The organism is Rhizobium sp. CSW-27 (assembly GCF_018760785.1).
GTDB lineage: Bacteria > Pseudomonadota > Alphaproteobacteria > Rhizobiales > Rhizobiaceae > Neorhizobium.
This window is the reverse complement of sequence record NZ_JAHHZO010000005.1, coordinates 114,192-223,605: the sequence shown is the minus strand read 5'-3', so window position 1 is coordinate 223,605 and position 109,414 is coordinate 114,192. Positions and strand designations below refer to the sequence as shown.

Here is a 109,414-nt window from a genome sequence, read left to right as displayed (position 1 = left end):
GAGTTTTTCGGGAGAGCAAGTTCAACCATTGCTGGACCTTCGATCCTCGGCGATCACCGCCGTTCTGTTTCCTAGGTTATAGTCATCCGGCACCCACGGCGCCATGGTTGCAGTCAAAAGAGTGTGAGGCCGCCCCTGGCAGGCCATCCAGTAGAGCGACAGCCGCTCCGCCAGACGCTGCAGCGACATGGCAAAACCACGCAGCGCGGACTTTCGCCCGCCGGCCTTCTTCGCCTTCAGGCTCGTCGCGATCACGCTTGCCGCGCCCGACTGCATGGCGATGAAGGGAGAGACATCCGCCACCTTCAGTCCGTGCCAGGACGGCGCCCACAGAAAATCGTCCGTGGGGATCAGCGCCTTGCCGATCCGCGCCAGCAGCCGTTCGGCCGCAGGCCGCGTCACGAGATAGGCTGCCGCCCCCGAGACCGGCCGCAGCGAGCGCACCAGCCGGTGATCCCGGAGCCGCGCCACCTCGATCGCCTTGCGGCCACCCTGGCGATAGATACCCTCGAGCTTCACCACGTCGGCGTCGAAACCGTCGCTCAGCAACTGGCTCACCACCGGTTCGAAGCCGGCGAGCGGCACCGCATCGTCTTCCAGCACGATCGCATGGCGGAAATCCGAGGCGAGAAACTGCCGCCAGGCCATCACATGGCCGCAGAGGCAGGCCTCTTCCGTCAGCATGAACAACCGGTTGCGGTGTGCGTTCCAGCCGACCGCTTCCGGCGGATAGGCAAGCGAGGTTCCCCGCACCGCCAGCACCTCGGCCGCGTCGCCGCGCGCATCGACCGCCCGCACCCGATGGATCGGCCAGGGCATGCCGGAAAAACCGCGTTCGATTGCGGCCCAGCGATCCGGCGAACGGTCGAGGTTGATGGCAAACAGCCCGAGGGGCCTCCCGCCGGGAGCGATCGTCGTCGCATCGATCGGAGAGGCCACCAGGTTCATCGTCAGTACACGCGTGCCTTCGGTTCGATCTTCACCGGATCGATGCCGTCGGCGATCAGGTCGGTGTGGACCGGACGGTAGTCCAGCTTCACCTCGCCTTCGGGCGACACCCAGGCCAGCGAATGCTTGCGCCAGTTGACGTCATCACGACCGCCGAACGCGCCTTCGGTATAATCCTCGCGCGCATGGCTGCCGCGGCTCTCCTTGCGGGCCTCGGCGCTGTAGACGGTGGTGATGGCGTTCGCCATCAGGTTCTGCAGCTCCAGCGTTTCGACCAGATCGGAGTTCCAGATCATCGAACGATCGGTGACCTTGATGTCCTTCATCTCGCCCCAGATCTCGGAGAGACGGCGGCAACCGCTTTCGAGCGATTCCTGCGTGCGGAACACGGCGGCATCTTCCTGCATGGCGCGCTGCATCTTGTCGCGAAGCACCGCCGTCGGCGTGCCGCCCGAGGCATGACGCAGGCCATCGAAGCGGTCCATGATCCTGTCGCAGGCCACCGTGTTGAGTGAGGGCACCGGCGCAGCGCGGTCAATGACCTGGCCGGCGCGGATGGCGGCGGCACGGCCGAACACCACGAGGTCGATCAGCGAGTTGGAGCCGAGACGGTTGGCGCCGTGCACCGACGCACAGCCGGCTTCGCCAACCGCCATCAGGCCCGGCAGCAGCCGTTCCGGATTTTCGCTGTCGGCATTCAGCACTTCGCCCCAGTAATTGGTCGGAATGCCGCCCATGTTGTAGTGAACGGTCGGCAGCACCGGGATCGGTTCGCGGGTGACGTCCACGCCGGCGAAGATCTTGGCGCTTTCCGAAATGCCCGGCAGGCGCTCGTGCAGAACCGCCGGATCCAGATGATCGAGATGCAGGAAGATGTGGTCCTTGTTCTTGCCGACGCCACGGCCCTCGCGGATTTCCAGCGTCATGCAGCGCGAGACGACGTCACGCGAGGCAAGGTCCTTTGCGGACGGCGCATAGCGCTCCATGAAGCGCTCGCCTTCGGAGTTGACGAGATAGCCGCCTTCGCCGCGCGCGCCTTCGGTGATCAGGCAGCCCGACCCGTAGATGCCGGTCGGGTGGAACTGCACGAATTCCATGTCCTGCAGCGGCAGGCCGGCACGCGCCACCATGCCGCCGCCGTCGCCGGTGCAGGTATGGGCGGACGTTGCCGAGAAATAGGCGCGGCCGTAACCGCCGGTCGCCAGAACCACCATCTTGGCCGCGAAGCGGTGGATGGTGCCGTCATCGAGGTTCCAGGCGACGACGCCGGTGCAGCGTCCGTCATCGGACATGATGAGGTCGATGGCGAAATATTCGATGAAGAATTCGGCATTGTTCTTCAGCGACTGGCCGTAGAGCGTGTGCAGGATGGCGTGACCGGTACGGTCGGCCGCCGCACAGGTGCGCTGCACCGGCGGGCCGGCGCCGAAATTCTGCATGTGGCCGCCGAACGGCCGCTGGTAGATCTTGCCCTCTTCATTACGGGAAAAGGGCACGCCGTAATGTTCCAGCTCATAGACCGCCTTCGGCGCTTCCATGACCATGTACTGCATGGCGTCCACGTCGCCCAGCCAGTCGGAGCCCTTCACGGTGTCGTAAAGGTGCCACTGCCAGCTGTCCGGCGTCATGTTCTGCAGCGAGGCCGCGATGCCACCCTGGGCCGCGACCGTGTGGGAACGGGTGGGGAAGACCTTGGTGATGCAGGCCGTCTTGAAGCCCTGCTCGGCCATGCCGAGTGTCGCGCGCAGGCCTGCGCCGCCGGCGCCTACGACGATGACGTCATAGGAATGGTCGACATAGGTGTAGGCCTTGCCGGTCTGCGCAATGGGGGTGATCGATGCCATGGAGTGTTATCCTGCGAATGCGATCTTCAGGGCGGCGAAGAGACAGAGCCCGCCGACGAGAAGCGAAAAGAAGGAATTGAGCATGAGAAGCGCCAGCTTCATCACTTCGGTATGGATGTAGTCCTGGATGATCTCTTCCATGCCGAGCTTCATGTGCACGATGCTGGCAATGATCGTCAGCGCATTGATCGTGGCGACGAAGGGATTGGAAAGCGCCGAGACGACCTCGGCATAGGGCTTGCCGGCATGCATGATCAGGAAGACCACGTAAAACAGCAGCAGCGGCACGAGCGCGATCGAGGTCGTGCGGACCTTCCAGAAATGCTCCGTGCCGCTCTTGGCCGAACCGAGGCCCCGGACCTTGCCGAGGGGAGTACGCATGTCCATCACTCTTCTCCTTACCGAACGATCAGCACCACCGCCCAGACAAGGACGGTCAGGCCGATGGAGGCAACCAGACTGGCATTGGCAAGCTTCGTGGAGAAATGCTTCTCGAAGCCGTAGCCGAGGTCCCACATGATGTGCCTGAGACCGCCCAGCATGTGATGGAAGATCGCCCAGGTGTAACCGAACAGGATGATCTGTCCTACGAAGGATCCGAAGAACCAGTTCACCCAGCTGAAGGCCTCTTCACCCGAGGCAGCGGCAATCAGCCACGCCGCCACCAGCACCGTGCCGGCATAGAGTGCGCCCCCGGTGATGCGGTGCACGATGGACATGGCCATGGTGGGGGTGAATCGGTAGATTTGAAGGTGCGGCGACAGCGGCCGATTTTTTGTCATATTCGCCATCATATCCTCGCGGCGTTCGGTGCGCATTCACGCGGGAGCGCGTCCGGCAATGCACCATGCCGTAAAGATGTGCATTGCATCATCGGGTGATTTAATCGCCGGACGACAAGACCACAAGCCGATTCCAGAAGGATTTTAAATTTAATCGATTGGGGTCGGTCGGGCCGGGCACGTCCGTATGCGTCATGCACCGGATCTACGTTAGCATGTGAAAATAGATCAGTTTTTCACGATGTTAGGCGCCATTGGACACGGTTTGTGTTAAGGCTTGCTTAAATGAACCAGGCAGGAGCCGCGCCATGAGGGCAACGAGCGCAACAGCCGGCACGATGGCCGCCATCCTTCTTCTAGCCGTCACCGCCGCGCAGGCGGGGGAAGATTCGGCAGCAAAGCACCGGAAGGGGCGACCAGAAAACGGGCATGCCGGCAACGGACATGGTGCAAACACAATGTTCCGCCGCGATATCGTCGGAGGCTCCGGCCTGCCCTCGGTCATCGGCGGTCTCGGCACCTTTGCCGGCAGCGTTTCCGCCGTCAGGGTCAGGGGCAACGGCCTCTATGTCGCAAGCGACCTGCAGGTGATGCCCGCAGCCGCTCCGCCGGCGCCCCGTGCAAGGATCATTACGGTCGCGGAAGGCGCCGATGCCTTCCTGCCGCGCCAGCCCTGCGCCTACGAGGCCGGCGTCTGCGTGATCCGCGGCGGGCGCTGAGGCAGCGGCCGCATCAGGCAAAACGCCAGACGGTGGTCTTCTTGATCTCGCTGTCTTCAAGCGCCCGGGTGACCGGCACCTGATAGGTGGCAAGCGCGAGCAGGCTTTCCTTCGGCAGATAGGCACGGCCGGGATCGCCGACGATGACGGTGCGCCCAGCGTCGGCAAGCGCCGTAAACCACGGCACGAGACGGTCCGCAAAGGTGCGGTCATAGAACACGTCGCCGGCCAGCACGACATCGGCATCGACCGCCCTGCCGACCAGATCCTCGCCGCAGAAGGTGAGCTCGACGCCATTGGCCCCGGCATTCAGCGCGACGGCGCTCTGCGTCCACGGATCGATATCGGTCGCGGTGACACCGGCCGCCCCTGCCCGCAGCGCGGCAATCGCCACGAGCCCGGAGCCGGTGGCGAAATCCAGCACATGGCGCCCGCGCACCACTTCCGGGTGATCGAGGATATAGCGGGAAAGCCCCTGCCCGCCCGCCCAGGCAAAGGCCCAGAAGGGCGGCGGCAGGCCGATCGCCTCCAGATCCTCTTCCGTCTTCAGCCAGAGATCATGCGCCTCGTCGGCCAGATAGAGGCTGATTTCCGGGACATGCGGCGGCGCCATGAGGCGTGTATTGGCGAGGATGAAGGCGCGGGGTTCGGTTTTCAGCGTGGCCCCCGTCAGTCCGGCGAGCGCGGCGGGTTCTCAAGCCCGCCCATGCGGCAGATCTCGAAATATTCCTCCTCCGTCACCGGCTGCACGGAGAGCCGCATGGAGGTCACCAGCGACATCTTTTCGAGCTTCGGGTTCGCCTTGACATCCTTCAGCGACACCGGCTTCGGCATGTCGCAGACGGCGCGGATATCGACGCAGTCCCAGCGCAGGTCACCCTCGGCGGTGGAATCGGGATGCGAGAGCGCGCAGACTTCGGTGATGCCGACGATCTCCAGCCCCTCGTTGGAATGGTAGAAGAAGCCCTTGTCGCCGATCTTCATGGCTCGCATGTTGTTGCGCGCCAGATAGTTGCGGACGCCGGTCCATTCCTCGCCGGCCTCGCCCTTGGCCTTCTGCATCGCCCAGGACCACTTGAAGGGTTCCGACTTGTAGAGCCAGTAGGATGCCATCTCTGCCTCACGCGCCCGGCTTGTTGAAGACCCAGTTGAAGGGCTTTACCTCGACCGAGGCAAACAGACCGGCCTTGGCGTAAGGGTCGGCATCGGCCAGCGCGCGGGCTTCCTCGATCGTGTCCGTCTCGACGATGACCAGGCTGCCGTTCGGCTTGCCCTCGGCATCGAGGAAGGGGCCGGCCATCTTCAGAATGCCCTTGTCGTTGAGCGCATTCAGATGATCGAGATGAGCCGGGCGGGTTTCCATGCGCACATGCAGATGATCGGGCTTGTCGGCGCAGACGAAGGCAAAGATGGCCATGGGACGTGTCTCCTTGGGCTATTCCGTGGTGATGGGGCGGGTCATCAGCTGTTCCATCGCGGTTGCGACGTCGAGCCGGCCCTCGATGATGGAAGCGACGGCAGCCGTGATCGGCAGGTCCACCTGATGGCGCTCGGCAAGGCTTGCGGCAATGGCCGCCGTGAAGGCGCCCTCGACCAGCAGCCCGCCCAGCGCATCGGCCGGCTCGCCCTGACCGAGCCCGATGCCGAAACGCAGATTGCGCGACTGATGGCTGGTTGCCGTCAGCACCAGATCGCCGAGGCCGGAAAGGCCGCGCACGGTTTCCGCCTGACCGCCCATGGCCGCCACCAATCGCGACATTTCCGCAAGACCGCGCGAAATCAGCGCGGCGCGGGCGGAATCGCCAAGGCCGGCGCCTTCCACGATGCCGCAGGCAATCGCCAGCACGTTCTTCAAGGCGCCGCCGAGCTGCACGCCGACGCGATCCGTCGAGGCATAGAGCCGGAAGGTGCGGCCGGACACCGCATGGGCGAGGCGTTCGGCCACAGACGGATCGCCGGCAGCGATCGCCATGGCCGTCGGCAGGCCACGGGCGATATCGGCCGCAAAACCGGGGCCGGAGAGAACCGCCACCGGATGGCGCGGCAGCGCCTGTTCCAGCACATCGGTCAGCAGGCGGCCGGTCGAGCGCTCGATGCCCTTGGCGCAGGTCACCACCAGCGCATCGGCGTGGAGATAGGGGCCGTAATGGCGCGCGGCATCGCCCTGCGCCTGCGAGGGCATGGCAAACAGCACGATGCTCGCATCGTAAAGCGCATCCGGCTCGGTGGAGAAATCCAGCGCATCGGGCAGCGGCACGCCCGGAAGGGCGGCATCATGCACCCTGTCATTGCGCAGATCCGCCATCAGCGACGGATCCCGGCCAAGCAGCGTGACGCCCGCCTTGCCTTCGAGCGCAATGACGGTGGCAAGCGCCGTGCCGAAGGCGCCGGCGCCGATAACGACGATCTTTTCCGTTCCGCTCATGCCTTGGCTCCCCGTTTTCCGGACCCGATCCGCGCGGCCGCCTCCGCATCCAGCGGCCAGCGGGAGCGCGGCGCCACCGCAATCGGATCGTCCGGCAGGCCGGCCGCCATGCGCTCCAGCCCCGCCCAGGCGATCATCGCCGCATTGTCGGTGCACAGCCGGATCGGCGGCGCGATGAAGGAAAAACCATGTGCGGCGCAAAGCTCCTGCAGCGTGGCGCGCAGAACCTGGTTGGCCGCGACACCGCCGGCCACCACCAGCGCCGGCCGCGGCTCGTCCGGATAGCGTTCGCGGAAGCGAGCAAGTCCGCGACCGATCCGGTCTTTCAGGGTGCGCGATATGGCGCGCTGGAAGGAGGCGCAGATATCGGCAATATCCTGCTCCGTCAGCGGCTGGATGGCGGTTGCCGCCTGACGCACCGCCGTCTTCAGGCCGGAAAAGGAAAAATCGAGGCGCGCTTCGCCCACCAGCGGACGCGGCAGGTCGAACCGTTCGGGGTCACCGGACCGCGCAGCCTTCTCCACGGCGGGGCCGCCGGGATAAGGCAAACCGAGCAGCTTGGCGGTCTTGTCGAAGGCCTCGCCGAGTGCATCGTCGATGGTGGTGCCCCAGCGCTCGTAATCGCCCACACCCTTGACGAGGACAAGCTGGGTATGGCCGCCGGAGACGAGCAGCATCAGATAGGGAAAGGAGAGGCCGTCGGTCAGCCGCGCCGTCAGCGCATGGCCTTCCAGATGGTTGACGGCATAGAGCGGCTTGCCGGCCGCCATGGCGATCGCCTTGCCGGTCATCAGCCCGACCAGCAGGCCGCCGATCAGGCCCGGGCCGGCGGTGGCCGCCACCGCGTCGATCTCCTGCAGGGAAACGCCGGCGCGGGTGAGCGCTTCCGCAACAAGGCCATCGAGCGCTTCCACATGGGCGCGAGCGGCGATTTCCGGAACGACACCGCCAAAGGCGCTGTGTTCCTCGAGCTGCGACAAAACGACGTCCGAGACGATCTCGCCGCGGCCGTCCGCATGCCGCAAAACCACGGCGGCCGCCGTTTCGTCGCAGCTGGTTTCAATGCCGAGGATGCGCAGGGAAGAGGTCATGAAGCGTCAGGTTGAATTGCGGTGCCCGCCAAAGCCGGTTACGAAGCTGACGGGTAACAATGGATGACGACAGATGCAAACAAAACCTTTCCGGATCGGCACGCGCGGCAGCCCGCTGGCGCTGGCCCAGGCTTCTGAAACGCGCGCCCGACTGATGGCGGCGCACGGGCTTCCGGAAGACATGTTCGAAATCGTGGTGCTCTCCACCAAGGGCGACCGCATCACCGACCGCGCGCTTTCGGAAGTGGGCGGCAAGGGGCTGTTCACCGAGGAACTGGAAGCCCAGCTTTTGACCGGCGAGCTGGATTTTGCCGTGCACTCCTCCAAGGACATGCCGACCGTGCTGCCGGAGGGGCTGGAGCTTTCCGCCTTCCTGCCGCGCGAGGATTTCCGCGATGCCTTCATCGGCCGCACCGCGCCGACGCTTTCCGCACTGCCGGATGGCGCTGTGGTGGGCTCCTCCTCGCTGCGCCGCCAGGCGCTGATCCGCCGCCGCCGGCCGGACATTTCCGTCATCACCTTCCGCGGGCTGGTGGAAACCCGCCTGCGCAAGCTGGAAGAGGGGCAGGTGGATGCCACGCTTCTGGCGCTTGCCGGGCTGAACCGTCTCGCCATGGCCGATGTCGTGACCGAACTGATGGATCCGGAGGAGTTTCCGCCGGCGCCGGCGCAAGGGGCGATCTGCGTCGAAAGCCGGATCGGCGACAGGCGGGTGCTGGACCTGCTGGAGGCAATCAACGACCGGCAGACATGGGACGCGGTGAGTTGCGAGCGGGCCTTCCTGGCGGCGCTGGACGGAAGCTGTCGCACGCCGATCGCGGGCTATGCAATCTGCGACGGCGACCACCTGACATTCTCCGGCCTGATCCTGACACCGGACGGCCGGCAGGAACATGCGGTGCAGGTGGACGGCAGGCGCAGCGACGCGGTGGCGCTGGGACACAGAGCCGGGACCACGGTGCGCACCGCCGCCGGCCCCGCCTTCTTCTCCGACTGGACCTGACGGGCCATGCGGGTGATCGTGACCCGGCCTTCGGCGAGCGCACGGCGAACGGCGGACAAGCTCCGCCGTCTCGGGCATCAGCCGATCCTGCTGCCGGTCATGGAACCCGTGCATTATCCGGAGGCCATCGCTGCGGCACTTCTGACCCCGCACCGGGGTCTGGCCATCACCAGTGCAGAGGCGGTGCGGGCGCTGGAGGGTCTCGATCTCGCCGCGCATCATGGCACGCCGGTCTTCGCCGTGGGCGAGGCGACTGCCGACGCCGCGCGGCAGGCAGGTTTCCGCCACGTCGAGGCGGGCCCCGGCACCGGCGAGGCGCTGGCAAGGCTGATCATCGACAGGGCCGCGCAGGACCTGCTTTATCTGGCGGGCAATCCGCGTTCACCGGCCTTCGAGGCCGGGCTTTCCGCCGCAGGCATTCGGTCCACCACCGTCGAGGCCTATGCGATGCGGGAGGTGGCCTGGAGCGCCGAGGCCGTGCAGGCGCTGTCGCCCCTGCCGGAGGCTCTGCTGCTCTATTCAAAAGAAGCGGCGCGACATGTCTTTGCCCGGCTAACGCCCTGGCTGGCACAAAGGCGCGATCATGTATTCCATGTTCTGTGCCTCAGTCCGCAGGTGGCGGAGGCTGTCCCGCAAAAAGACATGATCGAACGGCATGTCGCGGACCAGCCGGACGAGGACCAGCTTCTCCTTCTTCTTTCGTCGTGCGGGGGAACCAAAATCCGCTGAGCCTCTTTCCATCCGTCGTCCGGCTGACTAGGTTCGAACAAGACAGTCCAGAATGAGGTTGCCATGGTTTCCGACAAGCCGCCCCGCCGCTCCCGTTCGGGAAAGACACCGGTCACGATCGATGCGGCAGCCGAGGAGACGAAAGCTGCGGAAGCGCCTGTCGTCGCAGAGCCCGTGCGCAGCGATGATACGGACGCGGTGACGCCGGCCGCCGAGGCACGGGCTCAGAGCATGCCGGCAGACGGTGATGCCGCTGCGCCGGAGGCCGCCGCCCTTGCGCCGTCCCCCGAGGAGCGCGAGGCGACCGCACCGCGGGCTGACGACGGGGCACCGGCAGAGCCGGCGCCCTCCGACACCTCCGATATCTGGACAACATCCGCCACGACCACCGCAGAGCCCGCCCCTTCCTCCGGCACCACGGATGCCGGTGAGGTTCCGCCTGAGGCGTGGCAGACCACTGATGCAGCAGAGCAAACGCCTTCATCCGGGCCAAGCGCACCGCAGAAGACGGAGAGCGAAACGCGAAGCGCGGCACCGGCAAGCCCTGCCCCTGCAGCACGCCAAAATGCTTCAGGCCCGAAAACATCGGCCATGATCGCTTCCGGCATCCTGGGTGGCATCGTGGCGCTCGCGCTGGCCGGCAGCATGCAATATGCCGGCTACCTGCCGGGGCTCGATCCGCAACGGACAGGCGCGACCCCGGCAGCGCTTGAGGAGTTGCGTCGGGAGATTGCCGATCTGCGCGCCGCCCCGCGCGCCGACAATCCGGATCTTGCTGCCCGCGTTCAGGCGCTGGAAAGCTCCATCGGCAACAACGGCCCCTCGCAGGAGATGGTCGCCGAACTGCAGCAGATGAAGGGCGATCTCGACGCGCTGAAATCTGCGCTGCAGGCGCAGGGCGCCAATGATTCCGAGCTCGGCCAGCGGCTTGAGGCCCTGACCGAAAAAGTGAACCAGCCGGGCCGCGAGCAGGCGGTGGCAAGGGCTCTGGCGGCGGCAGCCCTGAAGGCGGCCACCGAACGTGGCGGCTCCTTCCAGGCCGAGCTTCAGACCTATTCCGAGGTGGCTCCCGACGATCCGGCCGTCGAGGGGCTTCGCTCCTATGCCGCCGATGGCGTGCCGACGCGCGCCGATCTGGCCCGTCGTCTTCCGGCAGCGGCGGATGCTATGCTCGATGCGGCGCATCAGCCGGTCGAGGGACAATCGGTGACCGAGCGGCTTCTGGCCAGCGCCATGCGCATGGTGCGCGTGCGCCCCGTCGGCGAGGTGGCAGGCGAAACGCCGGAAGCCATCGTGGCACGCCTGGAAGAGCGGGTGAAAAACGGCGACCTGAAGGCGGCGGTTGGCGAATGGAACACGCTGCCCGAGGCCTCCCGCCAGGCCGCCTCCTCCTTCAAGCAGGCGCTCGACGCGCGCATTGCGGTGGATGACCTGATGAACGGCACACTGACGCGGGCCATGGCCAGCGCCGGCGCCAACGGCTGAGGAGAGCCTGCATGATCCGTCTTTTCCTGTTCGCCGTCGTCACGCTGGCTCTCGGCTGGAGCTTTTCCTGGCTCGCCGACCGGCCGGGCCTGATCACCCTCACCTGGCAGAGCATGCAGATCGAGACCAGCCTGATGGTGGCGGCGACCGCCATCGTTGCGCTGGTGTTTGCCGTGATGTTCGTCTGGTGGCTGATCCAGACGATCTGGACCTCGCCGCATTCGGTGCGCCGCTTCTTCCGCGCCCGCAAGCGCGACCGGGGCTATCAGGCGCTGTCCACCGGCCTGATTGCCGCCGGTGCCGGCAATGCGCTGCTCGCCCGCAAGATGAGTGCGCGCGCCCGCGGCCTGCTGCGCGCCGACCAGGAACCGCTGATCCAGCTGCTGGAGGCGCAGACCGCGCTGATCGAAGGCCGCCATGACGAGGCGCGCGAAAAATTCGAAAAGATGGCCGAGGATCCGGAAACGCGCGAACTGGGGCTTCGCGGCCTTTACATGGAAGCGCGCCGCCTCGGCGCCAACGAGGCGGCCCGCCAGTATGCCGAGACGGCGGTGGAGAACGCCCCCTACCTGCCCTGGGCCGCGGAAGCGACGCTCGAATATCGCTGCCAGGCCGGCCGCTGGGAGGATGCGATCCGCCTGCTCGACCAGCAGAAGATTGCCAATGTCATCGAACGCAAGCAGGCCGATCGCTGGAAGGCGGTGCTGCTGACGGCACGTGCCACCGAGCGCCTGGAAGGCGACCCGAAGGGGGCGCGCGACGATGCCAAGGCCGCCCTGAAGCTCGCCAGGGATCTGGTGCCGGCCGGCATCATCGCCGCCAAGGCCTATCTGCGCGAAGACAATCTGCGCAAGGCGGCAGCCATTCTGGAAAATCTCTGGAAGATCGCCCCGCATCCGCAGCTTGCCGAGGCCTATCTGCGTGCCCGCAGCGGCGACAGCGCCGCAGACCGCCTGAAGCGCGCCGAAAAGCTGGAAGCGCTGAAGCCGAACAATCCGGAATCCCTGCTGGCGGTCGCCCAGGCGGCCCTCGATACCAAGGATTTCAAGCGTGCCAGGGAAAAGGCGGAGGCGGCCCTGCGCATGGACCCGCGCGAGGGCAGCTATCTGCTGCTCGCCGACATCGAGGAGAACGAGACCGGCGACCAGGGCCGCGTGCGCCACTGGCTGAACCAGGCATTGCGCGCGCCGCGCGATCCGGCCTGGGTGGCGGATGGTTTCGTCTCCGAGCGCTGGCTGCCGCTCTCGCCGGTGACAGGCCGCCTCGATGCCTTCGAATGGAAACGCCCCTTCGGCCAGCTGGAGGGTCCGGTCGAGGAGGGCTCGCTGGCCGCCGAGACCGCCATTGCCAACCTGCCGCCGGTCGCAAGGACCGAGGTGCCCGCAGAGCCGCGGCTCGACCCGGCTGCAGCATCCGACGCTGCGCCGGCAGAACCGGCCCGGGCACCGAGCCTGACCGTGGTCGCCGGCGGCGAGGCATCGGCTAGGCCTTCGGCCGAAAAGCCGGAGGCCCCGAAGGCTGCTGCACCGGCGCGGGAGGAGACCGCAGACCCCTTCAACGGTCGTCCACCCGATGATCCGGGCGTCAAGGACAGGGAGGCCGTGGCCGAACCAGCGACACGTCTGAAACTGTTCTGAGGTGCTGATGTTCGACCGTATCCTCGACTTCTTCCAGGACCTGGCCGGCGACCGGCCGCACAACGAATTTGCACCCGACGACCCGCGCGTTGCCTTCGTTGCGCTCTGCTTCCAGGTGATGGAAGCGGACGGCACCGTCTCCGACAGCGAGAAGAACCGCCTGCACGATCTGCTGCGCGACCGCTACCAGCTCGACAAGGCGCATCTCGAGCGCCTGATAGCGGCCGGACGCGAGGCAGGCTCGGAAGCGGTTGACTATTATCGCTTTACCTCCGATCTTAAACGACACCTCACGCCGGATGATGCCGTGGCGCTGGTGGGTGCCCTCTGGGACCTCGTCTATGCCGACGGCGAACGCAGCGAGATGGAAGATCACGTGATTTGGAGGATCGCCGATCTTCTGGGCGTCTCGGCCCGCGACCGGGTGCTGGAGCGGCAGAAGGTGGCCGCGCGAACCGTGGGAGGCGATACGGGAGGAGACTGAGGATAGACCGGATGCTGATGAACCCGTCGCAACGCAGTGAGAAAAATCCCGTTCTCGTTGTCCTCCACCAGGAACGTTCCTCGCCCGGCCGCGTCGGGCAGATGCTTGTCGAGAAGGGGTTTCGGCTCGACATCCGCCGTCCCGCACTGGGCGATCCCCTGCCTCACACGCTGGCCTGTCATTCCGGCGCCGTGATCTTCGGCGGGCCGATGAGCGCCAATGATCCCGACCCTTTCGTAAAGGCGGAGATCGACTGGATCTCGGTGCCGCTCAGGGAAAACAAGCCCTATCTCGGCATCTGTCTCGGGGCGCAGATGATGGTGAAGAATCTCGGCGGCCGGGTCGGACCCGACCGGGAGGGAATGACCGAAATCGGCTGGTATCCGCTGCGGGCCACCGAGCACGGGCGCCTGATCATGTCCTGGCCGCGCATGGTCTATCACTTCCACCGCGAGGGCTTTGACGTGCCGCGCGGCGTGGAGCTGCTGGCGGAAGGCGATGCCTATCCGCACCAGGCGATCCGCTATGGCGACAATGCCTGGGGCGTGCAGTTCCACGCGGAGCTGACGCGCGCCATGATGCACAGCTGGGTGGTGCGCGGCGCCTCGCGCTTCGTGCTGCCGAACGCCCAGCAGGGGCGCGAGCATCTGGAAGGGCGGATGATCTTCGATGCGCCGCTGAAGGCGTGGCTCTGGAGCTTCCTCGACCTCGTCTTCCAGCGCCCGGTGTTCGAGGTTGAACGTGCCCGCAGCCGCCCGAAACTGGAAGCGGCATTTTCCTGACCAAAGTTGCCTCGCCGCGCCGGCCTGCCGGGGCGGCGCTCAGGGATTGGACGGCGCGTCGAGGTTGTCGATCCGGCGCAGCTTCGGGAAGCCGAGCGCCCAGATGATGGCAACCGCCAGCGTGCCGAAGCCGCCGATGACCACGGCCGGCACCGCACCGATCAGATGCGCCATGGTGCCGGCGCGGAACTCGCCCAGCTCGTTGGAGGCCCCGACGAACACCATGTTGACGGCGTTCACGCGCCCGCGCACCTCATCCGGCGTCCACAGCATGATGAGGCTTTCCCGGACATAGACCGAGATCATGTCGGAGGCGCCCATCAGCATCAGCGCGCCGATCGAGAGCCAGGCCGTCTGCGACAGGCCGAAGACCACCGTGCCGATGCCGAACAGCGCGACGCCGACGAACATTGCGACACCGGCATGCTTGCGGATCGGATAGGCGGCGAGCAGGAGGGCCACCACGATTGCCCCGATGCCGGGCGCCGAGCGCAGCAGGCCGAGCCCCCAGGGACCGAGATCCAGCACATCGCGGGCAAAGACCGGCATCAGCGCGACCGCGCCGCCGAGCAGCACGGCAAACAGATCGAGAGAAATCGCGCCCAGCACCACCTTTTCGCTCCAGATGAAGCGGAAGCCGGCAAGGATGGTGGACCAGCTGACGGCCTTGGAGGCCGCACGCTGCGCCGGCTTCGGGATGCTGATGATCAGGACCGCTGCGCCCAGCATGAAGAGGAGCGCGGTGGAATAGGCCGCGACCGCGCTGGCGCCATAGAGCAGGCCACCCGCAACGGGGCCGAGAATGGAGGCCGTCTGCCAGGAGGAGGAATTCCAGGCAATCGCATTCGGCAGGTCCTGTTCCGGCACCAGATTGGGCGCCAGCGACTGGACCGCCGGCCCCATGAAGGCACGCTCCACGCCGAAGACGAGAAGGATGCCGAACACCGGCCAGGGCGAGAAGCTGTGGGTCAGCGTCAGCGCCAGAAGGGCGGCCGTGCACAGGCTGCCGAGCATCAGGCAGGCGGCCACGATGGCGCGCCGGTTATAGCGATCGGCAACCGAGCCGGTGACGAGGATCAGCAGTAGCGACGGCAGGAACTGGAACAGGCCGATCAGGCCGAGATACAGCGCATTGCCCGTGACATCGTACATCTGCCAGCCAACGGACACGCTGACGATCTGGATGGCAAAGGCGGCAAGGAAGCGGCTGAAGAAGAAGCGTGCGTAGGAACTGTGGCGGAAGGCGGCGAACCGGTCGCCGGAGGCGGGAATGGACATCGGGGGTCGCTTTCGAGGCGCCGCCTCACCCGCGGCCGCCCGTTAAACATGATTTGCCATGGGCATTGCCAGAGCACTTGCCGCTTAGTTCGCCAATGTCTACATGTCTGTCAACTACAGATATGGAGTTCTGGATGACTGCGCTGTTTCAGACCATCGACCTGGCCTTGAACCTCTACACATGGGTGCTCATCGTCGGCGCCATCTTCTCCTGGCTGTATGCGTTCAACGTGATCAATTCGCACAACCAGGTGGTCAACTCCATCGGCACCATGCTGTACAATCTGACCGAGCCGGCGCTTCGGCCGATCCGTCGCGTGATGCCGGATCTCGGTGGCATCGACATCTCGCCGGTGATCCTGCTTTTGATCATCTTCTTCGTCCGCTCGCTGATGTGGACGACAATCGCGCCGATCTTCACGCAGTGAACGCGGCCAAGGGCTTTGCCGATCACGTGAGACTGGCCGTCCGCCTGACGCCGAACGCCTCCCGCGACGGGATCGAGGGGCTGGAGACGGCGGCGGATGGGGAATGCTGGCTGAAGGCGCGCGTGACCGCCGTGCCGGAAGACGGCAAGGCCAACAAGGCGCTGATCCAGCTGATGGCCAAGGCGCTGCGGCTTCCCAAATCCTCGATCTCCCTCATCGCAGGCGAAACGGCGCGCAAAAAAATCCTCCGGATCGAGGGCGACCCGGAGGATCTGATGAGAAGGCTCGACCAGCTGCTTGCGCGCTGATTACTTCTGAGCCTTGTAGCGCTCGATGGCTTCGACGATCAGGCGCTTGGCCACCGTCACATCCTGCCAGCCACCGATCTTCACCCATTTGCCGGGCTCCAGATCCTTGTAGTGCTCGAAGAAGTGCTCGATCTGCTTCAGCGTGATTTCCGGCAGGTCGGTGTAGTTGTGGATCTTGTCGTAGCGCTGGGTCAGCTTCGGAACCGGCACGGCGAGGATCTTCTCGTCCTTGCCACCGTCATCTTCCATGATCATCACGCCGATCGGGCGAACGGCAATCACGCAGCCCGGCACGAGCGGACGGGTGTTGCAGATGAGAACGTCGACGGGGTCGCCATCTTCCGACAGCGTGTGCGGCACGAAGCCGTAATTGCCCGGATAGGTCATCGGCGTGTACAGGAATCGGTCAACGATCAGCGCGCCGGCTTCCTTGTCCATCTCGTACTTGATCGGATGGCCGCCGACCGGCACTTCAACGATGACGTTGACGTCGTCCGGCGGGTTCTTGCCGATCTTGATTGCATCAATACGCATGTGTTTCCCCGAAAGCGTTGGATGGTGACGCCTCGATACTGGGAAAATCCTTGCATTGCAACATGATCATAAAGATGAGATCGCGGGCATTGACAATGTCGCGATCACTCTGCCGGAACAGTTGTCGCACGCCGTGATCAGGGCCAGACGAAACCGATCTTGCGCAGGCGCACGTCGGCGAAATCCTCCATGCCCTCCGCGAGATCGAGCCCGCCATGCCGGCGGAAGAAGCGGATGGCATGTTCGCTGTCTTCCAGGCACCAGACCACAAGCCCGTTGCAGCCCAGCGACTTGAGCAGGCGCCGCGCCTCGCCGAACAGGCGGCGGCCAAGCCCGATGCCCTGGAATTCGGGACGCAGGTAGATCTCGTAGATCTCGCCATCCTGCGGCAGGGCCCGCGCGCGGTTCAGCCCGATGGTGGCATAGCCGGCGATCGTGCCGGCGACATCGAGGACGAGAAGCGTTGCCGGCCCGCGAGCCGCGCGTCGCCACCAGGTCTCGCCGCGCCGCTCCAGCATCTCGGTCAGCGGGCGGTGCGGGATAAGCCCCGCATAGGCCTGGCGCCAGGCTTCGCGGTGAACCTCGGACACCTCGGCTGCATCCAGCGGCTCGGCTCGCCGCACCTCGATGGACAATGTCTTCATGACACCACTCTGAACCAGTCGCCGCCCCTCCATCATTCCACGGGGGAACGACGGTGCGGCCCACGAACGTCCTGCGTGTCGCCGCGTTCCAAAGTTAACGCTTTTTTAATCTGGCGAACAAGCCCGCCGGCAAAGCGGCGCACACAAAAAAAGCCCCGGATTTTGCCGGGGCTTTTTCAAGGATCACTCTGACAGATCAGGCGACGCGCGACTTTTCGAAGCGCTTGCGATCGTTCGGGTCGAGATACATCTTGCGCAGACGGATCGACTTCGGCGTGACTTCCATCAGCTCGTCGTCCTGGATCCAGGAGAGCGCGCGGTCGAGCGTCATGCGGATCGGCGGGGTGAGCTTCACGGCTTCATCCTTGCCGGCGGCGCGGATGTTGGTGAGCTGCTTGCCCTTCAAAACGTTGACTTCGAGGTCGTTATCGCGGGAGTGGATGCCGATGATCATGCCCTGATAGACCTTTTCACCCGGCTCGATGATCATCGGGCCACGGTCTTCCAGGTTGAACATGGCATAGGCGACAGCCTCGCCCGAACCGTTCGACAGGAGAACGCCGTTGTTGCGGCCGGCGATCGCGCCCTTGAACGGCTGGTAGCTGTGGAACAGGCGGTTCATGATCGCCGTGCCGCGGGTATCGGTCAGGAGTTCCGACTGATAACCGATGAGGCCGCGGGTCGGTGCCAGGAACTTCAGGCGCACGCGGTTGCCGCCGGAGGGGCGCAGTTCCGTCATTTCGGCCTTACGTTCGGACATCTTCTGCACGACGACGCCGGAATGTTCCTCATCGACGTCGATGACGACTTCCTCGATCGGCTCCATCGTTTCACCGGTCGTCTCGTCCTTGTGCATGACGACGCGCGGACGCGACACGGCAAGTTCGAAACCTTCGCGGCGCATGGTTTCGATCAGAACGGCGAGCTGGAGTTCGCCGCGGCCGGACACGAAGAACGAATCCTTGCCTTCGGCTTCCTCGATCTTGAGCGCGACGTTGCCTTCGGCTTCCTTGAACAGACGGTCGCGGATAACGCGGCTCGTCACCTTGTCGCCTTCGGTGCCAGCCAGCGGGCTGTCGTTGACGATGAAGGACATGGTGACCGTCGGCGGGTCGATCGGCTGCGCGGTCATGGCTTCGGTGACGGAGGGGTCACAGAAGGTATCGGCAACGGTACCCTTGGAGAGACCGGCGATCGCAACGATATCGCCCGCATGCGCTTCTTCGATCGCCGTACGCTCAATGCCGCGGAAGGCGAGGATCTTGGAAATACGGCCGGTTTCGATGGTCTTGCCATCCTGGCCCAGAACCTTGACGGCCTGGTTCGGCTTGATCGAACCGGAGGCGATGCGGCCGGTGATGATGCGGCCGAGGAAGTTGTTGGCTTCCAGGATCGTGCCGATCATGCGGAACGGGCCTTCTTCGACCGTCGGCTCCGGCACGTGCTTCAGGACGAGATCGAGAAGCGGCGCAAGGCCTTCTTCCTTCGGACCTTCCGGGCTGACGTTCATCCAGCCATCGCGGCCCGAACCGTAGAGGATCGGGAAGTCGAGCTGCTCGTCGGTGGCGTCGAGGTTGGCGAAGAGGTCGAAGACCTCGTTGATCACTTCCTCATGACGGCCGTCCGGACGGTCGATCTTGTTGATCGCGACGATCGGGCGAAGACCGACCTTGAGCGCCTTGGAGACCACGAACTTGGTCTGCGGCATCGGGCCTTCAGAGGAATCGACGAGAACGATCGCGCCATCCACCATCGAGAGGATACGCTCGACTTCGCCGCCGAAGTCGGCGTGGCCGGGGGTGTCGACGATGTTGATGCGCACACCCTTCCACTCCACCGAGGTGGCCTTGGCGAGAATGGTGATGCCGCGTTCCTTTTCGAGGTCGTTCGAATCCATGACGCGTTCTGCAACGCGCTGGTTTTCGCGGAACGAGCCGGACTGCTTCAGAAGTTCGTCGACGAGGGTCGTTTTTCCATGGTCAACGTGCGCGATGATCGCGATGTTGCGAAGTGCCATATCGGTTTCTCTGGGGCTGTGGCGCACGCCGGGAGCTCTACGCGCCAAATTTCGTTGGCGCGCTCATACCCTGTTTTTCGCATTTGCGAAAGGGGGCGGCTGAACGCACGGTTAAAGGGCGGGGTTGCAGGACGCATCATCCGCCGCCGCCCTGGTAGCGATCGAGGCAGAACCGCCAGAAGGCGGCGGCCACGATGACGGAAAGCGGGCCGGCCGCAAGAGCCGCCATCTCCGCAGCGGCGCCCAGATAGGGCACCGGCCGCGCAAGCAGCACCGAAACCGGCACATAGGCCATGTAGGCCAGCGGAATGACGGAGAGCAGCGCGATCTGGAAGGGGGCCGCGAAAATGCTGGCCGGATAACGCGACAGCTCCCAGAAATCGAAATAGATGCCGAACAGGTAGCGCGCCCGGCCAAGCAGCATGGCACAGGCACCGATGATGGTGATCATCGAGGCGGTGATCAGCGCCGCACTGACAAGGCCGCCCCCGAAAAGGACAAGGGCCTCGGGCGTCCACACGATGGAGAGCTGCGGCAGCGCCCAGGCAATCAACCCGGCCCCCAGCACGACATGACCGCCATATTCGATGTTGAAGCCGGAAAAGACCAGATAGGCCCAGGGGTTCAGCGGCCGGACCAGCAGCGTGTCGAATTCACCACCCAGCACGATTTCCTCCATGCGCCTCAGCTGCACCAGCGTGAAGCAGGCGCCGAGCGCATAGCCGAGCGTGTGGAAGCCGAGCAGCAGCGCCATCTGCGGCCAGGTCCAGCCGCCGACGTTCTCGAAGCGGGTGAGGATCAGCCAGATCTGCGTGAAGACGCCGGCATAACCGAAAGCCTGTGCCACCCAGGCGATCACCAGGCTGGCCCGGAATTCCAGCCGGGTGCGCACCCTGAGCCGGACGAGATAGACAAGCAGCGACAGCGTTTCGCGCATTCTTCAGCCTCCCTGCACCACGACCTGCCCGCAGGCCCGCGACCAGACGAAGGCGACGCCAAGGCCGAGCACCACGGCCCAACCGCTGCCGGCGGCAAGCGACAGCGCGGAGGCCGCCAGATCGCGCTCGCCGAGATAGACCGCCATCGGCTGATAGGTGATCCAGGAGAAGGGCAGCGCATGCGCCACCTGCGCAAATCCGCTCGGAAAGAACCAGATCGGCACCAGCCCGCCGGAAAGCACCGCCAGCAGGCCGCGCATGAACCATTCCAGCGAATGCGCATCGAAGACCCAGAAGGACAGAAGGCCGATGAGGATCGCCGTCGTCATCAGAATGGCAAGCGATACCACCACATGGCCGAGAAACAGCAGCGCATGGCCGAGGCTTGCCGGCGGCTCGATGCCGTAGATCAGGCCCATGATGACGATGACGGGCGCCGAGACCAGCAGCCAGTCGAAGAAGCGCACGCCGAGCTGCTCGGCCAGCAGCATCAGCGGATAGCCGACCGGCCTCAGCAGCGAGCTGCCGATGGCGCCGGTGCGGATCGTCGCGCCGACATCGCGCACGATCATGGTGGCATCCCAGCTGGAGAGAACCGTGCCGCCGATCAGCGCATAGGTGATCATCTGCGAGAGCGTGATGCCGTAGAGAGAGGGATGCGCGCCAAAGGCCGCCTGCCAGATGGAAATGCGGGCGAGGATTTCGACGAGACCGCCGAGGATGCGGATGATGTTGCGGGAGCGATGCTCGGCCTCGCGGCGGAAGGCGGCGCGGATGAGGGCAAGGAAGGCGCTCATGCCGCCCTCCCCGTCTCGATCCTTCTCTGGTAATGGGTGCGGATGATCTCCTCGATACCCGGCTCGTGCAGCCGCACATCGCGCAGGTCCGCATCGGCCTGAAGCGCTGCCAGCAGTTCCACCAGCGAGCGGCCGTCATCGTTCAGCAGGAAGTGGCGCACATGCCCCTCGCCGCCATCGGGCTCGGCATCGGCGAGCCGCACGAAGGCGGGCTCGCGGACGAACTCCAGAACGAGGCGACGCCGCGCCCCGAACCGGGCGCGCAACTCCCCCACGGCGCCATCGAACAGCAGCTTGCCCTCGTCCACCATGATCAGGCGGGGGCAGATCTCCTCGATGTCCTGCAGGTCATGGGTGGTGAGGATGATCGTGGTGCCGCGTTCGCGGTTGATGCGCGAGAGGAACTTGCGCACCACGTCCTTGGCGACCACGTCGAGGCCGATGGTCGGCTCGTCGAGGAAGAGGATCTTCGGATCATGCATCAGCGCCATGGCAATCTCGGCGCGCATGCGCTGGCCGAGGCTCAGGTGCCGCACCGGCCGCTCCAGGAAGGAGGCAAGCCCCATCATCTCGCTGAGGTCGGCGCGATTGCGGGCGAAGACCTCGGACGGTACGCGGTACATGCGCCGGTGCAGCTCGAAGCTTTCCGACAGCGGCAGCTCCCACCACAACTGGGTGCGCTGGCCGAAGACCACGCCGATCTGGCGGGCGTTCTCCACCCGGTTCGCCTGCGGATGACGGCCGAGCACCGTCACCGCGCCGGACGACGGGGCCAGGATGCCGGTCAGCATCTTGATCATCGTCGACTTGCCGGCGCCGTTCGGGCCGAGATAGCCGACCGCCTCCCCCGCCTCGATGGCAAAGGAAATGCCATCGACCGCGCTTACCGGCCGCGTGACAGGAGCGACGAGATCGTGCAGGCCGCCGAACAGGCCGGGCCGGCGCACCCGCTGGCGAAAGATCTTGGCGACATGCTGGGCGCTGATGATGGGGGCCATGGCGGGGTGTCCTTGGAAAGGAACTCCCCACTAGGAGAGTCGCATGAAGCTTATGCGACACCCGCTCGCTTTGCCCGCCACTTCTTGTGATGGATCACATTTGATGGATCACATTCCGGCCCGGAATGCCCGGTGCGTCCTCAGGCGTCGCTGCCGGCCAGTTCCTCCATCATGGCAAGCCCCTTCTTCTTCAGCATGGCCTGCGGATCCGGCAGCTTGCCGCGGAAGGCGAGATAGGCATCCTCCGGATCGATCGCTCCGCCGACCGAATAGATGTTGTTCTTCAACTTGCGCGCCATGACCGGATCGAAGGGATTGCCGCTTTCCTCGAAGGCCGCGAAGGCATCGGCATCCAGCACTTCCGACCACATGTAGGAATAGTAGCCGGCCGAATAACCGTCGCCGGAGAAGACATGCTGGAAATGCGGCGTGGCATGGCGCATGACGATGGAGGCGGGCAGGCCGATCTCGTCCAGCACCTGCGCCTGCACGGCCATGGGATCCTCGACCGGGCCGCGGGTGTGGAAGGCCATGTCGACCAGTGCCGACGAAGTGAACTCAACGGTGTTGAAGCCGGCATTGAAGGTGCGGGCCGCCAGAACCTTGTCGAGCAGTGGCTTCGGCATCGGTTCCCCGGTTTCGTAATGCACGGCATAGCGGGTGAGGATTTCCGGCACCGTCAGCCAGTGTTCGTAAAGCTGCGAGGGCAGTTCGACGAAATCGCGCGAGACACCCGTGCCGGAGACCGAGGGATAGGTTACATCCGACAGCATGCCATGCAGGCCGTGGCCAAATTCGTGAAACAGCGTGCGGGCATCATCCAGCGACAGCAGGGCCGGCTTGCCCTCTGCGGGTTTCGCAAAGTTGCAGACATTGTAGATGATCGGCAGTTCGCCTTCGGCGCCGTTCTTCAATGTCAGCCGGTGCTGGCTCTGGAAGGAGCTCATCCAGGCGCCGGAGCGCTTGGAGGATCGGGCAAAGTAATCGCCGAGGAACATCGCCTTCAGCCTGCCGTTCTCATCGCGCACCTCGAAGACGCGCACGTCCGGATGATAGGCGGGAACGCCCTTCACCTCGGTCAGCGTGACGCCGAACAGGCGGTTCGCCACGTCGAAGCAGGCCTCGATGATCTTTTCCAGCTGCAGATAGGGCTTCAGCTCGGATTCGGAGAAATCGAACATCCGCTCGCGCAGCTTTTCGGCATAGTAACGCCAGTCCCAGGGCTGGACGGGGCCGTTGATCCCCTCCTCCGCCATCAGGCCGGCAAGCGAGGCCTCCTCCTCCAGCGCCCGGGTGCGGGCCTTGGCCCACACCTTCATCAGGAGGCCGTTCACATTGGCCGGCGTCTTGGCCATGGTGTCGTCGAGCTTGTAGGCGGCGAAATTCTCGTAGCCGAGCAGTTGCGCCTTTTCGAAGCGCAGCGCCAGCGTCTGCCTGACGATCTCGATATTGTCGGTCTCGCCACCATTGGCGCCGCGTTTCACCCAGGCGGCAAAGGCCCGTTCGCGCAGGTCGCGGCGGCTGGAGAAGGTCAGGAAGGGCTCGATGATCGAGCGCGACAGGGTGACGGCATAGCTGCCATCCGCCGCACCGCGGTCACGGGCCGCAGAGGCCATCGCATCGCGCAGGAAGGACGGCAGTCCCGCAAGCTCCTCTTCGTCCGTCAGGATCAGCGACCAGTTCTTCTCATCCGCCAGCACGTTCTGGCCGAAACGCGCGCCAAGCCCGGCCAGCGTCTCGTTGATCGTGGCCAGCCGCTCCTGATCCTCGCGGCTGAGCTTGGCGCCCGCGCGCACGAAACCCTTCCAGTGGCGCTCCAGCACGCGCGTCTGCTCCAGCGTCAGATCGAGTGCGTCGCGCTTTTCCCAGAGCGCATCGACGCGGGCAAACAGCACCGCGTTCATGGCGATCTGCGAATAATGGCGCGACATCTTCGGCGCGATCTCGCGCTCCAGAGCCTGGATCACCTCATTGGTATGGGCCCCGGCGCGGTTCCAGAACAGGGCGGAGATCCGCGACAGCTCGTCGCCGGCAATCTCCAGAGCGGTGATGGTGTTGTCGAAGTCCGGCATCTCAGGGTTGCCGGAAATCGCAAGGATTTCAGCGTCATGCAGCGCCAGCGCCGCATCGAACGCGGCTGCGAAATCCTCATCCCGCACCTCGTCGAACTGCGGCAGGCCGTTTCTGCCGCTCCATTCCACAAGCGCCGGTTTGATCTTCGAATGCACTGTCATGTCACTGTCCTCTAGAGCTGTTTGGGTCTGCCATCGCCATGGCGGTCGGTGGCCTTCGCGCAGGGGTAAAGCCGCTGGAATACAAGAAGTATTAGCTGATTATTAATAATTGACCACTTGCGAGCCTCGGGTATGTTCGGGGACACTATCCAATGAGGTGGATACTGGCCGTGGAAATGAGTTCCCTGCACTGGTCCGGCAGCTTGCTCCATCGGGAGCACGCTCGCAATACCAGGATCGAAAAAGCCCTGTTCCCCATACGAACGGAAACGAGACCCGTTTTCGATCTGCCGGACGTTCAGCGCCAGGCACCGGATTTTTCAGCCATCTCTCCCCGCCTCCTGCGGGAACTTGCCCTTCAGAAATATATCGCGGGCGACATCGAACAAGATGTCTATATCGCACTGGCGCAGGAATTGCCGATGCAGGCGGTGGATGCCTCCGGAGCCGTCGAGGATCTTTCCGACGTGACCGATGACACCGAATTCGATTTCCGCCGCTATTTCCAGAACCAGAAGGTGCTGGCGGCGTCGCTGGGCGACGAGGACAGGGCGGCGACCTTCGATTCGGTCCTCAATTTCATCCGCGCCTGAGCGCCTGCGCGCTTTTCCCCGTCCGGATGGTGCACAACGTCGCTTTGCGGTTTGCCTGACCGCAGAATGATAGTAAGGGTGCCTTATCAACCGGCACGGTATCATGCACCCCCAGACCCATCACGACAGTCTCGGCTTTCTCCTGACGGATGCCGCACGCCTGTTGCGCAGCGCCTTCGAGCGGCGCATTGCCCAGGCCGGCCTCGGCATCACGCCGGCGGAGGCGCGCACGCTTCTCAACATCCAGGCGCTCGGCGACTGTCGGCAGCTGGAGCTGGCGGCCCGCATGGGCATCGAACCCATGACGGTCTGCACCTTCCTCGACAAGCTGCAGGGGCTCGGCCTCATCGACCGCCAGCCGGACCCCGCCGACCGCCGCGCCAAGCGCGTGACGTTGACGGCGGCCTGCGAGCCTCTGATCGAGACCCTGCGGCAGGAACTCGATGTGGTTCTTGCCGTCGCGACCGCCGGCATGTCACCGGAGGAGGCCCGCATGCTCAACCGCGCGCTGCAGCGGGTCAGCGGCAATCTGCAGACCGATGCGCTCACCCTGCCGGAAGCCGCGCCATGCTCCTGACACCCGATCCGGCGGCGCCCCGGCCATCCCGCATGAGCGAGGGCCGGACCACCTTTCTCGGTGCGCTGCTGACGACGCTTGGCCCCATTTCGATGGCGATCTACACGCCCGCCATGCCGGAACTGGTACATGCCTTCGGCACAACGGAGGCGGCGGTCAAGATGAGCCTGTCGATGTTCTTCGGCGGCTTTGCCCTTGCGCAGCTGATGGCGGGGCCGCTATCGGATGCGCTGGGACGCAAGGTCGCGACGCTGGCCTTCCTTGCCATCTATCTCCTCGGCTCGGCCATGGCGGCACTCGCGCCGTCGGTGGAGATCATTCTCGCCGCCCGCCTGATCCAGGGCATCGGCGCCTCGGTCGGTGTCGTCGTGGGGCGGGCGATCGTGCGCGACCTTTATGTCGGCCCGGAAGCCGCACGCATTCTCAACACCATCGGCATCTTCCTGGCGGTCGGTCCGGCCATGGGTCCGACGCTCGGCGGACTGACGCTTGCCGCCTTCAGCTGGCATGCGGTGTTCCTGCTGATGGTCGGCTTCGGGCTGCTCGCCGCCGCCAGCACGATCTTCCTGATGCGGGAAACCATCATTCCCGATGTCCGCCGCCTGAAGCCCGCCCGGCTGATGCGCGCCTATGCGGAGGTGGCTCAAAACCGCCAGTTCCTGGCGAGTGCCGTCGTGCTCAGCGGCTCGATCGGCGCGCTTTACGCGCAATCGACCATGCTGCCCTTCGTGCTGATCAACCGTGTCGGCCTGACGCCGACCGCGTTCGGGATCGGCATGCTGATGCAGTCCGGCTTCTATCTCCTGGGCTCGCTGACGCTGAAGATGGTGGCCGCCCGCATCAGCGGACAGCGTGCTGCCGAGATCGGCATCACGCTGTGCGGCCTGGGCGGCGTGATCATGGCGCTGTCGGTGGCCTTCGTACCGCCCTTCTTCCTGTCGATCATGGGGCCTGTGGCGATCTGCACCTTCGGCATCGCCTTCCTGACGCCGCATGTGGTGACGCAGAGCCTGGCTCCCTTTGCCCATGTGGCGGGATCCGCCTCGGCGCTGACCGGCTTCCTGCAGATGGGTTGCGGCTTTCTGGGCGGCGTGGCGGCCGCCGCGATCGGCGATCCGCTGACGGCCTTCGGCATCATCATTCCCGGCATGGAACTGGCGGCCGTGGCGGGCTTCCTCTGGCTGCAGCACCTCTCCCGCCGGGCATGAAAAAACCCGCCCTCCATAAGGAGAGCGGGCCGGATGAGGCAGCCGGATGACGCCAGCCCTCAGGCTTACTTGCCGAGATTGCGCTTGGCGAGTGTGCGCAGACGAAGCGCATTCAGCTTGATGAAGCCGGCGGCATCCTTCTGGTCATAGGCGCCCTGGTCGTCCTCGAAGGTGACCAGCTGGTCGGAATAGAGCGACTTGTCCGACTGGCGGCCGATGACCATGACGTTGCCCTTGTAGAGCTTCAGCGTCACTTCGCCTTCGACATTCTCCTGGCTCTTGTCGATGAGCGCCTGCAGCATTTCGCGTTCCGGCGAGAACCAGAAACCGTAATAGATGAGTTCCGCATAGCGCGGCATCAGCTCATCCTTCAGGTGCGCGGCACCACGGTCGAGCGTGATGCTCTCGATCGCGCGGTGGGCAGCGAGCAGGATCGTGCCGCCGGGGGTCTCGTAGACGCCGCGGCTCTTCATGCCGACGAAGCGGTTCTCGACGAGATCGAGACGGCCGATGCCGTTGTCGCGGCCATAATTGTTGAGTTCGGCAAGCAGCGTGGCCGGGCTCATCTCGACGCCGTTGATCGAGCAGGCATCGCCCTTGCGGAAGCCGACCTTGATGACGGTCGCCTTGTCCGGGGCGGCTTCCGGCGAAATCGTGCGCATGTGCACGTATTCGGGGGCTTCCTGGCTGGGGTCCTCCAGAACCTTGCCCTCGGAAGACGAGTGCAGCAGGTTGGCATCGACCGAGAAGGGGGCCTCGCCCTTCTTGTCCTTGGCAACCGGGATCTGGTGCTTTTCGGCAAATTCGAGCAGGTCGGTGCGGCTCTTGAACGACCAGTCGCGCCAGGGGGCGATGATCTTGATATCCGGGTTCAGCGCATAGGCCGACAGCTCGAAACGGACCTGGTCATTGCCCTTGCCGGTCGCGCCATGCGCGATGGCGTCTGCACCGGTCTTCCTGGCGATCTCGATCAGGTGCTTGGAGATCAACGGACGGGCAATCGAGGTGCCGAGCAGGTAGACGCCTTCATAGACGGCATTGGCACGGAACATGGGGAAGACGAAATCGCGCACGAATTCCTCGCGCACATCCTCGATGAAGATCTCCTTGATACCGAGCATCTCGGCCTTCTTGCGCGCCGGCTCGAGTTCCTCGCCCTGGCCGAGATCGGCGGTGAAGGTGACGACTTCCGCGCCGAGTTCGGTCTGGAGCCATTTCAGGATGATCGAGGTGTCGAGACCGCCGGAATAGGCCAGCACGACTTTCTTCACGTCTTTGGGGAGTGCCATATCGATTGCGTTCCGTCTGGAGGGCAGGCCGTTCAAAACCTGCCGCTTGAAGTCTGGGATCGCGGCACTTTTAGCGAGTTTACGGCAGCGTGCAAGGGCAAGCGCGGGCCCAAAGCGTCACAGATGGTGGCCGATGTTCATCCGCTGGTGAAGGATGCGGATGAGAATGAGCGATGCAGCCTTTTCTTGATAAATCAGGTAGTGGGAGCGAAAGGACAGTGACATCGCACCCTTGCGGATATGATTGATGGACCTTCCTTTTTTCGTCCCTCGGCAAACATCCTGCAATGCCTGCCGAATACCAAAGGTATAATCTTCCGCCTGGTCCTGTCCCCAACGAGCCTCAGTGTAGTCGTAGATTTCATCGATATCGTCGGCAGCCCGCGGCGAAATGATGAGGGTCTTCATCGCGATGCATTTCGTGCACGCTTCCGCTCAATGAAGGCATCGAAATCAAACGGCTGCGGCTCGCCCGACGCCTCGCCCTCCTCGATGGCCGCGCGGATGGCCAGCAAACCATCTTGGTCCCGCAGCAGTTCGAGGGCTGCTTCGACAACCTCCGCTTCCGATGCGTAGTCCCCGACGCTCACCTTGTGCTGCATGAATTCGGCCAGTTCGCCCTGAACGGTGATCGTAGCAATCCTGCCCATGCCTCATCCTCCGGCCACAGCCGTCATGTTGACGATAGGACCCGAGGATACCATATCCGCTGCGACCTGAAAAACCGAAACAACCCGCGGAGTTTTGCCCATGACCCATCAGCATCCCGCCCTGCAACAGGGCCACGTGGCTGTCGTCACCGGGGCCGCCTCCGGCATCGGCCTTGCCGCCGCCAAGGCCTTTGCCCGGATGGGGCTCTGTGTCGTGCTCGTCGATCTGGAGGGTGACAAACTGGCAGAGGCCTGCCGCGAAGTGGCAAATCTTTCACCAGGCGGCGAGGCGGATGTGGTGGCGATCGGCACCGATGTCTCCCGGCTGGACGAACTGGAAGCGCTGGAGCGCGCCGTCATCCAGCGCTTCGGGCGCGTGCATGTGCTGATGAACAATGCCGGCATCCAGCCGGGCAGCGCACTGTTCGGGCCGCAGGCGAACTGGGACAATGTGCTGGCCGTCAACCTCATGGGCGTGATCCATGGCACCCGCACCTTCGGCCCCGGCATGATCGGCCATAACGATCCGGCGCTGATCATCAATACCGGCTCCAAGCAGGGCATTACCACGCCACCCGGTGACCCGGCCTACAACGTCGCCAAGGCCGGCGTGAAGGTGTTTACCGAAGCCCTGCAGCATGATTTGCGCAATACCGAAGGCTGTCAGGTCTCGGCGCACCTGCTGATCCCCGGCTTTGTCTATACGTCACTTACCGCCCATGGCCGCACCGAAAAGCCGGCTGGCGCCTGGACGCCGGAACAGACGGTGGATTTCATGCTGGAAAGCCTGGCGCGCGGCGACTTCTACATTCTCTGCCCGGACAATGACGTCGACCGCAAGACCGACGAGCGTCGCATGGCCTGGGCGATCGGCGACATCATCGAAAACCGTCCGCCCCTCTCGCGCTGGCATCCGGATCATGCCGAGGCGGCGAAGACCTTCATCAGCCAAAGAGACTGATTGGCAAGCCCGGCAAGGCAGGGTAAGTCTCGGCGATCCGCCATTCGCCGAGGCATATCATGGATTTCCTGCCGAGCCTGCCCACGCTGATCACCTTCACCGGCATGTGCCTGCTGCTGGCCATCACGCCGGGGCCGGACATGACGCTGTCGATCAGCCGGGCGCTGTCGCAGGGCAGCCGGCGGGCGCTCTATGTGGTGGTCGGCACCACGATCGGCGTGATGATCCACACCCTGCTGGTGGCCTTCGGCGTGTCAGCCCTGATCACCGCCTCGCCGACGGCCTTCTTCCTGCTGAAGACCGGCGGCGCCGGCTATCTGCTGTTTCTCGCCATCCAGGCGGTGCGGCAGGGTTCGAGCCTGAAGGTGGAAGCGGTCGCGGAGCCTTCCGGCTCGGTCTGGGGCAATATCTCGACGGGGCTCTGGGTGAACCTGCTGAACCCCAAGGTCATCATCTTCTTCATGACCTTCCTGCCGCAATTCGTCACCGCCGGCGATCCGGCCGTCACGCAGAAGCTGCTGTTCCTCGGCTTCTTCTTCATCGTCGTCGGCATGCCGATCAACATCATCGTGATCTTTGCCGCCGACCGGCTGGCGCGCTGGCTGCAGGCCAATCCGAAGGTGCTGCGGGGCATCGACTACACCTTTGCCGGCGTCTTTTCCGTGTTTGCCGTGAAGATCTTCATGACGCAGGCGCGCTGAGCGCCACGGCTGCCCGGCCCGCCACTCAGGCGAGATCGAGGCCCATCTGCCAGAAATCAGCCTCCAGCCGCGTCGCATCGCGGAAGACGACGGAAAGGCGCGCCATTCTTGACGCATCGAGCGTCGAAAGCCGGGCATCGAGCCATTGCCGTTCGGAAGCCACCAGCGCCTGATACTCATCGCCGGCATACATGGCGATCCAGTCGGCATAGGGATTGCCGTCGCGTCTGGTGAAGGGCTGCTGCAGGATCCAGCGGGCGATCTCGCCATAGCCGATGATGCAGGGGGCAAGCGCCACGTGGAGATCGACCAGATCGCCGCTCATGCCGGCATCCAGCACATAGCGGGTATAGGCAAGCGTCGCTCGGGATTCGGAAAGACCGTCGAGCGCCGCCTCGTCGACACCCCAGCTGGCGCAATAGCCGACATGCAGGCCAAGCTCCACCTCGACGATCGCCTTCAGGCTCTCCAGCCCCTGCCGGATTTCGGCAAGGTCGCGGCTCTTGTAGACCGCAAGGCCCCAGGCGCGGGCGAACTGGATGAGAAACAGGTAATCCTGCTGCAGATAGTGTCGGAAAGCTGCCTCCGGCAACGTGCCTTCGGCCAGTTCCCGCACGAAGCGGTGCTCGGTGTAGGCCAGCCAGTCCGCCGCATTGTCGCGGATCAGGGCATCGAATGGGGCAGACATCGGCTCAGTCATCCTCGCCATGGCCGGCAATCATCATCGCCTCGAAGGCCAGGCGCTCGGTCTTGCGCATGCGTTCCGATTCCGACTTCAGCTGACCGCAGGCAGCGAGAATATCGCGGCCGCGCGGGGTGCGGATCGGCGAGGCATAGCCGGCCTGGTTGATGAAATCGGCAAACTTCTCGATCGTCGCCCAGTCGGAGCACTGATAGTTGGTACCCGGCCAGGGATTGAACGGAATGAGGTTGATCTTGGCGGGAACGCCCTTCAGGAGCTTCACCAGTTCCTTGGCATCCTCCAGGCTGTCGTTGACATCCTTCAGCATCACATATTCGAAGGTGATGCGGCGGGCATTCGAAAGACCCGGATAGTTGCGGCAGGCCTCGATCAGCTCCTTCAGCGGATATTTCTTGTTGATCGGCACCAGCATATCGCGCAACTCGTCGCGCACTGCATGCAGCGAGATTGCCAGCATCACGCCGATCTCGTCGCCGGTGCGATAGATCTCCGGCACCACGCCGGACGTGGAGAGGGTGACTCGACGCTTGGAGAGCGACAGGCCGTCGCCATCGGTGGCGATCAGCAGCGCGTCCTTCACATTGTCGAAATTGTAGAGCGGCTCGCCCATGCCCATCATGACGATGTTCGTGACCTTCCGCTCGCCCGTCGGCACAAAGGCGCCGGGCGGTGTATCGGTGCCCGGGAAATCCCCCAGCCGGTCACGCGCCAGAAGCAGCTGGGACAGGATCTCCTCCGCCGTCAGGTTGCGCACCAGCCGCTGCGTGCCCGTGTGACAGAAGGAACAGGTGAGCGAACAGCCGACCTGGCTGGAAATGCACAGCGTGCCACGGCCTTCCTCGGGAATGTAGACTGTCTCGACCTCGACCGGGCGGCCGGCACCGCGCGGCGGAAAGCGCAGCAGCCATTTGCGGGTGCCGTCGTTGGAGACCTGTTCCTCGACCACTTCCGGGCGGGAAATGGTGAAATGCTGCTTCAGCATCTCGCGCATGTCCTTCGCCACATTGGTCATGGCGTCGAAATCGGACACGCCGCGGATGTAGAGCCAGTGCCAGAGCTGGCTGACGCGCATGCGCACCTGCTTTTCCGGCACGCCCTTCTCGATCAGCGCCTTGCCCATCTGCTCGCGGGTCAGGCCGATCAGCGAAGGCTTGCCGGACATCAGATCCGGACGGGGCACCAGGGGCTGCTTGACGGCAAGACCGGGTGCGATGGCTTCGGTAACGGACATGGTCAGGTTCCACTCAACGGCTGCCCGTCGCGGCGCAGAAGCGCCGGGGGGCAGTCCGGACTGTCTGGTGTGAAATGCATCGGGCGGTCTGTTGCCCATGGCATGCCATGGCGGGTTTCGACCGCAGTTGCCGCGCCCTTTATCATCAAATGGCGCGCACGTCACCAGCAAACGGCAAAAGGCCGGTCAAACGGCCGGCCTTCATCAGCGTATGCGAGGCCGGTGCCTACTTGCAGGTTTCGATCTGCTTCAGCGCCTGCGTAAGCCCGGACAGCGAGTAGGAGTAGCTGGTGCCGGTGCCGCGGGCGGACGTGGCCTTCACCGTCATGGTCGAACCGCCCTTCATGGCGGAGACGAGTGCCGGTTCCTCGGCAGCGTTTTCCACCCAGGCCGCCTTGTCCTTGACGAACATGACGAAGTTCTTCTTGTCGATCGTGACGTTGACCTTGGAATCCGCCTTCAGCGGATAACCCATCATGGCCTGCGGCTCATAGGAAATGTTCTGGCCGGGACGCTGCGAGACGATGAAGAAGATGTCTCCATGATCCACGCTGGCCGGTTCCTTGGTGGTCGGCATCGACAGCACGTAGCAGACGGTGCTGTTGCCGGACTTGTAGGAATAGGCGCCCCAGTTCTTGAACTGGCCGATGAGGTTGGGCGCCTGGGCCGAGGCGAATGCCGTGCTGGCGAGCAAAAGGGTCGACGCGATGGCGATCTGTCTTACAAACATTGTGTCCTGCCAGTTTCTCATTGAACGGCCGACCGGACGGCACGAGCCGGGCGTGGTCGAAATCCGCTCAACTTTGACTTAATTCTGGTTACCAAATCGTCAACAGGGGTGGATCGTCGGCTGTTTGGCATGCGGACTGGGAAAGGTGCAGGCGAAATAGCCCCGGACAGGACATGGATCGCATCGGCCCCGGATCTTCGTCCAGAGCCTCAATGAGCGGATGAATTGGGCAAGAGTTTGGCCTCGCCCGCGCCTCGCTGCGGCGGGCGGGCGAAAAGCGCGGGGCCGAACAGCGCGCCCTCAGCCTGCGGCGGGACGGGCGGACGGATCGATTGCCGGATCCTCGGTCATCGCACGATCGGCCGCCTGGTAATGCTCGTCCTTGATATGCGCCTGGATCATCCGGAAGGCCGCAGCCAGCACGGCCACGTCATCGGTGAAGCCGACCATCACGAACATGTCGGGCAGGAAATCCAGCGGCAGGACGAAATAGCCGAGCGCGGCCAGCAGCACGCCGCGCACGCGGGTCGGCGTCTGGGGGTCCATCGCGCAATAATAGGCCGCAACGAGATCGCGGCTGAAGGGAATGTGGCGAACCGCCTTCTTCAGCGTCGGCCAGAAGGAACGGCGCACCCGGGCTTCCTGGCGGGCCTGGGCCTGTTCATCGCCGGGCATGAGGATTTCCCCGATCTTGACCTCGTCCACTGGGTCGTTCACTGGCGTCCTCCATCAACGTTCGGCACAATGACGCAACGCATATGGGGGTGCGGCGTTCCCGCGTCAATTGCGGGCGCGGGCCGCCTTGTCCATCAGCCGGGCCAGACTGAGATCGCGCTCGGTCAGTCCGCCGCTGTCATGCGTGGTCAGGCGGACGCTGACGCGCGAATAGACATTCGTCCATTCCGGATGATGGTCGAGCTTTTCCGCCGCCAGCGCGGATTCGGTCATGAAGGCGAAGGCGGCGCGGAAATCGGCAAACGCGAAGTCCCGCGTGATCGCGCACCCGTCCGCCGCGAGCGCCCAGCCCTCAAGCTGCGCCAGGGCAGCCTTGATCGCTGCCGGATCCAGCAAGGGATCTCGCATGACGTCCTCCCTCAGTAGAGCGGGCTTTCGGCATGCCGGCCGGCATCCCGCCAGGCGGAACGGCTTTCCTGCAGCGGGAAGACCTCTTCCGTCAGATAGGGCCCGCCACCCACCGATTCCTTGGAGGACATCAGCACGAAACGACCGACGGTAAAGGGCGCCGTGTAGAAATTGCCGCGGCCCGAAAGATAATGCACCACGTCGTCGAGCCGCGAGGACTTCAGCCGCGCCAGCGTGACATGCGGGGTGAACTTGCGCGGGTCGGGCGGCAGGCCCACCCGCTGGCAGATCCTCTCGATTTCCGCCTGCAGCGCCGTCATTTCCGGCGCGGGCGAAACACCGGCCCAGACGGAATGCGGCTTCTTCGAGCCGAAGGAACCGATGCCGGTGAGGCTCAACTGGAATTCCTCCCGGTCGATCCTGTCCAGCCGGTTGACGATCTCGTCGGCCGTTCGGCCGTCGACATCGCCGATGAAACGCAATGTGATGTGGTAGTTCTCGACATCGATCCAGCGCGCACCTGGGAGACCGCCACGCAGCAGGGAGAGGCTCATGGCGGCATTGCGCGGGATTTCGAGGGCGGTGAAAAGTCTCGGCATAGCGAACCTCCTCGAATCTCTTGCGACAGCAATAGCGGAACATGCATCGGCGTTCCGCGCAAGCACCAATTTTTGCCCTGCACAATCAACCGTCGCCGGGCAGCCCCTTGAGGAAGGCCTCCACCGCCGGCAGAGAACGGTCCACCATCACGGAGACGCCCCGGTCATTGGGATGCATGCCATCCTGCAGTTGCAGATCCGGATGCGTGACCACGCCATCGAGGAAGAACGGATAAAGCGGCACGCCATATTTCTCCGCCAGGCGCGGATAGATGCCGTTGAACTTCTCCGCATAATCGCCGCCCATGTTCGGCGGCGCCATCATGCCCATCAGCAGAACGGGGATTTTTCGCTCCTTCAGGCGCGCCAGCATGGCGTCCAGGTTCTTTTCCGTCTGCTCCGGCGAAATGCCACGCAAGGCGTCGTTTGCGCCAAGCTCGAGGATCACGCCGTCGGTGCCGGAGAGCACCGACCAGTCCAGCCGGGCGAGACCCGCTGCGGTGGTATCGCCGGAAACGCCGGCATTCAGCACCTCGACATCATGGCCACGCTCCTCCAGCGCGGCCTCCAGCTGTGCCGGATAGGATTTCGACGGAGGAAGCTGGTATCCGGCCATGAGGCTGTCCCCCAGGCCGACGATCTGCAGGCTCTTCGCCTGGGCAGGGAGAATCCCTGCGACGGCAAGACCGGCAATGACAATCACGTGAAGCCAGACTGCTTTGAATTTCATGAAATCCATCCCTAGATTGAACAGGTCCGCCGCACTGCGGCAAACGTAGTCTCGAAACAGTTCTGTGGCCAATATAGGATCGTTTGCCGTGGCAAGAACCATCATTACGCTGAAGAAGGCGGATCTGACGCTGGGAAGCGCCGCAGCCGCCGTCCATGTTCTGAAGGGCATCGACCTGAAAATTGGCGAAGGTGAGGCTGTCGGCATTGTCGGCCCCTCCGGTTCCGGCAAGTCGACGTTGCTGATGGTGCTGGCCGGTCTCGAGCGGCTGGACAGCGGCGAGATCCACATGCTCGACACGCCGCTGCACGCATTGCACGAGGATGCGCTGGCGGATTTCCGCGGCCGCAACATTGGAATCGTCTTCCAGTCCTTCCACCTGATCGCCAACATGACGGCGATCGAGAACGTCGCGGTGCCGCTGGAACTGGCCAATACGCCCGGCGCCTTCGAGATTGCCCGGCGGGAGCTGACCGCGGTCGGCCTCGGCGAACGGCTGAACCATTATCCGGGCCAGCTTTCCGGCGGCGAGCAGCAGCGCGTGGCGATTGCCCGCGCCCTTGCCCCCTCGCCAGCCGTGCTGATTGCCGACGAGCCGACCGGCAACCTCGACACCGAGACCGGGCGCCAGATCGCCGATCTGCTGTTTGCCAAGCAGAAGGAGCGCGGCATGACGCTGATGCTGGTGACGCATGACACCGCGCTCGCCGCCCGCTGCACCCGCCAGATCCGCGTCCGCTCCGGCGAGATTGCCGCCGACAGCGCCGGCGCGACCAGCCCGGCGGCGGCCTTCGCATGAACGGCGCCGGCCTTTTCCGCCTGTCGATCGCCTGGAAGCTCGCGCTGCGGGAGTTGCGCGGCGGCCTTTCCGGCTTCTACATCTTCCTCGCCTGCATCGCGCTGGGGACAGCCGCCATCGCAGCAGTCAACTCGGTCTCGCGTGCCATCACCGGCGCGATCGCCACGCAGGGCCAGACACTGCTGGCGGGCGATGTGCGCTTCGAGCTGAACAATCGCGAGGCGACGCCCGAGGAACAGGCCTTCCTCGACCGACTGGGACAAGTCTCGGTCTCGACCGGACTTCGATCCATGGTGCGCCTTCCGAACGGCGCCGAACAGGCGCTGGTGGAGGTCAAGGCCGTCGACGGCGCCTATCCGCTCTACGGAACGGTCGTCACGGATCCGGACCAGCCGCTGTCGCGCCTGCTCGCCGAACAGGATGGCGTCTACGGTGCCGTGGCCGCCCCGCTTCTGCTGGAACGCCTCGGGATCCGCACCGGACAGGAACTGCTGCTCGGCAATGCCCGCATCCGCATGACCGCCGCGCTGGTGACCGAGCCGGATGCGCTTTCCGAAGGCTTCGGCTTTGCACCGCGGCTGCTGCTCAGCCGCGAGGCGCTGGTGGCCTCCGGCCTCATCCAGACCGGAAGCCTGGTGGAACATGCCTACAAGGTGAAGATGCCGCAGCCGCTGTCGCGCGCGGTGCTGACCGAACGGGCCAATGAGGCCTTTCCCGCCGCCGGCTGGTCGATCCGCACCGCCGATCGCGCAGCCCCCTCGCTCACCGAAAACGTCGACCGCTTCTCGCAGTTCCTGACGCTCGTCGGCCTGACCGCGCTGATCGTCGGCGGTGTCGGCGTCGCCAATGCGGTGCGGGCCTTCCTCGATTCCAAGCGCACCACGATTGCCACCTTCAAGTGCCTCGGGGCGCCGGCTTTCGTGGTGACGCTGATCTACCTGTTCCAGATCCTGGTCATCGGCGCCGTCGGCATCGCGATCGGTCTCCTTGTCGGGGCCGCCGCGCCCTTTGCGGCGCTGCGCTTTCTGGAAGGCGTCCTGCCGGTTCCGGCGGAAACCACCTTCTACCCCTCGGCGCTCGGCCTTGCCGCGCTGTTTGGCCTGCTGACCACCTTCGCCTTCGCCGTGCTGCCGCTCGGCCATGCGCGCGAAGTGCCGGCAACGGCCCTGTTTCGCGAACAGAGCTTCGACCAGAGCCGGCTGCCCTCCTGGCCCTATCTGACGGCGGGTGCGCTTGCGCTGGCAGCGCTCTCGGCACTGGCGATCCTCTCGGCGGAAGACCGCTTCATCGCGGTGGTGTTTCTCGGCGCCGTGGCCGCCGCCTTCGTGCTGCTGCGGCTGGTGGCCGCCGGCATCGCGGCGCTTGCCCGACGCGCGCCGCGGGTCTCCTCGCCGGCACTCCGGCTGGCGATCGGCAATATCCACAGGCCGGGAGCGTTGACGCCCTCCGTCGTGCTGTCGCTCGGCCTCGGCCTTGCGCTTCTCGTCACGCTGTCGCTGATCGACGGCAACATGCGCCGCCAGCTGACCGGAACCATGATGCAGGAGGCGCCCAACTTCTTCTTCGTCGACATCCAGGGCAGCGAGCGTGAAGGCTTCCTCGACATTCTCGAACAGCAGGCGCCGAAGAGCGAGATCACCCAGGTGCCGATGCTGCGCGGCCGCATCATGGCCTTCAACGGCCAGGACGTCACCCAGATGAACGTGCCGCCCGCCGGTCGCTGGGTGCTGCGCGGCGATCGCGGCATCACCTACGAGGCCAGCCTGCCCGCCAATTCCCGCCTGACGGAGGGGAACTGGTGGCCGGAGAACTACGAGGGCGAGCCGCTCGTCTCCTTCTCCGCCGAGGAGGCCGGCGAACTCGGCCTGAAGATCGGCGATACGGTGACCGTCAACGTGCTCGGCCGCAACATCACCGCGAGGATCGCCAATTTCCGCGCCATCCAGTGGGAATCGCTGTCGATCAACTTCGTGATGGTCTTTTCGCCCAACACCTTCCGCGGCGCACCGCATGCCTGGCTGGCGACGCTGAGCGATGCGTCCCTTACCGCTGCACAGGAGGGCGCGATCCTGCGGGCGGTGACCAATGCCTATCCGACCATCACCAGCGTGCGGGTGAAGGATGCGCTCGACATGGCCGAAGACCTGCTCGGCCAGCTGGCCACCGCCATTCGTGCCGCGGCGGCGGTGGCACTCATTGCTTCCGTCCTCGTGCTGTCCGGCGCGCTGGCCTCCGGCAACCGCGCCCGCACCCATGATGCGGTGATCCTGAAGACGCTGGGCGGCACGCGCGCCATGCTGATGCGGGCCTTCAGCTACGAATACATGATCCTCGGCGCCGCCACCGCCGTCTTCGCGCTGGTGGCCGGCGGCCTGTCAGCCTGGTTCGTGGTCAGCCGCATCATGAAGCTGCCGGCAAGCTTCCTGCCCGACGTGGCGGCGATGACCGTTGTGGGTGCGCTGGTGCTGACGGTGGGAATCGGGCTTGCCGGCACCTGGCGCATTCTCGGGCAGAAGGCCGCTCCGGTGCTTCGGGAACTGTAGCCTCACCGAAGGTTGCAGAGATCCTGCCGGATTAAATCTTCTTCACCTTGGCGAATCCGGCCCGAATCGGGCCGCCGCCACTTGAACCCGCAAGCGGGACAGCGCATATTTCAGGCATGCTTGCTGAGGCTCCGCAGCGGCGCCAGGGTTTTGAACGACCCGACACCGTAGCAACACCGGAGCTTTGAGAGGACAAAATGGCTGACCGTTACAACTTCCAGAACCGTGCGGCACAGACGCGTGCCCAGACGGGCGCGATGATCGACGAGGGCCTTCGCAGCTACATGCTGAAGGTCTACAACCTGATGGCGCTCGGCCTCGTGATCACCGGCCTTGCCGCATTCGGCACGTGGCAGCTTGCCGTCGAAGGCGGCCAGCTGACCTCGTTCGGCGTCGCGCTTTACGCGAGCCCCCTGAAGTGGGTCGTGATGCTGGCGCCGCTGGCGATGGTCTTCTTCCTGAGCTTCCGCATCAACCGCATGTCGGTCTCCGCCGCGCAGACGACCTTCTGGGTCTATGCCGCGCTGATGGGCCTGTCGCTGTCGTCGATCTTCCTGGTCTTTACCGGCCAGAGCATCGTGCAGACCTTCTTCGTGACGGCCGCCTCGTTCGGCGCCCTGTCGCTCTACGGCTACACGACGAAGCGTGACCTGACCGCCATGGGCTCGTTCATGATCATGGGCCTGTTCGGTCTGATCATCGCCTCGATCGTCAACATCTTCCTGGCCTCCTCGGCCGTCGCCTTCGCCGTCTCGGTACTGGGCGTGCTGATCTTCGCCGGCCTCACCGCCTATGACACGCAGAAGATCAAGGAAATGTATTTCGATGGCGACGACGCCGCCGTGATGGGCCGCAAGGCGATCATGGGTGCGCTGACGCTCTACCTCGACTTCGTCAACCTGTTCATGTTCCTGCTGCAGTTCCTGGGCAACCGCAACAACTAAGCGACCCAAGCGCAGACAGGTTCGACACCAGACGGAAAGGCGGCTCTTCGGGGCCGCCTTTTGTGTTTGGCGAGCGGCATGCAGGCCGAGCGCCGTTCAGCCCATCACCTTCACCACGCTGCCGCGCCGCAGGAGCGGCAGGATGCGGCGCATGTCGCGGAGGCTGACCGCAATACAGCCGGCCGTCGGCTCGTAGCCGGGACGGATCAGGTGCAGGAAGATCGCCGAGCCGCGATGGCGGCGGCGCTCCGTCACGTTCCAGTCGAGCACCAGGCAGATGTCGTAGAGACCGTCGGCGCGGGCCAGCACCTCGTGGCTTGGCGCAAAGGGCGCGCGGACCGGCCGGTTATAGCACGCATGTCCAGGATCGTCGCACCACAGCATGTGGCTGGCGATACGCGTCAGCGGCAGCGCGGTCGGCGGCAGGGCCCGCAGGCGATCGCCCCGCACGAAGCCGGAAAGCACCCGCATTGTGGCGATCGGGGTGGCGCCGTCCCCTTCCCGCTTGCGGGATGTCGTTCCGGAACGGCCGATGGCTGCCGGCACCGTCAGCGCGCCGATGCTCACGAAACCGCGAGCGCGATTTGATGGCGCGGTGCGAACAACCAGCGCATTTCGCTTGCGAAGGGGGTTTATCCCACCCATTTCTCTCACACATTGTTGCTTTCGACAGGAATTCGTTTGAAGTGATAGCACAATGTCACGTGCAACGAAGCGCCTCTCCGCCCTTGGCGGACGGGCCAACGGAAAGGCAAAGACGGCATGGCAGCCCGCACCATTCTGCTGGTGGATGACGATGACGACCTGCGCGAGACGCTGGTGGAACAGCTTTCCCTTTATGAAGAATTCGCGCTGGTTCAGGAAGCCACCGCCACCCGTGCCATGGCAACCGCGAAATCGCGCCAGATCGACCTGCTGATCATGGATGTCGGCCTGCCGGACATGGACGGTCGCGAAGCCGTGAAGCTGCTGCGCAAGGCGGGCTTCAAGGCACCGATCATCATGCTGACCGGCCACGACACCGATTCCGACACCATCCTCGGCCTGGAAGCCGGCGCCAACGACTATATCACCAAGCCGTTCCGCTTCGCCGTGCTTCTGGCGCGCATCCGCGCCCAGCTTCGCCAGTACGAGCAGAGCGAGGACGCCACCTTCACCGTCGGCCCGTATCTCTTCAAGCCGAGCCAGAAGCTTCTGACCACCGAAGACGGCAAGAAGATCCGGCTGACGGAAAAGGAAGCGGCAATCATCCGCTATCTCTACCGCGCCGGCCAGAAGGTGGTGACGCGCGACGTGCTGCTGGAAGAGGTCTGGGGCTACAATTCCGGCGTGACGACCCATACGCTGGAAACCCATGTCTACCGCCTGCGCCAGAAGATCGAGCGGGATCCTTCCAATGCGGAGATCCTCGTCACCGAAAACGGCGGCTACAAGATCGTTCCCTGACCGGAAGCACAGCCCATGGCCCTGAGTGACGACATTCGCCTGATTTCGCAGGTACCCCTGTTTCAGGGTCTCGACGACGACCAGCTGCGGCTGGTCGCCTTCGGGGCGGAGCGGCGCAATGTCAGCAAGGGCCAGGAACTGTTTCGCGAGCGCTCGCCGGCGGAATCCGCCTTCGTGGTGGCACGCGGCCGCATCGATCTCTACACCGAGGGCCGCGACGGCATCGCGGAACTCAGCCGCTCGGTCGGTCCGGGCACGCTTCTGTCGGAACTGGCACTGGTCACCATGGTGGAGCGCAAGTTCACCGCCATAGCCGCCGAGGATGGCGAGGTGCTGCGCATTGCCCGCACGCTGTTCCACCGGCTGCTGGAGGAATATCCGGCTGTGGCCGCAGTGCTGCAGGAGCGGATCCGGCAGAATATCGCGCGCCTTGCCGCCGAGGCGCTGGCGCAGCAGCACCGCTTCGCCTGAGGCGGCCGCGGCCGCCCCGCACCGATCAACGGCCCGGCATGCATCGACTGCACTGGAAATTGCAGCATTTTTCCGCCATATAGCCGGAAACGACGGACATCGGTCCGAAAGGTGGCTTCCCATGGTGCAGACGGTCGAATTCGCGAAGATGAACGGGCTTGGCAACAAGATCCTCGTCGTGGACATGCGCGGCCGTTCCGACCGGGTGACGCCGGAGGCGGCGATTGCACTGGCCGCCGATTCCCGGACCGCCTTCGACCAGATCATGGCGATCCACGATCCGAAGGTCGCCGGTACCGATGCCTATGTCGACATCATCAATTGCGACGGCACGCGTGCCCAGGCCTGCGGCAATGGCACGCGCTGCGTGGTGCAGGCGCTCGCGGCCGAAACCGGCCGGAAGACCTTCACCTTCCAGACGCTGGCCGGCATCCTGACGGCGGAAGAACATGCCGACGGCACGATCTCCGTCGACATGGGCAAGCCCGTTTTCCAGTGGGACAGGATTCCGCTATCGGAGGAATTTGCCGATACCCGTCGCATCGAGCTGCAGATCGGCCCGATCGACGCCCCCGTGCTGCATTCGCCGGCGGTGATGTCCATGGGCAATCCGCATGCGATCTTCTGGGTCGACCGTGACCCGATGAGCTTCGACCTCGAACGCTTCGGACCGCTTCTCGAAAACCATCCGATGTTTCCGGAAAAGGCGAATATCACGCTTGCGCAGGTGATCTCGCCCACAGAAATGGTGACGCGCACCTGGGAGCGCGGCGCAGGGCTGACGCTCGCCTGCGGTTCCGCCGCCTGCTCCGCCGGGGTCTCCGGCGCGCGCACGGGACGCACGGGCCGCACGGTCACCATCACCGTCGCCTCCAGCCCCAATCGCGGCAAGCTGACGATCGAGTGGCGCGCCGACGACCATGTGATCATGACCGGCCCGGCCGAATGGGAGTGGTCCGGCCGGCTCGATCCCGCGACCGGCAGTTTCACGCGCGATCCGGATGCCGCCGAGGCCATGGTCCCGTGAGCGGCGTCGAGGTCATCACCTTCGGCTGTCGGCTCAACACCTATGAATCAGAGGTCATGCGGGCGGAAGCCGAAAAGGCGGGGCTGAACAATGCCATCCTCGTCAACACCTGCGCGGTGACCGGCGAGGCCGTCCGCCAGGCCCGGCAGGCGATCCGCCGGGCCCGCCGACAGAACCCGCATGCCCGCATCATCGTGACCGGCTGCGCGGCCCAGACCGAGGCCGCGACCTTCGGCGCAATGCCGGAGGTGGACGCGGTTCTCGGCAACGAGGAGAAGCTGAAAGGCGCGGCCTATCGCGCGCTGCCGGATTTCGGCGTCTCGGCGGAAGAGAAGCTGCGCGTCAACGACATCATGAGCGTCAAGGCAACGGCGCCGCAGATGGTGCGGCACATCGATGGCCATGTGCGCGCCTTCATCCAGGTGCAGAACGGCTGCGATCACCGCTGCACCTTCTGCATCATTCCCTATGGACGCGGCAATTCCCGCTCCGTGCCGATGGGTGCCGTGGTGGAGCAGGCGCGCAGGCTTGCGGCCGAAGGCTACCGCGAAATCGTGCTGACCGGCGTCGACGCCACCAGCTACGGCGCGGATCTACCGGGCCAGCCGACGCTCGGGCTGCTGGCAAGGACGCTCCTGAAGCAGGTGCCCGACATCGAGCGCCTGCGCCTCTCCTCCATCGACAGCATCGAGGCGGACAGCCATTTGCTCGACCTGATTGCCGGCGAGGCGCGCTTCATGCCGCATCTGCACCTGTCGCTGCAGCATGGCGACGACATGATCCTGAAGCGCATGAAGCGGCGCCATTCGAGCGCCGATGCGCTCGCCTTCGTGGAGCAGGTGCGCCGGCTGAGGCCGGAAGCGAGCTTCGGCGCCGACATGATCGCCGGTTTCCCCACCGAGACCGAGGAAATGTTTTCCAATGCCATCCGGCATGCGCAAGACTGCGGCCTTTCCTTCCTGCATGTCTTTCCCTACAGCCCGCGGCCCGGCACGCCGGCGGCCCGCATGCCGCAGCTCGACCGCGCGCTCGTCAAGGAACGGGCCGCACGGCTGCGCGCGACGGGCGACAGGCTTCTGTCTTCGCATCTCGACCGGATGGTCGGCACGCGCCAGACCATCCTGGTGGAAATGAGCGGCTTCGGCCATACCGAGAATTTTTCGCTGGTGGCGGCGCCCGGTTTGTCGCCGCGCGATCTGGTGCCGGTCACCATTACCGGCCACAATGGCAAACATCTGACAATGCAGGTCAACGCTGCCTGCGCAGCGTGACGGAACGGATCATTCATGGCGCTGGGGTTCATCAGGAAAGTCTTCTCGTTCGGCAAGGACAAGCCGGCCATGGAAGACGACAAGGCACCGGAAGGTCTGACGGCCGAGGAACAGGCAGCAATCGCCGCCGAGGCCGAGCCGCATGCCCGCAGCGAGGACCTGCCGGTCTCGCCGGTCGATCCGGTCTCGCTTGCCGAAATGGAAACGGCCGGCGGCCCGGCGGATGACGATGCGGATGACGCCGCCGATCTGGTGACGGCAGCCGCGGCTCCCGGCGATCTGAGCATGGTGCCGCTGGCGCTGCTGGAGGCGGAGGCCGGGGTTTCCCCCCCTGCCCTGCCGGGCATCCCCCCCACAGGTGGGGGGGCTGACACGCCTTTGACGGATCAATCCCCATCGGACGCTTTCTCCGAGGACACGGCGCTTCATTCCGTCCCGACGCCAGACACTGAGAACACGACAGACCCGTCGGGGCAGGAGGGAGCCGCAGCGTTCCCCCCCCCTGTGGGGGGGATGCCCGGCAGGGCAGGGGGTGACTTCACCAATCCCGCCGACCCCGTCCTTCCCAAGGGTTTTGCCACCCGCCGGCAGGACGAGCCGGTGGTCGAGGCAGCGCCGCAGCCAAAACTCTCCTGGTTCCAGAAGCTGCGACAGGGCCTGTCGCGCACCTCGGCGCAGCTGACCGGCCAGATCGCCGCCCTCTTTACCAAGCGCAAGCTGGATGAGGCGACGCTGGAGGAGCTGGAAGACCTGCTGATCCAGGCCGATCTCGGGGTCGAGACCGCGATGCGCATCACCGACACGCTGTCCTCCGAGCGCTATGGCAAGGACGTGACGGGCGAGGACGTCTCGCGCATCATGGCGACCGAGATCACCAAGGTGCTGACACCGGTGGCAAAACCGCTGGAACTCGATCTCTCGCACAAGCCGCATGTCATTCTCGTGGTCGGCGTGAACGGCACCGGCAAGACGACGACGATCGGCAAGCTGGCGGCCAAGCTTTCCGGCTCGGGCCTCAAGGTAATGCTGGCGGCGGGCGATACCTTCCGTGCCGCCGCAATCGAGCAGTTGAAGATCTGGGCCGACCGCACCAAATCGGAGTTCATCGGCACCAAGCTCGGGGCCGATGCCGCAGGCCTTGCCTATGACGCCTTCGAACAGGCGCGGGCGAAGAAATGCGACGTGCTGATCATCGACACCGCCGGCCGCCTGCAGAACAAGGCGGAGCTGATGGCGGAACTGGAGAAGATCGTCCGCGTGCTCGGCAAGCTCGATCCGGACGCGCCGCATACGGTGCTGCAGACGCTCGATGCGACGACGGGCCAGAACGCCATGAACCAGGTGGAAATCTTCCGCAACGTGGCGGGCGTCGGCGGCCTGATCATGACCAAGCTCGACGGCACGGCGCGCGGCGGCATTCTGGTGGCGATCGCCGCCAAGCACAAGCTGCCGGTCTATTTCATCGGCGTCGGCGAGGGCGTAGACGATCTCGAACCCTTTGAGGCGGACGATTTTGCCCGCGCCATTGCCGGCCTGACGCATTGATGCCACAGATGGCGGGTTTGCATCGCAACCAGCCCAACGGAAGATGAAGACGAGCCCATGCAGAGCCTTGAAAGCGATACGACGCCGACCCGCCAGGAAAAACAGCATCCAGGCCTGAAGCTCGCCCTGGAAATCGGGCCGCTGCTCGTCTTCTTCTTCGGCAATCTGCGCGGCGAATGGCTGGTCGAGAAATTTCCGGCCCTGTCGGCGCTCGGCGGCCCGCTTCTGGTGGCAACCGGCCTGTTCATGGCGGCGACCGTGCTGTCGCTGATCGTGTCCAAGATCGTCTTTCGCCACCTGCCGGTGATGCCCTTCGTGTCCGGCATCGTGGTGCTGATCTTCGGCGGGCTGTCGATCTGGCTGCAGGACGAGGTCTTCATCAAGATGAAGCCGACCATCGTCAACACCCTGTTCGGCGTTTCGCTGCTGGTCGGTCTCGCGCTCGGCAAGTCGCTGCTCGGCTACGTCTTCAACGCCGCCTTCCAGCTGACCGATGAAGGCTGGAAGAAGCTGACGCTGCGCTGGGGCATTTTCTTCCTGTTCCTCGCCGTGCTGAACGAGGTGGTCTGGCGCAATTTCTCCGATGCCGTCTGGGTGAATTTCAAGGTCTGGGGCACGATGCCGATCACGATTGCCTTCACGCTGGCGCAGATGCCGCTGATCATGAAGCACTCGCTGGAGCAGCCTTCCGAGGACGGCAAGTGACGGTGGCGACGGCTTCGCCCTCCCGCTCCCACGCCTTCTGGCTTTCGGTCGCGCTCATCATCCTCGCCGTCCAGGTTCTCTCCGAGCACCTGATGGGCCGTGTGTGGATCTGCACCTGCGGCACGATCAAGCTGTTCGAGCCGGGCGTGAACACGCCGGGCAATTCGCAGCATCTGGCCGACTGGTACACGCCCTCGCACATCATCCACGGCTTCCTGTTCTACGGGCTCGGCTGGCTGGTGCTGCGCAAGGCACGCCTTCCCAAACGGCTGGCGCTCGCCACCCTGATCGAGGCGGGCTGGGAGCTGCTGGAAAACTCGCCGATCATCATCAATCGCTACCGCTCCGCCACCATGGCGATCGGCTACGAGGGCGACAGCATCCTCAATTCGGCGATGGATACCGTCTTCATGGCGCTCGGCTTCCTGTTTGCGGCACGCGCGCCGATCTGGCTGACGGTCTTGATCGCGCTTGCCTTCGAACTGCTCACAGGCTTCCTCATCCGCGACAATCTCACCCTCAACGTGCTGATGCTGATCTGGCCGGTCGAGGCGGTCAAGGCCTGGCAAGCGGGCGTGTGATGCATTGCCGGACCGCACGGCGCGACAGCTGATTCGCGTTTTCCGGAAAGTCGCCGACGACCAGCACACGCATGCGATGGCGGTATATCCGGCACAAGCTTCCATTGTGGCGGAAAATTCGCTAGGGATGCTTCTGACAGAAATCAAATCCGCGCAGTATTGGCCATGACCCGACGGAAGGGAATCGAAAGTGGAAGATAATTTCGCTTTTCTTCTCCCCTTGTTCATGGCGGTCTTCGGCATCGTTTTTCTCGTGCTGCGAGGCAAGGGCGGCGGTGCTGCCGCACAGTATTGGGGTATCGGCTTTCTCTCGGCTGCTGCGGCCTTCAGCATTCCGCTGCTGTCGCTGGTGCCGGTCGAAATCAGAAGCGTGGTCGTCAACCTGCTGTTCCTGCTGGCGTTCTTCAGCTATGGCGAGGCGATTTCCCTCCAGTTTTCACTGCATCCGTTGCGTGGCCTGCGGCTTTGCCTGTGCGCGCTCTGCCTGCCGCCACTGCTTTATGCGATCCACACGGATGACATGCGCACGGAAATCATCCTGAGCGATCTGACCTGCGGGCTGCTGATCCTCATTCCCTTCTGCCGCGCCCTTCCTGCGCGCAAGACCTGGAGCGACCGGCTGCTGGTCACCGTCGTCGGCGCCGTCGTCATCGAGACCTTCCTTCGACTGGCCCTCTTCACGCTGCTGACCTCCTCGCTGGTCAGCTTTTCGCTGCGCGACTATTTCCAGTCGCCTTACGCCTTCTATGTCCAGCTGGGGGCGAGCGTGATCGGTTTCCTGCTGGCTCTGTCAGCGCTTGCCGCGATCACGACAGACATCATCGCACGCTACCGCACGGCTGCGGAACAGGACCCGCTGACCGGCCTCCTCAACCGTCGCGGCTTCGAACTGCAGCTTGAAAATCCCCGGATTGCGGCAGAGGGCGGCGCCGTGATCATGGCCGACATCGATTTCTTCAAGCGCATCAATGATCGCTTCGGCCATATGGCAGGCGATATGGTGATTGCCGAATTCGCCCGGCTGATCGGCGACAACGCCGTGCCAGACATGATCTGTGCCCGCTACGGCGGCGAGGAATTCGTCATGCTGCTGCCAAGCGCGTCTCTGACGGAAGCACAGGTGCGGGCCGAGGTGCTGCGCCGGACGCTGGCCAGCCGTCACTGGTCCTTCGATGCCGACGGCGGGCCGATCACCGCCAGCTTCGGCGTTGCCGCCATCGGCAAGGGGCCGGACGCCATCCGCGCCGCGATCCAGCAGGCCGACCACCAGCTTTACGTGGCAAAGGGGCAAGGCCGCAATCGTGTCGCCGTGGAAGGGCTTGCCCCGATCGGATCGAAAGGGCTGACGCTTGTCACGCCGCTCTCTGCCTCAACGGCCTCCTGAGGCCTTTTCGATCGCCGGGAGCAGATCCTGCGTGACGCTGCGCTCATCGAACGGGCCGACGCGCTTGTAGAGAATGGTGCCGTCGGGGCCGACGAGATAGCTTTCGGGAATGCCGTAGACGCCCCAGTCGATCGCCGCCTTGCCGTTCGGATCGACGCCGATGGCATCGTACGGATTGCCGAGTTCACCGAGGAAGCGCAACGCATTGTCGTTGCGGTCCTTGTAATTGATGCCGACGATGGTGAGGCGCGGATCGCCGGCCAGTTCCTTCAGCAGCGGATGTTCCTGACGGCAGGGCACGCACCAGGAGGCAAACACGTTGACGAGCGTGAGCTTGCCGCGAATGGCGGCATCGGTCAGCGCCGGCGTCTCGGACCCCTCCAGTGGCGGCAGCGAAAGAGAGGGGGCGGGCTTGCCGATCAGGGCGGAGGGGATGGCCGACACATCCAGCCCGTTGACATCCTGATCATAGAGCATCTTGCCGGCAATCGCGGCAAATCCGGCAAAGACCAGAAGCGGGATCAGGACCAGCACCCGGATGGTGCGGCGGCGGGGCGCGTGTTCTGCGCCGGCCTCCCCACGGGCCTCGCCGCTCATGACGTGGACTTCCCGGAAGGTGCGGCGGCAGAGCGGCGGCGCAGGCCGGCCGCTTCCAGTTCCGCCAGTTCCCGGCGGCGGGCACGACCATCCGCGAAGGTCCAGATGACCAGGCCGAAAATCACGAGGGCCGCCACGGCATAGGAGGCCAGAACATAGAAGGCATGGGTCATGACGTCAGTCTCCGCGTCCGGCAAGACGCGCCGCCATGCGCCGTTGCGTTGCCACCCGGCGGCGCCAGATCTCGTTGCGGATCGCCATGATGTGCAGTGTGAAGAACAGCAGCGTGAAAGCCAGCGCCATCACGACGAGCGGGCGCAGGAACTCAGGATCGATGGTCGGGCCGCCCATGCGGATCACGCTCGCCGGCTGGTGCAGCGTGTTCCACCAGTCGACGGAGAACTTGATGATCGGAATATTGACGAAGCCGACAAGGATCAGCACGGCGGAGACGCGCGCGGCGCGCGACGGATCATCCATGGCGCGGTTCAGCGCAATCAGGCCGAGATACATCAGGAACAGGATGAAAACGGAGGTCAACCGCGCATCCCAGACCCACCAGGTGCCCCACATCGGCTTGCCCCACAGCGAGCCGGTCACCAGCGCCACCAGCGTGAAGGCGGCCCCCAGCGGAGCAGCCGCCTTGTGGCTGACATCGGCAAGCGGATGGCGCCAGACCAGCGTGCCGAGCGCCGACAACGCCATCACCGAATAGCACATCATCGACAGCCAGGCGGCCGGCACGTGCACATACATGATGCGCACCGTATCGCCCTGCTGGTAATCCCCCTCCGTGGTGAAGGCGAGCGTGAGGCCTAGCGCGAACAGCAGACAACAGAGGCCGGCAAGCCAGGGCAGCACGCGCTCGGCGATCGCCAGAAAGCGGGTCGGATTGGCAAGGTCGCTGAATTTGCGAATGGCGAGGCTGTCGGTCATGGCGTCCTTCTAAATCACGGCCCGCGGCCTGCACTTGATCCTAGTCAATCCCCGGCATTGCGCAACGCCAGGGCGGCGCCTGCCGGCCCCAGCACCGCAAAAAACATCGTGATGGCCGTCAGAATCAGGAAAGGCGGCAGGAAGGGCGCCGGATCCTCCACCGCAGCATAGGTCGCGCTGACCCCGAAGATCAGCACGGGAATGCACAGCGGCAGCACCAGGATGGAGACAAGCAGCCCGCCGCGCGGCAGCGTGACCGAGACGGCCGCCCCCACCGCGCCGATGAAGGTCAGCGCCGGCGAACCGACCAGCAGCGTCAGCATCACCGCGCCGATCGCCACCTCGCTCATGTTCATGAACAGGCCGAGCAAGGGCGAGGCCAAGACGAGCGGCAGCACATTGGCGAGCCAGTGCGCCAGGCACTTGACCAGCACCGTCAGCACCAGCGGATGCTCCTGCATCAGCAGAAGATCGAGCGAGCCATCGTCCCGATCGGCCTGGAACATCCGGTCGAGCCCGAGCAGCGCCGCCAGCAGCGCACCGATCCAGACGATCGCCGGACCGATGCGCGACAGCAGATTGAGATCCGGCCCGACGCCGAAGGGAATGACGGCAACGACCGTCATGAAGAACAGGATGCCGATCAGCGCACCGCCACCGGCCCGGATCGACAGTTTCAGGTCGCGCAGCAGCAGGGCGGTCATGCGATTTCCCCTTCCATCTGCGCATACTGAAACCCCTGCATCTGCAGCCGGTGCGCAGCGACGAGATCAAGCGGCTGGTGAGTGGCGGCAAGGACCAGACCGCCCCGGCCGAGATGATCGCGAATCAGGCTGGCAAACAGCCCCTCGGCCGCCGAATCAAGCGCTGCCGTCGGCTCGTCCAGCAGCCAGACCGGCCGATGGGCAACCAGAAGCTTGGCAAAGGCCATGCGCCGTTGCTGGCCGGCGGAGAGATAGCCGAAGGGCAGGTGCAGGATCGCCTCCAGTTCGACCGCCGCCGCCGCCTCGCCGACCGAAAGGCCGGCGCCGCCCGGCCGGTCGCCAAGGAAAGCGCGCCAGAAGGCGAGATTTTCCGCAACCGAGAGTTCCGGTTTCATGGCATTGCGGTGACCGAGATAGTGGCAGACTTCCCGCACCGGAACCCCGGTTTCACCCCGGCCGCCCTGCCAGGAAATTGCCCCGGAAGCAGGCCGGATGAGGCCCGCGACGACCTTCAGAAGCGTCGATTTGCCCGAGCCGTTGCGGCCGGTGAGCAGCAGGGCTTCTCCCGCCGTTAAATTGAAGGAAATATTCGAGAAAATCAGATCCTCGCCGCGATGCGCCGAGAGGTTTTCGGCAATCAGCCGCATGGTGTGAGCCTCTGGTCCCACGGCGGAGCGCATTGCAAAAAAATCTCGCAATCTGCCCCTTCACCGTCTGGAACACTTCTTAGAAATTATCTATAAGCTTCGCAACCACGCCAGCGGCCGGCGTGATTTTCACTTTGCGCCGGACCTGAAGTTCATTCTTCTCGTGCGGACAGCGGAAATGGTCGCACCCGCATCCTGATGTGCATGTAGTGCATAGGCGTCCGCACGCGCGTGTTGGCTCTTGATATCAGCGGGGTTGTTTCCGTGACAAAATCTCTCGACAGCTTCAATTGCCGGTCCGTGCTGACCGTCGACGGCAAGGACTATGTGTACTACAGCTTGCCGAAGGCCGAGGCCAACGGTCTGCCAGGCGTTTCCAAGCTGCCCTTCTCCATGAAGGTTCTTCTGGAAAACCTGCTGCGCTTTGAAGACGGCAAGTCCGTCACCAAGGAGCACATCCTCTCCGTCGCCGAGTGGCTGAACAACAAGGGCAAGATCGAGAACGAAATCGCCTATCGGCCGGCTCGCGTTCTCATGCAGGACTTCACCGGCGTTCCGGCAGTCGTTGACCTTGCTGCCATGCGTGACGGCATCAAGGCTCTCGGCGGCGATCCTGAAAAGATCAACCCGCTGGTTCCCGTCGACCTCGTCATCGACCACTCGGTCATCGTCGATGAGTTCGGTACGCCCAAGGCCTTTGCCCGCAACGTTGAGCTGGAATACGAGCGCAACGGCGAGCGTTACCGCTTCCTGAAGTGGGGCCAGCAGGCATTCAAGAATTTCCGCGTCGTTCCTCCGGGCACCGGCATCTGTCACCAGGTGAATTTCGAATATCTGGGCCAGACGGTCTGGACCAAGGAAGAAGATGGCGAAACCATCGCCTATCCGGATACCTGCGTCGGCACCGACTCCCATACGACCATGATCAATGGTCTGGGCGTTCTGGGTTGGGGCGTTGGCGGCATCGAAGCTGAGGCTGCCATGCTCGGCCAGCCGGTTTCCATGCTTCTGCCGGAAGTCATCGGCTTCAAGCTGACCGGCACGCTGAAGGAAGGCGTCACCGCAACCGACCTCGTTCTGACGGTCGTTCAGATGCTGCGCAAGAAGGGCGTTGTTTCCAAGTTCGTCGAATTCTACGGCACGGGTCTCGACACGCTGCCGGTTGCCGACCGTGCAACCATCGGCAACATGGGTCCGGAATACGGCGCGACCTGCGGCTTCTTCCCCGTTGATTCGGCGACCGTCGGTTACCTCGACATGTCCGGCCGCACCAAGGAGCGCATCGCCCTCGTTGAAGCCTATTCGAAGGCGCAGGGCATGTGGCGCGAGGGCGACGGTTCCGACCTCGTCTTCACCGACACGCTGGAACTCGACCTCGGCGACGTCGTGCCGTCGATGGCCGGCCCGAAGCGTCCGGAAGGCCGCCTGGCCCTGGAAACCATCGCTCCGAACTTCGCCACCGCTCTGGAAGGCGACTACAAGAAGCCCGGCCAGCTTTCCCAGCGTTGGGCTGTTGAAGGCACGGATTTCGATCTCGGCCATGGCGACGTGGCGATTGCCGCCATCACGTCGTGCACCAACACCTCGAACCCGAGCGTTCTGATTGCGGCCGGCCTTCTCGCCCGCAATGCTGTTGCCAAGGGTCTGAAGTCCAAGCCGTGGGTCAAGACCTCGCTTGCACCCGGATCTCAGGTTGTTGGCGAATATCTGGAGAAGTCCGGCCTGCAGAAGGAGCTTGATGCGCTCGGCTTCAATCTCGTCGGTTTCGGCTGCACGACCTGCATTGGTAACTCCGGTCCGCTTCCGGCACCGATTTCCAAGACGATCAACGACAAGGGCATCATTGCCGCTGGCGTTCTCTCCGGTAACCGCAACTTCGAAGGCCGCATCTCGCCGGACGTTCAGGCGAACTACCTGGCTTCTCCGCCGCTGGTCGTTGCTTACGCGCTGGCCGGCACCGTTCAGAAGGATCTCACCAGCGAGCCGCTCGGCGAAGACCGTGACGGCAACCCGGTGTACCTGAAGGACATCTGGCCGACCTCTGCCGAAGTGCAGGAGTTCATCCAGAAATACGTCACCCGCGAACTGTTCGAAACCAAGTATGCCGACGTCTTCAAGGGCGACGTCAACTGGCAGGCCGTGCAGGTTCCGGAAGGCCAGACCTATGCCTGGGACGACAAGTCGACCTATGTGCAGAACCCGCCCTACTTCGTCGGCATGCCGAAGCAGGCCGGTGTCGGCACCGACAACATCGTCAATGCCCGCGTTCTGGGTCTCTTCGGCGACAAGATCACCACCGACCACATTTCCCCGGCCGGCTCGATCAAGGCACAGTCTCCGGCCGGTGCCTACCTGCTCGAAAACGGCGTTTCGGTGGCGGACTTCAACCAGTACGGCACGCGCCGTGGCAACCATGAAGTGATGATGCGCGGCACGTTCGCCAACATCCGCATCCGCAACTTCATGCTCGGCCCGAACGGCAAGGAAGGCGGTTACACCGTCCACTATCCGTCCAAGGAAGAGATGTCGATCTACGACGCGGCCATGAAGTACAAGGCCGAGGGCGTTCCGCTCGTCATCTTCGCCGGCGTCGAATACGGCAACGGTTCCTCGCGTGACTGGGCTGCCAAGGGCACCAACCTGCTCGGCGTGCGCGCCGTGATCGCCCAGTCCTTCGAGCGCATCCACCGTTCGAACCTGGTCGGCATGGGCGTGATCCCCTTCGTCTTCGAAGAGGGCACCAACTGGCAGAGCCTCGACCTGAAGGGTGACGAAACCGTCACGATCGAAGGCCTCGACGGTGAGATCAAGCCGCGCGAATGGAAGACGGCCAAGATCACCTATGCCGATGGAACGGTGAAGGAAATCAAGATCCTGTGCCGCATCGACACGCTGGATGAGGTCATCTACGTCAACAATGGCGGCATCCTGCAGACGGTTCTGCGCGACCTCGCCGCCTGATTGCCATGACTGCATAAGGAGCCGCCGGACAATCCTGTCCGGCGGCTTTTTCATGAGCAGGTGTTACGACCTCCTGCGTCTCACCCCCTTGTGACTTCCGGTTGATGGCGGTCACGGGTTAGGTTTTCTCCCACTCGATGACGATGCTGCGCGACGAAGACAAGCGATGCTCCTCCAGAAGGCGAAACCGATGAAGCTGACACGATCTGCCGCCCTGCTTCTGGCGGGCGGCCTTTGCGGCGGACCGGTTGCGGCGGGCGACCTGCAGAGCCCGGCAAAGGGTGTGGTGGAACTGTTCACCTCGCAGGGCTGCGCCTCCTGCCCGCCGGCCGATGCGGCGCTGAAGAAGCTCGTCGAGCAGGGCGACGTGGTGGCCCTTTCCTATCACGTCGATTACTGGAACTATCTCGGCTGGACAGATACGCTGAGTTCCAAGGAAAACACCGAGCGGCAGTACGGCTATGCCCATTCCATGGGGCGCAGCGGCGTCTATACGCCCCAGGCCGTCATCAACGGTCGCGAGCATCTGAAGGGTACGGACCTTTCCGCCATCAACGACAAGATCGACAGCCTCAAGGCCGCCGGCCACGGCCTGACGGTGCCGGTCGTGGCGCGCATGAACAATGACGAACTGGAGATCAACATCGGCGATGGCGCCGGCCGGGCCGATGTCGTGGTGGCCTATTTCACCAAGCAGCAGCAGATCGACGTGTCGCGCGGCGAAAACAGCGGCCGACAGATCGAATACTGGCACAGCGTCTATGACGTGCAGACCGTCGGCATGTGGGAAGGCAAGGCGATGACCATCACGCTGCCGGCAAAGGCCATGGGGCGCTCGAAGAAGGATGGCTGCGCCATCCTGCTGCAGTCCTCCACCGCCAAGGGCGAACCATCGGCGATCTATGGCGCCACGGTGGTGATGGCGGGCCGCAAGCGCAACAACTGAAGGCAACGGGAAGTCCGGCCGGAAGGGTTGGGGGCTGGGGGTAAGGTCAACGCTCCCGACCGGACCAATGGCGCCAGGCGCCAACCGTCACGCGGAAATCTGCCGGCGGATTCCGGCAGTCTTTTGACCGAAATCAGGCGGAAAGCGGTCGGTTGACGACAAGGCGGCGAACCCGCTGCGGCCTTGCTGTGCAATAGCGATGCGCCGGAAGGCGCACGCCCGGCTGCCAGACTGGAGCGCTCCTTCGGGTGTCCAAAGAGGTGCACGCTGGGGTGCGGGCTGGGGTGCCGGCGCGAAACGCCGGCCGGTCAGGCGGGTTTCCCCTGCGTGCGGCTTGCAATTTCTGCAGGCTGAGGCACACTGTCATCCATCTGTTACATGGCGTTGGGAGCCTTGATGACCGATCAATCCGATTTGCCGGGTGGTTTTGCCGAGGACGCCGTCGTCGTCGATCTCAGCCAGTACCGCAAGACAGCCGACCCTGCCCCCGTCACCTTCCACCGTCGCGAACTCGACCAGATCCTGTGGATCTATGGCCGCATGGTGGGCGAAGGCGAGTGGAAGGACTATGCCATCGACCATCTGCGCGACAAGGCGGTGTTCTCCATCTTCAAGCGCTCGGGCGAAATGCCGCTCTACCGCATCGAGAAGAACCCGAAACTCGCCGCCAAGCAGGGCGCCTATAGCGTGGTCAACACGCATGGCATGATCCTCAAGCGCGGCCACGAGCTTGCCCAGGTGCTGAAGGTGTTCGACAAGGTGCTGAAGCTGGTCGAATGAGACCCTGTCAGCCGGCGAACAGGCTGCCGGGATAGCAATCGAGATCGGGATGGGTGCTGCGGCCCTCCCCCAGTTCCCTCTGCATGAAGATCGTATCCAGCCATGCGCCGTGCTTGTAGCCGGTGCCTTGCATCCGGCCGACCATCTCGAAGCCAAGCGCTGCATGCAGCGCAACGGAAGCGGGGCTTGCGCCGCCGATCACCGCGGCCATCTGCCGGAAGCCGAGCGCCGTCGTGCGGTCGATCAGGGCCGAGAGCAGCATCCTGCCGATGCCGCGCCCGCGCGCCTGCGGCGCCAGATAGATCGAATCCTCCACCAGCCAGCGATAGGCGGGACGGGTGCGGAAGGCCGAGGCATAGGCATAGCCGAGGATCGTCCCGCTCTCGTCCTGCGCCACCAGATAGGGATAGCCCTTCCCGGTGATCGCCTGGAAACGCAGGGCCATCTCCGCTTCATCCGGCGGCAGGATTTCATAGCTCGCGGTGCCGTTCAGCACGCTGTCGCGGTAGATCTCGGTGATGATGGGAAGGTCGGCGGCAAGAGCGTCACGCAGGCAAATGGTCATGGGAGGGGTCTGTCATCCGGGGTCGGTATGGCGGCAATAAAGCATGTTCGGCGACACCATGCAGCGGCCTTGCCGCGTCATGATCGAAAAAAGCCGCCGGCTCCTCGCGGAACCGGCGGCGCGTCTGGACCGGGATCCCAGGCATCCGGGGCGGCTTATTTCCACTCGCGGATATCGACGAAGTGGCCGGCCACGGCCGCTGCGGCCGCCATGGCGGGCGAGACGAGATGCGTGCGACCCCTGTAACCCTGGCGGCCCTCGAAGTTGCGGTTCGAGGTGGAGGCGCACCGCTCGCCCGGCTTCAGGCGGTCGTCGTTCATGGCCAGGCACATGGAGCAGCCCGGTTCGCGCCATTCGAAACCGGCATCCTTGAAGATCTTGTCGAGACCCTCGGCTTCCGCCTGCTCCTTCACGATGCCGGAGCCCGGCACGATCATGGCCGAAACGGTGGCGGCGACCTTGCGGCCCTCCACCACCTTGGCGGCGGCGCGCAGGTCCTCGATGCGACCATTGGTGCAGGAGCCGATGAAGACGCGGTCAACCGCGATATCGGTGATCTTGGTGCCCGGCTTCAGGCCCATATACTCCAGCGCGCGCCACTTGGAGGTGCGCTTCGTTTCGTCCTGGATGTCATCCGGGTTCGGCACGGTGCCCTGAACGGAAATCACGTCTTCCGGCGAGGAGCCCCAGGAGACGATCGGCGGCAGGTTGGCGGCATCGAGCACGACGACGCGGTCGTAATGGGCGCCTTCGTCCGAATGCAGCGTCTTCCAGTAGTCGAGCGCCATGTCCCAGGCCTTGCCCTTCGGTGCGCGCGGCTTGTCCTTGATGTATTCGAAGGTGGTTTCGTCCGGCGCGATGAGGCCGGCGCGGGCGCCGCCTTCGATCGTCATGTTGCAGACCGTCATACGGCCTTCCATGGAGAGCGAGCGGATCGCTTCTCCGGCAAACTCGATGACATGGCCCGTGCCGCCGGCCGTGCCGATCTCGCCGATGATGGCGAGGATGATGTCCTTGGCGGTGACGCCGTCCGGCAGCTTGCCATCGACGCGCACCAGCATGTTCTTGGCCTTCTTCTGCACCAGCGTCTGGGTGGCCAGAACATGCTCGACTTCCGAGGTGCCGATGCCATGCGCCAGCGCGCCGAAGGCGCCGTGCGTCGAGGTGTGGCTGTCACCGCAGACGATCGTCATGCCCGGCAGGGTAAAGCCCTGTTCCGGACCGACGATGTGGACGATACCCTGGCGCTTGTCCTTTTCCGAATAATATTCGACGCCGAAGTCCTTGGCGTTCTGCGCGAGCGCCTCGACCTGGATGCGGCTTTCCTCGTTCTTGATGCCGATGTGGCGATCCGGCGTGGTGGGCACGTTGTGGTCGACAACGGCCAGCGTCTTCGAAGGGGCGCGAACCTTGCGGCCGGCCAGACGCAGGCCTTCGAAAGCCTGCGGCGACGTCACTTCGTGGACGAGGTGACGGTCGATGTAGAGAAGACAGGTGCCGGTGTCGTCGGTGGAAACGACGTGGTCGTCCCAGATCTTGTCATAGAGAGTACGCGGTGCGCTCATGGCTGCCATCCATCTGATGTCGAAAGAAGATGAGAATAAGAACAAGGATCGGCAGCCGGTGCTGCCGGTCACACGCAGGGTCAGCGCGTGCTAAGTCGGCTGTTCAGTGCGCCGGAGACGCGCGCGAAGAACCGTGCCGGCAGACGCTTGTGGTCCTGCAGCACGATATAATGGTTCGCAAGGCATCCGAATTTTGATCCCATGCGGCAAGCTCTAGCAGTTTTCCGGGCTCTCGGCAATCCGGCGCCGCGGCCTGGCTGGCGCTCGCCGTGCGCCGAAGCATGTCCCTGTCGTGTGTCTGTCACACGGGCTTTGCCATTGCGTGCTTCATCTTCGGAAGGAACAGGAGTGATTGCGATGACCGCACCGATGCAGGATGACGTTAGCCGTCTCAAGGAAGAGATCGTCGACAGTTTCGACGAGGAACTGGAGCTTCAGCTGGAGGAGGAGCGGCTGGAGGATCTGGTCGAGGAAGGGCTGTCCGAGCCGACCCTGGAGCGGCGTACCTATTTCCGCGAACTCTTCAAGCTGCAGCATGAACTGGTGCGCCTGCAGGACTGGGTGCAGTACAAGCAGCTGAAGGTCGTCGTGCTGTTCGAGGGCCGCGATTCGGCCGGCAAGGGCGGCGCCATCAAGCGCGTCACCCAGCGTCTCAACCCGCGTGTCTGCCGGGTGGTGGCTCTTCCCGCCCCGACCGAGCGCGAACGCAGCCAGTGGTATTTCCAGCGCTATGTGTCGCATCTGCCCTCGGCCGGCGAGATGGTTCTCTTCGACCGCTCCTGGTACAACCGCGCCGGTGTCGAACGCGTGATGGGCTTCTGCTCACCGGACCAGGTGGAGGAATTCTTCCGCGACGTGCCGGATTTCGAGCGGATGCTGGTGCGTTCCGGCATCATCCTGCTCAAATACTGGTTCTCGATCACCGACGAGGAACAGGAATTCCGCTTCCGCATGCGCATCAACGACCCGCTGAAGCAGTGGAAGCTCTCGCCAATGGACCTTGAAAGCCGCGTGCACTGGGAAGACTATACCCGTGCTAAGGAGGAGATGCTGGAGCGCACGCATATCGCGGAAGCACCATGGTGGGTCGTGCAGGCGGTCGACAAGAAGAAGGCGCGCCTCAACATGATCGCCCATCTTCTCTCGCAGATCCCCTACGAGCACGTGCCGAAGCAGGCGATCGAGCTTCCCGCCCGCGTCCGCCATGCGGATTACATCCGCCACCCGGTGCCTGCCGAAATGTATGTGCCGGAGAAATACTGAGGCCTATCGCCCGGAGGCCGTCCTGAGACGCCGCTCGGCGCGTCTCAGGACCATCGACAGCCCGATGGTGAGGATGAGGTAGACATAGGCGAGGATCGAATAGGTTTCGAAGAAGCGGAACGAACCGGAGGCGTAGACCTTCGCCATCTGGGTGATGTCGGAGACGCCCAGCACCGAGACCAGCGAACTGTCCTTCACCATCGAGACGAAATCGTTGGAGAGCGGCGGGAAGATGACCTTCAGCGCCTGCGGGAACACCACGAGCCGGAACCGCTGGAACCGGGACAGCCCGAGTGCCTTGGCGGCATCGATCTGGCCCTGGTCGATCGACTGGATGCCGGCGCGGAAGATTTCCGCGATGAAGGCGCTGTAGCCGATCATCAGCGCGATGATGGCGCGCCACATCAGCGAGAAGTCGCGCACCAGAAGTGCCGGCAACAGTCCCTTCTCGATCAAAGGCGCCGCAAGAAAGGCGTAAGCTCCCATGATGGCCGGCGCGCCGACGAAAGCGACATAGAACAGCAGCACCAGGATCGGAATGCCGCGGATGGTCTCGACATAGAAGCGCGCCATCTGGCGCAGCACGAGACTGCCGGAGAGGCCGGCCAGCGCCACGCCAAGCCCCAGCGCGGTTGCCAGCGCAAAGGCCGTCAGCGCCACGCCGATGGTGATGCCGATTCCCTTCGTCACGACGAGGAAGACCTGTCCATAGAGATCGTTGACGGCGATGACGACGGCAATGGCCGCCATCATCAGGCCAAGGGCAACGGCCCACCAGGGGAAATCCCGGCGGCCCTCACCGCGCGGCGCAGCGGTCATGCGGGCTCATTCCCCCATCTTGTAGTCGAGGAACCATTTCCTGTTCAGGCGATCGAAGGTGCCATCCGCCTTCAGCGCGGCAATCGCGGCATTGACCGGCGCCACCAGATCGGAGCCTTTCTTGAAGATGAAGCCGAAATCCTCGGAACCGAGCGGGCCTCCCACCAGCTTCAGGGCGCCCTTGGAGGTATCCACATAGCCCTGACCGGCCGTGCCGTCCGTCAGCACCATGTCGACATCGCCGGTCCTCAGCGCCTGCACGGTCGCCCCGAAGGTTTCGAACAGCTTGATGCGCGGGTTCTGCTCGTTGCCGTCCAGAACCTCGTAAACCGCCGTGTAGAAGGGCGTCGTGCCAGGCTGGGCGCCGATCAGCGCGTCCTTGATGGCGGCGAAGCTTTTGGCATCGGAAAAGCGCGTCTCGTCGCCACGCACCAGCATGAACTGCTGCGAGCGCATGTAGGGATCGGAGAAATCCACCTTCTCCTTGCGGTCGTCCTTGATGGTGATGCCGGTCATGCCGATGTCGTACTGGCCGTCGGACACCGCCTGGATCATCGCATCCCAGGACGTGTTCTGGTAGGTGATCTTCGCGTTGAGGCGTTTGCCGATCTCCTCCATCGCATCATATTCCCAGCCGATCTGCTTGCCGCTCTTCGGATCGACGAACTGCAGCGGCGGATAGGCGTTCTCCGTCACCACCACGATGGTGCGGCCCTTGAGATCCGGCAGGCCGGTTGCGGCGCCGGCAGCAAACGGCGAAAGGACAAGGGCGGACAGTCCGGCGAGAAGCGAGCGGCGGCGGATCATGAATGGCTCCCGAGTTTGTGGCACTGCCGATTGTCATGGAAATGCCGTCAATGGCAAGGGGGCGCGATGCTGCACGCAGCCGCTGCGGCACCTGTCACCGCAGCTCAACCCTTGCCGCCGGTGCGGCCGCCTCTAGTTTCCGCTGTTCAGCCGGGTGGGGGCACCTGATTGCTGCGGAGGAACCCTCTTGGTCTCGGAAAAACAACTGATCGCCAAAATCACCTGGCGACTCATGCCGTTTCTCGGCTTTCTCTATCTGATCGCCTATATCGACCGCCAGAATGTCAGCTTTGCCAAGCTCGACATGGTCGATGCGCTGGGCCTCAGCGAATATGCCTATGGTCTCGGCGCCTCGCTGTTCTTCATTGGCTATTTCCTCTTCGAGGTGCCAAGCAATCTGTTCCTCAACCGTTTCGGCGCCTCCAAATGGTTTGCCCGCATCATGGTGAGCTGGGGCATCATCACCATCGCGCTGGCCTATACCTCGAGCGCCACGATGTTCTATATCCTGCGCTTCCTGCTCGGCGTGGCGGAAGCCGGCTTCTTCCCCGGCGTGCTCTACCTGCTGACCCTCTGGTTCCCCAAGGATTATCGCGGCCGCATGGTGGGCCTGTTCATGATCTTCAGCGCCTTTGCCAATGCAGTCGGAGCACCGCTCGGAGGCATGCTGCTCGATCTGGACGGCCTCTTCGGCTATGCCGGCTGGGAATGGGTGTTCCTCGCCACCGGCGTTCCCGCGGTTCTCGCCGGTATCGTGACGCTGTTCTACCTCGACGACACGCCGGAAAAGGCGCGCTTTCTGACGCGCGCGCAGAAAGACTGGCTGCATGACCGGCTGGCGGCAGAAAATGCCGGCATGGAAGAGCATGCCGAAAGCGGCTTGAGGGCCCTCGTCAACCCGCGCGTGCTGCTGATGTCGATCTGCTATATCGGCTTTCCGCTGGCTGCCTATGGCCTCAGCTACTGGCTGCCGACCATCGTGCAGGGGTTTGGCGTGACCAACACGGTAAACGGCTTCATCAACGTGATCCCCTGGCTCATCGTGGCGCTTGCGCTGTGGATCGTGCCGAGCATGGCCGACCGGACAGACAACAAGACGCCCTATATCGTCGGCCCTGCCTTTCTCGGCGCAATCTGCCTGACGCTCTCCGCCATCGTGACGGCACCTGTTCTCCAGTTTGCGCTTCTGTGCATCGCGGCTGCCGGCATCTTCGCCGGCCAGCCGGTGTTCTGGAGCCTGCCGGGACGTTTCCTGAAGGGCGCCGGTGCGGCCGCCGGCATCGCGGCGATCAATTCGGTCGGCAATCTCGGCGGCTTCATCGCCCAGAACGTCGTGCCCTGGATCCGCGACGAGACGGGCAGCACCATCGCGCCGATGTTCTTCCTGGCGGCCTGCCTGGCGGTGGCGGGCGTTCTCGTCATTCTGGTCGGGCGCATGCTCGGCAAGCGCGCCGAAGCCTGAACCATGCAGCCGTCCGACTTCCGATCCGGGCGGCCGCAGTTCCCTTTTCCATACTATCGGCGGAGAAGATGCCTCCTTTTCCGGCGCCGGATGCGCGCCTATCTCGACAGCGCATCCACACCGGGAGAAATCCGCATGAAACATTCCGCCCTGGCACTGCTTGGCGCTCTGGCGCTCGGCTCCATCACCCTTCCCCACTCCGCTGCCGCACAGGAAGCGGTTGTCGAAGCCGTCGACAAGGAGGCCCTGTTCACCAGCCCCGATCCGGCGCTCAATGCCAACAAGCAGCTGGTCTACAAGATCTATCGCGATCTGCTGGAAGCCAACCAGTGGGACAAGGCCGCCGATTATCTGACCGAGCGCTACATCCAGCACAATCCCAATGCCGCCTCCGGACGGCAGGGCGTGGTCGACTTCTTCACCAAGGTGTTGGGCGCCAGGCCGACGCCGATCCGGGACAGGCTGAAGAGCCCGGTCGTTTTCGTGCAGGCCGAAGGCGATCTCGTCACGGTTGCCACGGTGCGCACCGAAAAGGACCCGAAGGATCCGTCGAAAACCTACACCACGACCTGGTTCGACACCTGGCGGATCGTCGATGGCAAGGCTGACGAACACTGGGATTCGGCCGTGAAAATGTGAGCGGCGCCGCCTTCTCGTCATCTTGCCGGTTCACAAGCGCCGGCTTGATGTCGAGGAGGAATGACAGCATGCGCACCACACCCATCCTGGTTTTCTCGGGCACACTGATTGTTTCAGGCGCCCTGGCGGCTTTCGCGGCTGATCCCGCGCAGGCACGAACCATCTGCACCATGGTCGCGGATGCCGCGCGCGGAACCGTGCTGGCGCAACAGGGCGATTGCACCGGCCGCGTCACCCCAGCCTCCACCTTCAAGGTGCCGCTCGCGGTGATGGGGTTTGATTCCGGCTTCCTGAAAGACGGCCACGACCCGGTGCTTGCCATCCGCAAGGGTGATCCGGACTGGGGCGGGGCGGAATGGAAGACGCCGACGGATGCCGAGCGCTGGCTGAAATATTCGGTGGTCTGGTTTTCCCAGCGCATTACCCACACGCTTGGCTCCGGCAGGCTGACCGCCTATGCCGAGGCCTTCGGCTATGGCAATGCCGATTTCTCCGGCGACCCCGGCAAGGACAACGGCCTTAAACGTGCCTGGATCGCCTCTTCCCTGAAGATCTCGCCGCAGGAGCAGATCACCTTCCTGCGCAGGCTCGCCAACCGTTCGCTTCCGGTCGCACCACAGGCGATGGACAAGACCGTGGCTGCCATGGAAAGCTTCTCCATGGCCGGCACCGGCTGGACGGTGAGGGGCAAGACAGGCATGGCCTATCCCCGCTCCGCGGATGGCCGCTTCGATTACGAACACCCCTGGGGATGGTTCGTCGGCCTCGGCCAGGCGGGCGAGCGCAGTATCGTCTTCGTGCGCCTCGTGCAGGATGAGAAGAAGCTTCCCGGCTCCGCCAGCGCGCGGGCCCGCGATTCCATCCTGAAGGATCTGCCGGCGATCCTGGAGAAGGCAGGGGCCCAATGAAAAAGGCGGGCCGAAGCCCGCCTTCCAAAGCAAGATCCCGAAGGGAAAATCTTATTCCGATGCTGCTGCCGCGGCGGCTTCGGCTGCTGCCTTTTCGGCGGCGAGAGCCTGTGCTGCTGCAACCTTTTCAGCTTCGACGCGTGCGCGCTCTTCAGCGGCTGCACTGCGCTCGGCTTCGTTGAGCTTGCGGGCGCGGATGTTGGTTGCTTCGACGATACGGGCCGACTTGCCGCGACGATCGCGCAGGTAGTAGAGCTTGGCGCGACGGACCTTACCGCGACGGACGACTTCGACGCCTTCGATCATCGGGGAGTAGACCGGGAATACGCGCTCGACGCCTTCGCCGTAAGAAATCTTGCGAACGGTGAAGCTTTCGTTGATGCCGCCGCCGGAGCGGGCGATGCAGACGCCTTCATAGGCCTGAACGCGGGTACGGTTGCCTTCCGTTACCTTCACGTTGACGCGCAGCGTGTCGCCGGGCGAAAATTCGGGCAGCTTGCGCTGGGCTTCGATCTTGGCAACCTGTTCGGCTTCCAACTGAGCGATGATGTTGGTCATGTTAACCTCTGAGTTTTTCTGAAACAGCCAGAGCGCCCTGCATCGGTTTCCTCGGATCGTGCCTCGGAGCCGTGCCCTTGCGGACAGGGGCGGATTCGCCATCCTTTGTTTCGGTCAACGGGAGCATCTCCCATTTCCGTGCGCGGCCAATACACGAAACCGTCACGCTTGTCACCCCGCCACCGCGCGGATTCTGCCGAAAGATCGGGCGAAACTTCGCTTGTCCAGCCGGCTTCGGCCCTTTATCTGCAAGAGGATGGGCGTTTGGGAGGACACCGCATGACATTGGCAATGATTGCCCTGCTGTTCGTGGCAGGCTTTCTTTCGGGCGCCGTCAACGCGATTGCGGGCGGCGGCACCTTTCTCACCTTCGGCGCCCTGACGCTGGCCGGCCTGCCGCCGATCTCCGCCAATGCCACCTCATCGATCGTGCAGTTTCCGGGCTATGTCACCTCGACGCTCGCCTACAAGGACGAACTCCTGAAACGCTGGCGCAGCGCCGTGGCGCTGACCGTGATCTCGGCGCTTGGCGGGCTTGGCGGCGCGCTGATCCTGCTGGCGCTCTCCAACCCCTCCTTCCGGGCGCTGGTGCCCTGGCTGCTGGCCGCCGCCACCGCCATCTTCGCGGCCGGCCCGCTTCTGAAGCCGAAGGCCTCCGCCGAGCGCTCCGCAAGCTCGCTTTCCAGCCTCGTCGGCCAGGGGATCACCGCAATCTATGGCGGCTTCTTCGGCGCCGGCATGGGCATCATGATGCTTGCCGTGCTGGGACTGACGACTGGCGGCAGCTATCATCACCTGAACGCACTGAAGAACCTGCTTGCGACCGTCATCGCGGCGGTCGCCATCGTGGTGTTCGTAAGCGGCGGCGTGGTGGCCTGGCCGCAGGCGATCGTGATGATCCCGGCCGTGGCCGCCGGCGGTTATGCAGGGGTCTGGGCAGCGCGCCGCGTGCCGCAGACCGTCATGCGGATGATCGTCGTGGCCGTCGGCGCCGCACTCACCGTCTACTACTTCGTAACCGGCTGAGACGGCTTGGCAAGCAGGTCCGGGCGGCGCTCTCTCGTCAGCGCCAGCGCCTGCTCGTGGCGCCAGCGGTCGATGGCCGCATGGTTGCCGGAGGTGAGGACGGCGGGAATGGTGCGCCCCTCGAACTCCTGTGGCCGGGTGTAGTGCGGATGCTCCAGAAGCCCGGTCTCGAAGCTTTCATGCGTGCCGGAGGCGGCATTGCCCATGACGCCCGGCAGGATGCGCACCACCGCATCGAGCAGCGTCAGCGCGGCCGGCTCGCCGCCGGAGAGGATGTAATCGCCGATCGAGACTTCCTCGAGCGCCCGGGCCTCGATGACCCGCTGATCCACTCCTTCGAAGCGGCCACAGACGATCACCACGCCCTCGCCGTCGGCAAGCTGTCGCACGCGCTCCTGTGACAGCGGCCGGCCGCGCGGGCTCATCAGGAGGCGCGGACGCGGATCGGCGGCCACCGAATCGATGGCGCGCGCCAGCACGTCCGGCTTCAGCACCATGCCGGCGCCGCCGCCGGCCGGCGTATCGTCCACCGTACGATGCCGGTCGGTCGCGAAATCGCGGATCTGCACCGTCTCCAGCGACCAGTCGCCACGCTCCATGGCCTTGCCGGCCAGCGAATGACCGAGATGGCCCGGAAACATCTCCGGATAAAGGGTCAGGATGGTGGCGCGATAGGACATGGCCGCCGTCACTCTGCCTCGCCCTTCGGCTTGCGACCGGCCTTACCGCCCGCCTTGCCTTTCGGCTCGGGCGGCACATCATCGTCGGGCGTGTCGATCAGGCCGGCAGCCACCGGATCGACCAGGATGCGACCGGCCTCCAGATCGATTTCCAGCACGGCCGCCTCGGAGAACGGAATGAGCGTCGGGCGCCGGCCGGGCCCCTTGAGTTCCAGAAGATCGCCCGCGCCGAAATCGAAGACGCCGCTCACCTGGCCATAGCTGTTGCCCACGGCATCGACCGCTTCCAGCCCTTCGAGGTCGGCATAGAAGAATTCGTCCTCGTCGAGTTCTTCGTCCGGCAGGTTGTCGCGGTCGATGAAAAGTTCGAGCCCGTTCAGCGCCTCGGCCGCATTGCGGTCGTTGATGCCGCGGAACCGCACGATCACGACAGTCTTCGCCTCGCGGATCTCGAGGATCTCGAAGACGCGGCCATCCGTGCTGTGCAGGTTGCCGTAGTCGCCGAGCGCCAAAGGATCTGCGGTGAAGGCGCGCACACGAACCTCGCCGCGCAGGCCCTGGGCCGCGCCGATCGTTGCCATCAGGACGGGGTTTTCCAGCTTGGCCATGCTTGCTCCCTCTTTCATCGACGGATGCTCTACAGCCTATCGCACGACTTGAAAACAGCCTGTTGAAAACGACAGGCGGGCGGCATGTCGCCATGCCACCCGCCCGTTATTGCAAGGATGCGTCCGAACTTATTCGGCAGCAGCAGCGTCAGCGGCCTCGGCAGCCTTGGCAGCCTTTTCCTTGGCGCGCTCGACAGCCTTCTTGCCGGGCTGTGCCTTGGTCGGGTTGCTGCGGGCTTCGCGCTCGGCAATGCCGGCTTCCGCCATGAAGCGCAGAACGCGGTCGGTCGGCTGTGCGCCCTTGGCAACCCAGGCCTTGATGGCTTCCGCATCGAGAACGACGCGCTGTTCGTTGTCCTTGGCCAGCATCGGGTTCCAGGAGCCGACGGTTGCGATGAAGCGGCCATCGCGCGGCGAACGCGCATCGGCAACGACAACGTGATAATACGGGCGCTTCTTGGAACCACCACGGGCGAGACGGATCTTCAGGGACATTTCTAACTCCTTCAGTTTCGGTTCAGGCCGTCCTCTTCGACGGGCTGTCTGTTGTCGAGGCCGCCGTCAGGCGGTCTTTTCGGTTGCACCGCCATGTTCGGCGGCAATGGCTTCATGGTGACGGATGACTTCCCTGATGATGAAATTCAGGAACTTCTCCGCAAAATCCGGATCAAGCTGGGCATCGTTCGCCAGGCGACGGAGCCGCTCGATCTGGTATTCCTCGCGCGCCGGATCGGCCGGCGGCAAATCATACTGGGCCTTCAGGATGCCCACTTCCTTGGTGCAGCGGAAACGCTCGGCCAGCATGTGCACCAGCGCCGCGTCGATGTTGTCGATCGACTGGCGGTATTTGCCGAGCTGTTCCTTCACCTTCGGATCGACCATCCGCATCCCTCCCCCTACTTCTTCTTCGGCATGCCGGGCAGCCCCGGAAGACCACCCAGACCCGGCAGCTTGGCACCGCCGAGACCCGGCAGGCCGCCGCCCATTCCGCCGGGAAGACCCGGCATCGAGCCCGGCTTGAAGCCCGCGGCTTCCGCCTGCTTGGCCAGCGCCTCCAGCTGCTTCGGGTCCATATTCGACAGGTCCGGCATGCCGCCGCCAAGGCCGCCGAGGCCCATCTTGCCGGCAAGGCCGCCCATCATCTGCTTCATGATGCCGCCCTTGCCCTTGCCGCCCATGGCCTTCATCATGTCGGCCATCTGGCGATGCATCTTGAGCAGCTTGTTGATCTCGGCGGCATCCGTGCCGGAACCGGCGGCTATGCGCTTCTTGCGCGAGTGTTTCAGAATGTCAGGATTGGCGCGCTCGGCCTTGGTCATCGAGGAGATGATGGCGATCTGCCGGTCGAACATCTTGTCATTCATGCCGGAGGCGGCCAGCTTGTCCTTCATGCCCGCCATGCCGGGCATCAGACCCATGATGCCGCCCATGCCGCCCATCGCCTTCATCTGGCGCAGCTGGTCGGCAAGGTCGTTCAGGTCGAACTTGCCCTTGGCCATCTTCTCGGCCATGGCGCGCGCCTTTTCGGCGTCGATATTCTCTGCCGCCTTCTCGACGAGCGACACGATGTCGCCCATGCCGAGGATGCGGTCTGCGATGCGGCGCGGGTGGAACTCTTCGAGCTCCGACATCTTTTCGCCGACACCGATCAGCTTGATCGGCTTGCCGGTGACGGCGCGCATCGAAAGGGCTGCGCCGCCGCGACCATCGCCGTCCATGCGGGTCAGAACGAGGCCGGTGATGCCGACGCGCTCATCGAAATTGCGGGCGAGGTTAACGGCATCCTGGCCGGTCAGACTGTCGGCGACCAGCAGAATTTCATGCGGCTTCGAGCGGGCCTTGATCTCGGCCATCTCGGCCATCAGCGGCTCGTCGATATGCGTGCGGCCTGCGGTGTCGAGGATGACGACATCGTGGCCGCCGAGCCTGGCGGCCTGCACGGCGCGGGCAGCAATATCGGTGGGCGACTGGCCGGCGATGATCGGCAGCGTGTCGACACCCGTCTGCTGGCCCAGCTGGCGCAGCTGCTCCTGGGCGGCCGGACGACGCGTGTCCAGCGAGGCCATCAGGACCTTCTTCTTGTCACGCTCGGTCAGGCGCTTGGCGATCTTGCCGGTGGTGGTGGTCTTGCCGGAGCCCTGCAGGCCGACCATCATGATCACGACCGGGGCGGCCGCATGCAGGTCGATGGAAACGCCCTCGGCGCCCAGCATCTCGATGAGTTCGTCATGGACGATCTTGACGACCATCTGGCCGGGCTTGATCGACTTCAGAACTTCGGCGCCAACCGCCTTTTCGCGCACCCGGTCGGTGAAGGCGCGCACGACTTCCAGCGCCACGTCCGCTTCGAGCAGCGCACGGCGAACCTCGCGCAGGGCTGCCGAGACATCCGCCTCGGAGAGCGCGCCACGGCCGGTCAGTCCACTCAAGATGGAACCAAGACGGTCCTGGAGGTTTTCGAACATCGTTTCATCCTTCTAGACATTTGCCGGTCGAACCGGAAACGTCGGGTCTTCACCGCCCGAAAACAAGACGCAAAGCCAAAAAGCACCCGAGGGCGCAACGCGCTGTCGGGTGTTGACCTCCGGGATCTCTTTATACCTTTGCGGGTCCCGGTCGGTGGCTAAAGTCTCGTCAACTTTAAGCAGATCGACGTGCTTAAACCCGATGGGACCGCGGAAGTCAAGGCTTTGCGGGATTTTTGCGCCCCCCCGGTTTTGCGGTGGGTCGTGCCTTATGGTAGGATGTGTCTGGTTCGTTGATTGGAGGCCGATGATGTCCCTTGACATTCGCGATGCGGAAATCGACGCCTTGGCGAGCGAAGTCATGCGACGGCTGGGCGCGAAGAGCAAATCCGAGGCGGTTCGCCGGGCGCTCCAGAACGAATTGAAGCGGAGCGAAGGCAGGCAGCCTCCCACAGACAGCGTTGCCAGGATTCAGGACAGGATTGCGTCTCGCATGGGAAATCATCCAGCCCGTTATGATGACAAGGCCTACATGGACGAAATGTGGGAAGTCTGATGTTCCTGGATGCATCAGCCGTGGTCGCCATCCTGGCCCGGGAAGCTTTGGCCGACGATCTGCTGAGACGTATTCGAGAGGCAGCCGGCCCAATCCACTATTCCTCCATCACCATGTATGAGGCGGTCGTCAGCCTGGCCAGGAAGACCGCGATCTCGATCTATGGAGATCAGGTGCCGACACCTGCAGCACTTCTGGCAGAGGTGCAGGCCGATGTGGAGGACTTCATGAACGCAATAGGCGCCATCGAAGTCCCGATCGAGGCCGGCACGCACCGACTGGCGCTGGACGCAGCCCGCCGGTTCGGCCGCGCCACGGGCCATCCGGCGAGGCTGAATTTCGGCGATTGCTTCGCCTATGCCGCAGCGAAGGCGCTGGATATACCGCTGCTGTTCGTCGGGGACGATTTCGCCAGAACCGACGCGATACCGGCCTGAGGCGCTGATCCGGCCGCGTCACCGGACGTAGCATCGCTTGAAGCCTTACCACTCACTTCCTATAGATTCCTGATGAAACGACGCCAATTCTTGAAATGGACAGGCATCGGCAGTCTCGCGCTTCTCGGCGGCGGACTGGCGGCAGGGAGAGCCATGGCAGCCAATCGCTATTACAAGGGGCCGGTTTCGGACCATTTCGATGGAACCCGCTTCTTCAATCCCGGCGGCGAGGAGCCGAAGGGTTTCACGAACCTGCTGCGCTGGCGCCTGAACGGCAAGAGCATTGCCTGGCCGGAGGCCTATCCGAGCCCGTTTGCGCCCGCCGTGCCGGAGAAGCGGGTGACGGGCAACCGGCTCGTCGTCACCATGGTTGGCCATGCCTCGATGCTGATCCAGGTGGCCGGCCTCAATATCCTGACCGATCCGGTCTGGGCGGAGCGAACAAGCCCCGTCTCCTTTGCCGGTCCGAAGCGTGTCAATGCACCGGGCATCCGGCTGGAAGACCTGCCACCCGTCGATATCGTCATCGTCACGCACAATCACTACGACCATCTCGATCTCGACACACTGAAGCGTCTGCATGCGGCGCATCGGCCGCATTTCATCACGCCGCTCGGCAATGATGCGATCTTCGCTCCGGACCTGGACAATCCACGCATTACCGTCATGGACTGGGGAGCGCAGACCTATGCCGGCAAGAATGTCACCATCCATTGCGAACCCTGCCACCACTGGTCGGCGCGCGGGCTGAACGACCGGCGCATGGCGCTCTGGGGCGCCTTCGTGATCGAAACCCAGGCCGGCAGGATCTACCACATCGGCGATACTGGCTTTCACCAGGGCATCAATTACCGGGCGGCCGCGCAAAAACACGGAAGCTTCCGTCTCGCCATCCTGCCGATCGGCGCATACGAGCCGCGCTGGTTCATGCAGGCGCAGCACCAGAATCCGGAGGAGGCGGTGGCCGGCATGCAGCTTGCCCGCGCCGCCCATGCCGTCGGCCATCACTGGGGCACGGTGAAGCTGACCGACGAGGGCATAGAGGAACCGCTGGCGGCGCTTCGCAATGCGCTGACCGCCGCCGCAATCGAGCCCGGTCGTTTCCGCGCCCTCAGGCCGGGCGAGATCTTCGAGGTGCCGGACGCCTGACCGCCAATCTTTTGGCCGGGGAGCATTTACAGCAGCAGCCGGTTCTGCTGCACTGCAGCAGCATTGCCTTTGCCTGCCTTCCTCACCGGAGCCCTTGATGACCTCGATCTTCCACCAGCCTGTCGATGCGGCCGAAGTGCCGCGCTTTGCCGGCCATTCCACCTTCATGCGCCTGCCGGCCGTTCCTTCGCCCGAGGGGCTCGACATCGCCCTGGTCGGCATTCCCTGGGATGGCGGCACGACCAATCGCGCCGGCGCCCGACACGGGCCGCGCGAGGTGCGCAACCAGTCCAGCCTGATCCGCCGCGTGCACCATGTCTCGGGCGTCGAGCCCTTCTCCATCGCCAATGTTGCCGATGTGGGCGATGTCTCGGTCAATCCCATCGACCTGATGGACGGGCTGAGGCGGATCGAGGACGGCATTGCCGCCATTGTCTCGGCCGGGGCGCTGCCGCTTTGCGTCGGTGGCGACCATCTGACGACGCTGCCGGTGCTCCGGGCCGTGGCAAAAGCCCGAGCGGTTGGCATGGTGCATTTCGATGCCCATACCGACACCAATGACAGCTATTTCGGCGGCAACAAGTACACGCACGGCACACCCTTCCGCCGCGCGATCGAGGAAGGCCTGCTCGATCCGAAGCGCGTGGTGCAGATCGGCATTCGTGGCTCGATCTATGACACGACCGACCATGACTGGGCGAAATCCCAGGGCATCCGCATCATCTACATGGAGGAATTCGTCGCACGCGGCGTCGAGGACGTGATGGCGGAAGCACGCGCCATCGTCGGCGAGGGCGCGACCTATGTCACCTTCGACATCGACAGCATCGATCCCTCAATGGCGCCGGGCACCGGCACGCCGGAAATCGGCGGCTTCACCACCCGCGAGGCACAGCAACTGGTGCGCCTGCTGGCCGGTATCGACATTGTCGGGGCCGATGTGGTGGAGGTTGCGCCACCGTTCGACGTTGCCGGGCTGACGGCGCTCGCGGGCGCCAACATCCTGTTCGAACTGCTGTGCGTGATGGCGCCCTGCGTGGCACGCCGCCGCGCCGGCTGATCGCCCCCCTCTGAGCAAGCCCTCCCGTTCGGGACGGGAGGGGCAAGATTTCAGATGCAGAATCAGAAGCGGAAGGTGGCGGTCACGGGCACGTGGTCGGAGGGACGCTCCCAGCCCCGCGCCTCCTTCAGAACCTCGATGCCCTCCAGGAGAGGGCCGAGATCGGGCGAGGACCAGATGTGGTCGAGGCGGCGGCCGCGATCAGCCGCTTCCCAGTCCTTGGCGCGGTAACTCCACCAGGTGTAGAGCTTTTCGGAGGCCGGCACGTACTGGCGCATCAAGTCCAGCCAGCCGCCCTGGCGCATCACCTCCAGCAGGCCTTCGGTCTCTACCGGCGTATGGCTGACGATCTTCAGCATCTGCCTGTGCGACCAGACGTCATGCTCCAGCGGCGCGATGTTGAGGTCTCCTACGAGGATGGAGGAGATGCCCGGCACCTGCGCCCGCAGCGCCTTCATTTCCTCGACGAAATCCAGCTTGTGGCCGAATTTCGGGTTGATGCCGCGATCCGGCTCGTCACCGCCGGCCGGAACGTAGAAATTGTGCAGGCGGATGCGGCGACCGGCCTGCTCGAAGATCGCCGAGATGTGGCGCGCATCGCCCACGCCGCAATAATCCTGCCGGTGATCCTCGAGAAGCGGCACCTGCGAGAGGATCGCCACCCCGTGATAGCCCTTCTGGCCATGCAGGATGATGTGCGGATAACCCATATCCCGCAATGGCTCGAGCGGGAATTCCGCTTCGCGGCACTTGATCTCCTGCAGGCAGAGGATGTCGGGCCGGGCGCGGGCAATGAACTGCTGTACGATCGGCAGGCGCAGGCGCACCGAATTGATGTTCCAGGTGGTGATGGAGAAAGTCATGCAAAAACCTCGACGTGTTGCGCCGAGGTTTAGAACCTTTCATCCATCAAGGGCAAGGGCGGCCGGGCCGGAGCGGCGGAATGCGTCGGATATACTCACCTGCACCGTCTGCCTTAAAGCTTGTGGACCTCGTCATAGGGAATGGTGAAGACCTTGTCGTCGAAGCGCACGCCCGTCTGCACATTGTAGATCATCACCGTGGTATCCTTGCCCTGCAGGTCGGTGATGGTCCACTGGCGAAGGTCATAGGTCTTGGGATCGAACATCATCGTGATGGTGGAATCGCCGAACACGGTCTTGTTGCCCAGCACGATGGTGGTCAGGTCGCTTTCTTCCTTCACATCGCGCACCATCTGGTTCGACAGGTCGATGCGATCGGCCAGCAGCAGGCTGAGCGGTGTCTTGGACAAGGGATAGAGATCCCAGGTCTTCAGCTTCAGATTGCCGACGACGACATTGTTGCCATCGGCAATCACGCGGATCGGCGACGGGTCTTCGAAATTGAAACGCAGCTTGCCGGGGCGTTCGATGAAGAACTTGCCGCCGGTCTGTTCGCCTCGCGGCCCGAACTGGACGAATTCGCCCATCATGGTCTTCACCGAGGAAAAATGGTCGGCAATCTTCTGCGCGGCATCGGAGGGCGCCCCCCCTTGCGCAAGCGCGGGAACGCCCGAAAGCCCGACGGCAGCCAAGCCGGCAAGGCCCAGCACCAGATGGCGGCGGCTCAGCGACGGACGTTGCGACGGGATGGAACGGGTGGTCTTCATGGGATCTCCTTCAGGCGTCTTATGGCGTCGAAAGACGGCGGCTTCGTGACGGGAGCGGCAAGGCCGGCGCACAGGCGGGACGCGGCAGGCGCCACCGGGACAGGGCCTGCGACAACAGCCAGGGCAGCCTCAGCGCTCGATGATGTCGGATTCGGTCGGGACGAGGATCTCGCGCTTGCCCGCATGATTGGCCGGGCTGATGATGCCCTCCTGCTCCATGCGTTCGATCAGCGAGGCGGCGCGGTTATAGCCGATGCCGAGGCGGCGCTGGATATAGGAGGTGGAGGCCTTGCCGTCGCGCAGCACGATCGCCACCGCCTGATCATAGGGATCGTCGGAGTCCGACAGGTTTCCGGTGCCGGCAGGACCGCCACCGTCCTCGTCGTCGTCCTCGTCGGCGGTGATGGCGTCGAGATATTGCGGAGCGCCTTGCGTCTTGAGATAGGAGACGATGTCTTCCACCTCATTGTCCGAGACGAAGGGGCCGTGCACGCGCTGGATGCGCCCGCCGCCGGCCATGTAGAGCATGTCGCCCATGCCGAGCAGCTGTTCGGCACCCTGTTCGCCGAGAATGGTGCGGCTGTCGATCTTCGAGGTCACCTGGAAGGAAATGCGGGTCGGGAAGTTCGCCTTGATCGTGCCGGTGATGACGTCGACCGAGGGGCGCTGTGTCGCCATGATCACGTGGATGCCGGCGGCACGCGCCATCTGGGCCAGACGCTGCACGGCGCCCTCGATGTCCTTGCCGGCGACCATCATCAGATCGGCCATCTCGTCGATGATCACGACGATATAGGGCATCGGCTTCAGGTCGAATTCTTCCGTCTCGTAGATCGCCTCGCCCGTCTGCCGGTCGAAGCCGGTCTGAACGGTGCGCGTCAGCACCTCGCCCCTGGCAAGGGCCTGTTCGACGCGGCTGTTGAAGCCATCGATGTTGCGCACGCCGATCTTCGACATCTTCTTGTAGCGCTCCTCCATCTCGCGGACGGTCCATTTCAGCGCCACCACCGCCTTCTTGGGATCGGTGACGACGGGGGACAGGAGATGGGGAATGCCGTCATAGACGGAGAGTTCCAGCATTTTCGGATCGATCATGATCAGGCGGCACTGTTCCGGCGTCAGGCGATAAAGCAGTGACAGGATCATGGTGTTGATGGCGACCGACTTGCCCGAACCGGTGGTGCCGGCAACCAGCAGGTGGGGCATCTTGGCCAGGTCGGCGATCACCGGCTCGCCGCCGATGGTCTTGCCAAGCGCCATGGCAAGCTTGGCCTTGCTGGCGTCGAAATCGCCGCTGCCGATCAGTTCGCGCAGGAAGACGGTCTCGCGGCTCTGGTTCGGCAGTTCGATGCCGATGGCGTTGCGGCCGGGCACCACCGCGACGCGCGCGGCGATCGCACTCATCGAGCGGGCGATATCGTCGGCAAGGCCGATGACGCGCGACGACTTGATGCCAGGCGCCGGTTCCAGTTCGTAAAGCGTGACGACCGGACCGGGACGCACATGGATGATCTCGCCCTTCACGCCGAAATCCTCGAGAACGCCTTCGAGAATGCGGGCATTCTGCTCCAGGGCATCGGCCGAAAGGGTGGCATCGCGCACGACATTGCGCGGCTCGGAGAGCAGGTGGACGGAGGGCAGCTGAAATCCGTCCGGATCGAGCAGCGAACCCTGTGCCTCCCGCATCACGCGGCCACCCGGACGGGTCGGCGCGGCGGGTGCAGCCACCCGGCCAGACGCGCGGACACTGCCGGTGCGCGGGCGCGGCGCGTCGAAAGGCGGCTCGTCATCCTCGTCCGGCAGAATGCCGGCCGGGCGGGGCGGATTGTCGTCGTCATCGTCCGTCAGGGACATCGAGGGCGGCGAAATGCGCCGCCGCGCCGCCATGAAGTCCGACATCGGGCTGTCGAGCGAAGGCTCAAGCCGCCCGGGGCCGCCGCCAACCTTGGCCCGCACCGGCTCGTTCAGCTTGCCGAATTCGTCCTCGTTGAAATCGTAAGGGGCATCATAAACCTCGGCATGCCGGGCAGCGGGGGCGATGCGCAGCAGGCGGCGCAGCCGCGCCTGCGTGATGTACCAGTAATGGGCAAGCGCGCCGAAGGCGAGAAGACCCGAAAGAAAGCCCTCGCGATCATCCTCGTCATCGTCCTCGGCCTCGCGCCTGCGGCGCGTTGCAACGGGAGCGTCCTCCTCATCCTCGAAGGCCTCAGCCACGTCCTGGCCGATCAGGCCGGCCGCAAACAGCAGGAAGCCGACGGCAGGCACCGCAAACAGCGTGCCCAGAACTGCTGCAACCGTGCCGGTCGGATAGGCACCGATGAACAGCGCGGGAAAGCGCAGGATCATGTCGCCGATGACACCGCCGATGCCGTTGGGGATCGGCCAGGTCAACGGCACCGGAAAGCAGCCGAGCGCTGCCGTCGCCAGAACCGTTCCGAGGCCGAAGCCGCCGAGCCGCGCGGGAATGCGGTTGAAGGAGCGCCCTGCAATCAGCGCCAGCGACCAGGCCAGCACCGGCAGCAGAGCCAGAACGCTGGCAAGCCCGAGGAACTGCATCATCAGATCGGCAAAGACCGCTCCGGGATAGCCGATCAGATTGGTCGGCGGATTGCTCGTGGCATAGGAGAGCGACGGGTCCGCCACATTCCAGCTGGCGAGCGCGGCAACGGCAAGGGCAAGCGCGAAGAAAAGGGCGAAGCCGCACAATGCCAGCAACTGGCGCGTGATGAAAGACACCAGCGCATGGCGAGTGGAATTCGACGCCATCGTGGCCGGAGTGCTTCTGCCCATGTTCGATCAGCCTGAACGTTTCGGTTTTGCGGACCACCGCACAGGCATTCTCGCCCGTCCGCCTGCAGCCCGCCTTCACGTCAGATTATGCAAGGTTGGTTAACGTCGCTTTAACCACATCCGTCCGGGAGAGAGGAGCCGGGTCTTCAGCGCGCCCAGCAGACGGCAGGGCTTAGCCGGTGCGGGATGCGGCCGGCGCGTCGCTGAGGCCGAAGGCGCGCTGCGCTTCCGCATTGCGCTGATCTGAATCGGCGAAGCGATAGCCGCGCTCGATCAGCCGCCTGGTGTATATCCTGTTGTAGAGATTTCCCCAGAAGGCACCGACCCCGAACCAGCCGATCACGAGACCGGCAAGGCCGAGACCCAGCAGTGCTGCCGCAACGGCCGCCAGACCTCCGAGAACACAGATACCGACGCCCATGACCGTATCGCCGCGCAGAATAGCCGGGACACCACAGAACATGAGCGAAGTCCAGCTGAAGCCATAATAGCCGGTTCGCGGCAGGCCGCTCCGGGAATGCATCAGTTGAATTGTCTTCGCCACCATACAATCTCCGGTCAGAAAGTAGTTTTAAATACTCCCTCCCGGAAAGGGGATACACCCAATAATAATAACTTTCAAATCAAATTTAAATTGCGGTTTTTATTATGACTTCTGCAAATAAAGGATTGCCGGAGGTTACCAATAATTAACCAAAAAATGGCCCGGTTTCCCGGGCCATTGATGAAAGAGTGGAAGAGGCACGTCAGGCGTCCGCAAGGGACGCCTTCCGGCTCAGGAGTGATAGGCCGCTTCGCCGTGGGAGGCGAGGTCGAGGCCTTCGCGCTCGGCTTCGACCGGCACACGCAGGCCGACGATGATGTCGACGACCTTGTAGAGGATGGCGGAGCCGATACCGGTCCACAGGATGGTGATCACCACGGCCTGGATCTGGACCATGACCTGGCCTGCCATCGTCTGTTCGCCGACATAGCCGACACCACCGAGCGAAGCAGAGGCGAAGATGCCGGTGGCAATCGCACCGAACATGCCGCCGATGCCATGCACGCCGAAGACGTCGGCGGTATCGTCATAGCCGAACTTGTTCTTCACCACGGAGACGAAGAAGTAGCAGAGCGGCGACACGATGATGCCCATCACGATGGCGCCCATCGGGCCGACGATACCGGCAGCCGGGGTGACGGCGACGAGGCCGGCGATCATGCCGGATGCTGCGCCCAGCATCGAGGACTTGCCGCGGGTCAGCGCTTCGACAACGCACCAGGAAAGGGTGGCGGCGGCGGTGGCAACAAAGGTGTTGACGGTTGCCAGCATGGCGCCACCGGAGGCTTCGAGGTTGGAGCCTGCATTGAAGCCGAACCAGCCGAACCACAGCATGGCGGCACCGACATAGGTGAGCGTCATGGAATGCGGGGCCATCATGTCCTTGCCATAGCCCGTGCGCTTGCCGACCATCAGGGCGCCGATCAGGCCGGCGACACCGGCATTGATGTGAACGACCGTACCGCCGGCAAAGTCAAGCGCGCCGAGGCCGAACAGGTAGCCATTGGCGTCCCAGACCATGTGGGCGACCGGGAAGTAGACGAAGGTGACCCACAGGATGCAGAACAGGATGGAGGCCGAGAACTTGATGCGCTCGGCGAAGGCGCCGATGATGAGAGCCGGCGTGATGGCGGCAAACGTCATCTGGAACAGCACGAAGATGAATTCCGGAATGACGACGCCCTTGGTGAAGGTGGCCGCGGTCGTCGCAGTCGAAACGCCGGAGAGGAACATCTTGGCCGTGCCGCCGAAGAACGGGTTTTCCGCGCCGCCGAAGGCGAAGGAATAACCGTACAGTACCCAGATGATCATCACCGAGCAGGCGATGACCGTGCACTGCATCAGCACGGAGAGCATGTTCTTGGCGCGCACGAGGCCGCCATAGAACAGGCCGAGACCGGGAACGGCCATGAACAGCACGAGAATGGTGCTGATGAACATGAAGGTGGTGTCACCCTTGTCGGGCGTCGGCGCGGCCTCAGCGACGGCCGGCGCTGCATCCTGGGCAAAGGCGATGGCCGGCGCCAGGAGGGCTGCCGAGGCGGCCGCCAGACGTCCATACATGGACGAGTACTTGGAAAATGACATTGCGAGAAACTCCCCTGATCAGCCGTTCTTAAAGCGCTTCGGTGTTGGTTTCGCCGGTACGGATGCGCACGGCCTGCTCGATGGAATAGACGAAGATCTTGCCGTCGCCGATCTGGCCGGTCTTGGCGGCGGATGCGATCGCCTCCACGGCCTTTTCGACCAGTTCGGATGCAACCGCGATCTCGATCTTCAGCTTGGGCAGGAAGCTCACAGCATATTCCGTGCCGCGATAGATTTCGGTATGTCCCTTCTGGCGCCCGTAACCCTTCACCTCGGTCACGGTCAGGCCCTGGATGCCGACAGCCGTGAGGGCTTCACGCACCTCATCGAGCTTGAATGGCTTGATAATGGCCATCACGATTTTCATGTGGTTTCCCATCCTTTGTTGCCTCGGCGCGGAGCCGACTCTCCTGGCCGCTGACAGATCCGTACGCAGCGACTGACCCTGTACATTCAAGGCGCGTGCCAGATTCTCGCCACAAAATTAAGTTATTGAATCATAAAGGCTATCAGGAATACCACATGTAAAAATGCAATTGAGCGCCAAATAGGCGCTCAATTTGTGGGCAAAATTGGAAATTTGCGCATCATTTAATCACTTGCCCGTTTGCGAATCAGTCCCTCCTGCGCAACGGAGGCCACCAGCGCGCCGGAGCGATCATACAGGGCGCCGCGCGTCATGCCGCGCGCCCCGGACGTGCTGGGACTGTCCTGCGAATAGAGCAGCCAGTCGTCAAGCCGCGTCGGACGATGGAACCACATGGCATGATCGATGCTGGCGGCCTGGATGGCGGGATGGAAGATGGTCGTCCCGTGGGCATAAAGCGAGGTGTCCAGCAGCGTCATGTCTGACAGATAGGCAAGAACGGCCGCCTGGTAATGCCGGTCGTCCGGCACCGCTCCGGTGGCACGCACCCACATGTGCTGCTCCGGCTTCAGCTTCTCGTCGGAAATGTAGTGGACAAGCGAGACCGGCCGGATCTCCACCGGGCGCTTGCGCCCCCAGTAGCGCTTCACCATGTCGGGCGCCTGGGCCAGGAATACCTTCTGGAAGTCCTCTTCCGACATAAGCTCCTCGGGCTTCTTCACCGCCGGCATGTCCGTCTGATGGTCGTAGCCCGGCTCCTCGATCTGGGCGGAAACCGACATGGCGAAAATCGCCCGGCCGTGCTGGATGCCGGTCACCCGCCGCGTCGTGAAGCTCGATCCGTCGCGAAGGCGCTCGACCTGGTAGACGATCGGCACCTTCGGATCGCCGGGCAGCAGGAAATAGGCGTGCAGGGAGTGCACGAAACGGTCGTCCGGAGTGGTGCGTTGCGCCGCCATCAGCGCCTGCGCGATCACCTGGCCGCCGAACACCCGCTGCCAGCCGACCTGCGGGCTGAGGCCCCGGAACAGGTTTTCCTCCAGCCTTTCCAGATCCAGCGTATCGATCAGTTCGTCCATCGGCGACAGGGTGGCGGCGGGCTGCGGCATTTTTCACGGTCTCCGACGGTAGGAAGCACTCGACCGATGATCTATATGTCGGGCAGTGCAATCTCAAGTACGGCAGGAGAAAGCGATGCTGGATATGCTGATCGTGGGCGGCGGATATGTCGGCCTTTCCGTCGCAGTGGCGACCAAACAGGCAGCCCCGCACCTGTCCGTCGCGGTGGTCGAGGCCGCGCCCGACCATGTCTGGGAGAAGGACGAGCGCGCCTCCGCCATCATTGCGGCCGCCTCGCGCATGCTGGAGGTGATGGGTCTTTGGGACGAAATCGTCGTCGATTCACAGCCGATCAATCGCATGATCGTCACGGATTCGCGCACCGCCGATCCGGTCCGCCCGGTCTTCCTGACCTTTGACGGAGAGGTGGAGGAAGGTCGTCCGTTCGCGCACATGGTGCCGAATGTGGCCATGGTGCGGGCGCTGCGCCGGGCCTGCGGCGAACTGGGCATCGCGATTCGCCACGGCGTATCGGCCACCGGCTTTGCCGCCGGCCCCAATGCAGCAAGCCTGACACTTTCGAGCGGCGAGGTGCTGGAAAGCCGCCTTGTCGTTGCCTGCGATGGCGTACGCTCCAAGCTGCGCGACATGGCGGGCATCAAGACCGTGCGGTGGAACTACGGCCAGTCCGGCATCGTCACCACCGTCGAGCATGAACGGCCGCACGAGGGCTGTGCGGAAGAGCATTTCCTGCCGCCCGGCCCCTTCGCCATCCTGCCGATGACCGGCAACCGCTCCTCGCTGGTCTGGACGGAGCGCAGCGAGGATGCCGACAGGCTGGTCGCCGCCGACGACCTGATCTTCGAGGAGGAACTGCAGCGCCGCTTCGGCCATAAGCTCGGCGCGCTGCGCGTGGTCGGCAGCCGCAAGGCGTTTCCGCTCGGGCTGACGCTGTCGCGCGCCTTCGTCGCCCCGCGCCTGGCCCTGGCGGGCGATGCAGCGCATGGCATCCATCCGATTTCCGGCCAGGGTCTCAACCTCGGCTTCAAGGATGTGGCGGCGCTTGCCGAAACGGTGGTCGAGGCCGATCGCCTCGGGCTCGACATCGGCGCGCTGACGGTTCTCGATCGCTACCAGACCTGGCGGCGCTTCGATACCTTCCGCATGGGTGTGACGACCGACGTGCTGAACCGGCTGTTTTCCAACGATATCGGCCCGCTGCGCATCGCGCGCGATTTCGGGCTGGGCGTAGTCGAGCGCCTGCCGAAGCTCAAATCCTATTTCATCGGGGAAGCCGCCGGCACCAAGGCGAAGGATGCGCCGCGTCTGCTGGCGGGACAGGCGATCTGACGCAAAGGCCGCGCGGGGCCGCATCCGGCCCCGCCGCCGGTTCAATCCTCGATCCGCCGGGCCTCGGAAACCAGCATGATCGGAATGCCGTCGCGGATCGGATAAGCCAGACGCGCGCCTTCCGAAATCAGCTCGTTGGTCTGGCGATTGAACACGAGGCGACCCTTGCCGAGCGGGCAGACCAGCAGGTCCAGCAGCTTCGGATCGACCTTGGAAAGTTTTTCATCCATGCGGGACTGACCGTTTCCTACTGAAGAATGGTGTCGGAATCCCCGAAACCGCGGGCCAGATCGATCTCGGTGATGGCGATCAGGGTTTCGGCGCGGGTCTTCAGGTCGGGCGCCTCCAGCAGCGCCTGCTTTTCGGCCGGACCGAAGGGCGACATCATCGACAGTGAATTGACGAGCGTGCGGTTTCCGGCGCGTTCCACTGCCTCCCAGTCCGCCTCCAGCTTGTTGGCATCGAGATAGGCGCGGAAGACGCGCAGCAACTGCTGCCGATCGACCGCGGATTCGTCCTCTTCCCCGGAAAGATCCGACAGGAAGGGCATGAAGCGCACGGTGCGGAACGGATGCCCCTCGCCCACTTCCTCCATCACCCGGAAGCGGCACACGCCGCTCAGCGAGACGATGTAGCGACCATCGCCGGTCTCGGCAAAGGAGGTGATGCGGCCGATGCAGCCGACGGGGCTGAGCGCCGGACGGCTGCCCTCGCCGCTTTCGCCGAGCGCCGGCTGGATCATGCCGATCAGCCGGTTGCCGGAGAGCGCGGCATCGAACATCGCAAGGTAGCGCGGCTCGAAGATGTTGAGCGGCAGCTGGCCGTTCGGCAGAAGCAGGGCACCGCTCAGCGGAAAGACCGGCACGGTCTCCGGCAGATCCTCGCGCTTCACATATCTTGCATTGCCGACATGCATGGGCATCCTCCACCTCAAGGCGCACCGGAACGGGGCATCCTATATGTGGTGCCGGCATTCCGTTTCACAAGTCTTGCGGGACGGCGCCGGCCCCGATCAGGAAAACAGGATGGACGACAGGCGACGGCGCGCCGAGATGGTGGCCGGGTCCTTCGGTCCCCAGGCCTCGAAGAACTGCAGAAGCTGGCGACGCGCGCCGTCGTCATCGAAGCTGCGATCGGTCTTCATGATCAGCAGCAGATGCTCGGCCGCTTCCTCGCGCCGGCCCTCGACATTGAGGATCTTGGCGAGCTTCATGCGTGCCTCGTGATGATCCGGATGCAGCGCGAGTTCGTGTTCCAGCGCCACGGGGTCGCCAAGCTTGCGGGCTTCCTCGATCTGCTGCAGCTTCAGCACCACGGTCTGCACCGGCGGCTGGGAAGCGATCTCCCCGGGCAGCGATTCCAGCATCTGGCGAGCACGCGCCAGCTCGCCAAGCGCGATCAGGCAGTCCATCATGCCGGCAACGGCCTTGGCATTTTCGGGATCGGCCTGCATGACCGCGGCAAACAGCTGGGCAGCACCGTCAAGGTCACCGCTGTCGAGCAGCATGCGGGCCTCCTCCAGCGCCGCCTCGATCTCGGCGGCCTGGTCGGCACCGGCCGGACCGGCCACCTTGTCGATGAACTGGCGAATCTGGCTTTCCGGCACGGCGCCCATGAAGCCGTCCACCGGGCGGCCATTGACGAAGGCGATGACGGCGGGAATGGACTGGATGCCGAGCTGGCCGGGAATGGACGGATGGTCATCGATGTTGAGCTTCACCAGCTTGACACGGCCATTGCCCTCGCTGACCACCTTTTCAAGCGCAGGGGCCAACTGCTTGCAGGGGCCGCACCAGGGCGCCCAGAAATCCACCAGAACCGGCTGGCGGCGCGATTCCTCCAGAACATCCTTGGTGAAGGCGGCGGTCGTCGTATCCTTGACGTGGGCGCCGGGCGCCGGTGCAGCGGCACCGGGCGAGGCCGAACCGAAGCTCATCCGGCCGGTCATCTGGCCACCGTAGGAACCGCCATAGGGATTGTTGCTGCCGCTGCTCATGGATGTCTCCCGGGGATGCTTCTTCTGTCTGTGACGTCTGCTCGCAAAGATCGTATGTCAGCCCGTGACTTTCAAGACAAGCGGCTCGTGTCCGGTCGCCGTGAGAAAGCGAAGCAGATCGTCGCGGCCGATCGAGGTGGTGGCGTCGTTGGAAAGCGGATGGCCGTTGATGATCTCGTGGGCCATCAGGTCCTCGTCCAGCACGAAGGTGACGTTGTTGCCGGTGTCGTTCAGAGCGCCGAACACGGTGACGGAACCCGGAATCACGCCCAGATACTCCAGCATCTTCTCCGGACTGCCGAAGGAGACGCGGCTGGAGGCACCGATCACCTTGTGCACGCTCTTCAGGTCGACGCTCGCCCGCTCCTCCACCGTCAACACGAAGAAGCGGTCCTTCTTGTCCTTGACGAAGAGGTTCTTGGTGTGGCCGCCCGGAATCTCGTCGCGCAGGCTTTCCGATTCCGCCACGGTGAACACCGGCGGGTGATTCTTCGTGGTGTGACGGATGCCGAGGCCATCGAGGAAGCGGAACAGGTCTTGCGCAGTCTTGGGCTCGGAGGAAACGGTCTCTGTCATGGCGGGAGGCGGGACTTTCACTGGGGCTGAGGCGCCGGACGATCGGGAATTGCAAGCCGGATTATAGGGAGCGAAGAGGCCCTATCACAAGCCGCCTGACGGCACTTTCCGGCACCTCCGCGCACCGGCCAGAAAACGGCATTTGCGCGACCCCGAATGGGCACGAGAAGAGAGGCTCCAAATTTTGTATATATTCATCAAAGACTTACGAGAAAAATTCCGGAATTTTGAAAATCCTGTCATTTCCCTGTTGCATTCAAAAATGAGTTGGGCCATATAGCCCCCGTCGCCGCAACGCAGCGACCCGCGGTTCAGCGAACTACCCCGAACCGACGGAATGATGAGCGGGTGTAGCTCAGGGGTAGAGCACAACCTTGCCAAGGTTGGGGTCGAGGGTTCGAATCCCTTCGCCCGCTCCATTTTCCAGACAATCGTGATATTGATGACCGGAAGATGCAGCCCTTCGGGGCTCTGGCGTCTTGAAACGCTGGCAGCACGGGCGCTGTCGCGCCCGCACCATCCCGTACGTCGTTACGCGGGCAGCGGCCCGATGTAACGGGATTGCGGCCGGATCAGACGGCCGGTCTGCTCCTGCTCCAGCACATGCGCCGTCCACCCCGCCATGCGGCCGGCGGCAAATACGTTGGTGAAACTGTCGCGGGGAAACCCGACCGCCTCCAGAAGCAGGGCGGTGTAGAATTCCACATTGGTCTGCAGCGGCCGGAGCGGCTTTCTTTCCTTCAGCAAGGCCAGGGCCTTTGCCTCCACCTTGCCGGCAAAGGCAATGCGGCCGGAGCCATCCCTCAACGCAGACACCGCCTCCTTCAGCACATCGGCGCGCGGATCGCGCACGCGGTAGATGCGATGCCCGAATCCCATCAGCCGTTCGCCGCGATCGAGCGCGTCGGTCAGCCACTCGCCGATGCGGGCCTCGGTGCCGATTGCATCCAGCATGTCGAGCACGGGGCCCGGCGCCCCGCCATGCAGCGGCCCCTTCAAGGCGCAGAGACCACCCACGACGGAGGAGAAGAGCCCCGCCTTGGTGGAGGCGATCACCCGGGCTGCGAAGGTCGAGGCGTTCAAGCCGTGATCCGAGACGGTGACCAGATAGGTGTCGAGCGCCCGGATCTTGTCTTCTGTCGGCGCCTCGTTGCGCAGCATTGCCAGAAAATCGGCGGCATGGCCGAGCGTGGCATCCGGCGCCACCAGCGGCAAGCCGCGCGCCTGCCGGACAATGGCGGCGGTAAATACCGGCACGGCCGCCACCGCCAGCAGATGATGCGGCTCGGCGCTCTCGTCAGGGAGGGCGGAGAGAAGCAGCCGCAAGGCCTCGACGGGACTGAGATTCACGAGCCCCGGCAGCAGCGGCTGCATCAGCGCAAAGGCCCGCATGCGCGCCTTGCCGAGGCGGGCGGCAATCTCGTCAGCCGAAAGCGGCTGCGGCGCAAGGCCGTTCCACAACAGCTCCAGCACCGCCTCGAAGCGGTGTCCGGCCAGTTGCTGCAGGTGATGGCCGGCAATGATCAGTTCGCCCGCCTGCCCGTCCACATGGCTGAGACGGGTTTCGGCAGCAATCACATCATCGAGACCCGGCGTGGGGCTGTTGGCGGCCAGAACAGGCGTGAAGGCGGCAGATTGGCTCATGGCAAGTCTCCTCAGGACAATGAAGGACTTGAGCATGTTGCGATGCATATATATGGTCAATCTTGATTCATTCAATCAATGCAAGATCAGTCATGACCCAGCCCGACAAGTTCATGGATGCCGAAGGCGCCGCCGGCGCGCTCGGCATCAGCCGCGCCACGCTCTATGCCTATGTCAGCCGCGGCCTGATCGAGACGACGGGAACCGACGCGGATCCGCGCCGCCGGCTCTACAGCATCCACGACATCGAGCAGCTGAAGAAGCGCAAGAGCCTCGGGCGCCGACCAAAGGAGGCAGCCGCCACGGCTCTCGACTTCGGCCTGCCGGTGCTCTCCTCCTGCGTGACGCTGATCGAGGGCGGCCGGCTGTTCTATCGGGGCCGGGATGCGCTGGCGCTCGCCGCCGAGGCCAGCCTGGAAGAGGTTGCATGCCTGCTGTGGGATTGCGGCGAGGTCGATCCGTTCCGCGATCCGAAGGCGGAACCCGCGGCCTGGGACGAAGCTCTGCTTGCCGCGACGAACCGCCTGCCACTGACGGAGCGCTGCCAGTCGCTGCTGCCCTTCGTGGCGAGCGGCCGTGCCACCGCCTGGAGGCGCGAGCCGCGCCGGCTCTGGCCGGGGGCGGCGGCACTGACGCGCAGCATGGCGGCCGCCTGCCTTGGCCGGCAGCCGGATCAGCGCCCGGTGCATCTCTATCTGGCCGACCACTGGGGACTCGATGCCGACGGCGCCGATCTCATCCGCCGTGCGCTCGTGCTGCAGGCGGATCATGAGCTGAACGCCTCGGCCTTTGCCGTGCGGGTCGCGGCCTCCACCGGCGCCTCGCTCAGCGCCTGCCTGAATGCCGGGCTGTCTGCGCTGAGCGGCCCCAGGCATGGCGGCATGACCAGTCTCGTCGAACTTTTGTTCGACGAGGTGGAGCGGGTGGGCGATGCGGCCGAGGTGGTGGAGAGCCGCCTGCGCCGCGGCGATGGCGTGCCGGGCTTCAACCATCCGCTCTATCCGGCAGGCGATCCGCGCGCGAACGGCATCCTGCCGCATCTGCCCGCCGATCCGCTGACGGCCGATCTTCTGTCCGTGATGGAGGAGACGGCGGGGCTGCTGCCGACCTGCGACGTGGCGCTGGTGGCGCTGCGGCGCCGCCTCGCCATGCCGCGCGGTTCGGCGCTGGCGCTGTTTGCCATCGCCCGCACCTCCGGCTGGATCGCGCACGCGCTGGAGCAGACGCAGGACGAGCGGCTGATCCGTCCGCGCGCCCGCTATGTCGGCCCGCCGCCGGGCTGATTCTTTTTTTCAAAAAAATCGCGGCGCTGCGGAATAGGGTGAGGGTCTGTTCCGTATACTGGGGCATGAGCGACAAGAAGCACCCCTTCGATGTTCTGAACCAGCTGGCGACGCTGCGTCGCTACGCCCGCTCGCTCGTGCGCAATCCGGACGATGCGGAGGATCTGGTTCACGATGCGCTGGTGAAGGCCTATGAACGGAAGGGCACCTTCCGCACCGGCGCCAACCTGCGCAACTGGCTGCTGTCCATCGTTCACAACACCCATATCGACCGCCTGCGCCGCAAGCGTTCGACCGAGGCCCGCCACAAGGCCGCGGCCGAACTCGGCGAGACCGCGCATGTGGCCGATCCGGATCAGTCGATCCGCCTCAGGCAGCTGCGCGAGGCCTTCTTTGCCCTGCCGGAGGAGCAGCGCGATGCCCTGCATCTGGTGGCGATCGAAGGCCTTTCCTATCAGGAGGCGGCCGATGCGCTGTCGATCCCGGTCGGCACGCTGATGTCGCGCCTGTCGCGCGCCCGCGCAAGGCTGCGCGCCTTCGAGGAAAACGGCCGCCGCCTGCCGATCGCCAGCGGCCATCTGACAATCATAGAAGGGGGACGCGATGACACCCGTTGACCCGATCCAGCCCGCCGACGTGGAAGCCTATGTCGACGACCAGCTTGATGCCGCCCGCCGCATCGAGGTGGAAGCCTATCTCTCCGAGCATCCGGAGATTGCCGCCCGCGTGATGGCCGATCTTGCCATCAAGGGCGAATTGCGGCTGGCGCTTGCCGAAGGCCATCAGCGGCACGGCCGCCCGGACACGCGGGAAGCCGCCCGCCGGCTGCAGAATGCGCTGGCGCGCGGCCGCCTGTTTCGCTCGTTCCAGAGGCTGGCTGCCACCGTGGCGCTGATTGCCGTCGGCTGGGGGCTGAGCCATCAGATCGGCCCGCTGACGGTCTCGGAAGTGGTGGCCTCCGTGCCGCCGCCGGCCTTCGTGGAGGAAGCTCTGCGCGCACACGGCACCTCCATGCTGCGCGAGACCATGCCGTCCCAGAAGGAAACCTCGCTTTACGATCCGGCGGAGATCCGCTCCGCCACCGCGATCGTGATGCCGGAGATCCCGAAGGACTGGACGGTCAGCGACGTGCAGGTCTTCCCTTCCGCCTTCGGCCCGAGCGTGGAAATGGCCATCACGCGCGATTCCCATATTCGCCTCTCCCTGTTTGCCGTGCGCCCCGGCAGCTTTGCCGTGATGCCGGTGGCACTCGCCAGACAGGGCGAGGTGCAGGCCTCCTACTGGCAGATCGGCGACGTGGCCTATGCGCTGGTCTCCAATGCCGAGGATGCCGTCAACCTGAAGGGAGAGGCCGAACGCCTCGCCCGTTCGCTTTACTGAGAAACCTGAGGAGCAACATCATGAACCCCCGCTTCGGATACAATGCGGCGATCCAGTCGCAGGCGGCCTTCGATGAAGGCCTGCGCCAGCACATGCTGCGCGTCTACAACTACATGGGCCTCGGCCTTGTCATCACCGGCATCGTGGCCTTCATCGTCGGCACCACGCCGGCGCTCTACGTCCCGATCTTCTCCAGCCCGCTGAAGTGGGTGGTGATGCTGGCGCCGCTCGCCTTCGTCTTCTTCTTCTCGTTCAAGCTGCAGACCATGTCGGCCTCGGCCGCGCAGATGACCTTCTGGGCCTTCTGCGGCGTGATGGGCCTGTCGCTCGCCTCGGTGTTCCTGGTGTTCACCGGCGCCAGCATCGCCCGTACCTTCTTCATCGCCGCCACCATGTTCGGCGCCACCAGCCTCTACGGCTACGTGACCAAGCGGGACCTCGCCAAGTTCGGCTCCTTCCTGATCATGGGCCTGATCGGCGTGATGATCGCCTCGATCGTCAACATCTTCCTCGGCTCCAGCGCCCTGCAGTTCGCCGTCTCCGTCATCGGCATCTTCGTCTTCGTCGGCCTGACCGCCTGGGATACGCAGAACATCAAGGAACAGTATGCCGAAAACTTCGACCAGGAGAGCCAGCAGAAGCTCGCCGTCTTCGGTGCGCTGTCGCTCTATCTGAACTTCGTCAACATCTTCCAGCTGCTGCTGAGCCTCACCGGCCAGCGCGAAGAGTAAACCCGGTCCATATCTATCCGAAGGAGGAAACAACCCATGGACTACAACGACCGCCAGGCGATCGAGGGTCTGTTCGGCAAGCTCTCCCACGTGGAGAGCCAGTCCGGCCCGCGCGATGCGGAAGCGGATGCCTTCATCCGTGATCGCATCGCCGCCCAGCCGGGTGCACCCTATTTCATGGCGCAGACGATCGTTGTGCAGGAACAGGCGCTGAGCGAGGCGCAGGCGCGGATCGAGCAGCTGGAACACCAGCTGGCGAGCCGCCCGGCGTCGGGCGGCGGCTTCTTCTCCAGCCTGTTCGGCAGCACCGCACAGCCGGCCGCCCAGCGCAGCCAGCCGCGCGGCATGGCCGCACCACCGTCCGCCATGCCCGCCCAGCCGCAGGCCGGCCCGCGCAATCCCTGGGGCCAGCAGGCGCCGGGTTATGGTCAGGCGCCCGGCCAAAGTTTCGGCCAGGGCTATGGCCAGCCCGCCCGCGGCGGCGGCTTCCTCGCCGGCGCGGCACAGACGGCGATGGGTGTGGCCGGCGGCGTGCTGCTCGGCAATGCGATTGCCGGCATGCTGGGTGGCGATGAGGCGCAGGCCGCCGAGGATCCGGCAGCGTCCGACACCGGCGCCGAGGACATGGGTGCCGAAGATATGGGCATGGAAGACGAATCCTTCTTCTGATCCGCCCTGACGTAACGAAATGGCCATGTTTCTATGGCATGGCCATTTCCCATGACCGCATCGTGTTTCACCCCCTTTTCCGTTGAGTGATCGATGGCGCTGCTTTCCGAACCATCGATGCCCGACGATGATGATATGGACCCGACCGCAACCGGCCGGCAGGACAGTTTTTCCACCATCCTGCGCAGGCTGGCCGAAGACGAGGCGCGCACGCGCATTGCCGTCGCAGACCTGCTCGAGGCCATGAAGGACCGCGCCTTCGGGGCGTTGCTGTTCATTTTCGCCATGCCGAACACCATTCCGACGCCGCCCGGCACCTCGGCGATCCTCGGCATTCCGCTGGTGTTTCTCAGCCTGCAGATGGCGCTTGGGCAAACGCCCTGGCTGCCGAAGGTGATTGCCGGACGCTCCATGCTGCGCACCGATTTTGCCGCGATGATCGACAGGGCAAGCCCTTGGATCATCAAGGCGGAGCGCATGCTCAAGCCGCGCTACCCGGCCCTGTCGCAGCCGGCCATGGAGCGGCTGATCGGCGTGATCTGCCTCGTGCTCTCGATCATCCTCGCCCTGCCGATTCCGCTCGGCAACATGCTGCCGGCGGTGGCGCTCTGCGTGATGGCCTTCGGCATTCTGGAGAAGGACGGCGTGTGGGTGGTGCTCGGCGTGCTGATCGGCATCGCCTCGCTGTTCCTCGTCGCCGGCGTTCTCTATGCCATCGTCAAGGCGCTGATCTTCTTCGCCGCCTCGATCTTTGCCTGATCAGAGCGCAAATCCGTCAAGACGCGCCGAAAGCGCCCGGATGCCGTCCACATCGGCATTGGCGAAGGCAAAGCGCAGATAGCCTTCCTGGCCCGGGCCGAAATAGCCGCCGGGAATGCAGGAGACGCCCACCGTCTTCGCCAGAGCCTCGGCAACGGTCGCAGAGGAAACGCCCGCAAAGGGATGGCGCACGAAGGCGAAATAGGCGCCGACAGCGGCAAGCTGCCAGTCCTGCAGTCCCGCCATCACCTCTCTCAGCGCCTCGGCGCGCTTCAGGATCTCCAGCCGGTTTTCCTCACGCCAGCCGGCAAGCACCGGCAGAGCCTGCTCGACCGCCGCCTGCGCCGCCCGTGGCGCGCAGATCTGCAGATTGTCCATGATCTTCGCCACCTGGGCGATGAAGGCCGGACCGGCGGTGATGGCGCCCAGGCGGTGGCCGGGAATGCAGAAGCTCTTGGAGAAGCTGTAGAGCGAGACGATGAAATCTTCCCAGCCCTGCCGCCGGAACAGGTCATGCGGCGCAGCCTTCCCCGAAGGCAGGAAATCCCGGTAGGTCTCGTCAAGGATCAGCCAGACACCGCGGTCCCGGCAGAGATCGGCAATGGCCGCCAAAAGGTCCGGCGGATAGACGGCACCGGTCGGATTGTTGGGCGAGACCAGCGCCAGCGCCTTCACACCGGCATCGAGCGCCGCAGCCACCCCTTCCACCGTCGGCAGAAATCCGTCTTCCGCGCGGCAGGCGACGAAACGGGTGCCGATGCCGAGCATGGCAAGCGTCGTTTCGTGGTTGAAATAATAGGGCTCGGTCATCAGCACCGTATCGCCGGCACCCGCCACCGCCATCACCGCACAGATGAAGGCCTGGTTGCAGCCGGAGGTGACGTGGATGTTCTCCGCGGCAAGCGGCGCGCCATAGATCTGCGAGACATGCGCGGCATAGGCATCGCGGAGCTTCCGCTCGCCCTCGATCGGGCCGTAGCCGGTATAGGCAAGCGAGGCGGCGGTCTGGCCCAGAAGCTCCAGCATCACCGGATGGGCCGGATAGCCGGGCACGGCCTGCGACAGGTCGATCAGCGGCCCCCTTGCCCCGTCATAGGCACGCGCCCAGGCCTGAACGGAGGGAACCGGGGGCGGAGAAATCCGCTCGACGAGCGCGTTGAAGGCGGGCTTGGGCAGGGACATGGCACGGGATCCGGAATGGGGAAGACAGGTCGGGCGGGAGCGATGGCCGGGATCGGCACGCACGGGCTGCGTTCCGACCGCTCCGTGCGGGAACGGCGGAACGGCCAAGCATTCGGCAGGGGCGTCAGCTTCTGGAGAAGACGTAGTCGGTTTCCTGGCGCAGCACTTCGCCCGGGCGCAGCACGGCATTCGGGAAGCCCGGATGATTGATCGCATCCGGCCAGATCTGCGTTTCGAGGCAAAGCCCGGCATAGGGACCGTAGAGCTTGCCGGAGAGGCCCGGCACCGTCGGCTTCAGCTTGAAGCCGGCATAGAGCTGAACGCCGGGCTCGGTGGTGCGCACTTCGAGCGCGACACCGGAATTGACGCTGCGCACCAGGGCGACCGAGCGCTTCTCGACCCGCTCGCCGGACAGGCAGAAGTTATGGTCGAATTCCACCTGGCCGCCATCCGGGCCGGTGCGGCGCACGGGCCCGAGTTCACGCAGATCCATGGCGCTGCCGGCCACCGGCACCAGCGTGCCGGTCGGCACCTGATGCTCGTCCAGTTCGAGATAATGATCGGCGGCAATCATGATGTCGTGGCCGAGAACGTCATCGCGGCCATCGAGATTGAAATAGGTGTGCTGGCAGATATTGGCGAGCGTCGGCTGGTCGGTCACGCTTTCGTAGACGACGTTGAGGACACCCTCCTCCTTCAGTTCGTAGGTGGCCGTCACCGTGCAGTTGCCGGGATAGCCGCCGCGGCCATCATGATCCGTCACCTGCAGGATCACCTTGTTTTCGGCATGGGCGACGATCGTCCAGTTGGTCTTGCCAAGGCCGTCGCTGCCGCCATGCAGGTGCGTGTTGCCGTTCTGGTTGAGGTCGAGCTGGTAGCTCTTGCCATCCAGCGTGAACTGGCCCTTGCCGATGCGGTTGGCGACGCGGCCGGGGGTCGCACCGAAATAGGAGGAATATCTGGGATAATCGTCGAAATGGTCGAAGCCGAGCACCAGCGGCGCCTCATGGCCTTCGAGACGCAGATCCTGGATCACGGCGCCCCAGGTGATGACATGGGCCGTCAGCCCGCCTCCGGAAATCGTCACCCGGTAGACCGTTTCGCCCTTGGGAGTGGTGCCGAAGATCTCGCCTTGCGTCGTCATGTCTGCCTTCCTGTTGTCGCTTTGAAGCGGGCGCAAACTGCGCCATTTCCAGGCCCTTGGCAATGCGAAACAGAGGTTCAGCGCGACAGCTGGCGGGTGGCGCGCTCGAGCCCTTCCAGCGTCAGCGGAAACATCCGCCCGTCGAGCAATCGGCGCATCAGGACGATGGAGTGGGTGTGATCCCAATGTGTCTCGGGCACCGGATTGATCCAGACGACGCGGCGGAAATGGCCGGAGATTCGCTGCATCCACACCGCCCCCGGCTCCTTGTTCCAGTGTTCGACGGAGCCGCCTGTCTGGGTGATCTCGTAGGGGCTCATGGTGGCATCGCCGACGAAGATCACCCGGTAATCCGCCCCGTAGCTGCGCAAGAGATCGGCGACGGGCAGGCGCTCGGCGCGGCGGCGGTTATCGCGCCACACGCTCTCGTAGAGGCAGTTGTGGAAGTAGAAATGCTCAAGATGGCGAAATTCGGCCCTGGCAGCGGAGAACAGTTCCTCCACCACCATCACGTGATCGTCCATCGAGCCGCCGACGTCGAAGAACATCAGAAGTTTGACCGCATTGCGCCGTTCGGGCCGGGTCTGGACGTCGAGATAGCCATGTTCGGCAGTCGAGCGGATGGTGCCGGGCAGATCCAGTTCGTCCGCCGCTCCCTCGCGCACCCAGCGGCGCAGGCGCTTCAGCGCCACCTTGATGTTGCGGGTGCCGATCTCGCGGGCATCGTCGAAATCGCGGAATTCACGCCTGTCCCACACCTTCGCCGCCTTGCGGTGACGGGAGCCTTGCTGGCCGATGCGCACACCTTCGGGATTGTAGCCATAGGCGCCGAAGGGCGAGGTTCCGGCCGTGCCGATCCATTTCGAGCCGCCCTGGTGGCGGCCCTTCTGCTCCTCCAGCCGCTTTTTCAGCGTTTCCATGAGCTTGTCGAAACCGCCGAGCGATTCGACAAGCGCCTTCTCCTCCGCCGTCAGGTGTTTTTCCGCCAGCTTGCGCAGCCATTCCTCGGGCAACGTCTCCACATCGACGCCATCGGCGGACGACAGCGCGGCCAGCCCGCGAAAATTCACGGCAAACACCTGGTCGAAGCGGTCGATATGCCGCTCGTCCTTCACCAGTGCTGCGCGGGCCAGATAATAGAAGGCCTCCACGTCGAAATCGGCAAGCCCCGCCTCCATCCCCTCAAGCACATCCAGGAATTCCCGGAGCGTGACGGGAATTTTGGCTTCCTTCAGCGTCAGGAAGAAGGGGATGAACAAGGGCTCGTCCTTCAGAAGGTTCCGATCTTCTCCAGCTCGTAGGGCGTCGTCTGGTAGATCTCGTTGATCCAGTTGCCGAACAGCAGATGCGCGTGGCTGCGCCAGCGGTTCTGCGGCGGCAGCGACGCATCGTTATGCGGAAAATAGTTGTGCGGCATCTTGATGGGAATACCGGCATTCACGTCGCGGAAATATTCATCCGCCAGCGACGTCGAATCATATTCCACATGGTTGAACATGTAGAGCCGGTTGCCCTTCTTCTCATGCACGAGGCAGACGCCCATCTCCTCGGATTCCATCAGGATTTCCAGCCCCGGCACCTTTTCGATATCGGCGCGGCGCACTTCCGTCCAGCGCGACACCGGCACCTGGAAATCATCCGAAAAGCCGTTGAGATAGATGGAGGACGGGCAGAGATTGCGGTGGCGATAGACGCCGAAGGCCTTTTCCTTCAGCTCGTGCTTCGGCACCTTGTGGAAGTGGTAGATGGCGGCCATGGCGCCCCAGCAGACATTCAGCGTCGAATGGACGTTCGTCTCTGTCCAATCGAAGATCTGCTGCATCTCGTCCCAGTAGGTCACCTCCTCGTAGGCCAGGGTCTCGACCGGCGCACCGGTGATGATGAAGCCGTCGAACTTGCGGTGCTTCACCTCCTCCCACGTCTCGTAGAAGGACAGGAGATGGTCCTCGGAAGTGTTCTTCGCCTTGTGGCCGCCGATGCGCACCAGCGAGAACTCCACCTGCAGCGGCGAGGCACCGACGAGGCGCGCCATCTGCACTTCGGTCTTGATCTTGTTCGGCATCAGGTTGAGCAGACCGATCTGCAGCGGGCGGATATCCTGCCGCACGGCCACCGTCTCGGTCATCACCCGCACGCCCTCGTTCACCAGCGTCTGGAAGGCAGGCAGGGTATCGGGAATCTTGATCGGCATGGTTCGGACTCGACAAAAACAAAAAACCGGTGGCGATACATCGCAACCGGTCCGGGGAAGCCTACATCTCTTCTCGCGGCCCTTTAGCGACTTGTTTAACGTGGCTGCAAGCCGGCCGGCCAAATCACCACGATGGATTGCTTAAATAGGCTGTTCTTCCGCCAAGGTCAATCAGGGCAGAAAGCGGTGTGCTGGCGGCAGCACGCAGAGGGCCTCGCCCATCTCCAGCCCGAGCCTGCGATACGCCTCGCTCAAGGCGAGCCAGTGCAGGCGGAAGCGGATCGGCGGACTTCCGTCGAACGGCGTTTCCTCCCAGTGTATCCAGCTTTCCGCAAAGGGGCCTGCCAGCGGCAGATGGAAATAATGGCGACGGTGCATAACCTGCCGCCCTTCCCGCACGAAGCTGTAGTCATGGCTGAACAGCGGCTGCAGCATGGAATCGACGTCGAGCCCCGTCTCCTCGAAAAACTCACGCGCCGCCGCATCCGCAAGATCTTCTCCGGCCTCGACGGTTCCGCCCGGCACCTGCAGCGGCACCTCGGGAAAATCCGGCTCGTCGAACACCAGCAGCCGGCCGTCCCAGACGGCATAGATCAGCACCTTGACTGCGTCGGCCATCAGCGCTCCCGCCGCGCCATGAAGGCCATGCGCTCGAAGAGGTGCACGTCCTGCTCGTTCTTCAGGAGCGCACCGTGCAGCCTGGGCAGGGCCGTCTTCACGTCGGCGCCGAGATCATCGGGATCGATGTCGTCGGCAACGAGCAGCCGGATCCAGTCCAGTGCCTCGGATGTGGAGGGCTTCTTCTTGAGGCCGGGCATCTCGCGGATCTCGTAGAAGCGGGTGAGTGCGGCGCGCACCAGCTTCTGCTTGATGCCGGGATAATGCACCTCGACGATGCGCGACAGCGTCTCGGCATCCGGAAAGCGGATATAATGGAAGAAGCAGCGGCGCAGGAAGGCGTCCGGCAGTTCCTTCTCGTTGTTGGAGGTGATGATCACGATGGGGCGTACTTGCGCCCGCACGGTCTCGCCCGTCTCGTAGACGTGGAACTCCATGCGGTCGAGCTCCTGCAGCAGGTCGTTCGGAAACTCGATATCGGCCTTGTCGATTTCGTCGATCAGCAGCACCACCTTCGTCTGCGCGGCAAAGGCCTGCCACAGCTTGCCGCGGCGGATGTAGTGCGAGACCTCGTTGACGCGCGGATCGCCGAGCTGGCTGTCGCGCAGCCGCGATACGGCGTCGTATTCGTAAAGTCCCTGCTGCGCCTTGGTGGTGGACTTGATGTTCCACTCGATCATGGAAAGGCCGAGCGCCGCGGCAACCTGGCGGGCCAGTTCCGTCTTGCCGGTGCCGGGCTCCCCCTTCACCAGCAGCGGGCGCTCCAGCCGGATCGCGGCATTGACCGCCACCATCAGGTCCTTGTCGGCAATGTAATCGGCGGTTCCGGTAAACTGCATCTCTCTTCCCGCTCATCTGCTCCGTCGAGGCCCCGGACGGTAGAGAGACGGCCATCGTTTCGCAAGCGGGACGACATGGAACGGCGATTGAAGCCGATACCTTGGCAGGATCGGCGCAAATCCGCTTGTATTCGGCCCGCGTTCTGTCAGGCTGTCCCTGGCATCTGCGGATGCTTCGACGCAGGCGCCGGCCGACGACCGGCACCGGCCAAGAGCATGATCTCTTCGATACGACGACGGCTGACCTGCCAGCGCCGGCCCGCATGGCCTGCGCCATGATTGTCCTTTGCACGACAACCATCGACCTGCCGCCTGAACCACACCACACATCATTGTCCGCCGCGAGAGCCTCGGGCTGCGCGAGTGGAACCAGAAAGGGAAAACACCATGGCCAAGGGTCAAGTCCGCTCCAACCGTGAAGCCCGCAAGCCGAAGAAGGACAAGGCAAAGCCTTCAACCGCTCCGGTGACCAGCTTCACCACCCAGATCAAGAACGCCGACGCAGCCGGTCCCAAGAAGCGCTAGGACCAGCGACGAGGTATCGTGAACCGCGATCCGTCGCGGTTCACGGCTTTTGCTGTTTGCCGTCCTCGCTTCGGCCTTTTGCTTTTGCCGGAAGATGCGCTAAGGGCAGGTGCATGAACACCTCATCCTTCACCATCCTTCTCGGCGGCCATCTGAAGCGAACCGCGCGCCTGAGCGCGCTGATTGCCGGCAGCCGGGTGATCGCCGCCGACAACGGCATCCGCCATGCAAGCCTGCTCGGCCTTTCCCCGGAACTGTGGGTCGGCGATTTCGATTCGACCGATGCGGCGCTTGCCGCGGAATGGTCGCGGGTCGAGCGGCACCGTTACCCGGCCAGCAAGGCGGCAACGGATGGAGAAATCGCCGTGGCGGAAGCCATTGCCCGCGGCGCGACCCGCCTGATCCTCATCGGTGCCTTGAGCGGCGAGCGCTCGGACCACGCCCTGCAGCACTATCTGCACGGCATAAGCCTGGCCGAGGACGGTTTCGAGGTGGTGCTGACATCCGGCGAAGAGGAGGCCTATCCACTGATCGGCGGCGATCAGATGGAACTGGAACTGCCCAGGGGCTCGCTGTTCTCCGTGCTCGGCTTTTCGGCGCTCGAAGGCCTGTCCATTGCCAATGTCCGCTATCCGCTCCAGGATTTTTCGCTGACATTCGGCTCCTCACGCACCATATCCAACATTGCCGAGGGCGCAATTTCGCTGTCCCTCAAGCAGGGGCGCGCCCTTCTGATCGCCCGTCCCGATGATTTCACCGGAGCTTGACGCACACCATGGCCCCTCCCATTCTCAAGCTTGACGACATCCGGCTGAGCTTCGGCGGCACCCCGCTTCTGGCCGGCGCCAATCTTCAGGTGGAGCCGGGGGACCGGATCTGCCTTGTCGGGCGCAACGGCTCGGGCAAATCGACGCTGATGAAGATCGCCGCCGGCATGGTCGAGGCGCAGTCCGGCGCCGTCTTCCGCCACCCCTCCGCCACCATCCGCTACCTGGAACAGGCGCCGGACTTTGCAGATTTTTCCACCGTGCAGGCCTATTGCGAGGCGGGGCTGGGCCCAAGCGACGATCCCTACCGCGTCACCTATCTGCTCGAACATCTGGGTCTGACCGGCCAGGAAGACCCTCGCCAGCTTTCTGGCGGCGAGGCGCGCCGCGCGGCCCTTGCCCGTGTGATGGCGCCGGAACCCGACATCCTGATGCTGGACGAGCCGACCAACCATCTCGACCTTCCGACCATCGAATGGCTGGAAGGCGAGTTGCAGAAGACCCGCAGCGCCATCGTTCTCATCTCGCACGACCGCCGTTTTCTCGAAAAGGTCTCCACCGCCACCGTCTGGCTGGATCGCGGCCTGTCGCGCCGTCTCGACCAGGGCTTTGCCCATTTCGAGGAATGGCGCGACCGTATCCTCGAGGAAGAAGAAATCGAGCAGCACAAGCTCGGCAAGCAGATCGAACGCGAGGAACACTGGCTGCGTTACGGCGTGACCGCACGGCGCAAGCGCAACATGCGCCGCCTCGGCAACCTGCAGAGCCTGCGCGCCCAGTATCGCGGCCATCGCGGCCCGCAGGGCACCATCCAGGCCTCGGTGACGGAAGGCAAGGAAAGCGGCAAGCTGGTGATCGAGGCGGAAGCGATCACCAAGCGTTATGCCGAGCGGCAGATCGTGGCGCCCTTCTCGATCCGCGTGCATCGCGGCGATCGCATCGGCCTTGTCGGTCCGAATGGTGCCGGCAAGACGACGCTTCTGAAAATGTTGACCGGCCAGCTGGAACCCGACAGCGGCAGCATCAAGCTCGGCACCAATCTGGAAATCGCCACGCTCGACCAGAAGCGCGAGGACCTCGATCCGGAAGACACGCTCAGCCACTACCTGACCGATGGCCGCGGCGAGAGCCTGCTGGTCAATGGCGAGCAGCGCCATGTGGCCGGCTACATGAAGGATTTCCTGTTCCAGCCGGAACAGATGCGCACGCCGATCAAGAACCTCTCCGGCGGCGAGCGCGCCCGCCTGATTCTGGCGCGGATCATGGCGAAGCCGTCCAACCTGCTGATCCTCGACGAGCCGACCAACGATCTCGACATCGAGACGCTCGACCTGCTGCAGGAGATCGTCGCCGGCTATAACGGCACCGTCATCCTCGTCAGCCACGACCGCGATTTCCTCGACCGCACCGTGACCTCCACCATCGCCCCCGCAAGCCCCGAGGCGCCGGATGGGCGCTGGATCGAATATGCCGGCGGCTATACGGACATGATGGCGCAGCGCAAGGGCGCGCTGGAGGAGAAGCGCCGCGCGGAGAAGGCGAAGGCGGAGAGCGCCGCCGCCCTGTCCGGCGGCACATCGGAAGCGCCGAAGGCAAAGGGCAAGCTTTCCTACAAGCAGAAGTTCGCGCTCGAGAACCTGCCGAAGGAGATGGAAAAGGCAGAGGCGGACATTGCCGCACGCGAGGCGAAGATGGCCGATCCCAACCTCTTCGCCAAGGATCCCGCCACCTTCAACCGTATTGCCGCGGAGATGGAGAAGCTGCGGGAAAAGCTTGCAAAAATGGAAGAGGAATGGCTGGAACTCGAGATGCTGCGGGAAGAACTGGAAGGTTGAACCCAAGCATTTCAAAAGCTTAACGAAGTGTTACCTTTCGCAAACAGCGTCACGCAGCGGAACAATTATCCCCTGAACCCGTTCGATCGGCAGCCGGAGACCGCAACAGGTCACAGGTCCGGAGAGCAGTCAACAGAGGGGATTCCCATGTCGACACATGTAATGCGTCGTCGGCTGGACACCGCAGCCATGAAACAGAGAGTGCTGATCGTCGAGGACGAGTTTCTCATCGCGCTTGATCTTGCCGATACGATCGAAACCATGGGGCTCACCGTCAGCGGCTTTGCCAGCAGCCGCGACCATGCCCTCAGCCTTGCGCCGCTTGCGGACATCGCCCTGGTGGATGTCAATCTGTCGGACGGCGCGACGGGACCGTCGATCGGCAGGGACCTGTCGCAACGCTTCGGCGTCACGGTGATCTTCATGACCGCCAATCCGGAACAGCTTAAGGGCGACACCGGCCGGACGCTCGGCGTGCTGAGCAAGCCGGTGATGCCGCATGTCGTTGAGCAGTCGATGGGCTATGCCATTGCCAGCCGGCTTGGCGGCCTTGCCGCCGTGCCACGCGAATTGCGGATCTTCGCGGCCACGGGCGGCTGAACCGGGGACCGCTGCTTCCTGACATCAGACCGGCCGATGGCCGTGACCGCTTGCCAAGCGGCTCGGCCCTCGTTACATCTTCGCCTGCTCTAACGGGGTGCCGCCTTGCGCGGCTGAGAGGCTTTGCAGCCAACCCGCGGAACCTGATCCGGTTAACACCGGCGGAGGGATTAGACGGCTCCTGTCCAGCGCCTATTCCCCGTGTCATCGAACCAAGGAGGCGCTGATGCGCAAGACCCATTCTGTTGTTCTGGCGTTTGTTCCGGCGGCACTGGCCGCCCTGTCTCTTACGCTGCCGGCTGCGGCCGCAGACAAGCCGGTACTGACCGTCTACACCTATGAGAGCTTCACCGCGGACTGGGGCCCCGGCCCGAAGGTGAAGGCCGCCTTCGAACAGACCTGCGACTGCACGCTGGACTTCGTCTCCGTGGCCGACGGCGTGGCGCTTCTGACCCGGCTCAAGCTGGAGGGCGCCTCCTCCGATGCGGATGTGGCACTCGGTCTCGATACCAATCTCGTGCAGGAGGCCAAGGACACCGGCCTGTTTGCCGAACACGGCATCGATACCGCCGCCGCCAGGGTTCCGGGCGGGTTCTCCGATCCGGTCTTCGTACCCTATGATTACGGCCATTTCGCCGTCGTCTACGATACCGAGGTGATCAAGACGCCGCCGAAGAGCCTGAAGGACCTCGTCGAGGGCGATCCCTCTCAGAAGATTGCCATCGAGGACCCGCGCACCTCGACGCCCGGCCTCGGTCTGCTTCTGTGGATCCGCTCCGTCTACGGCGACAAGGCGCCGGAGGCCTGGGCCAAGCTGCGCAACCGCATCCTGACGGTCACCCCCGGCTGGTCGGAAGCCTATGGCCTGTTCACCAAGGGCGAGGCGCCGATGGTGTTTTCCTATGTCACTTCGCCCGCCTATCACATGATGGAGGAGAAGACCGACCGCTACCAGGCGGCCCGCTTCGAGGAAGGCCACTACATCCAGATCGAAGTGTCCGGCATGCTGAAGGCCACGAAACACAAGGCGTTGGCCCAGCAGTTCCTGTCCTTCACGCTGTCGCCGCAGTTCCAGTCGATCATCCCGACCACCAACTGGATGATGCCGGCGGCGGCGACCGCCGAACCGCTGCCGGAGGCCTTCGGCAAGCTGGTGTCGCCCTCGAAGACCTTCCTGATGAGCCCGGAAGACGTGGCGAAGAACCGCCAGGCCTGGATTCGCGAATGGCTCGGCGCCATGAGCATGAACTGAGGCGCACATGCTGAGTGCCGGTCAGGTGCGACGCGGACTGGCGGCGGGCGGGGCAAGCCTTGCGGTCATCGGCGTCCTGGTGGGGCTCCCGACCGGCGCCCTCCTCGGCCTCGCGCCGGCCTCGCCGGCCGCCCCCCTGTTTGATGCCTATACGTTGAACCTGCTGCGCTTCACCCTGCTGCAGGCGGCACTCTCCACGTTTCTGTCGGTTGTGCTGGCACTGCCGGTAGCGCTTGCGCTTGCCCGGCGCTCCGCCTTTGTCGGTCGCATCTGGATCATCCGGCTGATGGCTGTTCCGATGGGCCTGCCGGTGCTGATCGGCGCGCTCGGGCTGATCGGCATCTTCGGGCGGCAGGGCCTCGTCAACCGGCTGCTGGCAATGGTCGGCGTCGACCAGCCGGTCAATATCTACGGTCTGTCGGGCATCCTGCTTGCGCATGTCTTCTTCAATCTGCCGCTCGCCTGCCGGCTGATGCTGGCCGGGCTGGAGCGTCTGCCGGCGGAGGACTGGCGGCTGGCCGCAAGCCTCGGGCTGGGGCGCCTCTCGCTGTTGCGTCATGTGGAACTGCCGGCACTGGCAAGGGTTCTGCCGGGTGCGGCGGGACTGATCTTCATGCTCTGCGCCACGAGCTTCACCCTGGTGCTGGTGCTGGGCGGCGGCCCGGCCGCCACCACGCTGGAAGTGGCGATCTACCAGTCGCTGCGCTTCGATTTCGATCCCGCCCGCGCCATTGCCCTTTCCCTGCTGCAGATCGCCCTGACCGGGCTGGTGCTGACCTTGCTGAGCCGCCTGCCGCCGGCGGAAGCCAGCCGTGGCGAAGGCCGGGCGCCGCGCCGTTTCGACGGTCAGGGGCCGGCCGGCCGGCTGGCCGATGCGCTTGTCATCCTGCTCGCCACGCTGTTTCTCTTGCTGCCGCTCGGCTCAGTCGTCATGGCGGGCCTCAGGGCAGATCTGCTGCGGCTCGTTGCGCTGCCTGCCTTTCATCAGGCCCTCTTCACGAGCCTTGCCATTGCGCTTGCCGCCGGCCTTCTGGCATTGCTGCTGGCCTGCGGCATTCTGGCGGCGCAGGCCGCGATTGCCGACCGCCGCCATCCGTCGCGCCTGCTTGCGGCCTTCGGCAGGCTGCTGTCGGCAGTCTCCTCGCTGGTGCTTCTGGTGCCCCCGGTGGTGCTCGGCACGGGCTGGTTCCTGCTGGTGCGGCCGCATGCGGATGTGACGCGGGCGGCCCCGCTGCTGATCGCCGCCATCAACATGCTGATGGCGCTGCCCTTCGTCATGCGGGTGCTGGCGCCGGCCTTCGAAAGCCACCGCCTTCGCACCGGCCGGCTTGCGGCGAGCCTCAAGATCACCGGGCTTGCCCGTTTGCGGCTGATCGATGCGCCGGTGCTGACGCGGCCGCTGCTGATGGCGCTGTCCTTTGCCATGGCACTGTCGCTCGGCGATCTCGGCGCCGTGGCGCTGTTCGGCTCGCAGGATCTCGTCACCCTGCCCTGGCTGGTCTATAGCCGGCTTGGCAGCTACCGGACGCAGGATGCCGACGGGCTGGCGCTGCTGCTCGGGCTTCTCTGCCTGGCGCTGACGGCGCTTGGCACCGCCGGCCACAGGAGAGAGCCATGAGCCTGCCGCCCCCCGCCACGCCGGCCGTCGAACTGGAGGGCGTTCGCCTTACGCTCGGCAAGGCCTGCTTTTCCTTCGATTGCCGCATCGCGACCGGGCGGATCACCGCCGTTACCGGTCCGTCCGGCTCCGGGAAATCGACGCTTCTCAACCTGATTGCCGGATTCGAGACGCCGGATGCCGGCCGGGTGCGGCTGGCAGGGGCGGATGTGACAGGGCATCCTCCCGGTGCGCGTCCCCTCTCACTGGTGTTTCAGGACAACAACCTGTTTGCGCATCTCGACCTCTTCACCAATATCGGCCTTGGCGTGCACCCCTCCCTGAAACTCAGCGGCCCCGACCGGGAGCGCATTTCGGCGGCCCTGCGGCGGGTGGGACTTGCCGGCTATGAAAGACGCAGGCCCGGCACACTGTCCGGCGGCGAGCGGCAGCGGGCAGCCTTCGCACGCGCGCTGGTTCGCCGGCAGCCCCTGCTGCTGCTCGATGAACCCTTCGCCGCGCTTGATCCCGCACTGCGGCAAGCAATGGCCGCGCTTCTTGCGGAGCTGCACCGGGAAACGGGTGCCAGCATCGTGCTCGTCACCCACGACCCCGGCGAAGTGATCCGGCTTGCCGACGACGTGATCTATCTGGAGGAAGGCAGGATCCTGTTTCAGGGCGACAAACAGGCCTTCTGTGCGCAAACAGCACATCCGGAGATCAGCAAATTTGTGGCATCGTCATAAAGCGTCAACCAATCCGCCACATTTTGGACGTGCAGCGATGGCATGCCGCAATGCGAAAGAGGGCGGGACGATTGTCTGTATGCGCTTGCGTTCTATCTGGAGACGGAACACAACTGCGCCGACGGGCAGATCAGCCATCCGCAGCAAAGGCAGGACGGGCTCGGCAGGAATCGGGCCGGGGAATGCGCCGGATGGCGGGTTTGGACGAATGACTTTTCCGAGTGAACGGATCGACATCGCGGATGACACCACGGATCGGGCGCGTGACACTGGCCGTCGCCGACAGGCGCGCAAACGCCGGCTGACCGCGCTGGCGCTGGCCGCCACGGCACTGCTTTCCGGCTGTCAGTCGGTGATCGACCAGACCTATGAATCCGGCGTCAAGCCCTCCACCAGCCCGCAGATCGTCGACGAGGTGCAGAAAAACGATCCGCGTGCCCAGATGGGCGCGCGCGAGCATCCGCGCATCGTGGCAAGTTATGGCGGCGAATATCACGATGCCAAGACAGAGCGGCTGGTCGCCCGGATTGCCGGCGCCCTGACCGCCGTTTCGGAAAACCCGAACCAGTCCTACCGCATCACCATTCTCAATTCTCCGGCAATCAACGCCTTCGCACTGCCCGGCGGCTATCTCTACGTGACACGCGGACTGTTGGCACTTGCCAACGATGCCTCGGAAGTGGCCGCCGTGCTTAGCCACGAAATGGCGCATGTGACGGCCAATCACGGCATCGAGCGGCAGAAGCGCGAGGAGGCCGAGGTGATTGCCAGCCGGGTGGTGGCCGAGGTGCTGTCCAGCGATCTGGCCGGCAAGCAGGCGCTTGCCCGCGGCAAGCTGCGGCTTGCCGCCTTCTCGCGCCAGCAGGAACTGCAGGCCGACGTGATCGGCGTGCGCATGCTGGGCGAGGCGGGTTACGACCCCTTCGCCGCCGCCCGCTTCCTCGATTCCATGGCCGCCTATGCCCGCTTCTCCGCAGTCGATCCGGAGACGGACCAGAGCCTCGACTTCCTGTCCAGCCATCCGAGCGCCCCGCAGCGGGTGGAACTCGCCCGCCAGCATGCGCGCGCCTTCGGCCAGGAAGGGACCGTGGGCGACAAGGGCCGCGACTACTACCTGACGGGCATCGACGGACTTCTGTATGGCGACAGCCCGGAGGAAGGCTATGTGCGCAACGACACCTTCCTGCATGCCGGTCTCGGCATCCGCTTCGACGTGCCGGAAGGCTTCCGCATCGACAACAAGGCGGAAGCGGTGCTGGCCACGGGGCCGGACGAGACGGCAATCCGTTTCGACGGCGTGCAGGCGGGCGATACCGCAAGCCTTTCCAACTACCTGACCAGTGGCTGGGTTGCAGGGCTTCTGCCGGATACGGTGCAGGAAACCACGATCAACGGCCTGCCGGCGGCAACCGCCCGCGCCTCGGCCGAGCGCTGGGATTTCGACGTGACGGTGATCCGGCTCGACAAGCAGATCTTCCGCTTCCTGACGGCCGTTCCGAAGGGAAGCTCGGCGCTGGAGGCAACCGCCAACACGCTGCGCCAGACCTTTCGGCGCATGACGCCGCAGGAAATCGCCTCGCTGAAGCCGCTGAGGGTCAGGGTAGTGACCGTGCAGCCGGGCGAAACCGTGACCACCATGGCCGCCCGCATGATGGGGACGGACCGGAAGCTGGATCTCTTCCGGCTGATCAATGCGCTGTCTACCGGCGCCTCGCTCAGCCCCGGTCAGCGGGTCAAGATCATTTCCGAATAGTCCCTCAGCAGGCCGCCGCCATCTGCGGATTGTTGCTGACCAGGGCGGACTTCAGCTTCTCGATGGCACGGCTCTCGATCTGGCGTACGCGTTCCTTGGAAATGCCGAGTTCGGCGCCGAGCGCCTCCAGCGTCGCCCCGTCATCGGTCAGGCGACGCGCGCGGATGATCTTCTTCTCGCGCTCATTGAGCTTGGTCAGCGCGCCCTGCAGCCATTTCAGGCGGCGTTCGCCGTCGATCATGCCGGAGACCTGCTCGTCCGGCAGCGGCTCGTCGCTTTCCAGCATGTCCAGCCGCTCGCCGCTGTCGGCATCGCCGGCAATGGTCGGCGCCTGCAGCGAGGCATCATTGCTGGAAAGGCGGGCATCCATGGTCTGCACGTCGGCAAGGCTGACACCGAGCGCGGTAGCGATTTCCTCGTGAATGGCCTGGGAGGTCATGTTGCTGCCGCTGCGGGCCAGCTTGGCGCGCAGGCGCCGCAGATTGAAGAACAGCGCCTTCTGGGCGGAACTGGTGCCGCCGCGCACGATCGACCAGTTGCGCAGGATATAGTCCTGCATTGAGGCGCGGATCCACCAGCTGGCATAGGTGGAAAAACGGACATCACGCGAAGGCTCGAACCTTGCCGCCGCTTCCAGCAGCCCTACATAGCCTTCCTGTACAAGGTCGCTCATCGGCAGGCCGAAACCGCGGAATTTGGACGCCATGGCGATGACGAGGCGCATATGGGCAAGCGCAATCTGGTTGCGCGCATCCTGATCCTGGTCATCTTTCCACCGCACGGCCAGATCACGCTCCTCCTCGCGCGCCAGATAGGGCGCCGACATGGCGATCTTGATCATATGACGGTCTGCGGACATGGCATTCATCGCGCTCTCCATGAAGCTGGTTGACCAGACGGAGCGTCATGCCGCAGGCTCATCCGCCGCTTCCCGACCAAGGGGTCACGTCGCGGGCAGATTGAACCGGGTGACATCACTCTCCATTCCCCTCGTTCACTGAAACGGGAGGAAGGATTTCACCTTCCCGCCGGGCACGATCGAAGGCGGCGCTTGTGCAGCCACTCTTCGCCGTACCGGCGGGTTAACGTCGGGGCGCGTAAAAAGTTCCAATAAAAAACCCGGCTCTCGCCGGGCTTTTTCATCAGCATGCGGTGGGAATGCGGATCAGGCCGCTTCCTCGTGCGAATCTTCCTCGTCGAGAACCTTGCTGCGCTTGGGTCCCTTGGCAAGATTGGTCTCGATCAGGCGAACCGCCTCGGTCTCAGACATCTTGTTGACGGCGGCGATTTCGCGCGCCATGCGGTCGAGCGCCGCTTCGTAGAGCTGACGCTCCGAATAGGACTGCTCGGGCTGGTTTTCCGCACGATAGAGATCGCGCACCACTTCCGCGATGGAAATCAGGTCGCCGGAATTGATCTTGGCATCATATTCCTGGGCGCGGCGCGACCACATGGTGCGCTTCACACGGGCCTTGCCCTGGACAACCTTCAGGGCACGCTCGACGAAATCGGTTTCCGACAGTTTGCGCATGCCGATGCTGACGGCCTTGGCCACCGGCACCTTCAGGCGCATCTTGTCCTTCTCGAAATCGATCACGAACAGTTCGAGCTTCATGCCAGCCACTTCCTGTTCTTCAATGGCCGTGATAGTGCCAACTCCATGCGCCGGATAGACGATTGCTTCACCTGTCTTGAAACCGTGGCGCGCTGAAGATTTTTTCTGCTGGGTCGTCATTCGTTTAACAAACTCCCTGTTACGCACCCGACCTTCCAGGCCGGGGCCGGGTCAGTCAGGCCCGGATGAGACGGGGGAACCGTCGGTGACTCCATACTGGTCCGGTTAAACGCGCGCGAAAACCACACCCAGCCGCAAGCGGCGACGACAACTTCCAATAACTGACCATGTCACGGGAACCGCGTTGGGTGCTGTACTGCTTTCGTGATGTTTTTAGGGCACGCGAATGCCACTTTGTGGAACAGTTCCCGATGTCTACCACAAATATGGGCAGAAATCAATAATTTGCTTTCGCAGGTGCACGGGCGCAACGCTTGCGACCGTGCCCAATCGTTAAGCAAACCGTAATTGTGCGCGTCAGGCGAATCAGTCGCCCTTGCCGGGCTCCGGCGAAAAATACTGCTCGTACTTGCCCTCGACGCCATCCATTTCCTTGGCCTCCGGCATCGCATCACGCTTCACCGTGATGTTGGGCCAGATCTGCGCAAACTCGGCGTTCAGCTTCAGCCACTTGTCGAGGCCGGGCTCGGTATCCGGCTTGATGGCCTCGGCGGGACATTCGGGCTCGCAGACGCCGCAATCGATGCACTCGTCCGGATGAATGACCAGGAAGTTCTCGCCTTCATAAAAGCAATCGACCGGGCAGACTTCAACGCAGTCCGTATATTTGCAGCGGATACAATTGTCGGTCACGACATACGTCATGAGGCACTCCAGTGACATCACGGTAAGTCAGCATCGGCGATGGGAGGCGCCTGCCGACCGGGCTGTGCCGGGGATGGCCGGGCACACGCCATCTGTCCTGCGCGTGCGAGACCCCAGCTTTTCCTGTGTGACTAATGGCTTTGCACGGGCTTAGCAAGGACAAACAATCCTGCAGATCAGGCCAAAGAGGTCGATTATTCCAATCTTCCGACAGGCTTCGGCAAGGACTGCAACGAGAGGCCGCCATCGTCGCCGCAAGATCCCGCTCAGCCGGATCCCGGCCGGCGCTGGGCCCTTTCGAACGGGGTGAGCGGCGGCTGCGGCGGCGTCAGGTCATCATAGAGAAGGCGTGCCTCCTCGAAGGGCCCGCGCCGGCTGCCCGGCGCCCTGACGACAAGGATGCGGTCCTGCCGCTCCAGCTGGACCTCGATGCGATCGCCCACCCGGACCATGCGGCTGGACTGCAGGACCGTCTGGCCGTTCAGCCGGACGAAGCCCGCCTCCACCAGATCCTGCGCCAGCGCACGGGATCTGGCGATGCGCGTGAAGAAAAGCCACTTGTCGATGCGCTGACGCTGCTCTCCCGGTGGCTTTTCCGTCATGGCCTACTTCTTCATCTGCTCCTTGAGGGCAGCCAGCTTGGCGAAGGGCGAATCCGGATCCACCGGCTTTTCCTTGCGCGGCGGCTTTGCCTCGAAGCGGGCCGGCTGCGTCATCTTGCCGCGGTCGTTGCGATCCTGGCGATCGCCGCGCTCGTGACGGTCGCCACGCGGCGGACGATCCCCCCTGCCGTCCCCCTTGCCTTCCGGCCGGCGATCGCCACGGCCACCCTCGCGGTTCGGTCGGGCACCCTGTTCGCCGCGCTCGTCGCCACGACGATGATCGCGACGGCCTTCGCCGCCACGTGCCTCACCGCCACGACCTTCGCCGGTCCGGCCCTCGGTGGTGCGCGCTTCCGACGGCTGGCCCTGACGGCCACCGTGACCGCGACGCTCGCCCTGGCCGCGCCCCTGGCGCTGGTTGTCGCTGCGGCCGCCACCCGGACGCCACAGCAGCACCGGCTTCGGCTCCTCGGCGGCAACGGCTTCGGCTGAAGCTTCCGCCGGCTCGGCAGACGGGGCAGCAGCCTCGGCGACAGCCGGGACGGCCTCTTCGCCGGCCGCTGCGGGTGCCTCTTCCGAAGCGGCATCGGCATCGTCATGATCGGCGGCGGCAGCTTCTTCGGCGTCGGCGGCGGCCGGGGCCGGCTGCTGGCTGGCGAGGAAGGCCTGAACCTCCTCCGCCTTCACCTGGTCGGCACGGTAGCCGAGACCCTTCAGGATTTCCTCCATGTCGTCCGGGGTCGCGCCCAGGATCGACAGCATGGCGGTGGTCGTCATGAAGCGACGGCCGTCATAGGCGCCTTCCGGACGCGCGGGCGAACCCGGCTTCCACTGCAGGAGCGGACGGATCAGGTCGGCCAGGCGCTCGAGGATGTCGACGCGCACGGCGCGCTTGCCGAGATAGCGGAAGCCCGCCAGCTTGTAGAAGCTGCGCTCGAAGCTCG

Annotated in this window: 119 protein-coding genes, 1 tRNA gene and 2 riboswitches (2 of these 122 only partly in view); of the genes, 53 read left to right on the top strand and 67 right to left on the bottom strand. The window is 64.3% G+C overall.

The annotated features are described in order from the left end of the window. The 5 genes in view from KLP42_RS12455 to sdhC are tightly spaced (at most 11 nt apart) and all read right to left on the bottom strand, a layout consistent with a single transcriptional unit that may run on beyond the window. Positions 1-29: the beginning of a succinate dehydrogenase iron-sulfur subunit gene (locus KLP42_RS12455; RefSeq protein ID WP_215567056.1), read on the bottom strand. The gene continues 751 nt to the left of window position 1, outside the view; 29 of the gene's 780 nt are visible here — the first part of the coding sequence; its start codon is at positions 27-29; the stop codon falls past the left edge of the window. Further along, the gene (locus tag KLP42_RS12450; protein ID WP_215567055.1) at positions 22-939 is read right to left on the bottom strand and encodes a glycosyltransferase family 25 protein; all 918 of its coding nucleotides are present in this window, start codon (positions 937-939) and stop codon (positions 22-24) included. Before KLP42_RS12450 ends, KLP42_RS12455 begins: the two co-directional genes overlap by 8 nt. Before the next feature lie 11 nt (positions 940-950). Next, positions 951-2,792, bottom strand: coding sequence for a succinate dehydrogenase flavoprotein subunit (gene sdhA, locus KLP42_RS12445; RefSeq protein WP_215567054.1), 1,842 nt, complete (start codon positions 2,790-2,792; stop codon positions 951-953). 6 nt (positions 2,793-2,798) lie between these two features. Then, complete coding sequence (sdhD, locus tag KLP42_RS12440) at positions 2,799-3,179, bottom strand: succinate dehydrogenase, hydrophobic membrane anchor protein (protein ID WP_215567053.1); 381 nt, start codon at positions 3,177-3,179, stop codon at positions 2,799-2,801. Positions 3,180-3,190: 11 nt separating this feature from the next. After that, a complete protein-coding gene (gene sdhC, locus KLP42_RS12435) occupies positions 3,191-3,583 on the bottom strand; it encodes a succinate dehydrogenase, cytochrome b556 subunit (RefSeq protein WP_215567052.1) in 393 nt (130 codons plus the stop codon). A gap of 299 nt (positions 3,584-3,882) precedes the next feature. Here sdhC and KLP42_RS12430 point away from each other — a divergent pair, with 299 nt between their 5' ends. Continuing rightward, positions 3,883-4,293: a hypothetical protein gene (locus KLP42_RS12430; protein ID WP_215567051.1), complete on the top strand. Its 411-nt coding sequence runs from the start codon at positions 3,883-3,885 to the stop codon at positions 4,291-4,293. 13 nt (positions 4,294-4,306) lie between these two features. On the opposite strand, the gene KLP42_RS12425 is transcribed toward KLP42_RS12430, so the two are convergent. Genes KLP42_RS12425 through tsaD form a run of 5 tightly spaced genes read right to left on the bottom strand, consistent with a single transcriptional unit; the run spans position 4,307 to position 7,809 of the window. After that, a complete protein-coding gene (locus KLP42_RS12425; RefSeq protein ID WP_215567176.1) occupies positions 4,307-4,951 on the bottom strand; it encodes a class I SAM-dependent methyltransferase in 645 nt (214 codons plus the stop codon). Between the two features lie 11 nt (positions 4,952-4,962). Then, positions 4,963-5,406, bottom strand: a complete 444-nt coding sequence (locus KLP42_RS12420) for an EVE domain-containing protein (RefSeq protein ID WP_215567050.1) — start codon at positions 5,404-5,406, stop codon at positions 4,963-4,965. 7 nt (positions 5,407-5,413) lie between these two features. Continuing rightward, complete coding sequence (locus tag KLP42_RS12415) at positions 5,414-5,710, bottom strand: YciI-like protein (protein WP_215567049.1); 297 nt, start codon at positions 5,708-5,710, stop codon at positions 5,414-5,416. An 18-nt stretch (positions 5,711-5,728) separates the two neighbouring features. Then, on the bottom strand, positions 5,729-6,718 hold the full coding sequence (locus tag KLP42_RS12410) for an NAD(P)H-dependent glycerol-3-phosphate dehydrogenase (protein WP_215567048.1): 990 nt from the start codon (positions 6,716-6,718) through the stop codon (positions 5,729-5,731). Further along, complete coding sequence (tsaD, locus tag KLP42_RS12405; protein WP_215567047.1) at positions 6,715-7,809, bottom strand: tRNA (adenosine(37)-N6)-threonylcarbamoyltransferase complex transferase subunit TsaD; 1,095 nt, start codon at positions 7,807-7,809, stop codon at positions 6,715-6,717. The genes KLP42_RS12410 and tsaD overlap by 4 nt, the downstream gene beginning before the upstream one ends. Positions 7,810-7,882: 73 nt before the next feature. Here tsaD and hemC point away from each other — a divergent pair, with 73 nt between their 5' ends. The 6 genes from hemC to KLP42_RS12375 all read left to right on the top strand — a co-directional run bounded on the left by hemC (position 7,883) and on the right by KLP42_RS12375 (position 13,929). After that, positions 7,883-8,812: a hydroxymethylbilane synthase gene (gene hemC, locus KLP42_RS12400; RefSeq protein ID WP_215567046.1), complete on the top strand. Its 930-nt coding sequence runs from the start codon at positions 7,883-7,885 to the stop codon at positions 8,810-8,812. A 6-nt stretch (positions 8,813-8,818) separates the two neighbouring features. Beyond that, the gene (locus KLP42_RS12395; protein ID WP_215567045.1) at positions 8,819-9,541 is read left to right on the top strand and encodes a uroporphyrinogen-III synthase; all 723 of its coding nucleotides are present in this window, start codon (positions 8,819-8,821) and stop codon (positions 9,539-9,541) included. Between the two features lie 63 nt (positions 9,542-9,604). Beyond that, positions 9,605-11,026 (top strand): COG4223 family protein, encoded by a 1,422-nt coding sequence (locus tag KLP42_RS12390; RefSeq protein WP_215567044.1) that lies wholly within the window; start codon positions 9,605-9,607, stop codon positions 11,024-11,026. A gap of 11 nt (positions 11,027-11,037) precedes the next feature. Beyond that, positions 11,038-12,663, top strand: coding sequence for a heme biosynthesis protein HemY (locus KLP42_RS12385; RefSeq protein WP_215567043.1), 1,626 nt, complete (start codon positions 11,038-11,040; stop codon positions 12,661-12,663). A gap of 7 nt (positions 12,664-12,670) precedes the next feature. Then, on the top strand, positions 12,671-13,147 hold the full coding sequence (locus KLP42_RS12380) for a tellurite resistance TerB family protein (protein ID WP_215567042.1): 477 nt from the start codon (positions 12,671-12,673) through the stop codon (positions 13,145-13,147). Positions 13,148-13,158: 11 nt separating this feature from the next. Further along, positions 13,159-13,929, top strand: a complete 771-nt coding sequence (locus tag KLP42_RS12375) for a glutamine amidotransferase (protein ID WP_215567041.1) — start codon at positions 13,159-13,161, stop codon at positions 13,927-13,929. 39 nt (positions 13,930-13,968) lie between these two features. Here KLP42_RS12375 and KLP42_RS12370 read toward each other — a convergent pair whose 3' ends face one another. Then, positions 13,969-15,207, bottom strand: coding sequence for an MFS transporter (locus KLP42_RS12370; RefSeq protein ID WP_215567040.1), 1,239 nt, complete (start codon positions 15,205-15,207; stop codon positions 13,969-13,971). Between the two features lie 134 nt (positions 15,208-15,341). Here KLP42_RS12370 and KLP42_RS12365 point away from each other — a divergent pair, with 134 nt between their 5' ends. Together KLP42_RS12365 and KLP42_RS12360 are read left to right on the top strand one after the other, a co-directional pair. Further along, entirely contained in the window at positions 15,342-15,635 is a 294-nt protein-coding gene (locus KLP42_RS12365; protein WP_215567039.1) for a YggT family protein, read from the top strand. Beyond that, positions 15,632-15,943 carry a DUF167 domain-containing protein gene (locus KLP42_RS12360; protein WP_215567038.1) on the top strand — a complete coding sequence of 104 codons (312 nt, stop codon included), beginning with the start codon at positions 15,632-15,634 and terminating at the stop codon, positions 15,941-15,943. Before KLP42_RS12365 ends, KLP42_RS12360 begins: the two co-directional genes overlap by 4 nt. On the opposite strand, the gene ppa is transcribed toward KLP42_RS12360, so the two are convergent. The 7 genes from ppa to KLP42_RS12325 form a co-directional block, all read right to left on the bottom strand. After that, on the bottom strand, positions 15,944-16,477 hold the full coding sequence (gene ppa / locus KLP42_RS12355; protein WP_215567037.1) for an inorganic diphosphatase: 534 nt from the start codon (positions 16,475-16,477) through the stop codon (positions 15,944-15,946). Between the two features lie 137 nt (positions 16,478-16,614). Beyond that, on the bottom strand, positions 16,615-17,121 hold the full coding sequence (locus KLP42_RS12350) for a GNAT family N-acetyltransferase (RefSeq protein ID WP_215567036.1): 507 nt from the start codon (positions 17,119-17,121) through the stop codon (positions 16,615-16,617). 196 nt (positions 17,122-17,317) lie between these two features. After that, on the bottom strand, positions 17,318-19,138 hold the full coding sequence (gene typA, locus KLP42_RS12345) for a translational GTPase TypA (RefSeq protein WP_215567035.1): 1,821 nt from the start codon (positions 19,136-19,138) through the stop codon (positions 17,318-17,320). A gap of 136 nt (positions 19,139-19,274) precedes the next feature. Beyond that, complete coding sequence (locus tag KLP42_RS12340; protein WP_215567034.1) at positions 19,275-20,075, bottom strand: ABC transporter permease; 801 nt, start codon at positions 20,073-20,075, stop codon at positions 19,275-19,277. Between the two features lie 3 nt (positions 20,076-20,078). Continuing rightward, entirely contained in the window at positions 20,079-20,873 is a 795-nt protein-coding gene (locus KLP42_RS12335; protein ID WP_215567033.1) for an ABC transporter permease, read from the bottom strand. Then, positions 20,870-21,871, bottom strand: coding sequence for an ABC transporter ATP-binding protein (locus tag KLP42_RS12330; RefSeq protein ID WP_215567032.1), 1,002 nt, complete (start codon positions 21,869-21,871; stop codon positions 20,870-20,872). The genes KLP42_RS12335 and KLP42_RS12330 overlap by 4 nt, the downstream gene beginning before the upstream one ends. Before the next feature lie 140 nt (positions 21,872-22,011). Beyond that, positions 22,012-24,105, bottom strand: a complete 2,094-nt coding sequence (locus KLP42_RS12325; protein WP_215567031.1) for a M3 family metallopeptidase — start codon at positions 24,103-24,105, stop codon at positions 22,012-22,014. A gap of 170 nt (positions 24,106-24,275) precedes the next feature. Here KLP42_RS12325 and KLP42_RS12320 point away from each other — a divergent pair, with 170 nt between their 5' ends. The 3 genes from KLP42_RS12320 (at position 24,276) to KLP42_RS12310 (ending at position 26,483) form a co-directional block, all read left to right on the top strand. After that, complete coding sequence (locus KLP42_RS12320) at positions 24,276-24,698, top strand: hypothetical protein (RefSeq protein WP_215567030.1); 423 nt, start codon at positions 24,276-24,278, stop codon at positions 24,696-24,698. A 103-nt stretch (positions 24,699-24,801) separates the two neighbouring features. Next, positions 24,802-25,275, top strand: a complete 474-nt coding sequence (locus KLP42_RS12315; protein WP_215567029.1) for a MarR family winged helix-turn-helix transcriptional regulator — start codon at positions 24,802-24,804, stop codon at positions 25,273-25,275. 32 nt (positions 25,276-25,307) lie between these two features. Then, the gene (locus tag KLP42_RS12310; protein ID WP_215567175.1) at positions 25,308-26,483 is read left to right on the top strand and encodes a multidrug effflux MFS transporter; all 1,176 of its coding nucleotides are present in this window, start codon (positions 25,308-25,310) and stop codon (positions 26,481-26,483) included. A 65-nt stretch (positions 26,484-26,548) separates the two neighbouring features. On the opposite strand, the gene KLP42_RS12305 is transcribed toward KLP42_RS12310, so the two are convergent. The 3 genes from KLP42_RS12305 to KLP42_RS12295 all read right to left on the bottom strand — a co-directional run bounded on the left by KLP42_RS12305 (position 26,549) and on the right by KLP42_RS12295 (position 28,422). After that, complete coding sequence (locus KLP42_RS12305; protein ID WP_215567028.1) at positions 26,549-27,772, bottom strand: argininosuccinate synthase; 1,224 nt, start codon at positions 27,770-27,772, stop codon at positions 26,549-26,551. Positions 27,773-27,889: 117 nt separating this feature from the next. Next, positions 27,890-28,180: a type II toxin-antitoxin system RelE/ParE family toxin gene (locus KLP42_RS12300; RefSeq protein ID WP_215567027.1), complete on the bottom strand. Its 291-nt coding sequence runs from the start codon at positions 28,178-28,180 to the stop codon at positions 27,890-27,892. Beyond that, positions 28,177-28,422, bottom strand: a complete 246-nt coding sequence (locus KLP42_RS12295) for a type II toxin-antitoxin system ParD family antitoxin (RefSeq protein ID WP_215567026.1) — start codon at positions 28,420-28,422, stop codon at positions 28,177-28,179. Before KLP42_RS12295 ends, KLP42_RS12300 begins: the two co-directional genes overlap by 4 nt. Before the next feature lie 100 nt (positions 28,423-28,522). Here KLP42_RS12295 and KLP42_RS12290 point away from each other — a divergent pair, with 100 nt between their 5' ends. Then, complete coding sequence (locus KLP42_RS12290; RefSeq protein ID WP_215567025.1) at positions 28,523-29,383, top strand: SDR family NAD(P)-dependent oxidoreductase; 861 nt, start codon at positions 28,523-28,525, stop codon at positions 29,381-29,383. 59 nt (positions 29,384-29,442) lie between these two features. After that, positions 29,443-30,084 (top strand): LysE family translocator, encoded by a 642-nt coding sequence (locus KLP42_RS12285; protein ID WP_215567024.1) that lies wholly within the window; start codon positions 29,443-29,445, stop codon positions 30,082-30,084. A 25-nt stretch (positions 30,085-30,109) separates the two neighbouring features. On the opposite strand, the gene tenA is transcribed toward KLP42_RS12285, so the two are convergent. The 7 genes from tenA to KLP42_RS12250 all read right to left on the bottom strand — a co-directional run bounded on the left by tenA (position 30,110) and on the right by KLP42_RS12250 (position 35,160). Next, positions 30,110-30,772, bottom strand: a complete 663-nt coding sequence (gene tenA, locus KLP42_RS12280) for a thiaminase II (protein WP_252192947.1) — start codon at positions 30,770-30,772, stop codon at positions 30,110-30,112. A 4-nt stretch (positions 30,773-30,776) separates the two neighbouring features. Beyond that, the gene (rlmN, locus tag KLP42_RS12275) at positions 30,777-32,018 is read right to left on the bottom strand and encodes a dual-specificity RNA methyltransferase RlmN (protein WP_215567023.1); all 1,242 of its coding nucleotides are present in this window, start codon (positions 32,016-32,018) and stop codon (positions 30,777-30,779) included. Between the two features lie 226 nt (positions 32,019-32,244). Further along, entirely contained in the window at positions 32,245-32,748 is a 504-nt protein-coding gene (locus KLP42_RS12270) for an invasion associated locus B family protein (protein WP_215567022.1), read from the bottom strand. A gap of 300 nt (positions 32,749-33,048) precedes the next feature. Continuing rightward, complete coding sequence (locus KLP42_RS12265) at positions 33,049-33,453, bottom strand: YkvA family protein (RefSeq protein ID WP_215567173.1); 405 nt, start codon at positions 33,451-33,453, stop codon at positions 33,049-33,051. Positions 33,454-33,528: 75 nt separating this feature from the next. Further along, a complete protein-coding gene (locus KLP42_RS12260) occupies positions 33,529-33,831 on the bottom strand; it encodes a 4a-hydroxytetrahydrobiopterin dehydratase (RefSeq protein ID WP_215567021.1) in 303 nt (100 codons plus the stop codon). A gap of 11 nt (positions 33,832-33,842) precedes the next feature. Then, positions 33,843-34,430 (bottom strand): RNA 2',3'-cyclic phosphodiesterase, encoded by a 588-nt coding sequence (gene thpR / locus KLP42_RS12255; RefSeq protein WP_215567020.1) that lies wholly within the window; start codon positions 34,428-34,430, stop codon positions 33,843-33,845. A gap of 85 nt (positions 34,431-34,515) precedes the next feature. After that, on the bottom strand, positions 34,516-35,160 hold the full coding sequence (locus KLP42_RS12250) for an arylesterase (protein WP_215567019.1): 645 nt from the start codon (positions 35,158-35,160) through the stop codon (positions 34,516-34,518). A gap of 88 nt (positions 35,161-35,248) precedes the next feature. Between KLP42_RS12250 and KLP42_RS12245 the strand changes: the two genes are divergently transcribed. The 3 genes from KLP42_RS12245 to KLP42_RS12235 all read left to right on the top strand — a co-directional run bounded on the left by KLP42_RS12245 (position 35,249) and on the right by KLP42_RS12235 (position 39,446). After that, a complete protein-coding gene (locus KLP42_RS12245) occupies positions 35,249-35,959 on the top strand; it encodes an ABC transporter ATP-binding protein (RefSeq protein WP_215567018.1) in 711 nt (236 codons plus the stop codon). Then, positions 35,956-38,502, top strand: coding sequence for an ABC transporter permease (locus tag KLP42_RS12240; RefSeq protein WP_215567017.1), 2,547 nt, complete (start codon positions 35,956-35,958; stop codon positions 38,500-38,502). Before KLP42_RS12245 ends, KLP42_RS12240 begins: the two co-directional genes overlap by 4 nt. 197 nt (positions 38,503-38,699) lie before the next feature. After that, positions 38,700-39,446, top strand: coding sequence for a Bax inhibitor-1/YccA family protein (locus tag KLP42_RS12235; RefSeq protein ID WP_215567016.1), 747 nt, complete (start codon positions 38,700-38,702; stop codon positions 39,444-39,446). 96 nt (positions 39,447-39,542) lie between these two features. Here KLP42_RS12235 and KLP42_RS12230 read toward each other — a convergent pair whose 3' ends face one another. After that, complete coding sequence (locus KLP42_RS12230) at positions 39,543-40,091, bottom strand: L,D-transpeptidase family protein (protein ID WP_215567015.1); 549 nt, start codon at positions 40,089-40,091, stop codon at positions 39,543-39,545. A 117-nt stretch (positions 40,092-40,208) separates the two neighbouring features. On the opposite strand from KLP42_RS12230, the gene KLP42_RS12225 reads away from it, so the two are divergent. From KLP42_RS12225 to KLP42_RS12190, 8 genes are all read left to right on the top strand, one after another. Beyond that, entirely contained in the window at positions 40,209-40,892 is a 684-nt protein-coding gene (locus KLP42_RS12225) for a response regulator transcription factor (RefSeq protein ID WP_215567014.1), read from the top strand. Between the two features lie 15 nt (positions 40,893-40,907). Then, positions 40,908-41,363, top strand: coding sequence for a cyclic nucleotide-binding domain-containing protein (locus tag KLP42_RS12220; RefSeq protein ID WP_215567013.1), 456 nt, complete (start codon positions 40,908-40,910; stop codon positions 41,361-41,363). Between the two features lie 121 nt (positions 41,364-41,484). Next, positions 41,485-42,390, top strand: coding sequence for a diaminopimelate epimerase (gene dapF / locus KLP42_RS12215; protein WP_215567012.1), 906 nt, complete (start codon positions 41,485-41,487; stop codon positions 42,388-42,390). After that, on the top strand, positions 42,387-43,661 hold the full coding sequence (gene mtaB, locus KLP42_RS12210) for a tRNA (N(6)-L-threonylcarbamoyladenosine(37)-C(2))-methylthiotransferase MtaB (RefSeq protein ID WP_215567011.1): 1,275 nt from the start codon (positions 42,387-42,389) through the stop codon (positions 43,659-43,661). Before dapF ends, mtaB begins: the two co-directional genes overlap by 4 nt. 15 nt (positions 43,662-43,676) lie before the next feature. Next, positions 43,677-45,206, top strand: a complete 1,530-nt coding sequence (gene ftsY, locus KLP42_RS12205) for a signal recognition particle-docking protein FtsY (RefSeq protein WP_215567010.1) — start codon at positions 43,677-43,679, stop codon at positions 45,204-45,206. Positions 45,207-45,263: 57 nt separating this feature from the next. Then, a complete protein-coding gene (locus KLP42_RS12200) occupies positions 45,264-45,911 on the top strand; it encodes a septation protein A (protein ID WP_215567009.1) in 648 nt (215 codons plus the stop codon). Beyond that, positions 45,908-46,492 carry a DUF2585 domain-containing protein gene (locus KLP42_RS12195; protein WP_215567008.1) on the top strand — a complete coding sequence of 195 codons (585 nt, stop codon included), beginning with the start codon at positions 45,908-45,910 and terminating at the stop codon, positions 46,490-46,492. The genes KLP42_RS12200 and KLP42_RS12195 overlap by 4 nt, the downstream gene beginning before the upstream one ends. 190 nt (positions 46,493-46,682) lie before the next feature. Then, positions 46,683-47,876: a GGDEF domain-containing protein gene (locus KLP42_RS12190; RefSeq protein WP_215567007.1), complete on the top strand. Its 1,194-nt coding sequence runs from the start codon at positions 46,683-46,685 to the stop codon at positions 47,874-47,876. On the opposite strand, the gene KLP42_RS12185 is transcribed toward KLP42_RS12190, so the two are convergent. From KLP42_RS12185 to ccmA, 5 genes are read right to left on the bottom strand one after another with little or no spacing between them, the layout of a single operon-like run. Continuing rightward, positions 47,862-48,473 carry a DsbE family thiol:disulfide interchange protein gene (locus KLP42_RS12185; protein ID WP_215567006.1) on the bottom strand — a complete coding sequence of 204 codons (612 nt, stop codon included), beginning with the start codon at positions 48,471-48,473 and terminating at the stop codon, positions 47,862-47,864. The genes KLP42_RS12190 and KLP42_RS12185 overlap by 15 nt on opposite strands. Then, entirely contained in the window at positions 48,470-48,646 is a 177-nt protein-coding gene (gene ccmD / locus KLP42_RS12180; RefSeq protein ID WP_215567005.1) for a heme exporter protein CcmD, read from the bottom strand. Before ccmD ends, KLP42_RS12185 begins: the two co-directional genes overlap by 4 nt. Before the next feature lie 4 nt (positions 48,647-48,650). Continuing rightward, a complete protein-coding gene (locus tag KLP42_RS12175; protein WP_215567004.1) occupies positions 48,651-49,409 on the bottom strand; it encodes a heme ABC transporter permease in 759 nt (252 codons plus the stop codon). A gap of 44 nt (positions 49,410-49,453) precedes the next feature. After that, entirely contained in the window at positions 49,454-50,113 is a 660-nt protein-coding gene (ccmB, locus tag KLP42_RS12170) for a heme exporter protein CcmB (RefSeq protein ID WP_215567003.1), read from the bottom strand. Further along, positions 50,110-50,760, bottom strand: a complete 651-nt coding sequence (gene ccmA, locus KLP42_RS12165; RefSeq protein WP_215567002.1) for a heme ABC exporter ATP-binding protein CcmA — start codon at positions 50,758-50,760, stop codon at positions 50,110-50,112. Before ccmA ends, ccmB begins: the two co-directional genes overlap by 4 nt. 264 nt (positions 50,761-51,024) lie before the next feature. Between ccmA and acnA the strand changes: the two genes are divergently transcribed. The 3 genes from acnA to KLP42_RS12150 all read left to right on the top strand — a co-directional run bounded on the left by acnA (position 51,025) and on the right by KLP42_RS12150 (position 55,447). Next, positions 51,025-53,721 (top strand): aconitate hydratase AcnA, encoded by a 2,697-nt coding sequence (acnA, locus tag KLP42_RS12160; RefSeq protein ID WP_215567001.1) that lies wholly within the window; start codon positions 51,025-51,027, stop codon positions 53,719-53,721. Positions 53,722-53,911: 190 nt separating this feature from the next. Next, entirely contained in the window at positions 53,912-54,667 is a 756-nt protein-coding gene (locus KLP42_RS12155; protein ID WP_215567000.1) for a DUF1223 domain-containing protein, read from the top strand. 396 nt (positions 54,668-55,063) lie between these two features. Beyond that, complete coding sequence (locus KLP42_RS12150) at positions 55,064-55,447, top strand: DUF2794 domain-containing protein (RefSeq protein ID WP_215566999.1); 384 nt, start codon at positions 55,064-55,066, stop codon at positions 55,445-55,447. Between the two features lie 7 nt (positions 55,448-55,454). Here the strand turns inward: KLP42_RS12150 and KLP42_RS12145 are convergent, their stop codons facing one another. Together KLP42_RS12145 and leuC are read right to left on the bottom strand one after the other, a co-directional pair. Then, on the bottom strand, positions 55,455-56,012 hold the full coding sequence (locus KLP42_RS12145) for a GNAT family N-acetyltransferase (RefSeq protein ID WP_215566998.1): 558 nt from the start codon (positions 56,010-56,012) through the stop codon (positions 55,455-55,457). Between the two features lie 155 nt (positions 56,013-56,167). Further along, positions 56,168-57,577, bottom strand: a complete 1,410-nt coding sequence (leuC, locus tag KLP42_RS12140) for a 3-isopropylmalate dehydratase large subunit (protein WP_215566997.1) — start codon at positions 57,575-57,577, stop codon at positions 56,168-56,170. Between the two features lie 357 nt (positions 57,578-57,934). Between leuC and ppk2 the strand changes: the two genes are divergently transcribed. Next, positions 57,935-58,840, top strand: a complete 906-nt coding sequence (gene ppk2, locus KLP42_RS12135; RefSeq protein WP_215566996.1) for a polyphosphate kinase 2 — start codon at positions 57,935-57,937, stop codon at positions 58,838-58,840. A gap of 3 nt (positions 58,841-58,843) precedes the next feature. Here ppk2 and KLP42_RS12130 read toward each other — a convergent pair whose 3' ends face one another. Both KLP42_RS12130 and KLP42_RS12125 read right to left on the bottom strand, forming a co-directional pair. Continuing rightward, the gene (locus tag KLP42_RS12130) at positions 58,844-59,659 is read right to left on the bottom strand and encodes an amino acid ABC transporter permease (protein ID WP_215566995.1); all 816 of its coding nucleotides are present in this window, start codon (positions 59,657-59,659) and stop codon (positions 58,844-58,846) included. A 6-nt stretch (positions 59,660-59,665) separates the two neighbouring features. Further along, a complete protein-coding gene (locus KLP42_RS12125; RefSeq protein WP_215566994.1) occupies positions 59,666-60,466 on the bottom strand; it encodes a basic amino acid ABC transporter substrate-binding protein in 801 nt (266 codons plus the stop codon). Between the two features lie 187 nt (positions 60,467-60,653). On the opposite strand from KLP42_RS12125, the gene KLP42_RS12120 reads away from it, so the two are divergent. From KLP42_RS12120 to blaOXA, 3 genes are all read left to right on the top strand, one after another. After that, positions 60,654-61,928: an MFS transporter gene (locus tag KLP42_RS12120; RefSeq protein WP_215566993.1), complete on the top strand. Its 1,275-nt coding sequence runs from the start codon at positions 60,654-60,656 to the stop codon at positions 61,926-61,928. 135 nt (positions 61,929-62,063) lie between these two features. Next, on the top strand, positions 62,064-62,567 hold the full coding sequence (locus tag KLP42_RS12115) for a nuclear transport factor 2 family protein (protein ID WP_215566992.1): 504 nt from the start codon (positions 62,064-62,066) through the stop codon (positions 62,565-62,567). A 68-nt stretch (positions 62,568-62,635) separates the two neighbouring features. Beyond that, positions 62,636-63,475, top strand: coding sequence for a class D beta-lactamase (gene blaOXA, locus KLP42_RS12110; RefSeq protein ID WP_215566991.1), 840 nt, complete (start codon positions 62,636-62,638; stop codon positions 63,473-63,475). Positions 63,476-63,526: 51 nt separating this feature from the next. Here the strand turns inward: blaOXA and rplS are convergent, their stop codons facing one another. Then, positions 63,527-64,033, bottom strand: a complete 507-nt coding sequence (gene rplS, locus KLP42_RS12105; RefSeq protein WP_215566990.1) for a 50S ribosomal protein L19 — start codon at positions 64,031-64,033, stop codon at positions 63,527-63,529. 279 nt (positions 64,034-64,312) lie between these two features. On the opposite strand from rplS, the gene KLP42_RS12100 reads away from it, so the two are divergent. Continuing rightward, positions 64,313-65,059, top strand: a complete 747-nt coding sequence (locus KLP42_RS12100) for a sulfite exporter TauE/SafE family protein (RefSeq protein ID WP_215566989.1) — start codon at positions 64,313-64,315, stop codon at positions 65,057-65,059. Here the strand turns inward: KLP42_RS12100 and trmD are convergent. The 5 genes from trmD to ffh form a co-directional block, all read right to left on the bottom strand. After that, positions 65,041-65,739, bottom strand: a complete 699-nt coding sequence (gene trmD, locus KLP42_RS12095) for a tRNA (guanosine(37)-N1)-methyltransferase TrmD (protein ID WP_215567172.1) — start codon at positions 65,737-65,739, stop codon at positions 65,041-65,043. The genes KLP42_RS12100 and trmD overlap by 19 nt on opposite strands. Positions 65,740-65,747: 8 nt before the next feature. Then, positions 65,748-66,347 (bottom strand): ribosome maturation factor RimM, encoded by a 600-nt coding sequence (gene rimM / locus KLP42_RS12090; protein ID WP_215566988.1) that lies wholly within the window; start codon positions 66,345-66,347, stop codon positions 65,748-65,750. A gap of 129 nt (positions 66,348-66,476) precedes the next feature. Beyond that, on the bottom strand, positions 66,477-66,842 hold the full coding sequence (rpsP, locus tag KLP42_RS12085) for a 30S ribosomal protein S16 (protein WP_215566987.1): 366 nt from the start codon (positions 66,840-66,842) through the stop codon (positions 66,477-66,479). Positions 66,843-66,908: 66 nt separating this feature from the next. Then, entirely contained in the window at positions 66,909-67,229 is a 321-nt protein-coding gene (locus KLP42_RS12080) for a chorismate mutase (protein ID WP_215566986.1), read from the bottom strand. 14 nt (positions 67,230-67,243) lie between these two features. Further along, on the bottom strand, positions 67,244-68,812 hold the full coding sequence (gene ffh / locus KLP42_RS12075) for a signal recognition particle protein (protein ID WP_215566985.1): 1,569 nt from the start codon (positions 68,810-68,812) through the stop codon (positions 67,244-67,246). Positions 68,813-69,119: 307 nt separating this feature from the next. Between ffh and KLP42_RS12070 the strand changes: the two genes are divergently transcribed. The 4 genes from KLP42_RS12070 to speB all read left to right on the top strand — a co-directional run bounded on the left by KLP42_RS12070 (position 69,120) and on the right by speB (position 72,014). Continuing rightward, entirely contained in the window at positions 69,120-69,368 is a 249-nt protein-coding gene (locus KLP42_RS12070) for a type II toxin-antitoxin system VapB family antitoxin (protein WP_252192946.1), read from the top strand. Beyond that, on the top strand, positions 69,368-69,805 hold the full coding sequence (locus KLP42_RS12065) for a type II toxin-antitoxin system VapC family toxin (RefSeq protein ID WP_215566984.1): 438 nt from the start codon (positions 69,368-69,370) through the stop codon (positions 69,803-69,805). Before KLP42_RS12070 ends, KLP42_RS12065 begins: the two co-directional genes overlap by 1 nt. A gap of 72 nt (positions 69,806-69,877) precedes the next feature. Then, positions 69,878-70,954 (top strand): MBL fold metallo-hydrolase, encoded by a 1,077-nt coding sequence (locus KLP42_RS12060; RefSeq protein WP_215566983.1) that lies wholly within the window; start codon positions 69,878-69,880, stop codon positions 70,952-70,954. 97 nt (positions 70,955-71,051) lie between these two features. Next, on the top strand, positions 71,052-72,014 hold the full coding sequence (speB, locus tag KLP42_RS12055) for an agmatinase (protein ID WP_215566982.1): 963 nt from the start codon (positions 71,052-71,054) through the stop codon (positions 72,012-72,014). 62 nt (positions 72,015-72,076) lie between these two features. Here speB and KLP42_RS12050 read toward each other — a convergent pair whose 3' ends face one another. The 7 genes from KLP42_RS12050 to tesB form a co-directional block, all read right to left on the bottom strand. Then, on the bottom strand, positions 72,077-72,877 hold the full coding sequence (locus KLP42_RS12050) for an exodeoxyribonuclease III (protein WP_215566981.1): 801 nt from the start codon (positions 72,875-72,877) through the stop codon (positions 72,077-72,079). Positions 72,878-72,990: 113 nt separating this feature from the next. Further along, the gene (locus KLP42_RS12045; protein WP_215566980.1) at positions 72,991-73,644 is read right to left on the bottom strand and encodes an outer membrane lipoprotein carrier protein LolA; all 654 of its coding nucleotides are present in this window, start codon (positions 73,642-73,644) and stop codon (positions 72,991-72,993) included. Between the two features lie 129 nt (positions 73,645-73,773). Then, on the bottom strand, positions 73,774-76,434 hold the full coding sequence (locus tag KLP42_RS12040) for an FtsK/SpoIIIE family DNA translocase (protein WP_215566979.1): 2,661 nt from the start codon (positions 76,432-76,434) through the stop codon (positions 73,774-73,776). A 172-nt stretch (positions 76,435-76,606) separates the two neighbouring features. Continuing rightward, positions 76,607-76,981 carry a hypothetical protein gene (locus tag KLP42_RS12035; protein WP_252192945.1) on the bottom strand — a complete coding sequence of 125 codons (375 nt, stop codon included), beginning with the start codon at positions 76,979-76,981 and terminating at the stop codon, positions 76,607-76,609. Positions 76,982-77,209: 228 nt separating this feature from the next. Beyond that, the gene (locus tag KLP42_RS12030; protein ID WP_215566978.1) at positions 77,210-78,565 is read right to left on the bottom strand and encodes an ammonium transporter; all 1,356 of its coding nucleotides are present in this window, start codon (positions 78,563-78,565) and stop codon (positions 77,210-77,212) included. 28 nt (positions 78,566-78,593) lie between these two features. Then, the gene (locus KLP42_RS12025) at positions 78,594-78,944 is read right to left on the bottom strand and encodes a P-II family nitrogen regulator (protein WP_286675464.1); all 351 of its coding nucleotides are present in this window, start codon (positions 78,942-78,944) and stop codon (positions 78,594-78,596) included. A gap of 212 nt (positions 78,945-79,156) precedes the next feature. Further along, complete coding sequence (gene tesB / locus KLP42_RS12020) at positions 79,157-80,041, bottom strand: acyl-CoA thioesterase II (protein ID WP_252192944.1); 885 nt, start codon at positions 80,039-80,041, stop codon at positions 79,157-79,159. 85 nt (positions 80,042-80,126) lie between these two features. On the opposite strand from tesB, the gene KLP42_RS12015 reads away from it, so the two are divergent. After that, a complete protein-coding gene (locus KLP42_RS12015) occupies positions 80,127-81,341 on the top strand; it encodes a ubiquinone biosynthesis hydroxylase (protein WP_215566976.1) in 1,215 nt (404 codons plus the stop codon). 41 nt (positions 81,342-81,382) lie between these two features. Here KLP42_RS12015 and KLP42_RS12010 read toward each other — a convergent pair whose 3' ends face one another. From KLP42_RS12010 to KLP42_RS11995, 4 genes are all read right to left on the bottom strand, one after another. Continuing rightward, the gene (locus KLP42_RS12010) at positions 81,383-81,571 is read right to left on the bottom strand and encodes a Trm112 family protein (RefSeq protein WP_215566975.1); all 189 of its coding nucleotides are present in this window, start codon (positions 81,569-81,571) and stop codon (positions 81,383-81,385) included. A gap of 17 nt (positions 81,572-81,588) precedes the next feature. After that, entirely contained in the window at positions 81,589-82,257 is a 669-nt protein-coding gene (locus tag KLP42_RS12005; RefSeq protein ID WP_215566974.1) for an LON peptidase substrate-binding domain-containing protein, read from the bottom strand. A 96-nt stretch (positions 82,258-82,353) separates the two neighbouring features. Further along, the gene (trxA, locus tag KLP42_RS12000) at positions 82,354-83,337 is read right to left on the bottom strand and encodes a thioredoxin (RefSeq protein ID WP_215566973.1); all 984 of its coding nucleotides are present in this window, start codon (positions 83,335-83,337) and stop codon (positions 82,354-82,356) included. A gap of 57 nt (positions 83,338-83,394) precedes the next feature. After that, positions 83,395-83,913 carry a prolyl-tRNA synthetase associated domain-containing protein gene (locus KLP42_RS11995; protein WP_215566972.1) on the bottom strand — a complete coding sequence of 173 codons (519 nt, stop codon included), beginning with the start codon at positions 83,911-83,913 and terminating at the stop codon, positions 83,395-83,397. A 344-nt stretch (positions 83,914-84,257) separates the two neighbouring features. Here KLP42_RS11995 and KLP42_RS11990 point away from each other — a divergent pair. Next, positions 84,258-84,332, top strand: a tRNA-Gly gene (locus KLP42_RS11990). Positions 84,333-84,444: 112 nt separating this feature from the next. Here the strand turns inward: KLP42_RS11990 and KLP42_RS11985 are convergent. Further along, positions 84,445-85,557 (bottom strand): citrate synthase/methylcitrate synthase, encoded by a 1,113-nt coding sequence (locus tag KLP42_RS11985; RefSeq protein WP_215566971.1) that lies wholly within the window; start codon positions 85,555-85,557, stop codon positions 84,445-84,447. 92 nt (positions 85,558-85,649) lie between these two features. Here KLP42_RS11985 and KLP42_RS11980 point away from each other — a divergent pair, with 92 nt between their 5' ends. From KLP42_RS11980 to KLP42_RS11955, 6 genes are all read left to right on the top strand, one after another. Then, the gene (locus KLP42_RS11980) at positions 85,650-86,840 is read left to right on the top strand and encodes a citrate/2-methylcitrate synthase (RefSeq protein WP_252192943.1); all 1,191 of its coding nucleotides are present in this window, start codon (positions 85,650-85,652) and stop codon (positions 86,838-86,840) included. Between the two features lie 65 nt (positions 86,841-86,905). Further along, a complete protein-coding gene (locus KLP42_RS11975) occupies positions 86,906-87,457 on the top strand; it encodes a sigma-70 family RNA polymerase sigma factor (protein WP_215566970.1) in 552 nt (183 codons plus the stop codon). Continuing rightward, positions 87,444-88,220 carry an anti-sigma factor family protein gene (locus tag KLP42_RS11970; RefSeq protein WP_215566969.1) on the top strand — a complete coding sequence of 259 codons (777 nt, stop codon included), beginning with the start codon at positions 87,444-87,446 and terminating at the stop codon, positions 88,218-88,220. Before KLP42_RS11975 ends, KLP42_RS11970 begins: the two co-directional genes overlap by 14 nt. A 20-nt stretch (positions 88,221-88,240) precedes the next feature. Then, positions 88,241-88,951 (top strand): Bax inhibitor-1/YccA family protein, encoded by a 711-nt coding sequence (locus KLP42_RS11965; protein WP_215566968.1) that lies wholly within the window; start codon positions 88,241-88,243, stop codon positions 88,949-88,951. Between the two features lie 36 nt (positions 88,952-88,987). Then, complete coding sequence (locus KLP42_RS11960; RefSeq protein ID WP_215566967.1) at positions 88,988-89,620, top strand: DUF2076 domain-containing protein; 633 nt, start codon at positions 88,988-88,990, stop codon at positions 89,618-89,620. A gap of 117 nt (positions 89,621-89,737) precedes the next feature. Then, positions 89,738-90,379, top strand: a complete 642-nt coding sequence (locus KLP42_RS11955; RefSeq protein ID WP_215566966.1) for an exopolysaccharide biosynthesis protein — start codon at positions 89,738-89,740, stop codon at positions 90,377-90,379. On the opposite strand, the gene KLP42_RS11950 is transcribed toward KLP42_RS11955, so the two are convergent. The 6 genes from KLP42_RS11950 to KLP42_RS11925 form a co-directional block, all read right to left on the bottom strand. Continuing rightward, positions 90,380-91,561 carry an aminotransferase gene (locus tag KLP42_RS11950; RefSeq protein ID WP_215566965.1) on the bottom strand — a complete coding sequence of 394 codons (1,182 nt, stop codon included), beginning with the start codon at positions 91,559-91,561 and terminating at the stop codon, positions 90,380-90,382. Positions 91,562-91,685: 124 nt separating this feature from the next. Continuing rightward, positions 91,686-92,705 (bottom strand): aldose epimerase family protein, encoded by a 1,020-nt coding sequence (locus KLP42_RS11945; RefSeq protein ID WP_215566964.1) that lies wholly within the window; start codon positions 92,703-92,705, stop codon positions 91,686-91,688. 77 nt (positions 92,706-92,782) lie between these two features. Next, on the bottom strand, positions 92,783-93,964 hold the full coding sequence (locus KLP42_RS11940) for a vWA domain-containing protein (RefSeq protein ID WP_215566963.1): 1,182 nt from the start codon (positions 93,962-93,964) through the stop codon (positions 92,783-92,785). Between the two features lie 11 nt (positions 93,965-93,975). After that, on the bottom strand, positions 93,976-94,896 hold the full coding sequence (gene metA, locus KLP42_RS11935; RefSeq protein WP_215566962.1) for a homoserine O-acetyltransferase MetA: 921 nt from the start codon (positions 94,894-94,896) through the stop codon (positions 93,976-93,978). A 63-nt stretch (positions 94,897-94,959) separates the two neighbouring features. After that, positions 94,960-95,037, bottom strand: a riboswitch (SAM riboswitch). A gap of 30 nt (positions 95,038-95,067) precedes the next feature. Continuing rightward, complete coding sequence (locus KLP42_RS11930; protein WP_353844873.1) at positions 95,068-95,514, bottom strand: NUDIX hydrolase; 447 nt, start codon at positions 95,512-95,514, stop codon at positions 95,068-95,070. Beyond that, a complete protein-coding gene (locus KLP42_RS11925) occupies positions 95,514-96,353 on the bottom strand; it encodes an AAA family ATPase (protein ID WP_215566961.1) in 840 nt (279 codons plus the stop codon). Before KLP42_RS11925 ends, KLP42_RS11930 begins: the two co-directional genes overlap by 1 nt. Positions 96,354-96,740: 387 nt before the next feature. Between KLP42_RS11925 and KLP42_RS11920 the strand changes: the two genes are divergently transcribed. The 8 genes from KLP42_RS11920 (at position 96,741) to KLP42_RS11885 (ending at position 105,428) form a co-directional block, all read left to right on the top strand. Beyond that, the gene (locus KLP42_RS11920; RefSeq protein ID WP_215566960.1) at positions 96,741-96,878 is read left to right on the top strand and encodes a hypothetical protein; all 138 of its coding nucleotides are present in this window, start codon (positions 96,741-96,743) and stop codon (positions 96,876-96,878) included. Between the two features lie 113 nt (positions 96,879-96,991). After that, positions 96,992-97,645: a thiamine diphosphokinase gene (locus tag KLP42_RS11915; RefSeq protein WP_215566959.1), complete on the top strand. Its 654-nt coding sequence runs from the start codon at positions 96,992-96,994 to the stop codon at positions 97,643-97,645. A gap of 8 nt (positions 97,646-97,653) precedes the next feature. Beyond that, on the top strand, positions 97,654-99,480 hold the full coding sequence (locus KLP42_RS11910; protein ID WP_215566958.1) for an ABC-F family ATP-binding cassette domain-containing protein: 1,827 nt from the start codon (positions 97,654-97,656) through the stop codon (positions 99,478-99,480). 147 nt (positions 99,481-99,627) lie between these two features. Then, complete coding sequence (locus KLP42_RS11905; protein WP_215566957.1) at positions 99,628-100,080, top strand: response regulator; 453 nt, start codon at positions 99,628-99,630, stop codon at positions 100,078-100,080. An 83-nt stretch (positions 100,081-100,163) separates the two neighbouring features. Continuing rightward, positions 100,164-100,267, top strand: a riboswitch (TPP riboswitch). 39 nt (positions 100,268-100,306) lie between these two features. Then, positions 100,307-101,332, top strand: a complete 1,026-nt coding sequence (gene thiB, locus KLP42_RS11900) for a thiamine ABC transporter substrate binding subunit (protein WP_215566956.1) — start codon at positions 100,307-100,309, stop codon at positions 101,330-101,332. A 7-nt stretch (positions 101,333-101,339) separates the two neighbouring features. After that, positions 101,340-102,950: a thiamine/thiamine pyrophosphate ABC transporter permease ThiP gene (locus KLP42_RS11895; RefSeq protein ID WP_215566954.1), complete on the top strand. Its 1,611-nt coding sequence runs from the start codon at positions 101,340-101,342 to the stop codon at positions 102,948-102,950. Then, a complete protein-coding gene (locus KLP42_RS11890; protein ID WP_215566952.1) occupies positions 102,947-103,675 on the top strand; it encodes a thiamine ABC transporter ATP-binding protein in 729 nt (242 codons plus the stop codon). The genes KLP42_RS11895 and KLP42_RS11890 overlap by 4 nt, the downstream gene beginning before the upstream one ends. A 208-nt stretch (positions 103,676-103,883) precedes the next feature. After that, complete coding sequence (locus KLP42_RS11885) at positions 103,884-105,428, top strand: M48 family metalloprotease (protein ID WP_215566950.1); 1,545 nt, start codon at positions 103,884-103,886, stop codon at positions 105,426-105,428. Between the two features lie 4 nt (positions 105,429-105,432). On the opposite strand, the gene KLP42_RS11880 is transcribed toward KLP42_RS11885, so the two are convergent. The 5 genes from KLP42_RS11880 to KLP42_RS11860 form a co-directional block, all read right to left on the bottom strand. Then, complete coding sequence (locus KLP42_RS11880; protein WP_215566948.1) at positions 105,433-106,296, bottom strand: RNA polymerase factor sigma-32; 864 nt, start codon at positions 106,294-106,296, stop codon at positions 105,433-105,435. 297 nt (positions 106,297-106,593) lie between these two features. Further along, entirely contained in the window at positions 106,594-107,163 is a 570-nt protein-coding gene (locus tag KLP42_RS11875) for a CarD family transcriptional regulator (protein WP_143126280.1), read from the bottom strand. A 366-nt stretch (positions 107,164-107,529) separates the two neighbouring features. Next, positions 107,530-107,868, bottom strand: a complete 339-nt coding sequence (gene fdxA / locus KLP42_RS11870) for a ferredoxin FdxA (protein ID WP_215566946.1) — start codon at positions 107,866-107,868, stop codon at positions 107,530-107,532. A 266-nt stretch (positions 107,869-108,134) separates the two neighbouring features. After that, on the bottom strand, positions 108,135-108,470 hold the full coding sequence (locus KLP42_RS11865) for an RNA-binding S4 domain-containing protein (protein ID WP_215566944.1): 336 nt from the start codon (positions 108,468-108,470) through the stop codon (positions 108,135-108,137). Between the two features lie 3 nt (positions 108,471-108,473). Beyond that, a protein-coding gene (locus tag KLP42_RS11860; RefSeq protein WP_215567166.1) for a helicase-related protein crosses the window boundary here: on the bottom strand, positions 108,474-109,414 show its 3' portion. Its footprint extends 2,164 nt past the window's final position; the window shows 941 of its 3,105 coding nt (coding positions 2,165-3,105); the start codon falls outside the window, past its right edge — the gene reads right to left on this strand; its stop codon occupies positions 108,474-108,476.

Coding starts and splice junctions, on each gene's coding strand:
- KLP42_RS12310 (WP_215567175.1), top strand. CDS start 25,308: ATGAGCGAGGGCCGGACCACCTTTCTCGGTGCGCTGCTGACGACGCTT.
- KLP42_RS12225 (WP_215567014.1), top strand. CDS start 40,209: ATGGCAGCCCGCACCATTCTGCTGGTGGATGACGATGACGACCTGCGC.
- KLP42_RS12370 (WP_215567040.1), bottom strand. CDS start 15,207: ATGTCCATTCCCGCCTCCGGCGACCGGTTCGCCGCCTTCCGCCACAGT.
- KLP42_RS12315 (WP_215567029.1), top strand. CDS start 24,802: ATGCACCCCCAGACCCATCACGACAGTCTCGGCTTTCTCCTGACGGAT.
- KLP42_RS12080 (WP_215566986.1), bottom strand. CDS start 67,229: ATGGTCGATCCGAAGGTGAAGGAACAGCTCGGCAAATACCGCCAGTCG.
- KLP42_RS11960 (WP_215566967.1), top strand. CDS start 88,988: ATGGACTACAACGACCGCCAGGCGATCGAGGGTCTGTTCGGCAAGCTC.
- KLP42_RS12350 (WP_215567036.1), bottom strand. CDS start 17,121: ATGAAGACATTGTCCATCGAGGTGCGGCGAGCCGAGCCGCTGGATGCA.
- KLP42_RS11905 (WP_215566957.1), top strand. CDS start 99,628: ATGTCGACACATGTAATGCGTCGTCGGCTGGACACCGCAGCCATGAAA.
- KLP42_RS12010 (WP_215566975.1), bottom strand. CDS start 81,571: ATGGATGAAAAACTTTCCAAGGTCGATCCGAAGCTGCTGGACCTGCTG.
- KLP42_RS11925 (WP_215566961.1), bottom strand. CDS start 96,353: ATGCAGTTTACCGGAACCGCCGATTACATTGCCGACAAGGACCTGATG.
- KLP42_RS11910 (WP_215566958.1), top strand. CDS start 97,654: ATGGCCCCTCCCATTCTCAAGCTTGACGACATCCGGCTGAGCTTCGGC.
- KLP42_RS11890 (WP_215566952.1), top strand. CDS start 102,947: ATGAGCCTGCCGCCCCCCGCCACGCCGGCCGTCGAACTGGAGGGCGTT.
- KLP42_RS12335 (WP_215567033.1), bottom strand. CDS start 20,873: ATGAGCGCCTTCCTTGCCCTCATCCGCGCCGCCTTCCGCCGCGAGGCC.
- leuC (WP_215566997.1), bottom strand. CDS start 57,577: ATGAGCGCACCGCGTACTCTCTATGACAAGATCTGGGACGACCACGTC.
- ccmD (WP_215567005.1), bottom strand. CDS start 48,646: ATGACCCATGCCTTCTATGTTCTGGCCTCCTATGCCGTGGCGGCCCTC.
- KLP42_RS12365 (WP_215567039.1), top strand. CDS start 15,342: ATGACTGCGCTGTTTCAGACCATCGACCTGGCCTTGAACCTCTACACA.
- KLP42_RS11895 (WP_215566954.1), top strand. CDS start 101,340: ATGCTGAGTGCCGGTCAGGTGCGACGCGGACTGGCGGCGGGCGGGGCA.
- trmD (WP_215567172.1), bottom strand. CDS start 65,739: ATGTCCTATCGCGCCACCATCCTGACCCTTTATCCGGAGATGTTTCCG.
- KLP42_RS12375 (WP_215567041.1), top strand. CDS start 13,159: ATGCTGATGAACCCGTCGCAACGCAGTGAGAAAAATCCCGTTCTCGTT.
- KLP42_RS12005 (WP_215566974.1), bottom strand. CDS start 82,257: ATGCATGTCGGCAATGCAAGATATGTGAAGCGCGAGGATCTGCCGGAG.
- KLP42_RS12340 (WP_215567034.1), bottom strand. CDS start 20,075: ATGCGCGAAACGCTGTCGCTGCTTGTCTATCTCGTCCGGCTCAGGGTG.
- KLP42_RS12130 (WP_215566995.1), bottom strand. CDS start 59,659: ATGACCGCTGCGCCGCGCGGTGAGGGCCGCCGGGATTTCCCCTGGTGG.
- tenA (WP_252192947.1), bottom strand. CDS start 30,772: ATGTCTGCCCCATTCGATGCCCTGATCCGCGACAATGCGGCGGACTGG.
- rplS (WP_215566990.1), bottom strand. CDS start 64,033: ATGACCAACATCATCGCTCAGTTGGAAGCCGAACAGGTTGCCAAGATC.
- KLP42_RS12070 (WP_252192946.1), top strand. CDS start 69,120: ATGATGTCCCTTGACATTCGCGATGCGGAAATCGACGCCTTGGCGAGC.
- KLP42_RS12270 (WP_215567022.1), bottom strand. CDS start 32,748: ATGTTTGTAAGACAGATCGCCATCGCGTCGACCCTTTTGCTCGCCAGC.
- dapF (WP_215567012.1), top strand. CDS start 41,485: ATGGTGCAGACGGTCGAATTCGCGAAGATGAACGGGCTTGGCAACAAG.
- rlmN (WP_215567023.1), bottom strand. CDS start 32,018: ATGTCCGTTACCGAAGCCATCGCACCCGGTCTTGCCGTCAAGCAGCCC.
- KLP42_RS11945 (WP_215566964.1), bottom strand. CDS start 92,705: ATGACGACGCAAGGCGAGATCTTCGGCACCACTCCCAAGGGCGAAACG.
- KLP42_RS11965 (WP_215566968.1), top strand. CDS start 88,241: ATGAACCCCCGCTTCGGATACAATGCGGCGATCCAGTCGCAGGCGGCC.
- KLP42_RS12185 (WP_215567006.1), bottom strand. CDS start 48,473: ATGAGCGGCGAGGCCCGTGGGGAGGCCGGCGCAGAACACGCGCCCCGC.
- metA (WP_215566962.1), bottom strand. CDS start 94,896: ATGCCGATCAAGATTCCCGATACCCTGCCTGCCTTCCAGACGCTGGTG.
- thiB (WP_215566956.1), top strand. CDS start 100,307: ATGCGCAAGACCCATTCTGTTGTTCTGGCGTTTGTTCCGGCGGCACTG.
- KLP42_RS11950 (WP_215566965.1), bottom strand. CDS start 91,561: ATGTCCCTGCCCAAGCCCGCCTTCAACGCGCTCGTCGAGCGGATTTCT.
- trxA (WP_215566973.1), bottom strand. CDS start 83,337: ATGAGCAGCGGCAGCAACAATCCCTATGGCGGTTCCTACGGTGGCCAG.
- KLP42_RS12385 (WP_215567043.1), top strand. CDS start 11,038: ATGATCCGTCTTTTCCTGTTCGCCGTCGTCACGCTGGCTCTCGGCTGG.
- ccmB (WP_215567003.1), bottom strand. CDS start 50,113: ATGACCGCCCTGCTGCTGCGCGACCTGAAACTGTCGATCCGGGCCGGT.
- KLP42_RS11865 (WP_215566944.1), bottom strand. CDS start 108,470: ATGACGGAAAAGCCACCGGGAGAGCAGCGTCAGCGCATCGACAAGTGG.
- typA (WP_215567035.1), bottom strand. CDS start 19,138: ATGGCACTTCGCAACATCGCGATCATCGCGCACGTTGACCATGGAAAA.
- KLP42_RS11985 (WP_215566971.1), bottom strand. CDS start 85,557: ATGAGCCAATCTGCCGCCTTCACGCCTGTTCTGGCCGCCAACAGCCCC.
- ppa (WP_215567037.1), bottom strand. CDS start 16,477: ATGCGTATTGATGCAATCAAGATCGGCAAGAACCCGCCGGACGACGTC.
- KLP42_RS12115 (WP_215566992.1), top strand. CDS start 62,064: ATGAAACATTCCGCCCTGGCACTGCTTGGCGCTCTGGCGCTCGGCTCC.
- KLP42_RS12150 (WP_215566999.1), top strand. CDS start 55,064: ATGACCGATCAATCCGATTTGCCGGGTGGTTTTGCCGAGGACGCCGTC.
- KLP42_RS11975 (WP_215566970.1), top strand. CDS start 86,906: ATGAGCGACAAGAAGCACCCCTTCGATGTTCTGAACCAGCTGGCGACG.
- KLP42_RS12325 (WP_215567031.1), bottom strand. CDS start 24,105: ATGACAGTGCATTCGAAGATCAAACCGGCGCTTGTGGAATGGAGCGGC.
- tsaD (WP_215567047.1), bottom strand. CDS start 7,809: ATGACCTCTTCCCTGCGCATCCTCGGCATTGAAACCAGCTGCGACGAA.
- KLP42_RS12410 (WP_215567048.1), bottom strand. CDS start 6,718: ATGAGCGGAACGGAAAAGATCGTCGTTATCGGCGCCGGCGCCTTCGGC.
- KLP42_RS12240 (WP_215567017.1), top strand. CDS start 35,956: ATGAACGGCGCCGGCCTTTTCCGCCTGTCGATCGCCTGGAAGCTCGCG.
- KLP42_RS12420 (WP_215567050.1), bottom strand. CDS start 5,406: ATGGCATCCTACTGGCTCTACAAGTCGGAACCCTTCAAGTGGTCCTGG.
- thpR (WP_215567020.1), bottom strand. CDS start 34,430: ATGCCGAGACTTTTCACCGCCCTCGAAATCCCGCGCAATGCCGCCATG.
- rpsP (WP_215566987.1), bottom strand. CDS start 66,842: ATGTCCCTGAAGATCCGTCTCGCCCGTGGTGGTTCCAAGAAGCGCCCG.
- KLP42_RS12025 (WP_286675464.1), bottom strand. CDS start 78,944: ATGGGAAACCACATGAAAATCGTGATGGCCATTATCAAGCCATTCAAG.
- KLP42_RS11930 (WP_353844873.1), bottom strand. CDS start 95,514: ATGGCCGACGCAGTCAAGGTGCTGATCTATGCCGTCTGGGACGGCCGG.
- KLP42_RS12045 (WP_215566980.1), bottom strand. CDS start 73,644: ATGAAGACCACCCGTTCCATCCCGTCGCAACGTCCGTCGCTGAGCCGC.
- KLP42_RS11875 (WP_143126280.1), bottom strand. CDS start 107,163: ATGACGACCCAGCAGAAAAAATCTTCAGCGCGCCACGGTTTCAAGACA.
- KLP42_RS12175 (WP_215567004.1), bottom strand. CDS start 49,409: ATGACCGACAGCCTCGCCATTCGCAAATTCAGCGACCTTGCCAATCCG.
- KLP42_RS12050 (WP_215566981.1), bottom strand. CDS start 72,877: ATGACTTTCTCCATCACCACCTGGAACATCAATTCGGTGCGCCTGCGC.
- KLP42_RS12220 (WP_215567013.1), top strand. CDS start 40,908: ATGGCCCTGAGTGACGACATTCGCCTGATTTCGCAGGTACCCCTGTTT.
- ppk2 (WP_215566996.1), top strand. CDS start 57,935: ATGACCGCACCGATGCAGGATGACGTTAGCCGTCTCAAGGAAGAGATC.
- KLP42_RS12295 (WP_215567026.1), bottom strand. CDS start 28,422: ATGGGCAGGATTGCTACGATCACCGTTCAGGGCGAACTGGCCGAATTC.
- KLP42_RS11920 (WP_215566960.1), top strand. CDS start 96,741: ATGGCCAAGGGTCAAGTCCGCTCCAACCGTGAAGCCCGCAAGCCGAAG.
- KLP42_RS12015 (WP_215566976.1), top strand. CDS start 80,127: ATGCTGGATATGCTGATCGTGGGCGGCGGATATGTCGGCCTTTCCGTC.
- KLP42_RS12395 (WP_215567045.1), top strand. CDS start 8,819: ATGCGGGTGATCGTGACCCGGCCTTCGGCGAGCGCACGGCGAACGGCG.
- KLP42_RS11980 (WP_252192943.1), top strand. CDS start 85,650: ATGACCCAGCCCGACAAGTTCATGGATGCCGAAGGCGCCGCCGGCGCG.
- KLP42_RS12200 (WP_215567009.1), top strand. CDS start 45,264: ATGCAGAGCCTTGAAAGCGATACGACGCCGACCCGCCAGGAAAAACAG.
- sdhC (WP_215567052.1), bottom strand. CDS start 3,583: ATGGCGAATATGACAAAAAATCGGCCGCTGTCGCCGCACCTTCAAATC.
- KLP42_RS11885 (WP_215566950.1), top strand. CDS start 103,884: ATGACTTTTCCGAGTGAACGGATCGACATCGCGGATGACACCACGGAT.
- KLP42_RS12430 (WP_215567051.1), top strand. CDS start 3,883: ATGAGGGCAACGAGCGCAACAGCCGGCACGATGGCCGCCATCCTTCTT.
- ccmA (WP_215567002.1), bottom strand. CDS start 50,760: ATGCGGCTGATTGCCGAAAACCTCTCGGCGCATCGCGGCGAGGATCTG.
- KLP42_RS12060 (WP_215566983.1), top strand. CDS start 69,878: ATGAAACGACGCCAATTCTTGAAATGGACAGGCATCGGCAGTCTCGCG.
- KLP42_RS12035 (WP_252192945.1), bottom strand. CDS start 76,981: ATGGTGGCGAAGACAATTCAACTGATGCATTCCCGGAGCGGCCTGCCG.
- KLP42_RS12065 (WP_215566984.1), top strand. CDS start 69,368: ATGTTCCTGGATGCATCAGCCGTGGTCGCCATCCTGGCCCGGGAAGCT.
- ftsY (WP_215567010.1), top strand. CDS start 43,677: ATGGCGCTGGGGTTCATCAGGAAAGTCTTCTCGTTCGGCAAGGACAAG.
- KLP42_RS12300 (WP_215567027.1), bottom strand. CDS start 28,180: ATGAAGACCCTCATCATTTCGCCGCGGGCTGCCGACGATATCGATGAA.
- KLP42_RS12290 (WP_215567025.1), top strand. CDS start 28,523: ATGACCCATCAGCATCCCGCCCTGCAACAGGGCCACGTGGCTGTCGTC.
- KLP42_RS11995 (WP_215566972.1), bottom strand. CDS start 83,913: ATGACAGAGACCGTTTCCTCCGAGCCCAAGACTGCGCAAGACCTGTTC.
- KLP42_RS12100 (WP_215566989.1), top strand. CDS start 64,313: ATGACATTGGCAATGATTGCCCTGCTGTTCGTGGCAGGCTTTCTTTCG.
- KLP42_RS12390 (WP_215567044.1), top strand. CDS start 9,605: ATGGTTTCCGACAAGCCGCCCCGCCGCTCCCGTTCGGGAAAGACACCG.
- KLP42_RS12250 (WP_215567019.1), bottom strand. CDS start 35,160: ATGAAATTCAAAGCAGTCTGGCTTCACGTGATTGTCATTGCCGGTCTT.
- KLP42_RS12235 (WP_215567016.1), top strand. CDS start 38,700: ATGGCTGACCGTTACAACTTCCAGAACCGTGCGGCACAGACGCGTGCC.
- sdhD (WP_215567053.1), bottom strand. CDS start 3,179: ATGGACATGCGTACTCCCCTCGGCAAGGTCCGGGGCCTCGGTTCGGCC.
- hemC (WP_215567046.1), top strand. CDS start 7,883: ATGCAAACAAAACCTTTCCGGATCGGCACGCGCGGCAGCCCGCTGGCG.
- speB (WP_215566982.1), top strand. CDS start 71,052: ATGACCTCGATCTTCCACCAGCCTGTCGATGCGGCCGAAGTGCCGCGC.
- KLP42_RS12125 (WP_215566994.1), bottom strand. CDS start 60,466: ATGATCCGCCGCCGCTCGCTTCTCGCCGGACTGTCCGCCCTTGTCCTT.
- tesB (WP_252192944.1), bottom strand. CDS start 80,041: ATGCCGCAGCCCGCCGCCACCCTGTCGCCGATGGACGAACTGATCGAT.
- KLP42_RS11915 (WP_215566959.1), top strand. CDS start 96,992: ATGAACACCTCATCCTTCACCATCCTTCTCGGCGGCCATCTGAAGCGA.
- KLP42_RS12380 (WP_215567042.1), top strand. CDS start 12,671: ATGTTCGACCGTATCCTCGACTTCTTCCAGGACCTGGCCGGCGACCGG.
- KLP42_RS12230 (WP_215567015.1), bottom strand. CDS start 40,091: ATGGGTGGGATAAACCCCCTTCGCAAGCGAAATGCGCTGGTTGTTCGC.
- KLP42_RS12155 (WP_215567000.1), top strand. CDS start 53,912: ATGAAGCTGACACGATCTGCCGCCCTGCTTCTGGCGGGCGGCCTTTGC.
- KLP42_RS12145 (WP_215566998.1), bottom strand. CDS start 56,012: ATGACCATTTGCCTGCGTGACGCTCTTGCCGCCGACCTTCCCATCATC.
- ffh (WP_215566985.1), bottom strand. CDS start 68,812: ATGTTCGAAAACCTCCAGGACCGTCTTGGTTCCATCTTGAGTGGACTG.
- fdxA (WP_215566946.1), bottom strand. CDS start 107,868: ATGACGTATGTCGTGACCGACAATTGTATCCGCTGCAAATATACGGAC.
- blaOXA (WP_215566991.1), top strand. CDS start 62,636: ATGCGCACCACACCCATCCTGGTTTTCTCGGGCACACTGATTGTTTCA.
- sdhA (WP_215567054.1), bottom strand. CDS start 2,792: ATGGCATCGATCACCCCCATTGCGCAGACCGGCAAGGCCTACACCTAT.
- KLP42_RS12305 (WP_215567028.1), bottom strand. CDS start 27,772: ATGGCACTCCCCAAAGACGTGAAGAAAGTCGTGCTGGCCTATTCCGGC.
- KLP42_RS11970 (WP_215566969.1), top strand. CDS start 87,444: ATGACACCCGTTGACCCGATCCAGCCCGCCGACGTGGAAGCCTATGTC.
- KLP42_RS12285 (WP_215567024.1), top strand. CDS start 29,443: ATGGATTTCCTGCCGAGCCTGCCCACGCTGATCACCTTCACCGGCATG.
- KLP42_RS11880 (WP_215566948.1), bottom strand. CDS start 106,296: ATGAATGCCATGTCCGCAGACCGTCATATGATCAAGATCGCCATGTCG.
- KLP42_RS11955 (WP_215566966.1), top strand. CDS start 89,738: ATGCCCGACGATGATGATATGGACCCGACCGCAACCGGCCGGCAGGAC.
- rimM (WP_215566988.1), bottom strand. CDS start 66,347: ATGGCCAAGCTGGAAAACCCCGTCCTGATGGCAACGATCGGCGCGGCC.
- KLP42_RS12330 (WP_215567032.1), bottom strand. CDS start 21,871: ATGGCCCCCATCATCAGCGCCCAGCATGTCGCCAAGATCTTTCGCCAG.
- KLP42_RS12415 (WP_215567049.1), bottom strand. CDS start 5,710: ATGGCCATCTTTGCCTTCGTCTGCGCCGACAAGCCCGATCATCTGCAT.
- KLP42_RS12260 (WP_215567021.1), bottom strand. CDS start 33,831: ATGCGAGATCCCTTGCTGGATCCGGCAGCGATCAAGGCTGCCCTGGCG.
- KLP42_RS12040 (WP_215566979.1), bottom strand. CDS start 76,434: ATGGGCAGAAGCACTCCGGCCACGATGGCGTCGAATTCCACTCGCCAT.
- KLP42_RS12030 (WP_215566978.1), bottom strand. CDS start 78,565: ATGTCATTTTCCAAGTACTCGTCCATGTATGGACGTCTGGCGGCCGCC.